We start from the raw sequence: 115343 nt of genomic DNA, 5'->3' as shown, positions 1-115343 counted from the left end.
TGGACATCAGAAAAGCTGCAGACCGAGGCGTTGCCAACCATGGCTGGCTCAACTCGCGCCACACGTTCTCGTTCGCGAATTTTTACGATCCCAAGCAAGTCGGCTTTTCCGACCTGCTGGTGATCAACGACGACCGCGTGGCGCCGGCGCAAGGCTTCGGCAAGCATCCGCACCGTGACATGGAGATCTTTTCGTACGTGCTCGAGGGCGCGCTCGAACACAAGGACACCATGGGCACGGGGTCGGTGATCGAGCCGGGCGACGTGCAGTTGATGAGCGCGGGACGCGGCGTGGCACACAGCGAGTTCAACCACTCGCCCACCTCGCCGGTGCACTTCCTGCAGATCTGGATCGTGCCGAATCAGGCAGGCATTGCGCCCGAGTATCAGCAACAGCGCTTCACGCCGGAAGAAAAGCGCGGCCGACTGCGCCTGATCATCTCGCCGGATGGCAGCGACAACTCGCTGCACATCCATCAGGATGCGCGTGTGTACGCCGGTCTGTTCGACGGCGACGAGTCAGCCACGCTCACGCTTGCGCCGAACCGCTACGCCTATGTGCATGTTGCACGCGGTGGCGTGAGCTTGAACGGCGTGGCGCTGGCGGAAGGCGATGGAGTGCGCGTGCGCAACGAAACCGCCCTCACGCTCTCGCACGGCAACGACGCGGAAGTGCTCGTGTTCGACCTGCGCCCGGTGGAAACGCCTGACTTCTAACGCGCGGCAGCGCAGACGCACCGTACGGCGGCTTTCTCGCCTTGCGGTGCGTCACGCGTTCAAGATGGGCAACGATGCCCGCAACGTTTGATCAGGATCAGCCCCCTTCTTCGGCGTGCCACTATTGTGAAGAGATTGCAGATCCGATCTTGGGGAACGCGCCGTGTCGATTCTCGCCAGTACCGCCAGTCAGGACACGACCACTCGCCCAACAACGGCGCAGATGTGTGGACGAGTGTGCGCGGTGCGTGGCGCGGTCGTTGACGTTGCGTTCGAGACGAGCGACCTCCCCGCGGTCGATAGTGCGCTATGGATCACCCTGCGAGGCGGCTCGCCGATCCTCGCGGAAGTCCAGTCACACACCGGCGAGCGCACGATACGCGCGCTTGCGTTGCACGCGAGCGCAGGTCTCGCGCGTGGCGCGGCGGTGCGGGCCACCGGAAAGCCCATCGACGTGCCCGTAGGAGACGCCGTGCTGGGCAGGTTGCTCGACGTCGCTGGCACGACGCGCGACGGCGGTGAGCCTTTGTCCGAAGCCATCGAGCGCCGACCCATCCATCGCGCGCCGCCGCCCCTGTCATCACAGCGCGGCACGACGCGCCTGTTCGAGACGGGAATCAAGATCGTCGATTTGCTGGCCCCGCTCGCGCATGGCGGCAAGGCGGCCATGTTCGGGGGCGCCGGCGTCGGCAAGACCGTGCTCGTGATGGAACTGATTCACGTGATGGCCGCGCAGTATGGCGGAATGTCCGTGTTCGCCGGCGTCGGAGAGCGCTCGCGCGAAGGGCACGAAATGCTGGCGGACATGCGCGGCTCCGGCGTGTTGCCGCGCGCGGTCCTCGTCTATGGGCAGATGAACGAGCCGCCCGGTGCCCGCTGGCGTGTGCCGCTCACCGCGGTCACGATCGCCGAGTATTTTCGTGACGATCGCGGCCAGAACGTACTGCTGCTGATGGACAACATCTTTCGCTTCGTGCAGGCGGGCGCCGAGGTCTCGGGGCTGCTCGGACGCATGCCTTCGAGAGTCGGCTATCAGCCGACCCTCGCGAGCGAAGTTGCGGCCTTACAGGAGCGGATTGTGTCGGTGGGCAATGCGGCAGTCACGGCGATTGAAGCGGTCTACGTCCCCGCCGACGACTTCACCGACCCTGCCGTGACGACGCTCGCATCGCACGTCGACAGCATGATCGTCTTGTCGCGCTCGCTCGCCGCCGAGGGCATGTACCCCGCGATCGATCCGATCGCGTCGTCGTCGATCTTGCTCGATCCGCTCGTCGTGGGTGAGACGCACGCGGCGGTCGCCAACGAGGTTCGGCGTGTGATCGAACATCAGCGCGAACTGCAGGACGTCGTCGCGTTGCTCGGCATCGAGGAACTCGGCATCGACGATCGTCGTGCCGTGCAACGCGCGCGCCGATTGCAACGATTTCTTACGCAGCCGTTCACGGTCACCGAAGCCTTCTCGGGCCAGCCCGGCCGATCGGTCGCGCTCGCGGACACGATCGCCGGCAGCAAGGCGATTCTGGCGGGCGAGTGTGACGACTGGCAGGAGAGTTCCTTATTTATGGTCGGAACGCTGGACGAGGCACGCGCGAAGGAAGCGCGCAGCAAAACGGCGACGGCCGGCGCTACGTGAGAGGAGGCCTCGCCATGACAGCGCGTTGCTTCACGCTGACAATCACCACGCCATCGCAAATCGTCGTCGACCGACTGGCGGTCTCGTCCATACGTGCCGAGGACGACAGTGGGGCCTTTGGCGTCCACGCCGGACACGCGGATCTTGTCACGCTGTTGAGTGCCTCCGTCGTGCGCTGGCGTGGGGAAGATGGCAGCGAGCATTACTGCGCGATCGACGGCGGTGTGCTGGTCGTGTCGGGCGGCACCGACGTTTCGCTTGCGTGCCGTGAAGCCATTTCGGGGACTTCGCTCGATCAGCTCGAAGCGGAAGTGCGCCGCGCGCGCGCCGCGCAACTCGACGCGATGCGGCGCGCGCGCGTCGAGCAGACACGGCTGCATGCGCAGGCAGTACGTCAGATGCTGCGCTATCTCCGGCCTCCGCCCAAGCAGGGAGCCGCGCAATGACATCCTGGCCACCTACGGGAGACACCGAGGGGAAAGACGGCGATCGCGTCGCGCAAGCGGCGAAGCGCGCTGCGAGCCACGAGCAGATCGCGCGCGCAAACCCGGAGCCGTCGCTTGGCGTGCGGCTCGGACAGATTGGGATTCTCGGCTGGACGATCGTTCTACCGATACTGCTCTGCCTTGCGCTCGGGCATTGGCTGGACCGCATTGCCGGCACGCGGGTACTTTTTGCGGCACCTCTGGTGATGATCGGCGCGGCCATCGGCCTATGGTCCGCATGGCGCTGGATGCATCGGCAGCAGAGGAGAGATCATGATTGACCTGAACCTATGGCCGTGGGGCAACACCATCATGCTCGCGACCGCCGGGGTCGCGTTGGGGCGGCTGGCTGGCGCGCTGCATTTCACGTCGCTGCACTGGGCCGTGGAGGGCTTCGCACGAGGCCGCGTGACGCATGCGCTGGGGATACAGTTGGCGCGCCTCGCACTCACCGGCGCGGTGTTCGTAGGGCTGTCGAGAATGGGAGCGCTCGCCCTGTTAGGCGGGACCGGCGGCTTTCTCTGGGCGCGTGGCGTCGCGCTGCGAAGCCGGGGGGTGGCACCGTGATTCACGCGCCATTCATCGCGGAGCCGCTGCTACGAGCGGGACCTCTGATCGTCACGGCGCCCGTGGTGGTGACGTGGGCGATCATGGCCGCGATGGCGGGCGCCTCGCTGCTGCTGACCCGCAAGCTGTCCGTCATGCCGTCGCGCGTGCAAACCGCGCTCGAACTGCTGGTCGGCACGCTCGACACTGAGATTCGCGCGACGATGCAGACCGACCCCGCGCCGTACCGTTCGCTCATCGGCACCTTGTTCCTGTTCGTCTTGATCGCAAACTGGTCGTCGCTCATTCCGGGGGTTGAACCGCCGACCGCGCATCTGGAAACCGACGCCGCGCTCGCGCTGCTCGTGCTTGCCGCGACGCTCGTGTCCGGCGTGCGCACGCGTGGCATTCGCGGCTACCTTGCCACCTTCGCCGAACCGGCGTGGGTGATGATTCCGTTGAACGTCGTCGAGCAAGTCACCCGAACGTTCTCGCTCGTGGTTCGCCTGTTTGGCAACGTGATGAGCGGCGTTTTCGTGGTCGGCATCGTGCTGTCGCTCGCCGGGCTGCTCGTGCCCATTCCGCTCATGGCGCTCGACCTGCTGACCGGCGCGGTTCAGGCATACATTTTCGCGGTGCTCGCGATGGTCTTCATCGGCGCGGCCGTCGGCAAGTCAGGCGTTTCCGTTCACGACAAGCCTAAAGGACAGACATGAGCCTCATTGAAATCTTCAGCATCGTCGCGGCGGCACTGGCCGTGTCGTTCGGCGCGATCGGTCCTGCGCTTGCCGAGGGCCGTGCGGTCGCAGCCGCAATGGATGCCATCGCCCGCCAGCCTGATGCGGCGGGCACGTTATCGCGCACACTGTTCGTCGGGCTTGCCATGATCGAGACCATGGCGATTTATTGCCTTGTCGTCGCCTTGCTGCTGTTGTTTGCGAACCCATTCGTGAAATAGAGCGCGCGATGAAACTCGACTGGTCGACGCTGGCACTGCAAACGATCAACGCGCTCATTCTGGTGTGGCTGCTCGCGCGCTTTTTGTTCCGTCCGGTCGCGAAGATCATGGCCGAGCGTCAGGCCAGTGCCAATGCATTGATGAGCGACGCGAAGGCCGCAAAGCTCGCGGCGCAGGCCGAGCGCGATGCAGCGCAGGCCGAACGCGAGCAACTTGCCGCACAGCGAGCACAGACGCTCGCGCACGTCGAGAGCGAAGCGCAAGCGCAGCGCGCGGCGCTGCTCGCCGCGGCGCAGGAAGACGCGTCTCGGCTTCGCGCCCAGGCTGCGGCGGAAATCGCGCGCGAGCGGGCGTCGCAGGCCGACGCGGCGGCGGCGGAAAAGCTGCAGCTCGCCGTCGACATTGCCGCGAAGTTGCTTGATCAACTGCCCGATGGCATGCGCGTGACGGCGTTCATCGCCGGACTGGCGAATGGCGTTCACCTGCTGTCGCCGGCCGCGCGCGCAGAAATGGCCGAGGACGCGTCACTGCGGCTCACAGCGCCGCGCGCATTGACGATGGATGAACGTGCGGCGTGCGCCGCAGCGCTCGCCACCGCGCTCGGGCGCCGCGTCGAATTCACTACCGAGGTTGATCGAGCGCTGATCGCAGGACTTGAGTTGTCGGGCACGCACGGCGTAGTCCGCAATAGTTGGCGAGATCGGTTGGCACAGATTCATGACGGGTTGCTTCGCGATGACGGCCGCCAACGCTGATGTCAACGACGACCCGGCGGACGACGGGTGGCTCGCCCGCCAGCGTGCCGCGCTCGCGCGCCTCACTCCCGAACCGAGTGCCGCCAGCATCGGGCGCATCGAGCTGATCGCCGACGGCATTGCGTTTCTCTCGGGCCTGCCCGACGCGGCGCTTGACGAGGTTGTCGAGATCGAGTGCGGCGCACGCGGATTCATTCATTCACTCGACGACACCACCGCCAGCATTGTGCTACTCGACGGCGACACGCCAGTGCGGGCCGGGATGCATGTCGTTCGTACCGGACGCGTGCTTGACGTACCCGTTGGCGATGCGCTGCTCGGACGCGTCGTCGATCCGCTTGGCAGACCGCTGGACGCAGGCGATCCGCCCAAATGCGAAGCGCGCCTGCCCGTGGAACGCCCGGCGCCCGCAATCATCGAGCGCGACGTCGTGCATGAGCCGCTCGAGACAGGTGTACTGGTCGTCGATGCGCTCTTTGCCATCGGACGCGGCCAACGTGAGCTGATCATCGGAGACCGCGCAACTGGCAAGACCTCCCTTGCCATCGATGCAGTCGTCAATCAGAAGCATAGCGACGTAATTTGCGTGTATGTCGCGGTCGGGCAACGCTCCACGGCGGTGCAGCGCGCCATCGATGCCGTGCGCGAGCACGGCGCGCCCGAGCGCTGTATTTTCGTCGTGGCATCTGCGGCAACGCCGCCCGGGCTGCAATGGATCGCGCCGTTTGCGGGCTTTTCGATTGCCGAGTTCTTTCGCGATCGCGGCCAGGACGCGTTGATCGTGATCGACGATTTGACAAAGCACGCGGCAACGCATCGCGAGCTTGCGTTGCTCACGCGCGAGCCGCCCGGGCGCGAGGCGTATCCCGGCGATATTTTCTACCTGCACGCGCGCCTGCTCGAACGCGCGGCCAGGTTGTCGGCAGCGCTCGGCGGCGGCTCGCTGACCGCGCTGCCGATCGCCGAGACGCACGCTGGCAATCTGTCGGCGTATATCCCGACGAACCTGATTTCGATCACGGATGGACAAATCGTGCTTGACGCTGCGCTTTTTGCCGCGAATCAACGGCCCGCAGTGGATGTCGGATTGAGCGTGAGCCGCGTCGGTGGCAAGGCGCAGCGCGCGGCACTGCGCGATGTCGCGGGCCGTTTGCGGCTCGACTACGCGCAGTTTCTCGAACTCGAAATGTTTAGCCATTTCGGCGGTCTTGCTGACGCGCGCGTCAACGCGAAAATCGAGCGGGGCAGGCGGATCCGTGCGCTGATCACACAACCGCGCTTCAGCGCATTGCGCGTGACCGACCAGATTGCGTTGCTCGCGGCCCTGGATGAGGGTGTCTTCGACGGCATCTCGCGCGACGTCACCGCCTGGGTTCGCGACAAACTGAAGCGCGCGGACGAGGCGGCTCGCGATGCGGCCGCTGAGGCGTGGCCGTTGTCCGCGCTCGACGACGCACAGCGCAAGCATCAGGTCGAGCGGATCCGCACGCTTGTCGAACGGGCCGTGCATGAGCACGTCAATGGGAGTACCGGGCGGTGATATCGCGATGACCAGCAAGCTCAGTGAAATTGAGAGCCGCGCCGCGTCAGCGACGCAACTCGACGCGGTGATTGGTGCGATGCGTGGCATTGCGGCAGCGCGCGAGCGTGAGGCGCAGGCTCGGCTTGCCGGTATTCGCTCGAGCGCAGCCATCGTCGGCGATGCCATCGGCAGGGTGCTGGCGGCCTTGCCTTCAGACGACGCGACCGATCCCGGAACGGCGGAAACCGGCACCCGCATTCTGATTGTCGTGTGCACAGAGCAGGGTTTTGTTGGCGGCTTCAATGAGCATCTGCTCGCGAAGGTCGAGTGCCTGAAGGGGAACGCGCCAGCCGACCTCTTCGTGGTCGGTACGCGAGGCGCGATGCTGGCTCGAGAGCGTGCATTGCCGTACGCGCTGTCTGTGCCGATGGCGTCGCATGCGGACGACGCGATGCGGGTGGCCGGACAGATCGCCGATGCGGTGTTTTCGCGTTTTCGCCATCATGCATCGTCGGCGCTTTGGCTCGTCCATGCGACGCCCGGCCCTGCCCTCGACGAACGCATCGTGACTCGCCAGCTCGTGCCGTTCGAGTTCGCGCGATTCCGACTGTCATCGCACAGGCAGGCGCCGCTCGTCAATCTTCCACTCGACGTATTGCTGACTGGGCTCACCGAACGCTATGTGTACCTCGAGCTATGCGAAGGCCTGATGCAATCGTTCGCGTCGGAAAATGCAGCGCGCCTGGCGGCGATGCTCTCGGCGAGTCATCACGTGAGGGACCAGCTTTCGACGCTCACGCGCGAGTCTCGTATCGTCCGGCAAGACGCGATTACCACTGAAATCGCCGAGTTGTCGGCGGCCAGGGCCTATGCGCAACCCTCGCCCCCCATGCAGCGTCGGTAGCGCGGGATGGGGACACGCTGGATTCCGTGCCAATCCAGCAACTCGGTGATCTCGGCAAGCATTCCATTCGTGAACACCAGGAGCGCCCAACCGCGCGTCGGTGCCCGGCTCACCGGTTCACGCGTCCCCGTCCTCGATGGACAGCGGCAGCGCGTGCGCGTCGTCGCGCCAGGCGCCATCGCCGAGCGAGCGTTCCACCACGCTCAGACAGCACGCATCGAACGCCTTTTCAATAACATCACGATCCATGCCGCGTCCGATGAACACCACTTCGTTGATGCGGTCACCCCAGGGCGCCTCCCAATTCGTCTCGATGGCGGCGCGCTGCGGATCGCCCTCGGGCGGCCATACGGCCTGATCCACGGCCGCCCACCACTGCCCCATCGGCTCCAGCGTCGCCGTATTGCCCGCGCGCGAGTACGCGAGCGCCCACGCCGGGTGACTTGCGGCCCAGACATAGCCCTTCGCACGGATCAGACCGTCGAATGGCTGCGACATGAACGATGCAAAGCGCGCCGGATGCAACGGCGCACGACGACGCAGCACAAAGCTCGTCACCCCGTAGGTGTCGGCCTCTGACACAGGCTCGCCTTCGAGCGCCTGCGCCCAGCCGGCCATTCGCTCTGCCCGCTCGGGATCGAAAAGTCCCGTGCCCAGTACGTCGGCGAGCGGTACCTGTCCGTGCTCGCCCAGCACGATGCGGGCCGACGGATTGAGACCGGCGATCAGCGCCTTGACGGCGTCGAGCCGCGCCGCGTCCACGCGATCCCCCTTGCTCACGACCACCACATCCGCAAACTCGATCTGCTCGGTCAGCAGTTCGGCCAGACGTCGCTCATCCTCCTCACCGGCCACCTCGCCGCGCTGCGAGAGCGTGTCGACACTGTGGAAGTCTTCCAGCACATGGAGGGCGTCGACGACCGTTACCATCGTGTCGAGACGAGCGATGTCGGCGAGCGATTTGCCCGCCTCATCGCGAAATTCAAACGTCGCGGCCACCGGCATCGGCTCGGCAATACCCGTCGACTCGATGAGCAGGTAATCGAAGCGCCCCTCCTGCGCCAGATCGCGCACCGCGATCAGCAAATCCTCGCGCAACGTACAACAGATGCAGCCGTTGCTCATCTCGACGAGACGCTCCTGCGTGCGCGAGAGCGCCGCGCCCGCCTTGGCCGCACCGCGCTCCACGAACGACGCATCGATGTTCACCTCGCTCATGTCGTTGACGAGCACCGCCACACGCAGCCCGTCGCGATTGCGCAGCACATGGTTGAGTAGCGTGGTCTTGCCGGCGCCGAGAAAGCCGGACAGCACGGTGACGGGCAGGCGACGGTCGGCGTCGCCGAATGCCTCGGAAGGAATCGTCATGGCAGCAAAGTCCTGTGATCTTGTGAGGCCGGCACGGCGTGCGGACGTCCCATGGCGCGCGTCACGCCCGCCCGTCCCCGACGCCGCGCGGTACGCGGCCGGATTAATGCAACCAAGTTGCAACATGGCGCGATGATACTAAGGGCGATGTCATTTTGCAACTCAGTTGCAAAATGACAAGCATGCGTCGATGCAATCTGCGCGACACATTGGCGCGCGAGACGCGCCCCCTGGGAACCCGCAGATGGCTGCGTCGGTCTGCAAGGTCTGCGATACTGCTCGAGCGGCGTTGAGCGCGCCTGCGCGCTGGACAACGCGAGCGCGTCGCCAACGCGGGGCGAGCGCGTTCTGCCCTACCGCTCGCCTGCGAACACCGCCACCCTAATGTCTTCGCGGCGTATTCAAATCATTACCCAACTCGTTAGCCCACTCGATATGCGCATTTCCAAGAACGCTTCCCATGCTCCTCGTGCCACTGGCTTCCTGCGTCGCGCGACGCACGGACTCACACTGGCGGCCGTGGTCGGCCTGACCGGGCTCGCGCAGGGAGCGTGGGCCCATGCGCACGTCGTCTCGAGCGATCCGGCCACGCAGGCGAGTGTCGCGGCGCCGAAGGCCGTGCGCGTAACGTTCGACTCGACGCTCGAAGGCGCGCTCTCGAAGCTTGGCGTCGTCGACGCCCAGGGCAAGCCGGTCACGCAGGCCAAGGCCGAACTCGACGCCTCGCGCAAAACGCTCACGTTGTCGCTTCCCGCGCTTGCCGCCGGTCGCTATCAAGCGAATTGGGTCGCCGTCGCGAGTGACGGCCATCGCACGCAAGGCAACATCAAGTTCTCCGTGAAGTGATGTCGGCCGATCTGGCCGCCGGCACTTGGCAGCCCGCCACCGCGGGGCTGCTTGACCTCGCGCTGGCACTGGCCCTCGGCGTGCTGCTGCTGCGCAGTCCGCACGCAGTGCGGCGCGGTCTCACCCTGCGCGTGCTGCCGGCCTTTGCGGCGGGCCTCGCCGTACTCGCGTGGATCGCCTACGTGTTCGCAAGCACCGATGCGATGACGGGCGGCGACTGGGAAAGCACGGCCGCCATGATGGGCGACGTGTGGGTGGTGCTCACCCAAACCCACTTCGGCCGGATGCAATGGATCGCCGCGCTCGGCGTCGCACTGCTGTGCGCGGGCGTCTGGGCCTGGTACGACGCGCGACGCCGCCTGCGCGCGGCGCTGCCGATCGCCGACGATCCTCGCGACCGGCATCATCGTCGCGAGCATCGTCAGGAGCGTTATGCGCGCATGGTCTACGCCGCCGGCGCCGTGACGCTGGCGCTCGCCCGCGCCGGGACGGGGCACGCGGCCGATGCGGCCGTGCCGTGGCTCGCCATTGGCATTCACACGCTGCATGTCGCCGCCGCAGCCTCATGGACCGGCGCGCTGCTCGTGGCCGGATGCGCGATCCCAGGCTGGCGCCATTGGCCAGTTGGCGCACGCGCAGCGTACGGCGAACGGCTTTCCTCGGTCGCCGCGCTGGCCATGGTCGTCGCGCTGGTGACGGGGGCGTTCAACGCATGGCGCACTCTCGGTGAGACGCCCTCGCTGTGGTTCGCCCCCCAGAACGCGCCGTACTTCGCCTGGCTCGTCACGAAGCTCGTGCTCGTCGGCATTGCCGCATTGCTGGGTGCGTGGAACCGTTGGCATTTCTTGCCGCGTCTTGCGCTGGACACGGGCGAGACGCCGCTGGATACGACGGCCTTCGCGCGCGTGGTCGCCATCGAGGCGCTCGTGCTCGTGATGGTGATGAGCCTTGCGGCCAAGCTTGGCACGACGATGCCGCCGGGCGGCTGACCGAATTCGACAGCAAGAAACGGAGCGCGGCATCGCGCCCCGTTCCCTACACTGAAGGCAAGTCCTCAGTCGTCCGGAGCCCCCTGTGATGCCCACCTATCCAATGACCGCCAAACGTCCCCTTCAGCCCGGCGCCCCGACCGGCAGCCCGAGTCGTTCGCAGACCCGGACGCCGACTGTCCAGGCGAGCCAGCTTTCGGCCAAATCGCGCTACGCGACCGACGACGCCAAGTGGGCCGCGGTCGCGGCGCGCGACAAACAGGCGGATGGCGAATTCTTCTATGCCGTGCGTACGACCGGCGTGTATTGCCGCCCCTCGTGTGGCGCGCGGCTCGCGCGGCGCGAAAACGTGACGTTCCATGCCGATAGCGCCGCAGCCGAGCGCGCGGGCTTTCGCGCCTGCAAGCGTTGCCAGCCTGCGCTTGGCGCGTCCGGCGCGCGCCAAGCCCGTCACGCCGCGCTGGTGAGCGCCGCTTGCCGGCAGATCGAGGCGGCCGAGGTGCCACTGCGACTGGACGCACTCGCGGCCGAGGCCGGCCTGAGCCCGCACTATTTCCACCGACTCTTTCGCGCGGTCACGGGCGTGACCCCACGCGCTTATGCCAACGCGCGTCGCGCCGAGCGTGTGCGCGACATACTGTCCGCCGCCGAGAGCGTCACGTCGGCGTACTACGACGCCGGCTTCAATTCCAACGGCCGCTTCTATGCGAGTGCCGACACCCTGCTCGGCATGAAGCCCGCGGCGTACCGCGCGGGCGGCAAGGCCGAATCGATCCGCTTCGCCGTGGCGCAGTGCTCGCTCGGCGCATTGCTGGTCGCCGCCACGCCGCGCGGACTCTGTGCCGTGTCGTTGGGCGACGACCCCGATACGCTGGTGAAGGCGTTGCAAGACCGCTTTCCGCATGCGGAACTGGTCGGGGCCGACGCCGAGTTCGAGCGATGGGTGGCCCAGGTGGTGGGGTTCGTGGAGTCGCCGCGCGTCGGTCTGTCGTTGCCGCTCGATGTGCGCGGCACGGCGTTCCAGCAACGCGTGTGGCAAGCGCTGCGCGACGTGCCTGCCGGTGCGACCGCCAGCTACACGCAGATCGCCGAGCGCATTGGGGCCCCTCGTGCGGTGCGTGCGGTAGCACAGGCATGCGCATCGAACCCGTTGGCCGTCGTGATTCCGTGCCACCGCATCGTGCGCCAAGACGGCGCGCTGTCGGGCTATCGCTGGGGCGTCGAGCGCAAACGCGCCTTGCTCGCCCATGAAGGCGAGGAAAGTGCCGACGCGACGACCCAGGTGACGCAGTGAGCGCGCGCGTGCTGTCGCTCGATTGGGCCGCCCTCGAAGACGAACTCAATGGCTACGGTGCGGCGCGCATTCCACAACTGCTGAACGCGAGCGAGTGTGCCACGCTTTGCGCGATGTACGGCGAGACCGGCGCGCCACTGAGCACTACGCCCACGTCGCCGCGTTTCCGCAGCCGTATCGTGATGGCGCGTCACGGGTTCGGGCAGGGCGAATATCAGTACTTCGCTTACCCGCTGCCGCCGCAGGTCGCCGCGTTGCGCGAAGCGTTCTACGCGCCGTTGCGCGATATCGCGCACCGCTGGCACGCGGCGATGGGCATCGACACGCAATATCCGCGCACACACCAGGACTACCTCGCGCAATGTCACCGCGCCGGTCAGCGCCGACCGACGCCGTTGCTGCTGCGCTACGCGGCCGGCGACTACAATTGCCTGCATCAAGACCTCTACGGAGAACACGTCTTCCCGTTGCAGGTGGCCATTCTCCTGTCTCAGCCCGGCGAGGATTTCACGGGCGGCGAGTTCGTCGTCACCGAGCAACGCCCGCGCATGCAGTCGCGCGCCGAGGTGGTGCCGCTCACGCGCGGCGATGCGGTCGTGTTCGCCGTGCATCACCGTCCGGTGAACGGCACGCGCGGGGTGTATCGCGTCAACCTGCGACACGGGGTGAGCCGGGTGCGCAGCGGCCATCGACACACGCTCGGCGTGATCCTGCACGACGCCACATGACACTCGATCTTTTCGGCTCTGCGCACGACGACACAGACCACGGCACGCCGCCATTCGACGCACTCGGTCCGGGAGCATTCGTGTTGCGAGGGTTCGCGCAGTCACAACTGACGGCCTTGCAGGCCGATATCGACGCGGTGATCGCGCAAGCGCCGCTGCGTCACTGGCTGACGCCGGGCGGCAAGCGCATGTCAGTCGCCATGACGAATTGCGGGGACGTGGGATGGATCAGCGACCGACAGGGATACCGCTACGGCACGCACGATCCTCTCTCGCAACAACCGTGGCCATCAATGCCGGCATCGTTTGTCGCGCTCGCGCGCCGCGCCGCCGACGCTGCGGGGTATCGCGACTTCGCGCCAGACGCCTGTCTCGTCAATCGTTACTCGCTGGATGCGCGGCTCACGTTGCATCAGGATCACGATGAGCGCGATCTGGGCGCGCCCATCGTGTCGGTGTCGCTTGGACTTCCCGCGACGTTTCTGTGGGGCGGAGTGCACCGTGGCGATCGCACCCGCCGCATTCGTCTGGCCCCAGGCGACGTGGTCGTCTGGGGTGGGCCGTCGCGACTCGTCTATCACGGCATTGCGGGCGTCGAAGGCAGTTTCGACGCGCAAGCCGTGCGTTATAACCTCACGTTCCGGCAGGCATGCTGATCGCGCCAACGATCGACACGCACCGCCGTCGTCTCACGCTCAGTAGCCGACGGTAAAGCGCGCGCGCGGATGCGCGTTGCGCTCGAGTTCGTCGACCAGGGCGATGGCATAGTCTTCCATCGAGATCCAGCTCTTGCCGTTCGCATCGACGAGCAGACCGTCGCCACCGAGACGGAACTGGCCCGTGCGCTCGCCCGGCTCGAACAATGCCGACGGCGACAGGAACGTCCAGTTCAGCGGTGACGCCTTCGGCTCGGCGCGCAGCACTTGCAGGAACGCGCGGCCTGCGCTGGCTTCCGGCTTGTATGCCTCCGGGAATTCCGGCGTATCGATCAGCGCCTTGCCCGGCGCGACGTCCAGACTTCCCGCACCGCCCACCACGAGCAGACGCGGCACCCCGGCCCGCTTGACGGCGTCGATCAGCTTGGCGGCGTCCATGGATGCGAAGCGACCCGCGCTGATCACGGCATCGTGTCCGGCGAGCAGCGGCGCGAGCGACGCCGGGTCAGCGGCGTCGCCCTTGGCGACGGTGAGTCCCTGTTCGGCTTCGACGCGTTCGGGATTGCGGGCGATCCCCGTCACGGTGTGATTGCGTTGCAGCAGTTCGGCGGCAACGCGCGTACCCACGCGGCCGGTAATACCAATCAAGGCGACTTTCATCGGGATTCTCCTGGAAGTGACGAGTGAATTCGGGATAGGTGGCAGACGCTCAGAGAGCGCAGCCGTCGGGACCGCACTGGGGCAACGTACTGGCGTCGCCGTCCGGGGAAGACGCCGCCTGCGCAGACAACAGACGCTCGCGCAACGCGTCGCGCCACACGTCGGGCTGCCCCAGATAATGTCCCACTTCGAGGCGCTCGATGTGACCGCCGATCGCCAGCGCGAACGTCGGGAAGCCGCTGCCGCCGACGCGGGCAAGCCACGCGCGGCTATCGCGGAAGTGCCGCATGAGGGCGTCGGCCGCCTGTGCATCGAGCGCTTGCGCGAAGGCCCCCCGGTCGAGACCGAGATTCGCCGCGACATCGATGAGCACATGGCGATCGGCAATGCGTTTGCCATCGACATAATGCGCGCGCTGCAGCGCCGCGAACATGTCGAGCCCGCGGCCGGCCAACGCTTCGGCCGCCAGCGCGGCGGCCGTGGGCGGCGCGGAGTCGAACACGGCGGTGCCATCGCGCAGCAGACCGTCGAAATAGGCGTCGCCGAACGGCTGGCCGGTCAACGCCGCAATGCGACGGTCATGCGGCATGACGTAATCGCGCAGCTGCGGCGTAACCGGTTGCGCGTTCGGCCCGGCCATCATGCCGCCACCGTGAAACACGACATCGAGGCCGACCACGTCGCGCGCAGCGCGCACGAGCGGCGCCGCCGCGTAGCACCATCCGCACAGCGGGTCGGCGATGTAATGCAGAGTTGCCTGGGTCATCTCGATCTGTCCTGTGTCTTGCGACGCCGCCCTTCGACGCCTCTCATGTTTGCCATCGTAGTCGCGTCAGTCGCGCAAAAAAAGCCCATAATGGCGATCACTTTGTTGCATCGATCGAGCAAATCATGGATCGTCTGACGGCAATGCGGGTCTTTACCGAAGTGGCCGAACGCGGTTCGCTGACGGCGGCCGCGCAGCGGTTGGATATGTCGCGGGCGATGGTCTCGCGCTATCTGGCCGAACTCGAGGCGTGGCTCGGCACGCGGCTGCTGCATCGGACGACCCGTGCGGTCAGCCTCACCGACGCCGGGAGCGACGCGTTGCCGCGTTGTCGCGAGATGCTGGGTATCGCCGACGATCTGGCGTGTGCCTCGCACGCCGACAGTGCGCCGCGCGGCCTGTTGCGAGTGGCTTGCAGCACGTCGCTCGCTCAGGCATTCCTGGCGGCGGCGGTCACGCGGTTCATCCTGCGGTATCCCGGTGTCGCCATCGATCTCGTGGTGGCGGACCGCACCGTTGACCTGGTGGACGAGCGCATCGACCTGGCGATTCGCGTAACGTCCGAGCCGTCGCCCGGACTGATTGCCCGTCGTCTCGCCACGTGCCATTCGGTGGTCTGCGCGGCACCGTCATATCTCCGGCGCCATGGCGCGCCGGAGCGCGCCGAAGACCTCGCCCTGCACAACTGCCTGACCTACACGTACTTCGGCAAAAGCCTCTGGCAATTCACGCACAACGGCACACCGCTGGGCGTGCCCGTCGGCGGCAATCTATCGGCCAATGAAGTCAATGTAGTCTTCGCCGCTACGCTCGCGGGCGCGGGCATCTCGATGCAACCGGTGTATTCGGCGTTACCGCATCTGCGCGATGGCACCTTGCGTGCGCTGCTGCCCAATTACGTGCCACGCGAGATGACCGTCTACGGCGTCTACATGTCGCGCAAACAGATGCCCAGCGCATTGCGCGCCATGCTCGACGATCTGGTCGAACAGTTCCGCACCGAGCTGTTCGAGGACACGGGCTACGCCGTGCCGCCGGAGACGCCCGCCGCGTGAGCCACCAGAGCCACGCAAGTCGATTGCGTCGCGTGCGCCACCCCACCGCGTTTTGTCTGTCGCGACATCGCGACGGCGTCACCGAATTGTCACACTCCCCGCGTAAAAACGTCGTCTGCCCAGCCTGCCCCGGCAGGCCGACGACGCGGCTCCCGCTCGTCAGCCGTTGCCGACCGGACGCGGGTGTGCACGCCTGCCTCGCCGAACGCCTCTGCCCGACTCGCCCATCAAGGACATCATGACGCACGACGCCAAGCCCCAACCTCACGATCCCGCGCTCGACGCCGCCCCAGCGCACGACGACAACCCGGCCGATCCGTCGCGTCGCCGTCTGCTTCAAGGCCTGGCCGCCATCGGTGCGGCCAGCGCGGCGGGCGCCACGACGGCACTGACCGGCTGCGCCGCCGAAGGCAGTGCCAGCGCGCCCACGGCCGTCGCCGCGGGCGGCTCGTTCGACGCCCAGCTCAAGGCCAACATCAAGACGGTGGTCGTGATCTATCTCGAGAACCGCAGCTTCAACAATCTGTTCGCCGATTTCCCCGGGTTGGAAAAGCCGCTCGCGAAAGTGCCGGCGTCGGTCTGCACCCAACTCGACCGCGACGGCAAAACGCCAATGCCGCTGCTGCCGCCGATCTTCGAGGGTCTCGTGCCGCGCGCTCAGACGATCGGCGGAAAGAAGTATCACATCGCCGAGAAGGACATCGCGCGGCAGCCGAACGCGCCATTCATGCTCAAGGACGCCGAAGGCCAGTTGCTGCCGACGTCGGTCATCACGCGCGATCTATGGCACCTGTTCTGGCAGAACCAGATGCAGATCAACGGCGGCACGAACAACCAGTTCGCCGCATGGGCCAACTCGGGCGGTCTGACGATGGGTTACTACGGCGAGACGGCCAAGACGCTCGACATGTACAAGATCGCGCAGCAGTACACAATGTGCGACAACTTCTTCATGGCGGCTTTCGGCGGTTCGTTCCTGAACCACCAGTTCCTGATCTCCGGACGCCCGCCGGTGTATCCGAACGCCGCGCAAAGTCCGGCCAAGGACAAGATCGCCGTGCTGGCCGACGGGCCGCAAGGTGTACGTCTGGCGGTGTCGCCGGCGTCGCCCGCGTCGGCGGCTGACGGTCCGCCGAAGTTCGTGCGCGACGGTGCCATCACGCCCGACAACTTTGCGGTGAATACGATGATGCCGGCTTATCAGCCGTCGCCGATCAAGCCCGCGGCCTCCGGCGACAAGCGTCTGGCCGATCCGTCGAACCCCGCCACGCTGCCCCCGCAAACGTTCCCCACCATTGGCGATGTGCTCTCGACGAAGGGCGTGTCGTGGGCGTGGTACGCGGGCGCGTGGCAGTCGGCGCTCGATCACAAGGGCGGTGCGGACAAACCGAACTTCCAGTATCACCATCAACCGTTCAACTACTTCGCCCAGTACGCGCCCGGCACGGCCGCACGCGAGATGCATCTGCGCGATGGTGGTGAAGGCGACAGCCCGATCGCGAACAAATTCATCGCCGACGCCATCGCCGGCAAGCTGCCCGCCGTCACGTTCTACAAGCCGCAGGGCAACCTGAACCAACACGCGGGGTATTCGGATGTGGAGTCCGGCGACCAACACGTGGCGAACGTGCTGGCCCATCTGATGAAGTCGCCGCAGTGGCAAAACATGATGGTCGTGATTACGTACGACGAGAATGGCGGCTGGTGGGATCACGTCGCGCCGCCGCAGGGCGACCGCTGGGGACCGGGCTCACGCGTTCCGGCGTTAGTGGTCTCGCCGTTCGCCAAACGCGGCAATGTCGATCACACGTTCTACGACACCACGTCGATCCTGCGCTTTATCACGCGCCTGTACGATCTGCCGACGCTCGAAGGCATCGCCCATCGCAACGCCGCCTTCGCGGCGCGCGGGGCCATGCCGCCGGGCGATCTGACGAAGACGCTGTCGTTCGCTTGAGGAAGGTGAAGGCCCGCGTCACGTGTGCAAAGCGAAGGCGTTGATGACGTCGACGTGCGCGTGGCGCAACTGAGCAAAAGGGCATCTGCGTGTCCGCACTCCGATCTTTGGGGAGCTGTTTCACGCGGGTGCGCTTTCCGTTTCCGTGGCACCGCGTAAGTGGCACGCGGCGCATGCCCCCGGGTGAGACCGATCAGCCTTGCCCGTCGAGTTCGTCCGAGCGCAGCAGCAGTTTGTCGAGCAGTTGCTCGTACACGCGCATCTCGTCGTCAGTCAGCGTGTCGAACAATCGGTCGTAGTGGGCGCGCGCCGCATCGATCACCACGCGCCATACGCGCTCGCCCTCCGGCGTGAGCGTGACCTTGACCGCTCGGCCGTCGTGTTCGTCCGGCGCACGACGCACCAGTCCGCGCGATACCAGCCCGTCTGCCCCCCGGCTCGCCTGACTCTTGTCGAGATTCGCGCGACGCGCCAGCTCCGAGTTCGACAACGCCCCCGCCGTGCCCACCGCCGCCAACACGCGCGACTCGGCCAGACTCAATTGCGCCGCGTCGGCATACGACTGCGCGATACGTTTGTCGTGCTGCTTCATCAGGCGGTGCATCTTGTACGTCAAGAACTGGTCGAGCGATGGGTGGACAGGCCGCATCTCAGTGTTTTTCCCTAGTCGAAAACGGTCGATATTTTGTTGCGAGCGCAACCTTAGCACACTAGAATGGTTGCGTTAGCAACTATATGCTCGTTGGCGTTTTTGCCATTCGCGCGCTGCGCTTGCGTCGTCTCCCCGCTGACACGAGACTCGCTGCGTACGTGCCGAGCCGAATTTTTGGGTGTCGCATCATGCATCGACCAGAGACCACCCCGCGCGCGTCGCTTTATCACGCGTACCGCGTCCATCCGCACTTTGCGCCGCAGGGCGAGACAACCCCGGACGTCCCTGTCACCGTCGTGGGCGGCGGCCCCATCGGTATGGTCACCGCACTCGCGTTGGCACGCCATGGGGTGCGCTGTGTCGTGCTCCAGGCCGAACAGCAAGTCTCGGAAGGCAGCCGCGCCATCGTCTTCACGCGTCGCTCGCAGGAGATTCTGCAAGCCGTGGGCGTGGCCGACGCGGTGCTCGCCAAGGGCCTGCCATGGACCAGCGGGAATTCTTACTATCGCGGCCAGCGCGTCTTCCGCATGGAGTCGCCGGTGGACGAAGACGACCGATTCGCGCCGCTGATCAACTTGCAACAGAACGTGCTCGAGAGTTATCTGGTGGACGCCGTCGAGCGCCAGCCGCTCATCGAGATGCGATGGGGCAACAAGCTCGTTGCGCTGACGCAGGATGACCACGGCGTGGCGCTGCAGATCGATACGCCCGAGGGCGAGTACACGCAACGCACGCGCTGGCTCGTCGCCGCCGACGGCGCGCGCTCGACGGTGCGCACCGCGCTGGGCCTGCGTTTCGAAGGGGCGAGCTACGAAGGCCGCTTCGTCATCGCCGACATCCGCATCGATCTCGATCTGCCCACCGAGCGCCTGGCGTACTTCGCCCCCGACTGGAATCCCGGCAACACGGTGCTCATGCATCGCGAGCCGGATGGCATCTGGCGCGTGGATTATCAATTGCCGGCGTCGGAGACGTCCGAGCACGCGCTGCAACCCGAGACGATTCGCGAGCGCATCGACGCGCAGCTCGACATGATGGGTCTCGGCGGCACGCCGTGGGAACTCGACTGGTGTTCGGTCTATTCGGCGCGCGCGCTTACGCTGCCCGACTACGTGCACGGACGCATTCTCTTCGCGGGCGACGCCGCTCACCTGCTGCCGATCTTCGGTGTGCGTGGGGCCAACACTGGCTTCCAGGACGCCATCGATCTGTCGTGGAAACTTGCCGCAGTTGCCAAGGGTGCGGCACCGGCGTCGTTGCTCGCGTCGTACACAAACGACCGCGTGGGCGCGGCGCGCGAGATCATCGCGGAGGCCGGCAAGAGCACACGCTTCATGACGCCACCCTCACATGGCTTCCGTGTGTTGCGCGACGCCGTGCTCGATCTCTCGCTCGATCACGAATTCGTGCGGCCGCTGTTCCACTGGCGCACCTCGCGCGCGCACGACTATCGCGACTCTCCGCTCAACAGCCCCAACGACGACAACGCGCGGATGACGGCGGGACCCGGCGCCGGTGCGCCGGCGCCGAACGTCAAGCTCGGCGACAACGACTATCTGTACGACCACCTCGGCGCCGCGTTCCATCTGGTGACGTTTGGCGATGCCCCGCTCGACGATGTCGTGCGTCATGCGCTGGTGACGTGGCGCGAGCGCGGTGTGCCGGTGAAGGTGATCGCGTTCGCGCCGTCGGAAGACGACGTGACGGGCGCGGACCTCACGCTGCCCGATCCGACGGGCCATGCCGCGACGAAGTACGGTGCCGCCAGCGGCACGGCGTACCTCGTGCGTCCCGATCATCATGTCTGCGCCCGCTGGCAGCAGCTCGACGCCACGCGTCTTGCCAGCGCGCTCGCACAGGCGACGGCCCACGCCTGAGCCGTCACGTCACACAAGGAAGCTCTGCCATGACCGCCCAACAAACCGCCATCGCCGGACTCGAGGAGATTTACGACACCCTCGCGCTGGCCATCGACGCCGCACCGGACGACAAGCGCGAGCTGCTGCTCGCCAAAGTCGTTCTGCTGTTGGCACACGAGATCGACGATCCACAGCGCGTGATCGACTGCATTCAGCAAGCCGCCCGCAGCGCACAGGATTAAACACGGTTCCCTTCGGCGTCCGCCCTCGATGGCGGACCCGTTTTCATCACACCGCCACACAATATCCGAGGCGGGGAGCGTTGGAGAAGACACCCATCATGAGTCGTATCACGTCTGCCGCCGGTATCGCCGGCGGAATCGCTGCACCCGCATCGCCCGCCGCTGTCGCCCTCGATGGCACGCCGGCGTCGCAGTGTCTTCCGAACGAGGCCCTGGAGCGCGAAGTCGTACGCAAGGTCTCGCGCCGCCTGCTCGGCTTCCTGTTCGTGCTGTTCCTGTTCTCGTTTCTCGATCGCATCAACGTCGGCTTCGCCGCGCTCACGATGAGCCAGGATCTGAAGCTCACGAGCACGATGTTCGGCATGGCCTCGACCGTGTTCTACCTCACGTATGTGCTGTGCGGTGTGCCGAGCAATCTGATGCTCGTGAAGGTCGGCGCGCGTCGCTGGATCGGCACGATTCTGATCGCGTGGGGCTTCGCTTCGAGCGCCACGATGTTCGCGCACGACGCCACCAGCCTCTATCTGATTCGCGCCATCGTCGGCATTACCGAGGCAGGCTTCCTGCCGGGCATGCTGCTCTATATGGGCGACTGGTTCCCTTCGGCCGCGCGCGCACGCGCCAATGCCTGGTTCATGATCGCCATGCCGGTGACGTCCGCACTCGGCGCCGCCGCATCGGGCTATTTGCTGCGGCTCGACGGCGTAGGCGGACTCGCCGGGTGGCAGTGGCTCTTCGTGCTCGAAGGACTGCCGACGGTCTTGCTCGGCGTCGTCACCTGGTGGTATCTGGACGACAAACCCGCCGACGCGCGCTGGTTGAGCGTCGCCGAAAAGCGCGCGCTCGACACGATGATCGCCCGCGACCGTGCCGCCGCGCTCACGCAACAGACGGGCGATGCGGCGCACGCCGGCAACAGTATGTGGCGCGCCATTCTCACACCGAGCGTGGCGAAGTTTGCGCTGGGGTATTTCTGCCTCGTCAACACGCTCTCGCTGGCGTCGCTGTGGATTCCGCAGATCGTGAAGAGCTTCGGCACGACGAGCAGCAACGTGACCATCGGCCTGCTCGCGGCGATTCCGTCGGTCTGCACGATTGCCGGCATGATCTGGTGGGGACGCCGCTCCGACCGGTTGCAGGAACGCCGCTGGCATCTGGTGCTGCCCATGCTCTTCTCTGCGGCGGGCTGGGTCGTCACGTGCTTCGCGCCAGAGCCGTCGCTGCGCCTCGCCGGGGTAGCGATGGCCTCGACCGGCGCCTACACCGCCATGGCGATCTTCTGGACGGTGCCCGACCGCAGTCTCGCCCCGCATACGCGCGCGCTCGGACTGGCGGTCATCAACGCCGTCGGCAATCTCGGCTCGGCGCTCAGTCCGATTGTCGTGGGCGCACTCAAGGACTGGACGCACTCGTTCACCTCGGGCCTGATGTTCGCTGCCGTGAGCTTGCTCGTCGGCATTGCAGTGCTGTGGTTCGCCCCGCTGGGGCAGCGTCGCGGCAACCGCTGATTCCGATCACGGCATGACGGACACCGTTCCGGGCCATAATGCGAAACGTCTTCGCGTTCAAGGAACCCCGTCATGCCAGTGACACCCCCTGTGGCCGCCCAAGGCCCCACGCTCGTCGTTCTGATCGACGCCGATAATGCCGCGCCCGCCATCGTCGAAGGACTGCTCACCGAAGTGGCCAAGTACGGCGTGGCGAGCGTGAAGCGCATCTACGGCGACTGGACCAAACCCAATCTCGACGGGTGGAAGAAATGCCTGCTGGAATACTCGATCCAGCCGATTCAGCAGTTCCGCTACACCGTCGGCAAGAACGCCACCGACAGCGCCATGATCATCGACGCGATGGATCTGCTCTACACGGGACGCTTCGACGGCTTCTGCCTCGTCTCCAGCGACAGCGATTTCACGCGGCTCGCCTCGCGCATCCGCGAGCAGGGACTGATCGTGTACGGCTTCGGCGAGCGCAAGACGCCGCAGCCGTTCGTCACGGCCTGCGACAAGTTCATCTACACGGAATTGCTGCGTCAGGACGACGAGCCGGACGGCGACGAAGCCCCGGCGCCGCGCAAGCGCCGCAGCGCGTCGGACCTGAAGCGCGACACGCGCCTCGTGCGGCTGCTGCGTAACGCGGTGACCGGCGTGTCGGACGAGGATGGCTGGGCGAGTCTTGGCCCCATCGGCAGCCATATCGCCAAACAGGCGCCGGACTTCGACTCGCGCAATTATGGCTTCGGCAAGCTGAGCGACCTCGTGGCGACCATCGGCCTGTTCGACGTCGAGCAGCGCACGGGCAGCGGCGGGAACAAGAGCCTCTGGGTACGGATCAAGCCCAGGCGCGGCACAGCGAAACGCGGCGAATGAGCGCGCTCGAAACTTTTTTCGACGATATCGCGCGAAACACTTGTCAGGTTCCGGAATTCCCCCTATACTCGCGGTCTTTCTAGGCTCGTAGCTCAGCTGGTTAGAGCACCACCTTGACATGGTGGGGGTCGTTGGTTCGAGTCCAATCGAGCCTACCAACGAATCAAAAGCACAAGGCGTTGCGCGTTTTTCGCGTAACGCCTTTTGTTTTTTCCGCGACCGCGCGAAGGCCATCGCCCGCGTTACAAAACGACACATCCCCGACAAACTGGTAGCACCTGCTGCGCGGGGTCGTCGATACACTGGCTTCAACGGTTCGACGAAAGGCATCAGGATGGGAATGCTTCCCGGCTTGCACCGCCTTCGCGAATCGATCCGACTCACTGGCTTCATTGCCCACGCGCACGCAGTCGCACCATGTCATCAAATGATGCATCGACCTGCGAGCGCCTCCGGAGGACATTATGAAACGCATTCTTATCGTCGCTGCCCTCGGCGCTGTCGCCGCTGTCGCGTCGAGCGCCGCGTCGGCCCATGTGGATGTTGGTGTCTATCTGGGGTTGCCCGCCCCTGTGATTGAAGCGCCGCCGGTCTATGTGGCACCGCAGCCTGTCTATGTGCAGCCGCGCCCCATGTACGAAGCCCCGCGTCCGGTTGTCTACTACGGTCGCGACCGCTGGGACGACTGGCGTGATCGCCGCTGGGAAGACCGTCACGATCGCGGCCACCACCGCGGCTGGGGCTGGCGTCACGGCGACGACGACTGATCCTAGAACGAACGAAGCGGTCCGCCGATTGGCGTCGGTGGGCTTTTTACGCGGGAAGCGGCACTGTCGCTTTCCGCGTTCTTTTGTTCATCGCATCGACACGTCGCGCAACTCCCGCTTCATCCATTCCACGAACACGCGCGTGCGCGATGGCAACAGTCGCGCGTGGGGATACACGATATTGACCGGCCGTGCCGGTCCTTCGTAGTCCTTGAGCACGCGTACCAGACGGCCGTCGGCCATCGGCGCGGCGACCTGATACGAGAGGAAGCAGCCGTAGCCCATTCCGCCCAGGCACGCGTCAATGGCCGTGAGGCCATGGCTGACCTCGAGATTGCCGTCGACCGGTACGACGAATTCGCGTCCGCCCTCCCAGAACCGCCACTGTCCGAAGCCGCCACCATGCGAGCGGATGCAATTTTTGCCCGCCAGGTCGCGCGGGTGCTTCACTTCCCCCTGCTCGGCCAGACACGCCGGACTCGCCACCACCACGCGACGAATGGCCCCGAGGCTTTGCGCAACGAGTGTGGAGTCGTCCAGCGGCGAGATGCGAATCCCGACGTCGATGCCTTCCTCCCAGAGATTCACCACGCGATCGTTGAGCAACAGACGGCATTTGACGGCCGGATACGCGCGCAGGAAGCGATATAGCGCGGGCGCGACGTGCAACTGTCCAAACAGCACCGGCGCCGTGACCACGAGTGTGCCGCTCGGCGCCTCGTGCCGCGCCGCCAGTCGCGCTTCCGCCTCCTGGAGTTCGCTCAGGATCTGGCGGCACGTGTCGAGATACGTCCGCCCCTCTTCAGTGAGCGCGATACGGCGCGTGGTGCGATTGAGCAGCCGGACATCGAGCGATGTCTCGAGCGCCGCCAGCGTGCGCACGACCGCCGGGAGGGAGGAGTCGAGCGCGCGCGCCGCCGCACTCAGGCTGCCCTGATCGACGATGGCGACGAACGTCTGCATGGCACGAAGTTTATCCATACCGAGCATCATTACTCCGAATATTGGAGCAGTCAAATCAGCTCTGCGGCATTTATCCGGAAATCGGCTTGATGGAAAATCGGTGCATCGCGTGACACGCCTGAGCGCAGGACTCACGCGGCCTCGCTCACCACCGGAGACATCTCATGGCCCACCCCGCCGAAACGCATGCCCCCTCACCCGAGCCGTCCTTGCGCCCAACGCGTCCGATTCGCCTGTATCGGCATGCGCTGTCAGGCCATTGCCATCGTGTCGAACTGATGCTGCACCTGTTGGATCTGCCATACGAGACCATCGACATCGACCTGATGACGGGGGAGCAAAAGCAACCGGCGTTTCTTGCGCTCAACCCGTTCGGGCAAGTACCCGTGATCGACGATGACGGGCAGGTGATCGCCGATTCGAATGCGATTCTCGTCTACCTCGCAAGTCGCTACGATGCGCACGGGACCTGGTTGCCCCGTGCCCCCCTGACGGCCGCCGCGGTGCAGCGCTGGCTGTCGGTGGCCGCCGGCGATCTGGCCTTCGGACCGGCGGCCGCGCGCGTGGTTGTCGTGTTCAAGCGTCCCATCGACGCCACGGCGATGATCGAGCGCGCCACACTCCTCCTGTCGCGCATGCAAGCCCATCTGTCGGCACAGCAGGCGACGCCGTTTCTCGCCGGCGACACGCCAACGATTGCCGACGTGGCGTGCTATACGTATCTCGCGCATGCGCCCGAGGGCAACGTCCCGCTCGAACCGTATCCGGCCGTGCTTGCGTGGTTGGCCCGTGTCGCCGCGTTGCCGCGCTTCGTGCCGATGGTGTCGAGCGCTTGCGGCCTGAACGCCGCCTGAGCCTCGGGAGGACATCATGAATACGTCCGAATCCCCTTCGGTCCCCACGTCACCGTTCCATACAGGCGAACTCGCCGTGCAGACACTGGCCGGTTCGCGTGAAGCGATAGCGGATATCGGGGCGCGGGTGATCCGCAGCGCGATGCCCGATCAGCATCGTCAGTTCTTCGCCCAGTTGCCGTTTCTGGTCGTGGGTGCGCTCGACGCGCGGGGGCAACCCTGGGCAACGCTGTTAAGCGGCACGCCCGGCTTCGCCCAGGCGCCGGAGCCGACGTTGCTGCGGGTGAATGCCTTGCCGCCCGCCACCGATCCTTTGTACGGCGCCGTGACGCCAGGCGCGCCGGTGGGCGTGTTGGGGCTCGAGCCGTCGACACGCCGCCGGAATCGTGTGAACGGACAGGTCGTCGACGCAGATGCGCAGGGCTTTGCGATTCGCGTTGCGCAGAGCTTCGGCAACTGCCCGCAGTACATCCACAAACGCGACATCACGCCGCAAGCGCACGCGGGACGGGCACTGGCCGAGCCGCCGCGGACATCGCTCGACGACGATGCGCAATGGCAGATCGCGAGCGCCGACACGTTCTTCATCGCCACGCATTACGCGGGCGACGGCGCGACCGAGCGCAGCGCCGGTACGGACGTCTCGCATCGCGGCGGCAAGCCGGGCTTCGTGCGTGTCGACGATGCCAACACGCTGACGTGGCCCGACTTCCGTGGCAACGCCTACTACAACACGCTGGGCAATCTGCACGCCAATCCGAGGGCGGGACTGGTGTTCGTCGACTTTGCGTCGGGCGACTTTCTGCACGTGGCAGGCGACGCGGAAATTCTTTGGCAGGACGAAACGACGAGCGGCTTCGCCGGCGCACAGCGGCTTGTGCGCATGCGGGTGCGCGAGGTTCGGCGCGTGCATGGCGCGCTGCCGGCCGCGTGGCGCGATGGCGAGACGTCACCGAGCGTCGAACGCACGGGCGCATGGCCAACCGCTTGATACTGCGCGCTCACACCCCATTCGCCTCGGGCTCACCTCGGGCTCACCTCGGGCTCACCTCGGGCTCACTTCAGGCTCACCTCGGGTTCGCCTCGCGCTTGCCGCAAGGGTTCGCTGCGTGTAAAGTGTGCCCACGCCCGTCGAGTGACGGGCGCCTCTCTTCTCCTCATCGATCCATGACTGTTCACACGTCCCTTCGACTTGCCGTAGCACCGCCGCAACGCGCGGTGGGTGCACGTCTGCGCGGACGTTTTGCAGCAGTCGCGCCTCCCCCGCCGGCCGGCGTGGCACCGCCCGCTGGGGTGGTCGCTGCCGCAGTCGCCGATACCGGCGTCGTGGCCTGACGCCACGGTTGGCGCGCCGGGCGTTCGTCGCCCGGCACAACACCTTTTCATTCGAATTTCAGTTTCGATCCGCCTGTCAGCGCATCGTGCGTCGAACGCCGTGACGTTGTGTCATGCCGTGTCGGCGACGGCGTCGCGTCACAGGGAGCGGCGTTCTTGAGCCGTTTTCATTGACGTCGCGCCCGGCAGGCTGGACATCCTGTTCAGGGGAAGATCGATGCAATCAGAAGGTCTCGCGTGGCGCCGGCACGGCGCGACGCTCTTGTTTGTCCTGCTTTGGAGCGGCGGCGCACTGGCTGCCAAATGGGGGCTGGCGCATGCGTCGGCGTTTGCGTTTCTCGTCATTCGACTGGGGGTGGCGCTGGCTGCGCTCACACTCATCGCACTGACGCGCCGTCAATGGTGGCCGGCCGCGAACACCCGGTGGCAGGTGGCGGGCACCGGTGTGCTGCTCATTGGCGGCTATCAGGCGGCGTACCTGCTGGCGCTCTCGCACGGCGTCACGCCCGGCGCACTCGCCACGGTGCTGGGCGTGCAGCCGATTCTCACGCTGGTGGCGCTGGAGCGGGCGCATAGCGCGCGACGTCTCACCGGACTTGCGCTCGCTCTCGCCGGTCTCGCACTGGTCGTCGCGCAAAGCCTGATGTCGGCGCGGTTGTCGGCGGCGGGCTCGCTGTGGGCGCTGGCCGCGCTGGCGTGCATGACGCTGGGTACCCTCGCGCAGAAAGGCTCGCGACAAACGCCGCTCGACGTACTGCCGCTGCAATACGCGGTCGGGTTCGCGCTGGCGTTGCTCGTCGTGCCCACGCAACCGTGGCACGTCGACGCGTCGCTCGGTTTCTGGCTGCCGCTGCTCTATATGGCGCTCGTGATTTCGGTCGGCGCGACGCTGCTGCTCTACCGCATGATCGCCACGGGCAATCTCGTCACCGTCACCAGCCTGTTCTATCTGGTGCCCGTAGTGACGGCGCTGCTCGACTGGGGCATCTTCGGCCATCGTCCCACGGCGCTCGCCGTCGCAGGCACGGCCGCGATCCTGCTGGGACTGCGATTGGCGCTTCGATAGGTCAGTCGCGCGTCATCTCGGCTAAGATTGTCGGCTACCGGGTGACAATGCTGGGGCGAATCCCCTCGTTGTCACCTGGATCTTCTTATGACTGGGAGCTTGCGGATGGATTTACTCGACGACATGCGGATCTTCGTCACTGCGGTCGATGCCATGAGCTTCACGGGCGCGGCGGCGAAGCTCAGCCTATCGAAACAGTTCGTGAGCCGCCGTATCTCGTCGCTGGAGCAGGCGCTTGGCGTGCGTTTGTTGTTGCGGACGACGCGGCGACTCGCGGTCACGGACCTCGGCCGCGTCTATTACGAGCGCGCGCGGCGCATTCTCGACGACGTGGAGGCGGCCAACCTCGCCGTGAGCAGTCAAGGGGAGCGCCCGCGTGGCAATCTGCGGGTCTCCGCCCCCATGTCATTCGGCACGATGTTTCTCGGGTCGGTCATTCCGTCGTTTCTCACGACCTATCCGGACGTCACCATCGAGCTGGAACTCAACGACCGCACCGTCGACATCATCGGCGAAGGCTACGACGTGGCGGTGCGCATCGGTGCACTGGCCGATTCGTCGCTGATCGGCCGGGCGGTCGCGCCCATGCGCATGGTGACCTGCGCCAGCCCGCGGTATCTGGAGGCGCACGATGCGCCGCAAACGCCGGAAGCGCTGCGCGAGCACGCCCTGCTGCCCTATGGGCATAGCCAGCGCGTGAGCTGGACGTACACGCGAGACGGTCATCCGGTCGAAATTCCGGTGACCGGTCGCCTGCGCGTGAACAATGGCGAACTGGCACGTGACGCCGCCGTGGCCGGGCTCGGCATCACGTGGCTGCCGGTGTTCATCGTGGCGCCCGCCTTGCTGAGTGGGCGGCTGGTCACGGTCCTCGACGCGTTCGCGCCCGCCCCGTCGGCGATCCACGTGGTCTATCCGCAGCATCGACAGGCATCGCTCGTGATTCGCGCGTTTTCCGATTTCCTGTCGTCCGCATGTAGCGTGGCCGGTACTCAATGGTGACCTTTTGCGCAATGTTTGGCGTCCCGACGCACGGGAATCGGCCGTCAGACTTGACCATCCATAGCCCGGACGGGGATACTTGACAGGTTAAAAACCCAGCTTTTCCACGCCGATGACCACGATTCTGCAACACATTCCCACGGGACAACGGGTCGGCATCGCCTTTTCGGGCGGTCTCGACACCAGCGCTGCGCTGCTTTGGATGCGCCAAAAGGGCGCGATTCCGTACGCTTACACGGCCAATCTGGGTCAGCCGGACGAACCCGACTATGACGAAATCCCGCGCCGCGCCATGGGTTACGGCGCCGAGAACGCCCGTCTGATCGACTGCCGTGCGCAACTCGTGGCCGAGGGCATCGCCGCTCTGCAATCGGGCGCGTTCCACATCTCGACCGCCGGCGTCACGTACTTCAACACCACGCCGATCGGCCGCGCCGTCACGGGCACGATGCTCGTCGCGGCAATGAAGGAAGATGACGTCAATATCTGGGGCGATGGCAGCACGTACAAGGGCAATGACATCGAGCGCTTCTACCGCTACGGTCTCTTGACCAACCCGGGCCTGCAAATTTACAAGCCGTGGCTCGACCAGACGTTCATCGACGAACTGGGCGGCCGCAAGGAAATGTCGGAATTCCTGATCGCCAACGGCTTCGATTACAAGATGTCGGTCGAGAAGGCCTATTCGACGGACTCGAACATGCTGGGGGCGACGCACGAAGCCAAGGACCTCGAGCATCTGAATTCGGGCATCAAGATCGTGCAGCCGATCATGGGCGTGCCGTTCTGGCGCGACGACTGCGCGATCAAGGCCGAAGAAGTCACCGTGCGCTTCGAAGAAGGCCAGCCGGTGGCACTCAATGGCAAGACGTTCGCAAGCGCCGTCGAGTTGTTCGAGGAAGCCAATCGCATCGGCGGCCGTCACGGCCTGGGCATGAGCGATCAGATCGAGAACCGCATCATCGAAGCCAAGAGCCGTGGCATCTATGAAGCCCCGGGCCTCGCGTTGCTGTTCATCGCGTACGAACGTCTGGTCACCGGCATCCACAACGAAGACACCATCGAGCAATATCGCGAGAATGGCCGCCGTCTGGGCCGTCTGCTGTATCAGGGCCGCTGGTTCGACCCGCAAGCCATCATGCTGCGCGAGTCGGCACAGCGCTGGGTGGCGCGTGCCGTGACCGGCGAAGTGACCGTCGAGCTGCGTCGCGGCAACGATTACTCGCTGCTCAACACGACGTCGCCGAACCTGACGTACAAGCCCGAGCGTCTGACGATGGAAAAGGGTGACTCGGTGTTCACGCCGCTCGACCGTATCGGCCAGCTCACGATGCGCACGCTCGACATCGTCGACACGCGCGAGAAGCTCATGACCTATGCCAAGGCCGGTCTGCTCACCGCATCGAGCGGCGACGCCCTGCCGCAGCTCGAAAGCAAGAAGGACTGAGTCGGCCAACACTCGCCGTGCCCCTCGGGGCGCTGCGAGTATCGCCCGCCACAACAGGCGGCGCGCCCTGAAAGGAGCGCGCCGCCTTTGTTTTTGGTCTGTCACGGTTCACGCGCTAAGATAGCGTCAAAATCAGCCACATCCCCAATCGTCACGCATTCGGGGTGCGCGCCGTGTCCCGTCTCGCGGACAGGCGCATGCGATGGAGACCCTGCGTTGGTACGCTTGATATTGCTGTTGCTCGGCGTCGATTACTTGCGCCGCCGCGCCCTCGCCCTGATTTGGATCGGGGCGATTTTCTTCGCTTTCGGGCTGGCGCTGATCGTCGATGCCCTCGACGGGGTGGTGCACTTCCCGCTCAACGTGTTCGCCTGGCTGCTGCTGCTCGAAGGCCTGGCGACGCTGGCCATCGTCAGCATTGGCGTTGGCGGCCAGCGCATCGTGCGCGCACTCAAGGGCGGCACCTTTACCCTCGCCGCGTTGCTGGTGCTCTTCTTTCATCAACAGCACGGTAACTTCTGGCTGTCGATGTTGTTCGGTACGCTATTCCTCGCCGATGGGCTGCTGCAATGCGTGGCGGCCTATGTCGTGCGGTATCCGCGCTGGATGTGGGCCACGGCGGGGGGATTGGTCGAGATTGCCGTGGCGATCTTCTTTTATCAGCCGTATCCGACGCACTACAAGGGCACCTTGCCCTACGCCATCGGGCTGGGGCTCGCGTTCACCGGGTGGAACTTATTGGTCCTCGCCATGCGCGCGCGGCGCCTGCGCCGCGACTTCCGCGTCGAGCAGGTTCTCGGCAGCCCCAGCGACAAACGCGGCTTGTGGAGGAATCGTCCCCGCGCACCGCGCTGGGAGGGCCCACCCGCCGACGGCGAACCCGCGTTGACGGTGCACGTCTGGACGCCATCGGGCTCGTCCAAGGCCCCGGCGCGCCGTCACCCGGTCATCGATCGTTATATCGCCGCCGTCGACGGGAATGGTGTGATCTCGACGGGTCACGCCGCGCTGGAGAGTCACGAAGGCGTGTATGTGAGTCTGTATCCCGCCAAGGAAATCGACCGTTCTCCGGATCAATTCGGGCAACTGCTGCGCGCCACGCGCGAGAATGACGTCCCCGGCGTGTTCCAGCCGGACTATGCAACGGAATCGAAGGCCTGGTGCGCGTCCACCGTCAAGGTGCGTATTCGCAACTACAGCCCGCGTCAGCTAGGCACGTTCTGGCAGGCTTACCGTCAGGACGCCACCTATAACCTCACGCACCGCAACTGCTCGAGCAGTGTGGCCAAGGCGCTCGAGGCCGCAATCGAAGGCCGCGTGGGTCAACTGCCTGGCGGGGCGGATGCCGGCTGGTGGACGTTCGTACGTCTGTGGCTCACGCCCGAGTTGTGGGTCGCCGCGCAACTGCGCAAGCGGGCCGAGACGATGGCGTGGACGCCGGGCCTGGTGCTCGATTACGCGCGTGCCGTGAGCATGCTTGTCGACCCGCGTCCGTTCGGCTGGATCACGATGTCGTCGCTCGCGCTGCGTCGCATGCGCCGGGCGCGTCGCGCGTGGCAGGACGCCGCCGATCAGGCGAGCGTCGCACAATCGCAGGAAAATCGGCCCTAGCACGGCCGACGGAACACCGAAACGCCCGAGACATCTGAATGGCGACGGCGTAACGTCATGGATACGACGCAAGGCAATGGCAGCAGGTCCGCGGGCGACGCGTGAGCTTCACTCACGCATGCTTCAGAAGCACAACTCAATACGAGGACAGTTCAGTATGTTCCATCGCCTGTGGCGCTTTATCAGCGCCGCCCTGTTTGCCAGTCTGGTCATCGGCCGCGCGGCCCACGCGATCACGCCCGAAACCGCGCCCGCCACACTTCCACACGGGGCTATCGTCGACCGGCAGCCGCTCGATGCCGACCACGGCTTGCCCGAAGCCGGCGAGCAATTCCGCATTCGTTACAGCTCCATCGATGGCGTGGGTGGCACTGAAGCGCGAGAAGACACGGGTGCCGTCTTCCTTCCCAAAGGACCGACACCGCCCGGTGGCTGGCCGGTCGTTGTGTGGGCGCACGGTACGGTGGGCGTCGCCAGCGCGTGCGCGCCGTCGCTCAATGTGCGCAGCCAGCGCGACATGCAATATCTGGGCACATGGCTCTCACTCGGCTTCGCGATCGTGGCCCCCGATTACGCGGGTCTGGGCTCGCCCGGGTTGCACCATTATCTGAATTCGCGTGCGCAAGCCTACAGCGTGCTCGACAGCCTGCTGGCGGCACGCAGCGTCTTCCCGTTGCAGAACCGCGTCGTCCTCGTCGGGCAATCGCAGGGCGCGCACGCGGCGTTCTCGGCCGCCGGTTATCAGCCGCAATACGCGCCTGACGTCAAAGTGATCGCAACCGTGCTCACGGGCACGCCGTATTTCAACGCGCAGACGTCGGCCGCCATGCTGTTCGCGAGCCAACCCGATCCGGGCGCGCCGGATCCGAAGATTCCGTACGCGATGTACCTGTTCCTGTCGGCAGCCGACCGCGATCCGACGATGCAGGCGTCGCGCTACTTCTCGCCGCAGGCGTTGCCTGTACTGAACGAAGCCCGCACGCTTTGCATCGACGAACTGACCGATCACTCCACGGCCGCCGGCCTGAATGCGGGCAACAGCATGCAGCCGGATATCCAGAAGCTGCTCGACAACCAGACGCCGTCACTGCGCTACCCGACGCTGCATATCAAGCATCCCGTGTTCATCGGCATGGGCATGAACGACATCGACGTGCCGGTCATCATGCAACAAGCGTTTGCGCGCGATGTGGCCCAAGCGGGAACCACCACCCTGGTGCGTACGTACGAAGGGCTCGATCACGATGCGACCGTCAATCCGTCGCTCCGCGATTCGGTGCCATTCGTCCTCGACCTCATGTCGACGAGAAAGCGTGCGCACGCACAATAATTAGAAGGATGCCTCGAAATTTTGGGTCGAAAAAGCAGAGAGATTGATGGATGGCAGCGATAAGTAGCTGATTTTATTGTTGTTATTTTGTGTTGCATATGTGCAACATGCGGGTAACTACGTAAAATTACATATGGTGCGTCGCAACACAGCGTCCTATACTGAACTCGTCTCCTCCATGTCTCCTCCTGATATGGATTAAGCCCGCCATTCGCGGGCTTTCTTTTTTTGCGCGGCCGGAATTCGCTCGACCGTCCGGCGCGGTCATGACCCAGCGCGCTCAGTCGATAGCGGCCGCACACGCGTCCGTCGGCGTGGCCAGCACGCCCCCAACCCCCGGAATGATCTTCAGCCCCGCCGACGCCACCCGGCAGGGGGCAGCCATCAATCCGCACCCTGACACCGACGTCACGAACGGGAGAATGGCGAACAAGGCCCACCACCGGCGCAGATTGCGCGGGGCGGGTTTCGACGCCAATGTCGCGTCCCCCACGTCGGGGATGCGGAGCGCTTGCCTGTCGACCGTTGCCGGGCGGGAGCGCGAAGCGTCAATGGTGTGATGGGACATCGGGGGGCGCAGCGTCATGAGGGGGTGTCCTGATAAGGGCGAAATGCCAGTCGTTCATGTGATTTGCCGCGGGCGTCGCAAAGCGAGCGAGGCGCCGTGGCTCAGGCAGCAGGCGTCGTGTGGCCGATGTACGTGAAGCGCGGCACCGAACCGCTGTCCGTCTCCACCGGTTCATTCCAGATGCGCAACAGACGGGTGCTCATGGGTAGCCCTTCGCGCGGGTACAGCCGCGTATAGACGACCACCGGCTCATCGGTCTCATCGGCGCGGGCGACACCTAGCGCGAGATAACAATTGCCTTTGTAATGACGGTAGACGCCCGGGCGGAACGCCTCGATTTCCGGCGTGGATTCGGCCGACGTTGCGGACACATTCGATACCATCGTTCTCTTCTCCTGCTGACCACAACCGGATACGGTCGGGCAAAAAATGCTCGTTGAAGTTCCGCGTCAGCGCGGCACCGCGATCCCAACCGATTTCGCGAGCGGCGCGGGCGAGATGCCTGAAGCGCCACGGAACGGCTCATCGAGGTTGACGATCAACGCGATCACCATCCCGATCGCGCCCATGTGGATCGCGATGATGAAATTACTTTTCCACGAGCCCGGATACCGGCCGTTCATCGCCATCGCCGCCAGCATGAAGAGCGCGATGACCCACCAGAACACGTCGGGCACGGTTTTCGTCGAGTTTTCGAAACGTCCTTGGCGGGCCTCCTCCAACCGATCGAGCAAGGTCCGGATCGAACTGGCGCTGTCCTCGTGTTTCGCGACCACCCGACGCGTAGCCCCGACAAACGCCGTCAATGCCGCTTCGGTCACGGGCGACAGATCCGGGTCGGCGGTGCTCAACGTCTTCCATTCGTCGGTGACGGCGGACGTCACGTAGCTGCGCAGCAACACACGCGCCGCCTGCGCGTCGCTGTCGCCAACCGCCTTGAGTTCTCGATCGAGACGTCGGACCACCGACGCCTCGCGCAGCGCCTGATCGTCCGCATGGCCGAGGTTGGCGCGCACGTCGGTCAACACATGGGCGAGCACGAAAACGATGAATGCGAGCAGGCTACCGTGGACGACATCGGATACCGTGCCGCGCACCTCGGACGGATCGGCTAATCGATCGAACAGCCAGACACGCGCCAGCCACGCGACGGCCACGGCGAGCAGCGCTGTGCCGATGGCCATGCTGACAAGCAACAGCCCCGTCGGCATCAACGTCATTTGGTTCACCAGCCATTGCATTCGCGTTCCCCCGCATCCGTCTCGACAAAGCTTTGCGAAACTTACATGGCGGCGGTAAGCGCTGCACCGCCGCCGATGCGGCGACTATACCTGATGCGCGCCCCGCGACAAGCTGGCGACGACCTGACGATGCGTGGCCGCCAGGGCGCATGCGAACAGCGCCGCCCGCTCGAAGGGCCATCTGGGGGCCTGGTTCGCGCACCTTGGGCTCAAGACCACGCGTTGCGAAGCTTGCGAGCGACGTCGATGTGCACCGCCACGTCGCCCACCGGCCCCCGCGGCACCTCGCCCTCGCGCGGCTTTGGGAGAATTTCGTACAGTGGCAACATCGTGTCGGAGACGAAACGGCTGCGCGTGCCGTACACGTGGCGATCGCCCATTCCCGTTTGCTGATGCACATAAAACCGCTGCGGCACGACCAATTGCAGCGATTCCTTCGCGCGCGTCATCGCCACATACAAGAGCCGACGCTCTTCCTCGATATCCTCGTCGTCGCCCGTGCTCATGTCGGACGGAATGCAGCCGTCGACGACGTTGAGCACATAGACCGAGCGCCACTCCTGCCCTTTCGCACTATGGATCGTCGACAGAATCAGGTAGTCCTCGTCAAGCAACGGCGGGCCGGATTGCGCACTCGTGGCGTCGGGAGGATCGAGGGTCAACTCGGTCAGAAACTGCTCACGCGACCCATACGTACCCGCAATGCGGGCGAGCTGTTCGAGGTCCGCCTGGCGCACGGCCGCGTCGTCGAAGCGTTGTGTCAGCAGCGGCGCATACCAGCGCAACGCCAGATCGACATCGGCCGGCCATGACAGTCGCGTGTCGTGCAACGCGATGAAGACGTCGACGAACGCGCGCCAATCGGCAGCGGCCGCCGACGGTGGCTTGAAGTCCGCGAGCACCTGCGCGGGCATGGCGGAGGCCGACATGGCGTCGAGCAATCGGGTGGCGCTCACTGGCCCGATTCCGGGGATCAACTGGGCCACACGAAACCCCGACAAGCGGCTGGCCGGGTTGTGCGCCCAACGCAGGATCGACAACATATCCTTGACGTGCGCCGCTTCGAGAAACTTCAAGCCGCCGAATTTCACGAACGGGATATTGCGGCGTGTGAGTTCCAGCTCCAGCGCCGCGCTATGGCTACCGGTGCGGAACAGCACCGCCTGCTGCATCAATCGGGTGCCGGTCTCACGTTGCGCCAGCACCTGATCCGCCACCCAGCGAGCCTGCCCCGACTCGTCGCTCACATTGACGAGTTGCGGCAGATGCGTCGATTGCCGATCGGTCCACAATGCCTTCGCGTAGCGCTCGTTCGACTCGGCGATCACGGCATTGGACGCATCGAGAATCGGTTGCGTCGAACGGTAATTCCGCTCGAGCGTGACCACATGGGCGGGCTCGGCAAATTGCCCGGGAAAGTCGAGGATGTTTCGGATGGTGGCCGCGCGGAACGCATAAATCGACTGCGCATCATCCCCCACGACGGTGAGGCCGCGTCCGTCGGGCTTCATCGCGAGCAGGATCTGCGCCTGCAGCCGATTGGTGTCCTGGTATTCGTCGACGAGCACGTGGTCGAAGCGCTCGCCCAGTTCGCGCGCGAGATCCGGCGCGCTCATCGTCTCGGCCCAGTACAGCAGCAGATCGTCGTAATCGAGAACGTGTTGCGCTTGCTTCGCGTCGACGTAGACACCGAAGAGCGTCTTGAGCTGCGCCTCCCATTGCGCGCACCACGGGAAATGCTTCGCGAGCACTTCCGCAAGCGGTGCCTGACTGTTCACCACGCGCGAATAGATCGAGAGGCATGTGCCCTTGAGCGGGAAGCGCGACTGCGTGGCGGAAAAGCCGAGGTCATGGCGCGCAAGGCCCAGCAGATCTTCGGCATCGCTGCGGTCGTGAATGGTGAACGCTTCCGACAGGCCGATGCGCGTTGCCACATCGCGCAGAATGCGAGCGCCAATGGCGTGAAACGTGCCGGCCCACGGCAGCGACGGCGGTTGCGACGACGCCAGCCCCAGCACCTTTTGCAGCACCGCGCCCACGCGTCGCTCCATTTCGCCGGCGGCGCGACGCGAGAAAGTGAGCAACAAGATACGGTTGGGGTCGGCCCCGCGAACGATGAGGTTGGCGACGCGATGCGCAAGCGTGCTGGTCTTGCCCGAGCCCGCGCCGGCGATGACGAGCAATGGCCCGCCGGGCGCGCCATCGTCACCGACACCATAGTCGACGGCTTCGCGCTGGCGGTCGTTGAGTTCGGCCCACGGATCGCGGGCGGGGGCGGGGGCGGTCGGCTGTTCGGACATGCGAGATCTGGGAGCGCCACGAAAAGACGGGCCGTGGCCCGCAAGTACGCTCATCGAGTACTGTATATTTATACATTATAACGATGGCTTCGACGCCCATCGAGTCCCTTCGGAAATTGAGACGAATTCCGGCTGTCGCCCGTCTGACGGCCCACTCACCTACCTCATGACGATTCGTACCGGCACATCGTCCTGGACCGATCCGACGCTCATTGCGTGCGGACGCTTCTACCCGCCGGGCGTCGATACGCCCGAGGCGCGGCTGCGCCATTACGCGTCGCAGTTCGATCTGGTCGAGATCGACAGCAGCTACTACCGGCTACCCGACGCCGCCATGGCATGGCGCTGGACGCAACGCACGCCCCCGTCGTTTCGCTTTCACATCAAGGCATTTCGGGCGTTCACCGGCCATACGACGCCGCGCGCGGCACTGCCGCGCGATATCGCGCAGGCGCTGGGTGCGGGGGACGACGCAAGCGCAGGGCCAGAGGACTCGCTTGCGTCGCTTGGATCGCTCGCGCCGCACGACCTCCCCGCGGAACTTCGCGACGAACTCTGGCGACGCTATCTCGAAGCCATCGAGCCGTTGCGTCAGTGCGGGCGACTGGCGGCCATTCACTTCCAGTTCTCCCCGCGGGTGCAGAACGACCGCGCCGGGCGGGCCCTGGTCTTCGAGACCGCGCGACGGCTCGATGGCGAACGGCACGCCGTGGAATTTCGTCACCGTAGCTGGTTCGACACGCCCTCACGCGAAGCCGCCACGCTGGCCATGCTACGCGAGACGGGGGCGGCGCACACCATCGTCGACAGCCCCGACGGATTCGACAACACGGTGCCTGCGGTCTGGGCGACGACGCGCGACGACCTGTGCGTCGTCCGTCTGCATGGCCGCAACGCCGCCGCCTGGAACCGACGAGGCATCACCGCCTCCTCGGGACGCTTCGTCTACGAGTACAGCGCGAGCGAGTTGATCGACATCTCGGCGCGCGTCCAGCGACTGGCCGCGAACGTCGACGACACGCACGTTCTCTTCAATACGAACCACGAAGATCAGGGGATGAAGAACGCGTCGGCGTTCGCGCGCACGCTCACGACGCTTGCGCACGGCATCGTTTAGGGGCGGTGCGCGTCGTCGGTTGGCCGGGCGCCAGCCTTGAGCGTCTTGCGCCATGCGGGCAGGTCGCCGAGTCGCGCGCCTTCCGGTACGGCTCCGTGCTTGCCAGACCCGACGCGTTGCGCGCGATAGATGCCTGTATGCCCCGAACACAGGTACGCCAGCACGCACGCAATCGCGGCATAGCCCCCGATCTGCGGGCCGAAAATCTCGATGGCCATCAACGTCGAGGCGATGGGCGTGTTGGCCGCGCCCGCGAACACGGCGACAAAACCGACGCCTGCGAGCACCGCCGCCGGCAACGTCAACACATGCGATAAGGCGTTGCCCAGCGTCGCGCCGATATAGAACAGCGGCGTGACTTCCCCGCCCTTGAAGCCCGAGCCGAGCGTGACGACGGTGAAGACCGCCTTGCCAAGAAAGTCGTACCACGGCAACGACGTATGAAACGCATCGACGATGGTCGGGATGCCCAACCCGAGGTACTGCGGCGTGCCCAGCACTGTGGCCGCCACTGCGACTACCAGCCCGCCGGCGAATGGACGCAGCGGAGCGTAGGCGATACGCCGCTTCATGAAGGCCGACGTGGCGTGCGTCGCCTGGGCGAACGCCATCCCCGCGAGTCCGCACAACACCCCAGCGGCGGCGGCACTGAGCGCCCCGGTGATCGACAGCGACGCGGCGAACGCGCCAGGCGCAATCGTGTACACGGTGTGATGCACGCCCCAGGCGCGCGTAACCGCGTCGCCCACGAGCGCCGCGACGAGGCACGGCAACAGGGCGTCGTAGCGCAGGCGTCCGATGGCGAGCACCTCCAGGCCGAACACGGCGCCAGCGAGCGGCGTGCCGAAAACCGAGGCGAAGCCTGCGGCGATGCCCGACATCAGCAGCACACGACGCTGCTCACCGGACAGACGGAAGACATGCGTGAGCTGATCGGCCAGTGCGCCGCCCATCTGCACGGCCGTGCCCTCGCGCCCGGCGGACCCACCGACCAGATGCGTGACAACCGTGCCGAACAGCACCAGCGGCGCCATGCGCAACGGCACGACACGCCGCGGATCGTGAATCTCGTCGATCAGCAGATTGTTGCCGGCTTCGACGCTCGCGCCGAGCCGCAGATAGAGCCAGCCCACCGCGAAGCCGGCGATGGGCAGCAGCCCGAGCAGCCACGGGTGAGCCAGACGCGTCTCGGTCGCGAGATCCAGCGCGACAAGAAACAGGGCCGATGCACTTCCGGCCATGATGCCGACGAGCGCCGCGAGCGAACTGGCGCGTGCCGCGCGCGGCAGCACGCCGAACAAGTCGCGCAAGGGGGAGTCTTGAAACATCTTCATGATGTCCAACAGGGGGGACGAGCGACGCCGTCGACAAATTGCCTGAACACTACCGAGAATGAGAGAAACGCTCGCGCGCATAGCCCGCAACCTCCCGGCACGCCAGGATCTTGCAGGCATCATCAGCCCCGGGGAGGGGCGGTTTGCGCAACGAACGCCGGAGGTATGCCATCTCCGTGAAGCAGCCGACATGCTATCAGGAAGCACGAGCCCTCACAATGCGTGACATTCGCTGCGCCGAAATGCCGAACCGGATCGGCGCATTCCGATAAATCGGCGCATTGACGTTTCGCCGCCGCTCGCATCGCTAGAATCGGTGTCCGGTTCACGGAGAGCGGGTATGGCAGCGGACAGCGAATACATCGAACGCGTCAGGGGGTACGACTGGGACGACGTCACCGGGTTGTGGCGCGACATCCAGCGCTGCGCCACGCCTGGATGGGACGCGGGCAAGGCGCTGGAATATCTCGTACTGAAGGGGTTCGAGCTGGGCGGCGCGACGGTGAGGTGGCCGTATACGGTCAAGTTCGTCGATGAGAAGATCCTCGAGCAGATCGACGGCGTGATCTACGCCGCGGGCATCGCGGCCATGGTCGAATGCAAGGACTATTCGGCCCCCTCCAGTCGAACCAAACGGCGCATCGGCGCCGACCCGATTGCAACGCTCCAGGCGAAGCTGACGCGCCGTCCCGCCGCGCTGATCGGGTGCCTGTTCGCCAGCGGCGAATGCACCGAAGCGGCGGAACAACGGGTCAATTTCACCAAACCGGCGACCATCCTTTGCTGGACCGGCGACGATATCGATCGCTGTGTCCATCGACGAAACTTCACGCAGACCCTGCAGCGCAAATTCCGAATCTGCGTCGAGGAAGGCAAGCACCTCACGAAATGTTCGACCCAAGGAGACAGTCAGATGGAGATGCGGAACATCATTTGTCCCTCACAGGACAGCGTGAACTTTCTGAACGCGTGGCTGCCCCCCGAAATTTCCGCGTCGTCGCACTTCTTTTTCCCGTCGCCGCTCAGTGATGCGCCGGCAACCGCCAGGAACGTCCTCGCTACACACCCCCTTCAGGCGCTGCTCATCCGCGACGCCCACACGACGAATCCCGTGCTGATCAGCGATCTGGAGGTGTATGCGGAGGAAAGGTTGATGTTGTCGGCACCGAAGCAGCAGTTCGAAATCGAGGTCGTCTCACCGACACTGTTGGTGATGCTGTTCGAAACGCCGGAAATCTTCACCGCAGTCTTTGGCGAGCGAGCGACCGATTTCCTGCACTTGATGGGCAGCTACGATCCCGAGCGGGCGATCGGCGAAGCCGGCGCCACGGTGGCGAACATCATCGCCCATCTCGACGACACCACCCGTGCTTTGCTGCGCGCGACGCCGACGGCGCGTCGGATCCTTTCGCGCATCGCCAAACTCGACGCCAAGCCTTACCTGCGCGATGACGACTGGGACGCTGCCTGGTATCGCGACCGGCCGCAGCCGACACGGTCGTATTGAATCGCCGACGGGTTCGGCCGCGCCAACGCGTGTTCGATACCCCGCCCTCAGGCCGCCAACGCCCGGCACTGACCGACGACACGCTCGAAGCACGCTGTCACGAAATCGACCGACGCTTCGGTCGTAAAGCGCCCGAGGCTCACACGCACCGTGCGGCTCGCGGCGTCGTTGTCGAGACCAATAGCACTCAGCACGTGAGACGGCTGCCCCGACGCCGAGTTGCAGGCCGACGTCGACGACACGGCCAGCTTGCCGTTGAGCATGAACGTAGCAAAACCCGGATGTCGCACCGTCAAGCTCAACGTATGAGGGATACGCTGCGCCGTCGCGGCGTTGTGCACAATGTCACCGAGTCCCAGCACACCATCGAGCAGGCGGCGACTCAGTTGCGCGATGCGCGCGTTGTCGGTCGTCATGGCCTGCATGGCGAGTTCGCATGCGGTGCCCATGCCGACGATCTGATGCGTCGCCAGCGTGCCGGAGCGCAGGCCTCGCTCGTGACCGCCGCCATGCATCTGCGGGGCGATGCGCGTCATGACATCCTGGCGCACGTATAGGGCACCGATGCCCTTGGGGCCGTAGACCTTGTGCGCCGACATCGACATCAGGTCGATGCCCATCGTCTTGACGTCGATGGGGGTCTTGCCAAGCGCCTGCGCCGCATCGACATGCAGCAACGCCCCAGCCTCATGCACCACCTTCGCGACGGCCGCCACGTCGGTCAGCGTGCCGAGTTCGTTATTGACGAGCATGACCGACACCAGTCCGGTGTCGGGCCGCAGTGCCGCCGCCACGGCATCGGCGGTGATCTCGCCGGTGGCCGACGGCGTCAGATACGTGACGGATGCGCCGCGCGATGCCAGACACGCCATCGTGTCGAGAATCGCCTTGTGTTCGAGCGCGCTCGTCACGAAATGTGCGCGCGACTGCCCGCGTTCCGCATAGCCTTTGAGTGCGAGATTGTTCGATTCGGTCGCGCCGGACGTCCACACGATCTCGGCCGCCTCAGCACCAATGAGTGCCGCCACCTGGGCCCGCGAGCGCTCCACCAGACGGCGCGCACTCACGCCCGCCGCATGCGAACTGGAGGCTGGGTTACCGAAGACACCGTCCACGCCGAGACAATCGGCCATTGCGGCAATTACGGCGGCATCCGCCGGCGTCGTGGCCGCGTAATCGAAGTAATGGAGCGGTTCTCTCTCGCGCATGATCGGCCTCGGATAAAAAGTGCATCGATCGTACGCGCCACAAACGAGAAAAGGCTTGCGAAATCCCCCGTTGACCGGACGTTTCAGGCAAATCTCTTCCCAAAATATGACGAAATCAGGAATTTCCTTCCAGGCGTGAGTGAGCGCCGTCACTGGCTGGGAATCGCACCGTCACCTCGAGTCCGCCACCGGGCGCATCGCCGAGCGACACATCGGCACGATGCATTCGAACGATTTCCCTGACGATGGCAAGTCCCAGCCCGGAACCATCCGCCGTCTGGACCGCTTGCGGGGCCGACCCATCGTGCTCGCGGCGATAGAAACGCTCGAACACCGCCTCACGCTCGCACTCGGGAATGCCGGGGCCGTTGTCGATGACTTGCAGCACCGGCACATCGCCATCACACCAGGTGCGCACCGTAATGACAGCACCGTCGCCGGCATAACGAATGGCGTTATCGATGAGATTGCCGCACAACTCGGACAGCAACTCGCGCTGCGCCACCACGGGCACCGGCCCGTCATGCTCAAAACCCAGATCGATCCCGCGCGAGCGCGCCACCGGCGACCAGTCGAGGGCCACGCTGCGCGCCAAATCGTCCAGCCGTAGCGACACCATCGCCACCGGCGGGCCGCCTTCCGCCTCCAGACGCGACAGCGACAGCAGTTGCCGAACGCTCTTCGCGGCCTGCTTCACCGCATGGTTGAGTCGCTCCACACGCTCACGCGCCCCGGCACTGAGCGATTCCCTGAGCGTGAGTTCGGACTCTGCCTGAATGATGGCGAGCGGGGTTTTCAACTGGTGCGCCGCGTCGGCGAAGAACCGTTGCCGCGAGGCCTGCATGCGGCCCACGCGGCCCACATACTGATTGATGGATTCGACGAGCGGCTTGACCTCGGTCGGCAGATCGACATTGTCGAGCGGCGTCGTGTCGTCTTCATCGCGCGCCGCCACCTTGGCGGACAGCCGATTCAGCGGCCGCAGCCCACGCGTCACGCCCAGCCAGACGATGGCAAGCGCCAACACAACGAGCAGCACCTCCTGCTGCAGCGCGCCCGTAAGAATCTGACGCGCCAGTTCGTGGCGAGACTCCGTCGTCTCACCCACGACGATCCACACAACACGCGTCTGCGCGTTCGGCACGTCATGCACGGGCAGTTGCAGTGCCCCCATGCGCAGCGTCTCGCCGCGATACGTGGCGTCGTAGAACACGGCGTGATATGGCCCGGGCACGAGTCGTCCGGGAGGCATCGGCAGATCGTGATAGCCCGTCACCGCGCGGCCGCCCGCTTCACGAATCACGTAATAAATCTTGCCGCCGCGATCCGATTCGAACATCTCCAGCGCGAGATACGGCAGATTGACCTGCACTTCTCCGTCGATCAGTTGTGTGCCCTCGCGAATCGACTTGATCGAAAACTCCAGCGACCGGTCGAACGCCGAATTGGCCGCGCTCATCGCGCGCTGATAGGTCAGCCAGGTATCGAGCGCGAGCAACCCAAGCAGCGGGAATAATAGCCAGAGCGCCAGTTGACGGCGAAGGTTAGGTTGCGACATGGAGGGCGACGTCAGACGTGCGGATCATGCGGCAGGCGGTGCCGCGTCCGACTTCACTTCGAGCAGATAGCCCAGTCCGCGCAGCGTGACGATCGCCACGCCGCTGCCTTCGAGCTTCTTTCTCAAGCGGTAGACGTAGATTTCGATGGCGTCTGGATTCACGGATTCATCGATGCCGAAGAGCTTCTCCGAGAGCGCTTCCTTGTTGATCGCACGTCCGCCACGCACGATCAGCACTTCGAGCACGGCCCGCTCGCGCTTGGTGAGCGCCAGCAGTTCGCCGCCGAGACGGAAGCTGCGCTCAACGCCATCGAATACCAGCGGCCCGCACGCCACATCGGCGCTTTCGTGATGCTGGGCACGACGGATCAGCGCACGAGCGCGTGCTTCCAGCTCATCGAGTTCGAACGGTTTTGAAAGATAATCGTCGGCCCCAAGGTTGAGGCCCTTCACGCGATCTTCGAGCGAGCCATGCGCCGTAAGAATCAGCACGGGCACGCGGTTACGGCGCGCGCGCAGTCGTCGCAGAATTTCCAGGCCGTCCAGACGCGGCAGCCCCAGATCGAGAATCACGAGCGAATACTCCTGCGTGCGCAACACGTGGTCGGCAGCCTCGCCGTCGTGCATGCAATCGACGGCGAAGTGCGCCTGCGTCAACGCCTCGGAGAGCGATTTGGCCAGACTCGGATTGTCTTCGACAAGCAGGATGCGCATGAGACCTAGGGAAATCCATGACCCAAAAAAGGGGGCTTGGGCCCGCTTCGATACGAAATCGAAAGCGAATTGAAAGTTTCGGCAAATTACCATGCGCCACACGAAAACGACAAACCCATTCAAGGGGTCTTCCGGAGGATGACATGAAGCAACAGCAATCGCTTGGCGCGATGGTCGCGACCGCAGCGCTCTTCGCAGCCGCTATGCCCGCAGCCCATGCGCAGGTGCCCGCCGGCTATCCGGCGAACTATCAGGCCACGGTCGACGCGGCCAGGAAGGAAGGCAAGCTCATCGTGTACTCGGTGACGGATACGGCGCTCGTGCGTCCGCTCATCAAGGACTTCGAGTCGCTGTACGGTGTGAAGGTCGAATACAACGACATGAACAGCACCGAGCTGTACAACCGCTACATCAGCGAGAGCGCGGCCGACAGTACCAGCGCCGACGTGCTCTGGAGTTCCGCGATGGACCTTCAGGTCAAGCTCGTGAACGACGGCATGACGGCGAGCTACGAATCGCCCGAATCCACTCACATTCCACAATGGGCGCAGTATCAGAAGCAGGCCTACGGCACAACGTACGAGCCGCTCGCCATCGTCTACAACAAGCGTTTGTTGCCGGCGAACGAGGTACCGCAGACGCGCATGGAACTGATCAAGCTGCTGCACGCGAACCCGGCCAAGTTCAAGGGCAAGGTCACCACCTACGATATCGAAAAGTCGGGCGTGGGCTTCAACTACCTGACGCAGGACGCCCGCGTGAACCCGGAGGTGACATGGGAACTCGTGGCCGCTTTCGGCGCGCTCAACCCGAAGCTGCAATCGAGCACCGGCGCGATGATGGAGCGCATCTCGTCGGGCGAGAACCTGATCGGCTACAACATCCTCGGCTCCTACGCGTTTGCCAAGGCGAAGAAGGACCCGTCCATCGGCTACGTTTATCCGCGCGACTACACGCAGGTGGTGAGCCGTCTCGTCATGATTTCGAAGAAGGCCAGGCATTCGAACGCGGCCAGGCTCTGGGTCGACTATCTGCTCTCGAAGCGTGGCCAGACCCTGCTCGCCAATCAGGCCAACCTGTTCTCGATTCGAGCGGACGTCGACGGCGAGACGTCGATGGCGAACCTCACGCAACAACTCGGCTCGGCGCTCAAGCCGATCCCGATCGGTGCGGGCCTGCTGGTCTACCTCGATCAGTCCAAGCGTCTTGAATTCCTCAAGCGCTGGCAGCAGTCCATCAAGCGCTGAGCGGCATGCGTGTCGCACGCGCTTCATGGCTGACGTGACACGACGGGTCGCCCCCGCCCCGCGATCATCGCGTCACCGGCAACACCCTTAAGTCCGGCGGCCGCATCGGCGGCCTGCCTCTCCCCAAGCCTTTCTCGATATGCGCCCCGCGGGGTGCAGGGAGACCCTCATGCTGTCATCTTCTACCGCTGACCGCTCTGCGGTGCCCGCCGGTCGTCCCCCTGCCGGGGCGACACCTCACGGCACTACACCCTGGCGTGCACTCGCGGCCACGTCGCGCTGGCTGGTCATCGCCGTGCTCACCGTTGCCGTGATGCTGCCGCTGTCGTTCATCGTCGTGCAGAGCCTGCTCTCGGCCCCGTTCTTCGATGCCAACCGCACGTTCGGTATCGACGGCTATCGCTTCGTCTTTGCCGACCCCGACTTCTGGTCGGCGGTGAAGAACTCGTTCATCATCGCGTTCGGGATGCTGTTCATTTCGATCCCGCTCGGCGGCATTCTCGCCTTCCTCATGGTGCGCACCGATTTGCCGGGGCGTCGCTGGCTCGAACCGCTGCTGCTCACGCCGGTGTTCGTCTCGCCGATGGTGCTCGCCTTCGGCTACGTCGTGGCCGCCGGCCCCGTCGGCTTCTACGCCGTGTGGTTCCGCGAACTCACCGGTCTCGACGCGCCCTGGTCGATCTACTCGATCTTCGCGATCACCGTGATCGTCGGCCTCACGCATGTGCCGCACGTCTACCTCTACTCGTCGGCCGCACTCCGCAATCTCGGCTCCGACGTGGAAGAGGCGGCCCGCGTGGCAGGTGCACGCCCGTTCCGGGTGGCGCTCGACGTCAGCCTGCCGATGACCCTGCCTGCCCTGCTCTTCGCTGGCGTGCTCGTGTTCTTCCTCGGCTTCGAGGTCTTCGGTCTGCCGCTCGTCCTGGGCGATCCTGAAGGTCACCTCGTGCTGGCGACATACCTGTACAAGCTCACCAACAAGCTCGGTGTGCCGTCATATCACCTGATGGCGGCGGTGGCGATGTGCATCGTCGCGATCACCTTTCCGCTCGTGCTGCTGCAACGTCGCCTGCTCAAGCGCGCGAACAAGTACGTGACCGTCAAGGGCAAGGCGGGGCGTCAGACCGCGCTGCCGCTGGGCGTGTGGCGTTGGGTCGCGCTGGCGATCGTCGGTGCCTGGCTGCTGGTGACGGTCTTCGTGCCGATCTCGGGCATCGTGCTGCGCTCGTTCGTCACGCATTGGGGTGAAGGCGTGGTCCTGAGCGACGTGCTCACGCTCGCAAACTTCACCGAGCTCTTCGAGCAAGACAATCTCGTGCGCGCCATTCTCAACACGCTGGGCATCGGCGTGATCGGCGGCGCCATCGCGGTGGGCTTCTACTCGCTCGTGGCATTCGCCGGCCACCGGCGCAACGACTGGGCCACGAAGCTGCTCGACTATCTCGTGCTGCTGCCTCGCGCCGTGCCTGGCCTGCTCGCCGGTCTGGCCTTCCTGTGGATCTTTCTGTTCGTGCCCGGACTGCGCGAACTCAAGAATTCGATGTGGAGCATCTGGGTAGCCTATACGGTCGTGTGGCTCGCGTACGGCATGCGCCTCATCCAGAGCGCGCTGCTCCAGGTCGGCCCGGAGCTGGAAGAGGCCGGACGAAGTGTCGGCGCCACGCGCAGCCGCGTGAGCCTCGACGTCACCCTGCCGCTCGTGCGCTTCGGTCTGCTCGCCGCGTGGCTGCTCATCTTCATGATCTTCGAGCGCGAGTATTCGACCGCCGTCTATTTGCTCTCGCCTGGCACGGAAGTCATCGGCTCGCTGCTCGTGTCGCTGTGGGCGACCGGCGCGGTCGATCAGGTCGCCGCGCTCTCTGTCATCAACATTGCGATGGTCGGCGCCGGTCTGGGCGTGGCGTTGCGCTTCGGAGTCAAATTGCATGGATAAGCTCATCGTTGACAACCTCTTTCTGAGCTACGGCGCCAACCCGATCCTCAAGGGCGTGTCGTTCGAACTCAAAGCGGGTGAAGTCGTGTGTCTGCTCGGCGCGTCGGGTAGCGGCAAGACCACGTTGCTGCGCGCGGTGGCGGGGCTCGAACAGCCGTCGCAAGGCCGCATCGCGCTCGACGATCAGGTCTTCTTCGACGGCGCACAGGGCATCGACTGCCCTGTCGAGCAACGCTCGCTCGGCCTGGTGTTCCAGTCATACGCGCTGTGGCCGCATCGCACCGTCGCGGACAACGTTGGCTATGGTCTGAAGCTGCGTAAGGTCGGTGCGGCGGAGCGGCGCGAGCGCGTGCAGAACGCACTCGACCAGCTTGGCCTCGGTCATCTGGCGGCGCGCTTTCCGTTCCAGCTCTCGGGCGGACAGCAGCAGCGCGTGGCCATTGCGCGTGCGCTGGTCTACAACCCGCCCGTCATTCTGCTCGACGAACCGCTCTCGAACCTCGACGCCAAGTTGCGCGAAGAAGCGCGTGCGTGGCTGCGCGAGCTGATCGTCTCGCTCGGATTGTCGGCGCTGTGCGTTACGCACGATCAGACAGAGGCCATGGCGATGTCGGATCGGATCCTGCTGCTGCGCAACGGACGCATCGAGCAGGAAGGCTCGCCTGCCGAACTCTACGGCGCGCCGCGCTCGCTGTACACGGCCGAATTCATGGGCAGCAACAACCGGATCGATGCGACGGTGAGCGCCGTCGACGGCGATCTCGTCACGCTCGCGGGCGATGGCTTCGCCCTGCAAGCCCGGGCGCGCGACACGCTCGCACCGGGACAGGACGCGCAGGCTGTCATTCGCCTGGAGCGCGTGCAGGTGGCCGACGGCCCGGGCCAAAACCGCGTGAGCGCACAGCTCGTCACGTCGATGTATCTCGGCGACCGCTGGGAGTACCTGTTCCATTGCGGATCGCTGCGCTTCCGAGCGTTCGGCCAGACGGCACGCGAGCCGGGCCATCACTGGGTGGAATTTCCGGCGAACGATTGTTGGGCCTTCGCGCAGGCGCAAGCCTGACACGGGCACGCCGCCGCGTCGGCGCGCCCCCTGCTTTTCACGCGACGCGCGGGCGCTCTCCCGCGCAACACCACGAGAAACATAAGAGAGGAGACACCCATGAAAAGAAGCAGTATCGGTCTGGCCGCATTGAGCGCAATCGGCGTGCTCAACGCCGGCCTGACGCACGCGGCATCGAACGTGACGATCTACGGGATCATGGACGCCGGGGTGGAATATGTGAATCACGCCAGCGACGCCGGTGGCGCGGCACGCGCCGTTTCCGGCGGCAAGAATACGTCGCGCTTCGGTTTCAAGGGCAGCGAAGACCTTGGCGGCGACCTCAAGGCCATCTTCCAGCTCGAGAGCGGCATCAGCATCGTCAACGGCCAGTTCGACGACGGCCCCGGCGCGATCTTCGATCGTCGTGCGGTGGTTGGGCTCAAGCACAAACAATGGGGCCAGGTCACGCTCGGTCGTACATTCACGACGACGTACGACTACATGCTTCAGTTCGATCCAATGGGCTACGCGCCGAACTACTCGTGGGCGACCAGCGCCACGGCCACCGGCGCACGCAAGGATGGACTGTTCTCGCGCTCGGCCAACGCCGTGCGTTACGACGGTGAGTTCAACGGGTTCAAGCTCGGCGCGTTGTATGGCTTCGGCAATGTGGCAGGCAGTACGAAGACCTCATCGAAGTACGACTTCGCTGTCGGCTACGAGAACGGCCCGCTTGCGCTCGTCGCCACGTACGACCGGCAGAACGGCGCGGGCAGCAGCGTCGCGCCGGCCGACACGACCGACTACATCCAGGGAATTCATGCCGGGGCGAGCTATCGCTTTGGCCATGCGAAAGTGATGGCGGGCTACCGGAACTACAAGAAGACGTTTGTGACGGCGGGCACTGCGTCGCTGCGCAGCGACATGTACTGGCTGGGCGGGTCCTATGACTTCACGCCGGCATTCACGTTGTACGGCGCGATCTATCATCAGAACATCAAGGACGCGAGCGACGCAGATCCGACGCTGATCTCGCTGCGCGCGCAGTACGCGATGTCCAAGCGCACGGCGCTGTACCTGTCTGGCGGTTACGCGTTCGCCAAACATGGTCAGAACGTGAGCCTGTCGCGTGACCTGACCGGTGCGGCCGACACGCAGGTCGGCGTCACGGCCGGCATCCAGCATCGCTTCTAACGCTTTTCCTCGACGACGGCCCGGCGCCAGTGGTGGGTAAGCCGCTTGCCGGGTCGTCGTGCTTTTTTTGAGGCGATCCCTCTCTGGCGTCAGGAGAGGGATTCGATATGCGTCGAGTGTGCGTAGACCTGGCCGAACCGGTTCGCCAGGAAATTTGCCAGGGCAATCTGTTCCTGACGCACGAAACCGCGCTGAGGCAACTGCCCGCCGAAGAACATATCGACCGCCGCGCAGATGGCCGACGCCGTCGTGATCTGGATCGCGCTGGCGCTGTGGCCGTTGTTGCGCTCGGCGAAGATTTTCCGCGCGAAGACTTCCTGCGTCAGCACGCCGCGGCGAAGGCCGCTCACGACCACGAAGATCAGCACCACGTCCTGCAGGGTGCTGGGCACCGCACGCTTGAGGATCGTCTTGATCGTTTCCTGATCGTCCTTGAGGCGCAGTTCGTTGAGCAGTACCTTCATCAACGCGCCGTGGCCCGGATAGCGCACGGACTTGTAATCGAGATCGCGCACGCGTCCGCTGAGCGTCTCGCATAGCGTGCCCAATCCGCCCGACGTGTTGAACGCTTCGTACTCCACGCCATCCAGCGAAAAGTGCTCCAGATCCTCCAGCGGCTGAACGCTCAGTCTGACCCCGTCGCGAATCGCTTCGCACGGCTGGCAGTACTCGTTGATGAGCCCGTCGACGCTCCACGTCAGGTTGTACTTGAGCGAGTTGGTAGGAAATGCCGGTAACGCCCCGACACGCATCTTCACGGAGTCGACCTGTTCGAAGGTGGCCGCGAGATGATGGGCCGCGATGGCGATGAATCCGGGGGCCAGGCCGCATTGCGGCATCAGCACGGTCGACGCGCCCTCGGCCAATTGCTGGATCGCGTGCGTCGCGGCCACGTCCTCGGTCAGATCGAAGTAGTGGCACCCTGCTGCGACGGCGGCCGTAGCGGCGCTCGTGGCCATGGTGTAGGGCAGCGCATTGACGACGGCATCATGGCCCGAGATGGCCCGTTGCAGCGAGCCGGTATCGCATCCCGTCAGTTCGACGAACGTGTGGGCATGGTTGCGCACCACGGCAGCCGCCTGCGCGTTGCGGTCGAAAACCGTGACCCGGTAGTCGCCGCTATCGTGCAACAAGCGCGCAATGGTCTGGCCGATGTGTCCCGCGCCAAGCAAGGCGATCTTCTTCATGGTCTTCCCCTCGAATGGAAACGTCGAACGGCAGGGCTGGCCAGCATCGCGCCGAATCGACGGCTTCGACGTTTGTGCAAGCACCGCCACATCCATTCTAGGGAGAGTGCCGGATGAAATGTAGCGTCATTTCGTCGAAATTTATGATCTAACTGCCGAAATGACGAACATCATGACGAACTACGATGCTGTGGGCCGCGGCCATAAGAAACGTCGACCGGCTCGGCATTCGCGCAATGTGCTGCTCGGAGGAATGGGGAAGAAGGGGATTCGGGCGGGCACGGTGTCCGCCGATCGCCGATACACGGTGTGTCAGTGAGTCGCTGTCGCCAAGCCGAGATACCCCTGGTAGCCCACATACAAGCCGACCATTACGATCAGGGCGCTGGAGAAATAGGGCGCCTTGCGTGCGAACTCGCCGAAGCCGCTCCACCGTCTGGACACGTGTTTGACGCTAAGCGCGGCGAGCGTGCCGGAGGCCACCATGGTGAGCGCCAGTCCAATGCTGAAGCACAGCACCAGTCCCGCCCCCAGGGCGAACTTTTTGAGTTGAAGGCAAAGCAGCAGCACCGTAATCGACGCCGGGCATGGCACCAGTCCGCCCGTCAGACCGAACATCACGATCTGCCCGGTCGTGACGTCCCGATTCGCGAAGCGGCGTTTGATATCGTCGGCGTGCGCCCGCTCGTGGGCGTCCTGGTAGTCATCCGAAGCCACGTCCAGGCCGCCATGCGAATGATCGTGCTCCGTGAACTCGACATCGTAGCCATGACGATGGAAGCCATGCTCCAGCAGCAGGCGCGCCGTGAACGCGTGAGGCTCCGGAATCTCTTCGACAGATTCGAGATACCCGTCACGCGGCACAAACGTGAACGTCTGCTTGGCACCTCCCGGACGCTCGGTCTCGAGTCGTACGTTCTCCGCCGCCCAATCCTGGCCGTGATGTCCTTGGCGGGATAAACGAAAGCGCGGAGGCACGCCCTCCTCGAAGATCGCCAGACGGACCAGACCGTGCCCCGTATCGATGACGCGCGTCTCATCATGTTCGTGGTCGTGGCTGTGGTCATGACCGTGGTGGTGGTCGTGGTGATGTTGGTCGCGCCAGGTGCGCCAGACCATCCAGCAGGCGACGGCGACGATCAGCACCGCCGAGGCGATCTGAAAGTACGGCTCGGTCGCTTGCGCGTCCCAATTCCGGCCGAGATACAAGCCGCCTAACGCCACGCCCCAAACGACCGCCGTGTGCGACACCGTCGCGGACAGGCCGAGCAACACCGCTTGTCCAATCGTGCCGCGAATCGCCACGATGAACGCGGCCATCATCGTCTTGGAATGTCCAGGCTCCAGTCCGTGGAGCGCCCCGAGCAAGATTGCGCTGGGGATGAAAAGCCACGCGTTACCCTGCTGAAGTAGGTTGGCGAAGTCGGCCATGTCGGAGAAGGTGCATAGTGTGGGTGCGCCAATATACTCCACCCCAGTATATTGGCGCCACTTTTTTCTACACGTTTCTCGCGTCGCTCCCCCTCAAGCCTTCGCAAGGGGCGGGGATTGCTCAGGCACACGGGGACGACGGGAGCGCTCTCGGCGACGTCGATGGGGACTGCGCGTCCGGCAAGCGATCACCGAACCGTCGCTGCAATTCCTCAAACGACACCAACTCACCGGCGATGGCGCTCGCGGCGACCGTCGGCGGACTGGCCAGCCAAACCTTGCCGGGTCCGGAGCGCCCTGGGAAGTTCCGATTGATGGCGCTGATCGTCACCTGCTCGGCGTGCGTCGACGACCCCGGGCCACAGTTCGCACACGCGCCGCATGCGGGCTGCAACAATTCCGCCCCCACCTGCTCGAACGCTTTCAGGTAGCCACGATGCTCGCAGTAGTCCCGAACGGCAACGGTCCCGAACTGCAGATACAACTTCACATGCGAGGGCACCTTCAGTCCGCGCTCCGCCGCCCATGACAGGACCGCATGGTAATAGTCGAAGTCTTCACGCTTGCCGGCGGTGCAGGATCCCCCATAGGCAATATCGAAGCGAATCGGCCCTTCGGTGACATCGGTGATCGGCACGCCGTTTCCGGGATCGCCCGGCCGCGCCACCATCGGGACGACCGCGCTGCAATCGATGCGAATGACGTCCGCATAGACCGCGCCCTCATCACTGTGCATCCAGTCTTCGATGACGAACGTCACGCCTCGGCGTTCGCGCAGGAATCGAACCGTTTCCTCGTCTGGCGCAACGATGCCGGTGAATCCGCCCAGTTCGGCGGTCATGTTCGTCAACGTAGCACGCTCGTCCGTCGACAACTGCTTGATCGCCTCTCCCGTGAACTCGAAGATCCTGCCCACGCCCGCGCCTGCCTTGATGCGGGGCGCCGCGAGCAGTTCGAGCACGATGTCCTTTGCCGTCACGCCCGCGGGAATCCGACCCACGAGATCGATGCGCAGCGACTCGGGCGCCGTCAAGCGCACCGCACCGGTGACCATGCTGTTGGCCATGTCAGTCGTTCCCACGCCGAACGCCACGCAACCCACCGCACCGCTATGCGGCGTATGGGAGTCCGTGCCGACCACGACCTGACCCGGCAATGCGTAACGCTCGGCCATAACGGCGTGCGAGATACCTTCGGACCCTTTCCCATGGCCCACGTCGGCGTCGCCGAGATAGCCATGATGGCGAATGCCGTACTCGCGGACGAAGTCGCGATGCGCGCTGGACAAGTGGTACACGCCGGTCATCAACCCGTTCTGGCTATGCACCGGGCTACGATTCGAATACGAGAGATGATCTTCGAAGGCGATGATCGACTGCGGCTCGTGGAGCACGGTCGGTCGTCCGAATGCCGCATGCAGCATGTGCATGCACATGCCCGTGTAGTACTCGTGGATAAAGCGCCAGTCCGCCTTCACGAAGCCGCCGGCGCCCGGTTGCAGACCGCCATCGACATCGTCGGTCACGACGCGATGACGTAACAGGATCTTCTCCGCGAGGGTCTGCGGCCGGGGCGACGCATTCGCCATGGCATAAGGACGAACGTCGCGCATGCGTGACTGACCGTACTTGAGCAAGCCACCGTGCCTCAGAATCGCGGCAGCGAGTGTGTCACGCGGCGCCACCAGTTCCTCGATGTCGATCGCCTCACCCCGCTGGATTCGGTCAATCAGTCCGAAGTCCGTCGACGTGAACAAGCCGACGTTGTCGGCGTTCTGTCGATAGATGCGCTCGAAGCTCTCCGCGATGACCAGGACGATGCCCGCACGACGTTCCGCGACCGGACTGTGCTCGCGCGATGAGCCTTTCCCGTAGCGTTTGCCAGCCACGGTCACGCTGAACCCGCCGTGCTTCACGCTGTCCGTGCCGATCGGTGTCCGCTCGCCGGCCTTCAGGCCAACGTAGGGATAGCGTCCCAGACGGTCGTCGTAATACGTCAGCACCGGAATCGGCGTGATCTCGTCGGTCGACACATCGTTGCGCAGCGACCCCGCCTGTGCAAGATTCAATGCACGCCCTTGAAGCTGGGCATCGATCGCGTCGGGGTCTTCGCCGAGGAAGAGAATGCGGCCTGGAATGTGAAGTTCGGTCATGCAGCGCTCCTGGTCCCGGCAATGTACCGAACGCTCACGCGATCCTGAAGTGCCGATTCATGCAGGTCGCCATCCCGATTTGCGAAGGCCCCGGCTTGCGCGCGCGACGCGCCTCTGACACATAGCTGGCGCGCCTTTCCCCGCAGGTGGCAATGTTTGCCACAACGTTGGCAGGAATTGCCGCATTACGTCACTTTCGGTCTTGCGCACCGCATCCCATAATTTCCTCACGGCGCGAGCGACGCTTCGCTCCAGCGAGCCGGGTTGCCATTGCGGCGCCGGCGCACGACCGAAAGTCAGTGAGGAAATCATGAGTCATGCCACCACCACTACGCAATATGTTCAGCCGCGTAGTTCGGTAAAGCACCTTCCCGTCAATTTGTTTGCGTCAGTCATGGGTATTTCCGGACTGTCGCTTGCGTGGCGTGGCGCCCATCAGCTCTTCGGCGCCGATGTGGAGATCGCGGAGGGGATTGGCCTCATCGCCATCCTCACGTTCCTGGTCCTGGCAATCGGTTACGCCGTCAAGTGGGCGCGGTATCCCGCGGTCGTCAAAGCGGAATTCAATCATCCCGTCGCGGGCAACTTCTTCGGCACCATCACGATTGCTGTGCTGCTGCTCTCGTCCGTCGTCGGCTTCTACAGCGCAGTGCTCGGCGAAGTCGTCTGGACCCTCGGATCCATTCTGACGATCGGTCTGGCCTTCGTTATCGCGGGTCGGCTGTTCCGCGGCCAGGAGGATCCGGCCCACGCGGCGCCGGCCTGGTTGATTCCCGGCGTTGCCACACTCGATATCGCCGTGGCCGGGGGCACGATGCCGATGGCGTGGGCGCACGAGCTCAACATGTTCGCGATTGCCATCGGCACGATGATGGCGCTCGTGTTCTTCACGATGATCTTCTCGCGCGTGGTGCATCATGAACCGCTGCCGGCCGGCATGGTGCCGTCGCTGATCATCATGATTGCACCGTTCGAGGTGGGCTTCCTGGCGTACGTGAACGTCACCCACCACGTGGACATGTTTGCCGGCCTGCTCTTTTACTTCGGCCTGTTCCTGTTCATCTCGCTCTCGTTCAAGGTCTTCCGCCGGTCGATTCCCTTCGCTGCCTCGTGGTGGGCCATCAGCTTCCCGATCGCCGCGCTGTCCAATGCGGCCATCAAGTACGCGGCCTACTCGGATACCTGGGTGCTCAAGGGGCTGGCCGGCCTTATTCTGGCCTTCCTGAGCGCTGCCATTCTCGTGCTCTTCCTGCGCACGTTGCACCGCTTGTTCACGCATCGACTTCTGGTCGGCTGAAATTGCCGGCTCTGCTATGGCGCCCTCTGCCCGGAGGGCGTTTTCATTATTATCGCCCCTACGCTACATCGGTAATTCGCTATGTCTTGGATCGTGCTCAGTGTCGCTGGACTTCTGGAAATTGCTTTCGCCTTCGGGATGAAATGGTCGGCGGGGTTCAGCCGGCTCTGGCCAAGCGTTTATGCCGCCATCACAGGACTTGGCAGCATCTGGTTGTTGAACACGTCGCTCAGATCGCTTCCGGTCGGCACGGCCTATGCAGTTTGGACAGGGATTGGCGCAGCCGGCACGGCCGTCATCGGCATGATCTTCCTCGGCGAATCGGCGTCGGTGGCGCGCGTGGTATGCATCGCACTCATTCTGTCCGGCGTCGTCGGCTTGCGCATTACGGCCGGCGCGATTGCTTAGCGTCGCGCCAAGCGATTTCGGTAGGCCGTGCCGACTGGCACGGCACCAAGAGGCGGGGCGGCGCGTCAGTCGTGTGCCGCTAAGCGGCCATGCGAAAGCGTCGCCGATAGTCCACCGGGGAGACACTGAGCTTGCGCAGGAAAGCGCGCCGCAGTCCATTAGGATCGGCAAAACCCGTCAGACTCGCTACTTTCTTCAAGGGGTGTTGGGTTTCCTCGAGCAGTCTGCGTGCCGCATCGATGCGGGCGTCCTCGACGAACGATGCGGGGGTCGTGCCACATTCCTGTTTGAAGATGCGCGCGAAATTTCGCGCACTCATTCCGGCACGCTCCGCAAGCGCTTCGACCGATAGCGACTGCGACAGATTCTGAAGCACCCATTCCTGCACATCCCGGATGGCGCTCTTCTCCGACGCCTGTGCGGTCAGATACGCGCTGAACTGCGACTGCCCACCGGGGCGCTTGAGAAACATGACGAACTGACGCGCGACTTTCATGGCGACCGCTCGCCCCAGGTCTTCTTCCACGAGCGCCAATGCGAGGTCCAGGCCCGCCGTTACGCCCGCCGACGTATAGATGCCGTTGTCCCTGACGAAGATTTGGTCCGGCTGAACATCCACCTTCGGATAAAGGCGGCTCAGGCGTGCCGTGTAGTTCCAGTGTGTGGTTGCCTTACGACCGTCGAGCAAGCCTGCGCGCGCAAGCAAGAGAGCACCCGAACATACCGAGCCGATACGACGCGCCGTCTTTGCGTAACGCAATATCCATTGACGGATCGCGGCATCGTCCTCCAGCAGCTGCATCGATGGGCTGCCCGCAATCAACAGCGTATCGATATCCGCGCTGCTCGTGTCCAGCGTCGTATCGGGGGTGATCGTCATTCCGTTCGACGCCAGCAAAACGCCCGACGTCGTGGAGACAATTTCGAACTGATAGGTCGAAGGCGCGCCGGCCTGCCGCGCCGCTTCGTGAAAGACTTCCACCGGCCCGACAAGGTCGAGCATCTGCACGTTTGGAAAGGTGAGCACTGCAACTTTCATGGCCGCGACCTGTAGTCCCGATGACATTACAGTGTAGTTGCCGTGAACCGCGCTTGCCAGTCGATGGCCGAGAATTTACGTATTCTGGCCGAGATGAATCCATCGCGCCGCGCTATGGGCGGATTGATGCCAGGACTACCTGGCCCGGAACGACGCTCCCTCCGCATGGAGGAAGCGTGTCAGGACCGGGCGACTGTACGCCAGCCCCCGGCCTCACTCCACCGTCACCGACTTGGCCAGATTCCGCGGCTTGTCGACATCGGTGCCGCGCGCGCAGGCGGTGTGATACGCGAGCAATTGCAGCGGCACGACGTGCAGAATCGGCGACAGCTGGCCGTAGTGCTCCGGCATGCGAATCACGTGGATGCCGTCGGCGTTCGCGATCTGCGTGTCCGCGTCGGCAAAAACATACAACTGGCCGCCACGCGCACGCACTTCCTGCATGTTCGACTTCAGCTTCTCGACCAGCGCATCGCGCGGCGCGACCGTTACCACCGGCATCTCTTCCGTCACCAGCGCCAGCGGACCATGTTTGAGTTCGCCCGCCGGATACGCCTCGGCGTGAATGTACGAGATTTCCTTGAGCTTGAGCGCGCCTTCCAACGCGATCGGGTAATGCAGCCCGCGCCCGAGGAACAGCGCATTCTCGCGACGCGCAAAGTCCTCCGCCCACGCGATGATCTGCGGCTCCAACGCCAGCACGCTATGCAGCGCCGCCGGCAGGTGTCGCAACTGCGTCAGATAGTCCGCTTCCTGAGCCGCCGTCAACCGCCCGCGCAGCTTCGCGATCGTCAGCGTCAGCAGGAACAGTGCCGTCAACTGCGTGGTGAACGCCTTCGTCGACGCCACGCCGATCTCGGTCCCCGCGCGCGTCAGGTAGTGCAGCGCCGTCTGACGCACCATCGCACTCGTGCCCACATTGCAGATCGCCAGCGTGTTCGTCATGCCCAGCGACTGCGCATGTTGCAGCGCCGCCATCGTGTCGGCCGTCTCGCCCGACTGCGAAATCGTCACCACCAGCGTCTTCGGATTCGGCACGCTGTCGCGATAGCGATACTCGCTCGCCACTTCCACTTGCGTCGGAATCTGCGCCAGCGATTCGAGCCAGTACTTGGCCGTCAGGCCCGAGTAATAGCTCGTGCCACACGCCAGAATCAGGATCGAGTCGACACTGCTCAGCACCGCTTCGGCCTTCTCGCCGAAGAGCGTCGGCGAAATGCCTTCCACGCCCTCCATCGTGTCGCCGATCGCACGCGGCTGCTCGAAGATTTCCTTCTGCATGTAGTGACGATACGGCCCCAGCTCCACCGCGCCCGTGTACGCCTGCACCGTGCGCACTTCGCGCTCGACGGCCGCATCGTTACGGTCCACGATCGTCACGCCCTCGAGCGTGAGTTCGACGACATCACCCTCTTCCAGGTAGATGAACTGATCGGTCGTGCCGGCCAGCGCCAGCGCATCCGAGGCGAGGAAGTTCTCTCCCTCACCCACGCCCACGACCAGCGGCGACCCCGCGCGCGCGCCCACCACGCGGTGCGGCTCCTGCTTGCGGAACACCGCGATGGCGTAAGCGCCGTGCAGACGGCGCGTCGCCAGACGCACCGCGTGATACAGATCGCCCGCGGCGCCGTTCGACAGCAGGTGATGCACCAGGTGCGCAATGACCTCGGTGTCGGTCTGCGACACGAATTCGTAGCCAAGGCCGCGCAGCTCGTCACGCAGGCTCTCATGGTTTTCGATGATGCCGTTGTGCACCAGCGCCACGTCGTCGCGCGAGAAGATCGGATGCGCATTGTCCGTGATCGGCGCGCCATGCGTCGCCCAGCGGGTGTGGGCAATGCCCGTCTCGCCGCCCAGGTGCGTCTGCGCCAGTTGCTCATCGAGATCCGCCACGCGCGATACGCTGCGCGCACGCTGCGGCACGCCATCCTTCAATACCGCCACGCCGCACGAGTCGTAGCCGCGGTACTCCAGACGACGCAGCCCTTCGACCAACACCGGTACTACATTACGTCGCGCCACCGCGCCGACAATGCCGCACATATTCGCTTCCCTTCGTGCCAGAGATCCTGGCGCATTCGATCGGATTCAATCCGTTTTGACTCGCCGGCGCCCGCTTTGGCTTGCGTGCGTGTCGCGCGCCGGTCCATAACCGCCGATTTTACTGCTTCTGCTTGCGCGGACGGATGTAACCCGTCTTCGCTTCCTGCGTCTTGCCGTTGAGCACCAGCGAATCTTCCGGCGTATCCTTCCACACCGTGGTGCCGGCAGCAATCGTCGTGCCGCGCCGCACCGTCACCGGCGCCACGAGCTGCGTGTCCGAGCCGATGAAGACGTCGTCCTCGATCACCGTGCGATGCTTGTTGGCGCCATCGTAATTGCAAGTGATGGTGCCCGCGCCGATGTTGACCCGCGCGCCCACCGTAGAGTCGCCGACATAGGCCAGATGGTTGGCCTTCGAGCCCTTCGCGAGCGACGCATTCTTCACTTCCACGAAGTTGCCGATGTGCACTTCGTCGGCCAGATCTGCGCCCGGTCGCAGACGTGCATACGGCCCCACGTGCGCGTCGGCGCCCACCACGGCGCCGTCCAGATGACTGAACGCCTCGATGTGCGTGCCCGCGCCGATGGTGCTGTTGCGAATCACGCAGTTCGGACCGATGGTCGCGCCATCGCCAATCGTCACTCTGCCTTCGAACACGCAATTCACATCGATCGAGACGTCGGTGCCGCACGCGATCTCGCCGCGCAGGTCGAAGCGCGCCGGATCGATCAGGGTCACGCCCGCCGCCAGCAGCGCGCCCGCCGCATTGCGCTGGTAGTCACGCTCCAGCTCGGCAAGCTGCGCCTTGTCGTTCACGCCGTTGGGCTCCCACGCGAAGGCCGGCTGCGTGGTGACGACCGGCACGCCGTCCGCGACCGCACACGCGATCACGTCAGTAAGGTAGTACTCGCCTTGCGCGTTCTGATTCTTCAAACCGGCCAGCCAGCCCTTGAGTGCGCGCGTCGGCGCCACGATGATGCCGGTGTTGATTTCGCGAATGGCCAGTTCAGCCTCGTTGGCATCTTTCTGTTCAACGATGCGCAGCACGTTGCCCGCCGCGTCGCGCACGATCCGGCCATACCCGGTCGGGTTGTCCAGATCGACGGTGAGCACGCCCAGCTTCTCGCTGCCCGCAGCGTCGAGCAGCCCCTGCAAGGTCTCGGGGCGCGTGAGCGGCACGTCGCCGTAAAGCACCAGCGTCGGCACCGACTCGTCGAGCAGCGACGCCGCTTGCTGCACGGCGTGTCCGGTGCCCAGCTGCTGCGCCTGCTCGGCGAAATGCACACCGTCGCCGGCCACCGCGTCGCGCACGGCCTCGCCACCGTGACCTATCACCACGATGAGCTTGCCCGGCGTGAGCTTGCGTGCGGTCGCAATCACGTGCGACAGAAGCGGCCGGCCGGCCAGCGGCTGCAACACCTTGGGCAGCTTCGAGCGCATGCGCTTACCCATGCCGGCGGCGAGAATCACAATATTCATGGCGTCGTGACGATTCGAGAGTGGAAATCCGTGTGTCGGGGTCGGGCGGCCGCGCCGGTTCGTCCGGCAGGCTGCGTCAGGTTTCAATGCAGCGAGTGGGGTCGCTCGCGATCAGTCGTCGAATTGCGTAATACGGATGATGCCCGCGTCGTTCTCGTCGCCGCACGGCGCTTCGTCGAACGCAATATCGCCGAGCGGATCGGGCTGCCCCGTCGCACGCAGATTCTTGAAGTCATGAAGGTTCGTATCCATCAAATGCGACGGCACCACATTCGACAGCGCACTGAAAATCGATTTGATGCGCCCGGGATGCTGCTTCTCCCACAGGCGAATCAGCGACTTCATCTCGGCGCGCTTCAGGTTCGGCTGGCTGCCACACAGCGTGCACGGAATGATCGGGAACTGCTTGTACTCGGCGTAACGTTCGAGATCCGATTCGCGCACGTAGGCGAGCGGGCGGATCACCACGTTCTTGCCGTCGTCCGACTGCAGCTTCGGCGGCATGCCCTTGAGCTTGCCACCGTAGAACAAATTCAGGAAGACGGTCTCGATGATGTCGTCGCGGTGGTGGCCCAGCGCAACCTTGGTCGCGCCGAGCTCGCCCGCCACGCGATAGAGAATGCCGCGACGCAGGCGCGAGCACAGCGAGCACGTGGTCTTGCCCTCCGGCACCACGCGCTTGACGATCGAGTACGTGTCCTGGTTCTCGATGTGGAAATCCACGCCGATGGAACGGAAGTAGTCGGGCAGCACATGCTCCGGGAAACCCGGCTGCTTCTGGTCGAGGTTGACGGCCACGATCGAGAAGTCGATCGGCGCACGCTCGCGAAGCTTGAGCAGGATGTCGAGCATGGCATAGCTGTCCTTGCCGCCGGACATGCACACCATTACACGATCGCCCTGCTCGATCATGTTGTAGTCGCCAATGGCCTGTCCCGTCAGACGGAACAGCCGCTTCTCGAGCTTGTTGTTCTCGAACGCGAGCTTCTGCGCTTTCTTCACGCTATCGGGGGCGACGGTTCCGGTCGCGACCAGCGGCGCGCTGGTCTCGGGCATGACGGCACTCATGTCAGGCATCCTTCATCTTGAACACTTCGATGCCGACCGAGTGGCAATCGGGATAGACGTCGGGTTTCTCGGTCGACACGCCCACGGCACGCACGCGCGGATGCGCAAGCAGCGCACTCGCGACGTCGTCGCACAGCGTTTCCTGCAGGTGGATATGGCCCAGCCCCACGCGTTTGGCAATGGTCTCGCGCATGAAGTCGTAATCGACCACTTCGTCGAGCTTGTCCGCCAAGGGCGTGCTCTCGGCGAGCGGCACGAACAGTTGCACATTGATCAGCACGCGCTGCTCGCCACGCTTCTCGTAATCGTGCACGCCGATGTTGATGAACACTTCATAGTCGCGCAGGAACATGCGACGGCAGTCCATCAGGCGAGGGTGAGAAAGAGCGCTATGCATTTTGAAAACTCTTAATGACAATCAACGAGACCGGTCGGCATCGGCCGGTTCGGTCAGAAATTTCACGTCACGCGACGAACTCGCGAGATGTTGCCCACCATCGACATACAACACGGTGCCGGTCACCGCAGGCGCGTCGGCCAGATACGCCACCGCCTGCGCGATGTCCTCCGGCGTCGACGATGCGCCCAACGGCGTGGCCGCATGCGCCGCCGCAAAGCCCGTCGGGGTCTGGTCGACAGACAGCAGCGTCACGCCCGGTGCCACGCCGACCACGCGCAAGCGGGGCGCGAACGCCTGGGCAAGCAACGTCGTCGCCACCGCCAGCGCGGCCTTCGACAACGTGTACGACAGGTAATCAGGGTTCGGATTCGCCAGCTTCTGATCCAGCAGATTGACGACGACGCCTCGCCCCGACTCGCCCAATGCGGCATGCATCTCGCGCGCGAGCACGAGCGGTGCGCCCGCATTCACGCGCATGTGGCGCTCCAGCGCCTGGTAGCCGAAATCGCCCGCGCTATCGTACTCGAAGCGCGAGGCATTGTTGACAAGGCAGGTGGGCACGCCCAGCGCCTCGCTACACCGGCCGATGAGCCCTGCCGTGGCGGCTTCGTCCGCGAGCGATGCCTGCAACGCGACCGCCCGGCGCCCCAGCGCCTCGATGGCCGCGACGGTCTCGAGCGCCTCGTCGTGCGAACGCTCGTAGTGAACGGCGATGTCCCACCCCACACCGGCGAGGCGCAGCGCGATCGCGCGGCCGATCCGGCGCGCGCCGCCCGTCACGAGCGCAACACGCGGCACCGGCGGTACAGCCGGCGGGCAGGCGGCATCACCTGCGGCGGACGTAGGGCGTGGCGTCGATGCAACGGTCATGCGGCGAATTCCTGTCAGAGGGCGGTTGGGTCGATGCACTTCGGACGGCGATGGGCTTGAATCAATGCTCGGTGCCGTCGCGCGCGACGCCCTCGCGCAGCATCCATGCAACGGACATGCATCGCAAACACTGGCGAAAACCGCGAAAAAACGACTGAAAATTGACGAAAACCGGCAAAAATTACCCAGAAATCGTCCGCAGACGCGTCAATGCCAACCAAAGCAGCCAGCCGACACTGTCTCCGCTACAATGCCCGCATGAATCAGGCCGCACCGAAACCCCATAGTTTACCCGTTCCCGAGCCAGACGCGCTCGAACACTCGCGCCGCCTCACGGCCTATCTTGCCGACGCCATCGACGCGGCCGGCGGCTGGCTGCCGTTCGATCGCTTCATGGAACTGGCGCTATATGCGCCCGGCCTCGGTTATTACGCTGCCGGTGCCGCGAAATTCGGGCGCCTGGCCGCCGACGGAAGTGACTTCGTCACCGCGCCGGAGCTCACGCCGTTCTTCGCGCGCACGCTGGCCCGCCAGATCGGTGAGATCTTCGAACAAACGGGCGACGCGCAAGTGCTGGAATTCGGCGCGGGGTCCGGACGTCTTGCGGCCGACCTGCTGCTCGCGCTCGACGCCGAAGGCACGCCCTGCGAGCGCTACTCGATCATGGAACTCTCCGGCGAGCTGCGAGCGCGCCAGCGCGAGACCATCGCCAACGCCGCGCCACATCTGCTCGATCGCGTCACGTGGCTTGATAGGTTGCCCGACGCCTTCCACGGCGTGATGCTCGGCAACGAAGTGCTCGACGCCATGCCGGTGCGCCTATGGACACGCCGCCCGGACGACGCCGGGCAGCCGGTCTGGTTCGAACGCGGCGTAGTGCGTACGCAAGACGGTTTCGCCTGGGAAGCCCGTCGCCATACCGGCCCATTGCCGCAGGCCCTCGACGCGCTGGCCGATCTGCCGCCGACGCAGGAATATCGGACGGAGACCCACGAAGCCGCCTCGGCTTTCGTGCGCAGCGTGGCCCCCCTGCTCGCGCGCGGCGTCTTGCTGCTCGTCGACTACGGCTTCCCCGCGCGCGAGTACTATCATCCGCAGCGCGCAGACGGCACCCTGATGTGCCACTACCGCCACCACGCGCACGACGATCCGTTCTATTACCCCGGCTTGCAGGACATCACGGCTCACGTGGAGTTTTCAGGGATTGCCGATGCCGGCGTCGAAGCCGGTCTCGATCTGCTGGGCTTCACCTCGCAAGCCCGATTCCTGATGAACGCCGGCATCATCGAGCTGATGAGCGCGCTCGATCCGTCCGATCCGAAGGTGTTCCTGCCGGCGGCCGCCGCCGCGCAGAAGCTGCTCTCGGAAGCCGAGATGGGCGAACTCTTCAAGGTCATCGCGTTCGGTCGCGGCATGGACGAGTGGGCGGGCCTGCTCGGCTTCGCCACCGGCGACCGCAGCCACGCCCTCTGACCCCCCTTCACCGCGAGGCCACCCCGATATGTTTCGCTGGATGTTCACGATCTTCATCGCGATCTGCATCCTCTCGGCGGCCTCGCCGTGGCTTACCAAGCTCGGCATCGGTCGATTGCCCGGGGATCTGCGCCTTCGCTGGCGCGGCCGCGAGATGGTGTTCCCGTTCGCCTCGACCGTCGTGCTCTCGCTCGTCTTCAATCTGCTGATTCGCCTGCTGTAGCCAGCGGCGGCGACGCAACACCTGTTGCAACGTCCGTCAGCCCCACACGCGCCTCGCGGTTCCCCCCGGCGCCGCCGGCCCCCGCTCCGCGCGTCCCCCCCGCGGCCCCGATTCGCGGCCGATCGCCGGCCCGACGCATGTCCGCGTGCGTCGCCGTCACAGCGGCGCGCCGGACGGCAGCCATCGCTAGGGTTAACTACGATTTGATCATTTGTTGCAAAAAATTTACCATGCAACAAATGATTCAATCATGAATCAAAGTGAGGCCATTTCAGGAGCAGGACATGATCAAGATGCGATTGACCGGGATGATGTTGGGCGTAGCGATGGGTGTCGCCACGGGAGCGGCGCTGGCGCAGCCCGCTTCGGCGACGCTGCAGAAGATCGAGAGCAGCGGCGTGATCTCGATTGGGCATCGCGAGTCGTCGATTCCGTTTTCGTACTACGACAACAATCACAACGTCATCGGTTATTCGCAGGACCTGTGCAACAAGGTCGTCGATGCGGTCAAGACGCGCCTGAAGAAACCTGACCTGCAAGTGCGCTTCATCCCCGTCACTTCGCAAAACCGCATCGCCCTCGTGCAGAACGGCACCGTCGATATCGAGTGCGGCGTGACGACGAACCTGAAGGCGCGTCAGGCGCAGGTCGATTTCTCGAACACCTTCTTCGTCGCGGGCACGCGGTTGCTCGTGAACAAGCACTCGGGCATCAAGGACTTCCCGGATCTGGCGGGCAAGCCGGTCGTGACCAATGCGGGCACGACCTCAGAGCGCATCCTGAACAGGATGAACAACGAGAAGAAGATGAACATGAGCGTGATCTCGGGCAAGGACTATGGGGAATCCTTCACCATGCTCCAGGGCGGTCGCGTGCAGGCGTTCATGATGGACGACGTGCTGCTCGCCGGCGCGCGCACGATGGGCCGCAACCCCGACGACTGGGTCGTCACGGGCACACCGCAATCGTTCGAGGCCTACGGTTTCATGACGAGACACGGCGATACCGAGTTCAAGAAACTCGTCGACGACACGCTCGCCGGCGTGATGAAGAGCGGCGAGATCAACGCGATGTACAGGAAGTGGTTCGAATCGCCGGTGCCGCCGAAGCAGATCAACTTCAACTTCGCGATGAGCGAACAGCTCAAGCAGCTCTACGCGAATCCGAACGACAAGGCGTTCGAGTAAGCGACCTTCGTAGGTCGCGGGCATGCGCAGACGCGAACGTCTCGCATGCCCCCAGCGACTCAGTTCCCCTCGCCCCCGAGCCCCGCCGCCTCGACCGCATCGATTCTTGCGGCCTGCACGGCGTCGCGAATCTTCACAGGATTGTCGGCATACCGTCGCGCTACCGCGCCGGCATCGATACTGCGCGCCGCGCCAAGCGCAGCCATCAACCGATCGCGTTGCGGATAGGGTGCCGTGGCGAAATCCCCGCCGCGCCCACGCGCATCGGCTTCGCAGGCCTGAAGTATCTCCACGAACCGGTCGGGCTTGCGCAGGGCGTCGCACCGCTCAAGCAGACGCACGAGCGCCGCCGCGCCAAACTTCGGACTTGCGTGGATGTTGCCATGCTCGCGTGCCACGACCTGCGCCAGCTCACGGCAATCGACCGGCACGCGCAAACGCGCGCACAACGGCTTGAGCAAGTCGACACTGCGCCCCTCATGTCCGATGTGACGCGGCAACACGTCGTCAGGCGTGGTGCCTTTGCCGAGATCGTGCGTGAGGGCGGCGAAGCGTACCGGCAGCGAATAGCCCTGCGTCGCGGCGTAGTCGAGCACCATCATCACATGCACGCCGGTGTCCACTTCGGGATGGAAGTCGGCGCGCTGCGGCACCCCCCATAGCCGGGCCACCTCGGGCAGAACGCGATCGATCGCGCCACACGCGCGCAAGACATCGAACATGCGCGACGGCCGATGCTCCATCAGCCCGCGTGAAATTTCCTGCCAGACCCGCTCGGCCACCAGCGCATCGACCTCGCCGTTGGCCGTCATCTCGCGCATGAGCATGAGCGTCTCGTCGGCCACCGAAAAATCCGTGAAGCGCGCGGCAAAACGGGCGCACCGAAGAATCCGCACGGGATCTTCCGCGAAGGCCTCGCCGACATGGCGAAACAGCCTCGCTTCCAGATCGCGCCGGCCGCCATAGGGATCGACCAGTTGATCCGACAGACTGCCGTCGGGCATGACCTCGCGCGCCATCGCATTGATGGTGAAATCGCGTCGCACGAGGTCTTCTTCGAGAGTGACTTCGGGGGCGAAGTAGAACGAAAATCCGTGATAGCCGCGCGCCGTCTTGCGCTCGGTGCGGGCGAGCGCGTACTCGGCCTGCGTCTTGGGATGCAGAAACACCGGGAAGTCGCGGCCCACCGGTTTGAAGCCCTGCCGCACCATCTCCTCGGGCGTCGCACCCACCACCACGTAGTCCCGATCCTTGACCGGCAAACCCAGCATGGCGTCGCGAATCGCGCCGCCAACCGCGTAAATCTTCATGGACGCGCTTCGTAGTAAGCCACACGCTGCGTCTCGCCGCGTCCCGCAGCCACCCACGCCTGCACGGCCGCCAATTCGCGAATGCGATCGACATACGCCTGCGCGCGCGCCGACAACGCCGGCTCGAACGTTGCGAAACGCATCACCACAGGGGCGTAGAACGCATCGGCAATGGTGAAGTCGCCAAACAGGAACGGGCCGTCGTAGCGCGCGAGGCAATCCTCCCAGATCGCTTCGATACGACGGACATCGGCAAGCACTTCATCCGTCGCGGCTGCCCCCGGCCAATGCACGCCGACGTTCATCCACATATGCGTGCGCAGGGCGGTGAATCCGCTGTGCATTTCGGCACAAACGCTGCGCGCATGGGCTCGCGCTTCACGCGACTTCGGCCATAGCGGCAGATGCGGATAGCTCTCTGCCAGGTACTCGCAGATGGCCAACGAGTCCCAGACGGTAATGCCGTTGTCGATCAGGCACGGGACTTTACCGGTGGGCGAATAACGCAGAATCTGTTCACGCGAGTCGGGCTGCGCGAGCCAGACGTTGCATTCTTCGAAGGCGATGCCGAAGTGCTTGAGCACGACCCACGGACGCATCGACCACGACGAGTACCTCTTGTTGGCAATGATCAGTTGCATGAAGACGTTCCTTGCGCGCATGACGCATCGGGGAGTGACGCGCCGGATTGAAAAGAGTGAGGTGTCAGCGCCCCGCGTAACGCCGGTAGTCAGACAGACGACGCTCCTCGCTATCGCCGCCGAGATAATCGACGGCAATCTCGAGCCCATTCGGCACAAGCCCGAGTTCGGGCGCCAGCGGGCCGCTCATGACGTTATCGACACGCATCGAATCGAGGTTGTCGCGCGTGATGATCGGCTCGCCCGGTAGCCGCTCGAAGAAGGCGGCCTGCAGGCGCGCGGCGCCCTCGGGCAATCGCAGGATCGGCCGCTCACAGCCACACGCGGCGCCCGCAAAGCGAACGAGCGCTTCAAGCGTGTAGACCTCCGGTCCGGCCAGTTCGTACGTCTTGCCAAGCGTCGCGTCGTTGTCGATCGCACTCGCGAAGGCCTGCGCCACATCCATCACGTAAATGGGCTGAAAGCGCGCCGTGGCGCACGCGAGCGGCACAACGGGCAAACGCCGCTGCAGCGCCGCGAAGGTATTCAGAAAGTGGTCGCCCGGACCGAATACCACCGACGGACGAAAGATCGTGACGGGAATGCCCGTCGCTCGAATTGCGACTTCGCCGTCGCCCTTCGAGCGCTGGTACATGCTCGGGCCATTCGAATCGGCGCCCAGGGCGCTCATGTGGATGAGCCGCGCGATGCCCCGGTCGCTGCACGCTTGTGCGATCTTGCGCGGCAGCTCGACGTGCGCGCGCGCGAACGCGCGGCCATAGGGCGTGCCACGGTCGCTGTGCAGAATGCCCACGAGATTGATGACCGCGTCGCTGCCCGCGATCACGCGCTCCAGCGCGCGCGGATCGTGCACGTCGCATTCGACGAGTTCCACACCCGGCAGCACGCCGAGCGCCTTGGCGGCGTCGACGCGCCGCGTTGGCAGGCGCACGGCGTATCCCATCGACACCAGCCGGGCCACCAGATGGCTGCCGACGAAGCCGGTGCCACCCACGACACAAACGTTATGGCGCATGCGTCACCTCCGCGACATGACGGTGGGTTCGCGGCTCCGACCGCTGCCGGGTCACTGGGGCAGAATGATGCCGAGCCGCTCCTTGAGCGATTGCGGACGACCCGTGATCAGGGCCGAGTAGTACGTGGTGTTCGACAACACGTTCTCGACATAGGTGCGCGTCTCGTTGAACGGGATCGTCTCGGCGAAGATGGCCCCCTCGACCGGACGATCCAGCGTGGAGCGCCACGTGCGCGGACGTCCCGGGCCGGCGTTGTAACCGGCCGACGCCAGCACCGCCGAGCCGTCGAACTTGTTGTAGATATCCGCCAGATAGCTCGTGCCCAGACGGATATTCGTGTCGATGTCGTGCATCATGCCCGGCTGGTAGTCCATGCCGATCTGCCGCGCGACCATCTTCGCGGTGGCCGGCATGATCTGCATCAGACCGCCTGCCCCGACCGACGAGCGGGCATTGATGATGAAGCGCGACTCCTGCCGGATCAGACCGTAGGCCCACGCTTCGTCAAGATCGACGGCCGCGGCCAGCGGCTCCACCTTGTCGCGGAACGGCATCAGGTAGCGCAACGTGAAGTCGTGCTCGACCTTCGTGCGATCGGCCGTGTTGACCGTGCGGTCGAACAGTTCGATCTGGTTGGCGTACTGTGCGGCGGCGAGCAACTGGCGGTCGGTCATGTTGCGCAGTTCCCAATTCCACTCGCGATTGCCTTCGAAACGCAAACCGAGATCGTAGAACTTCGCGGCGCGCCGGAATCCGGCGTTCGCCTGGTTCGCATCGACCTCGGCCTGGGTGACGGTCGTGCGCGGTGGCAGCGACGTCTTGTTGCCCAGTTCCTCGTTCGCCAGTTGTCCGTAGAAGTTGGGCTGCATGGCGATCTTCTGGAATTGCGCGCGCGCGGCATCGCCCTTCCCGGCTTCGCGCAGCGCACGGCCGTACCAGTAAGTCCAGACACCGTCGTCGCGCAACGCCGCCGGCATCGCTTCAATGCCGGTGCGCACGAGATTCCAGTCGCCCGCGCGCAGCGCCGCACGAATCTTCCACTCCTGCGCCGTCACCGAGAGCTTGGCGTTTCCGGCCTGACGGTACCAGGTGATCGCCATCGGATTCTGCGACAACGCCCCGCGCATGCCGATGCTGCCCCAGCCGATGGCGCGCTCGTCCGGCGACAGACTGCCCGCGACGCTGGAGAAACTGCTCGCCGCCAGCATGGCGTCGCTGCGGGCCATGCGCACGACGGCGAGCAGCGTGAGCTGGCGCGACGCTTCCGAGCCGTCCACCCCACGCGCGAGAATCTGCGCCGGACGCGTGGCGGCCATGTCGAGCAGGCTGTCGTCCGGGCGCGTGGCGCCCAGCGCATCGGCGATCTGCTTGCCGAGCGAGGTGTAGTTTTCCTCGTAAGCCAGGCGAATCTGGTGCCAGACCTCCTTGCGCGGCAACTGGCCGCTTGCGGCCAGCGTATTGATCATGTCGACGCAACCCTCGCCGTAGTATTTCGGCGTGGTCAGCAGGTCGGTAGCGGCCTGCGTGACATTTTCGCCACGCGCGGCACGCGACATCAGCGCGTAGCATTTGACCTGCGTGTCATCGTCGAGCACGAACTTCGGATATTCGGCATCGAACGTCTGCCAGTCGTGACGCTTGCCCAGCACCAGCAACCAGTCGTTGCGCAGACGGTCGGCGATCGCCTGACCGTCATACGTGCGCAAGAAGGCGCGGATATCATCGTCCGGCGCATCGATGAGCGCCTTGCCCGAGCGGTCGAACATGCGCGGCTTGATCTGGAAGTACTGGACGTAAGACGGCACGTCGTAGCCGGAGAGCATGGCTGCGAGCGCCGTGGCGCGCGGCGCGTCGTTGGCGCGAGCCGCTTCGCGCAGTTGCACGAAGATGTCGTCGGGCGAGCGCTGCGAGAGCAGGTCGGCAGATGCCGTTGAACGGCTTGCCGCCGAATGCGCCTTGGCGCGACCGGTTGCCTGGGTCGTGCTGCAGGCAACGAGCGTGGCAGCGGTCAGGGCCAGCGCAACGGCGCGATATACTCGGGTCAAACGATCTGACATCTTCGGGGGAGCGTCGGGTAAAAAGTGAATCCAAGCATAGCACGGGACCCCGCCCAATCGGCGGCCCAAACGTCCGGAAATGGGACCGAATCGGTCGCCGGAAAGGCACGTTTGCGCAAGGCCTTGCTCGACACGCGCACCACGCTCGCCGGACGCGCCGCACGCGACGCCGCACTCGCCGCCCGGCTGGCCGACGAGCTGACGCGTCGCGCGCCGCGCTGTGTCGGCTTCTACTGGCCGATTCAGGGCGAATTCGACGCCCGCGAAGTCATCTCGGCATGGCTCACGCAGGCGTCGCCCAAGGGGTTGCGCCTGGCCGCACTGCCGGTCGTGACCGCCCCGGCCGCGCCGCTCGTCTTTCACCGCTGGACCCCCGATACCCGCATGACGGAAGGCCGCTACCGCATTCCCGTCCCGCTCGAGGCCGACGTGCTCGTGCCCGACCTGCTGTTGATTCCCTGCGTGGGCTTTACGCGCGACGGCCTGCGACTCGGTTACGGCGGGGGTTTCTACGACCGCACCCTGCATTCGATGTCCCCGGCGCCGCAAACGCTCGGCATCGCTTACGACGCACTCGAAATCGACGGTCTCACGGCCGAAGCCCACGATCTGGCGCTCGACGTCATCGTGACCGAATCGACCACCTTCGCGCGCGCCGACACCCCCGCTCGCGAATCCAGTCCCCCCTCGCCATGACAACGCTCAAGATCCTGCCGCTCGGCGACAGCGCGCTCGTGTGCGAAACGGGCACCTCGCCCACGCTCGCGTCTCAACGCCGCGTCTGGCACGCGGCGGCCCTCGCGAAGGATTGGCCTCACGTGCGCGACGTCGTGCCCGGCATGAACAACCTCACGCTGGTGTTCGACCCGTTGGCCACCGATATCGACGTGCTGAGCGAGCGCCTGCGTGACGCCTGGCAGACGCAGCCCGTCTCCGGGGAAGTCGGACGCGACATCGAGATCCCCGTGCACTACGGCGGCAAGCACGGCCCAGACCTTGCCGACGTGGCGAAGCACGCACGTCTGCAACCGAAGACGGTCGTGCAACGTCATACCGCACCGGAATACATCGTCTACTTCCTGGGTTTCCAGCCGGGCTTCGCCTATCTGGGCGGGCTCGATGAGTCGATTGCCACGCCACGCCGCGCCGAGCCTCGCCTGTCGGTACCGGCGGGGTCGGTCGGCATTGGCGGCAACCAGACCGGCATCTATCCGCTCGCCTCCCCCGGCGGCTGGCAAATCATCGGCCACACGTCCAGCGCGCTGTTCGACCCCACCGCGACACCGCCCGCCTTGCTGGCGCCGGGCGACCGTGTGCGCTTCACCATCGCGAGTCTCGACCTGTGATCGATATCCTGCGTGCCGGCCTGCTCACCACGGTCCAGGATCTGGGCCGCGCCCGTCTGCGTGAATTCGGCATTGCCAGCGGCGGCGCCGTCGATGCGCTGGCGTGCGCCGTCGCCAACCGTCTTGCGGGCAACGACCCCAACGCCGCCACGCTGGAAATCACGATGGGGGCGTGCGTGCTGCGCTTTGCGAGCGCGACCCTCGTGGCGCTGGCCGGTGCCGATTGCCATGCCGATCTCGACGGCGTCCCCGTGTGGTCATGGTGGCGCTTCCCCGTCGCGCGCGGTCAGACATTGACGTTGCGCCCGGCACGCTTCGGCATGCGCACTTATCTGGCCGTGGCGGGCGGCGTCGATGTCCCCGAGACACTCGGCTCGCGCAGCACCGATCTGGCGGCCGGCTTCGGCGGCTTCGAGGGCCGTGCCCTGCGCGACGGCGACCGCATCGCCATCGGGCAACCCAGCGCCGCCGCGCGCAAGGCCGCGCCGTTGGGGGTACGTCCGCCGGTGTGGTTGTCCGATCCGCTGGCGCACCGCGTGCGGGTGCTGCCCGGTCCGGAATACGACGACTTCATGGCCGCCTCGCACAAGGGCTTCTGGGAGAATCCCTGGCACGTCACGCCCAACAGCAACCGCATGGGCTACCGGCTGTCGGGCCCGGAGCCGCTCGCGCGCAAGAAGAATCGCAGCCACGATCTGCTCTCGCACGGTGTGGTGCCGGGGGTGATTCAGGTGCCGCCGTCGGGGCAGCCGATCATTCTGATGGCCGACGCCCAGACCACCGGCGGCTACCCGAAGATCGGCGTCGTGATCAGCGCCGATCTGTGGCGGCTCGGACAGGCGCGGCTCGGCAGCACATTGTATTTTTCGGAATGCAGCGGCGCCGAGGCGCGCGAAGCGCTGCACGAACAGCGGCGCTATCTGGCCCAGATCGAGCGCGCGCTCGCGTGGCACGATCACGGCATTCTGACGACATCGCGGCGGCCGGCCATCTCGCGCAAGGCCTGACGCCACGCCCGCCCATCGTCGTCCCCCGCAGGAGAATCCCGGATGAAAATCGATCTTAACGTCGACCTCGGAGAAGGTTGCAACTACGACGAAGCACTCCTCGCCCAGGTCAGCTCGGCCAATGTGGCGTGTGGCTGGCACGCGGGCGACGCGGGCACGATGCAGCAGGTGGTGCGCTGGGCGCTGGCGTGCGGCGTGGCCATCGGCGCGCACCCGAGCTTTCCCGACCGCGAAAATTTCGGCCGCACGGAAATGCAGCTTCCGCTCGACGACATCCGCGCGGGCATGCTGTATCAGATCGGCGCCCTCGCCGCGATCGTGCGCGCCCAAGGCGGCTGGCTCTCGCACGTCAAGCCGCACGGCGCGCTCTACAATCAGGCGGCGCGTGACCCGGCACTGGCCGAGACGATCGTCGAAGCCATTCGCGCGTTCGACACCGACCTGGCGATTTTCGGGCTGGCGGGCGGCGAGTTGGTGAAGGCGGCGCGGGCTGCCGGCATGCAGGCCGTCGATGAAGTCTTCGCCGACCGGGGCTATAACCCGGACGGCTCGCTGGTCAAACGTGGCACGCCTGGCGCGTTGATCGAGCGCGAGGAAGATGCGCTCGCCCAAACGCTGATGATGGTGCGCGAGCAACGCGTGCGCGCCATCGACGGCACGCTCGTGCCGATTCGGGCGCAAACCGTCTGTCTGCACGGTGACGGCGAACACGCACTCGATTTCGCACGGCGCATTCGCGGCTTCCTGCTCGACGAGGGCATCGACGTCGCGCCAGTTCATCTGATCTGACTTCGCCGCCATCCCAAGTCAAAAAACGCCGTCCGAGGGTAGTTCAGATCCCCCGGACGGCGTTTTCATGTCGATGCCGGCAAGCATCGGCACCTGCGCGGCACAGCGTTAGCGCCAATTGCGTCGATTTTGCTGATCGCCGCTTGATCTCCGTTATTGGCCGAGCGTCGGCATGACGAGCGACGACGCGGCATTCGCCGGGCGTCCCTCCGACCAGCGACGCGTGACCACCTTCGAGCGCGTGTAGAAGCGCACCGACTCGGGTCCGTAGATGTGCTGGTCGCCGAACAGCGAATTGCGCCATCCGCCAAACGAGAAGTACGACACCGGCACCGGAATTGGCACGTTCACGCCGACCATGCCGACTTCGATCTCGTCTTCGAAGCGCCGCGCGGCACCGCCCGACGTCGTAAACACCGCCGTGCCGTTGGCGTACGGATTACGGTTGATGAGCGCGATCGCTTCTTCCAGCGTCTTCACACGCACCACGGCCAGCACTGGCCCGAAAATCTCGTGGCGATAAATCGACATCTCCGGCGTCACGTTGTCGAACAGGCACGGGCCGATGAAGAAGCCGTCGTCGCGCTGCGCGACCTTGAGGCCACGGCCGTCCACCACGAGCTTCGCACCTTCGCCGACACCGGCATCGACATAGCCGCGCACCTTGTCGCAATGCGCGCGGGTAATCAGCGGCCCCATCTGCGCGACGGGGTCGGCACCGTCGCCGACCGGCAGCGACGTCGCGGCTTGCGCCAGACGTGCCACCAACGCATCCGCCACGTCGCCGACGGCCACGGCCACCGAGATGGCCATGCAACGCTCCCCCGCCGAACCGTACGCGGCGCCGATCAGCGCATCGACGGTGAAATCGAGGTCGGCGTCCGGCATCACCACGCCATGGTTCTTCGCGCCGCCGAGCGCCTGCACGCGCTTGCCGTGCGCCGACGCCGTGCTGTAGATGTATTGCGCGATCGGCGTCGAGCCGACGAACGACACGGCGTTCACGTCCGGATGCGTGAGCAGCGCATCGACCGCCGCCTTGTCGCCGTTCACGACGTTGAGAACACCGTCGGGCAGCCCGGCGTCCTTGGCCAGGCGCGCGAGCAACAGCGCCGCCGAGGGCACCTTCTCCGACGGCTTGAGCACGAAGGTGTTGCCGCAGGCCACGGCCATCGGGAACATCCACAACGGCACCATCGCGGGGAAGTTGAACGGCGTGATGCCTGCGCAGACGCCGACCGGCTGGTGAATCGAATACGTGTCCACGCCCGTGCCCACCTGTGGCGCGATCTCGCCCTTGAGCAACTGCGGAATGCCCATGGCGAACTCGACCACTTCGATACCGCGCGTGACTTCGCCGCGGGCGTCGTCGAGCGTCTTGCCATGTTCCTGCGTGATCAGTTGCACAAGTGCTTCGCGATGCGTTTCGAGCAGCTCGCGGTACTTCATCATCACGCGGGCGCGCTTCATCGGCGGCGTGGCACGCCAGCCGGGCAAGGCGGCGCGTGCGGCCGCCACGGCGCCCGCGACATCCGTCGCGCCGCCCAGGGCTACCTGGCGGATAACTTCGCCGGTGGCCGGGTTCGTCACTTCGCCGAAGCGGCGATCGGCTTCTCCAGACGCGACGCTTGCGCCGCCAATCCAATGCTCGATACGTTCGGTGCTCACTCGTTGATTCATGTCGATGTCCGTGAAATCGCTGTCGGTGGGCGAGCGTCCGCCCGAGGCGGGCGTTCGCCCTGACTGTCTGAAGGATGGCGGGGCGTCGCGCGGCGGCCGCCCAGCCTTGCTGTGGATGTCGCTTACGCCGTCTCGCGAATGGCTTCCGACACGATGCCGAACAACTCGTCGATCTGCGCTTCGCTGATGATGAGCGGCGGCGAGAACGCCAGGATGTCGCCCGTGTAACGCACCAGTGCTCCCTTCTCGAAGCACTTGACGAAGATTTCATGCGCGCGTGCGCCCGGCTTGCCGTCGCGGTTGGACAGCTCGATGCCGCCGACCATGCCGAGGTTCCGGATGTCGATGACGTTCGGCAGATCGCGCAGACCGTGAATGACCTTCTCGAAATGCGGCGCAAGCGTTGCGGCGCGTTCGAACAGGCCTTCACTCTTGTACAGATCGAGCGCGGCGCACGCCGCGGCCGCGGCCAGCGGATGACCCGAGTAGGTATAGCCGTGGAAGAACTCGATCGCGCCCGAGTTACCGGCGTCGACGATGGTGTCGTGCACGCCCGTCTTCACCGCGACGGCGCCCATCGGAACGGCGGCATTGTTCACGCCCTTGGCCATCGTCATGATGTCCGGCGTCACGCCGAAATACTGAGCGGCGAACGGCTTGCCCAGGCGGCCAAGTCCGGTGATGACTTCGTCGAAAATCAGCAGAATGCCGTGCTTGTCGCAGATCTCGCGCAGCTTTTGCAGATAGCCGTGAGGCGGCACCAGCACCCCGGTCGAACCGGCGAGCGGCTCGACGATCACGGCGGCGATGGTCGACGCGTCGTGCAGCGTCACCAAACGTTCGAGTTCGTCGGCCAGATGGGCGCCCCAGGCCGGCTGCCCCTTCGTGAAGGCCGCCTCCTTGATGTTGAGCGTGTGCGGCAGATGGTCGACCGCCGGCAGCAGTTGCCCCGAATAGGCCTTGCGGTTCGGCGAGATGCCGCCGACCGAAATCCCGCCGAAGCCCACACCGTGATAACCGCGCTCGCGACCGATGAGCCGTGTGCGCTGGCCTTCGCCGCGCGCACGATGGTAGGCCAGGGCGATCTTCAGGGCGGTGTCGACCGACTCCGAGCCCGAGTTCGTGAAGAAAATGCGATCGAGCCCCTGCGGCGTGATCGCGGCGATCTTGCTCGCGGCCTCGAACGCCTTCGGGTGTCCCATCTGGAACGTCGGTGCAAAGTCCATCTCACCGGCCTGCTGGCGGATCGCCTCGACAATCTCGGTGCGACAGTGGCCGGCGTTCACACACCACAGACCGGCGGTGCCGTCGAGAATCTTGCGATTGTCCGACGACGTGTAATACATGCCCTCGGCCTTCACCAACAGGCGCGGCGAGCTTTTGAACTGACGGTTGTTGGTGAACGGCATCCAGAACGCCGTCATGTCGAGATTCAGGTCTTTCATGTTCATCGCGGGGTCTCCCCAGAGCTTGGCTCGATCAGAATGTCCCGCGCTCGGCACGACGGCGCGCCACGGGTGGATGGGATCGATCCTACGAGAGACGAACCGATACAGACATGTACAGTCACTCGCAAAATGTATATTCTGTATTGGTCAATCGCCTAAACTGTATTGGCAACAGCCGATGCCCCGATACCATGGTCCAACCGCTTGCCTTTTCCCTGAACCGCGCCCAACCGGAAGCACTCGTCGATCAGATCGTGCGGGAGGTCGAGCGAGCGTTACAGCGTCAGACGCTGCACGGCGGCATGCGCATGCCGTCGATCCGGTCACTGGCCAAGGCGCACGGCATCAGCACGTTCACGGTGGTCGAGGCGTATGACCGGCTCGTCGCGCGCGGCACGCTCGTGGCCCGGCGCGGCGCGGGCTTCTTCGTCGCGGGGGCGGCCGACGCGCGAGACACGGGGCTGACCAGCCCCGGCGGGGCGCTGGCGGTGAGCACCACGGCCAGCGAAGTCACCAATGCGTGGCTGCTTTCCGAGATCTTCGCGGACGACGCGATCGCGGTGAAGAGCGGCTGCGGATGGTTGCCTGACAGCTGGCTCGACGAAGACGGGCTGCATGGCGCGCTGCGTTCGCTCTCGAAGGGGCCGGGCGCGCATTTCGCGCACTACGGACATCCGCGGGGGTATGGGCCGTTGCGTCAGTGGCTGGCGCGGCGCCTCGGCGAGTTGTCCATCGACGCGCCGCCCGAGCACATCGTGCTCACGCATGGCGCGACGCAGGCGCTCGATCTGGTGGTGCGCACGCTGCTCAAGCCGGGCGATACGGTATTGGTCGAGGCACCGGCGTACTGCAATCTGCTGGCGGTGTTGCGTCTGGCGGGCCTCAACGTCGTGGGCATTCCACGCACCGAGGCCGGTCTGGATCTCGCCGCGCTGGAGCAGGCGGCGCAGACGCACCGTCCGCGCGCGCTGTTCGTGAATCCAGCGTTGCAGAATCCGTTGGGCACCTCGCTCACCCCGGCGGCGGCGCATCGCATCTTGCAGTGTGCCGAGCAGCATGGTTTCTGGATCGTCGAAGACGACATCTATCGGGAACTGGCGCCGGCGGGCACACCGTCACTGGCGGCGATGGATGGCCTGTCGCGCGTGATCTATGTGTCGAGCTTTTCGAAGACGATATCGCCGTCGGTCCGTGTGGGCTATCTGGCGTGTTCGCGCGATCTCGCGCATGAGATCGCGCGCAGCAAGATGGTGGCGGGCCTCACGTCCTCGGAGATCAACGAGCGCATCGTGCATGCGATTCTCACCGAGGGACGTCACCGAAAGCATATCGAAAGACTGTCGGACCGGCTGACGCGTTCGCGCGCGCGTCTCATCACGCAGTTGCAGTCGCACGGGGTGACACTGCTGGCGCAGCCGGAAGGCGGGATGTTTGTGTGCGGCAGCTTGCCGGAGACGGCACAACCGGCGCGCGAACTGGCCGAAGCGGCGCTGTCTGAGAGCATCATGTTGGCACCGGGCGAGTTCTTCCTGGCGCACAACGAGCCCTGCCGCTGGTTCCGCTTCAACGTCGCCTATTCGGACGACGCACGCCTGTTCCGCTTTCTCGATCGGGCAGCGACGGGGAAGTTGGCGGCTTGACGCCATGTGTCGGCCGATGCGATCTGCTTGGCGAGACCGCCGACATGCCGTCGACATCCAACCGACCAAGGTTCGCCAGCAACGTCAGCTTCGCCGTTACTTGGCAGACTTGGCAGCGCTCTCGACGAAGGCGGCAGTGTACGTCTTCGACAAGTCGATGTCGGCCGCTTTCACCGCTGGCATAATCGCGGACAGCACCTTCAGCACAGCTTGCGGTCCGCCCGCAGGCATACGCCCGTCGCTCGTGAACATAGGCAAAAATGACTTCATGGCAGCGACATACAGTGTCCTTTTGCCGTTGTAGTAATTACGCGGCAACAGATCGACGATTTGCTCGGCACTGTGAGCATGCAGGTATCGCAGTGCGCCGACAATCGCTTTGACCAGCCGCCCCGTCTCGTCCCGATGTGCATCGACCCAAGCCGTGGGCATGTAAATACATGCCGCAGGATAGATGTCGCCGAGGGCATCACGCGTGCCCGCTTCGGTGCGCAGATCCACCAGCACCTTGGCCTCGCCCGTCGATAGCAGTTCAACCGCGGTGGGATCGGTCGTCATACCGGCGACGATCAGATGTTGTCGCATGGCAGAAATGAAAGTCTTGCCAGCATCGACCGGCACCAGACGATAATCATCTCTATCAAGACCCACTTTGCTTGCCAGATATTGGGTCAGGAAATCGGTCGACGAACCGAGCCCGGTCACGCCTAGCGACTTTCCCTGAAAGTCGATCAGCGAGCCAATCGTTTCCTGCTGGGTGGTTGAAACCAGCTCTACCTCGCCAGGCACGTTTGAGAACTGCACCACGGATTCGACTTCGGTCCCCTTGCTTTGCAAATCGATGGTGTGGTCGTAGAAACCCGCCACGCCCTGCACCGAGCCGGCAATCATCTCGTTCTCGGCATTGACCCCGGCCGGCTCCGTGACGACGGCGACATCCAGCCCCTGCTTTGCGAAGTAGCCAAGTCGCGTCGCCAACAACACCGGCAAATAGATGATCTTGTCCTCGCCGCCGACCATGATCGTGATCTTCTCGGCGGCGTGGACGACGCTCGCGAGCGAACAGAATTCGGCCATCATGACCGTCGTGACGGCAATACGCCTCAAAGTGCTCATGCTTGTTCCCGTGTACGCTGTATAAAGTCAGGCGGCATTGCTGCGAGGCATGCCGTCTATATCCTGAGGCGCGCTACGTTACGTTTGCCGGCAATCGGACAACGGCACTGAGTCCGACGCCGCCCGGCCGGCTCGACAACTCGACGACACCGCCGCAAGCCTTTGCTGCCTCGTTGACAATGGCGAGGCCGAGCCCGAACCCATTGTTGTCGGAAACGTTACCGCGGCTGAAGCGCTCGAAGACGTGCGGCTTGAGTGCGTCCGATATGCCCGGCCCCGTGTCGTCGACCTGCAGAATGGCGTCCGCACCCGCAAGCCCTGCATGGACGGTCACATTGCCTCCGCGCGGCGTATAGCGCACCGCGTTATCCACCAGATTGAAAAGTAGCGCGTGGACCAGCGCTGGATAAGACTTCACGCAAACGTCTGTACTGCTCGAACTCAAGCCGAGATCGATACCCCTGTCATCCGCCAGCAGCGACAGGTCAACCAGTACCTGCTGCGTCAATTCGAGCAGATTCACGTTCTGACGCGGCAGATGGGTGCCGCGAGCGGCTTCCGCGTGAGAGAGGCTCAGCAACTGGTTGATGAGATCCTTGAGACGCCGGGTGCATGCACGCACGGCGCGAAGGGTTTCCTTCAACTCGGGATCGACGGCAAGGTGGGTGGCGTAGTCGAGTTGGGTGCTGACAAGCGCGACCGGCGTGCGCAGCTGGTGCGCCGCGTCTGCGACAAACCTTTTCTGTATGTTGACCTGTGCGGTCAGACGCGTTGCGTATTGGTTGATCGTCTCGACGATGGGTTGCAGCTCGCCTTGCAACTGCACTGTTTCCAGCGGCGTCAGATCGTCCGTTTCGCGCGCTTCCAAATCTCTGCGAAGCAACAAAAGCGGCCTCAGTTCGAGCGTCAACCCGACGATCATGAGCGCCAGCGCCACCGCGAGCAGCACCGACTCCTGGATAAGGACAGGCCGCCATAGCGTGGCGATCAGACGATGGAAGGCGTTGTGGCTCTCGGCTACGCTCACCGACACGGATGTCGTGTGTCCGTTCCGGTACACGCGGCGCATCAGCGTCACCATGCGCAGGTCATTGCCGCGATACTGAATATCGCTATAAGAAGGGGCGCCATTATCCGGCGCAGCGCCTTGGGGCAGATCCGGCCAGCCGGCGAGCAGTTCGCCGGGGGTTGCGCGCACCTGGAAATAGACGCGATCCTGCGCCCGTGAAGCGAACATTCGGAGTGCTGCCGGCGGTGTTTCTGCGCTCAATCGTTCGTCCTGCCAGCGCACCTGCCCGGCCATCACCTCGGCGGACGCCAGCAGCCGGCGGTCCTGAACCAGGCGCGCGGTACTGCGCGCATTCTCCAACGACAGCCCCGCCATCAACGCCAATACCAGTGTCATGGGCACCAGAACCCACAGCAGCAGGCGAACGCGCAACTGGTTCATGTCGTTGCGCCGGCATCGCGCAACAAGTAGCCCAAGCCGCGCAGGGTGAGGATACGTGCCTGGGAGCCCGCAAGCTTGCGGCGCAGACGGTGCACGTAGGTCTCGATGGCGTTTTCGCTCGCCTCGCTGCCTAGATCGAATACCTTGACCATCAACTGCGCCTTCGTGACCGTCTTGCCCTGGCGCAGCATCAGCGTTTCAAGCACATCGTGCTCGCGCAGTGTCAGCTCGAGCGGCAGGCCCGCTGCCCGGAACTCGTGGGTATCCAGATCGAACTGCAAATCGGCGCATTGCACGATCGATTGGCTGCTACGCCCCCGCCTCCGAATCAGCGCCTTGATGCGCGCAACGAGTTCCCTCAGTTCGAACGGCTTGTCCACATAGTCATCCGCACCGTGATCCAGACAGTCGACCTTGGCGTCAACCGATGCGTTGGCCGTCACGACCAGCACCGGCATATCGTTGCGCCGCCGACGGATGTTGCGCAACACGCTGCGCCCATCCATGCCCGGCAGACGAAGGTCGAGCAACAACAAATCGTACTGCGACTGCTCGATGTGATGAATCGCTGTCGAGCCGTCATGCACGCACTCGACAGTAAAGCGCTCTGCCTGCAATGCCTTGCTGAGCCAGAGCGCAAATTCCAGGTTGTCTTCTACAAGTAGTAGTTTCATCGAGCTATTAAACAGTCCACGCAGAAACTGTGTCGGCAATCCGCCTCCGGTTGCGCAAAACAAGCGACAGGACAGCGGCGGGTCGCACGTAGCGGGACGAAACGTCGCCTGCAGAGATCACGAATCTCGCAAAGGACGGTGATCGATGATCCCGGGTTTCTCGGCTCAGGGATATTCGACTGGCCAAGCGACGTCGGACTTCAAGTCGTCTTGGCGAAGCCGCGGCTTGGGCGCGTTTCACCCGAGTGCCGCACTTGCGCCGAATGTTCGTCTCGCACCGTTTCCTCGCGGTCGCTCACGCTGCGCCGATCAGGAGGTATCCGCGCAAGCGCAGACAGCTCCTGTCAGACGTCATTTTTTGCGGAAAGGGGCATTTGGCAGCAAATTACGTGCCCCTTCCGATTCAGGCAATCGGTTATTTCCCTCCCTTGGCTTCGCTCGCCAGCAGCGTATTGGCTTTGATCGCGAAGTCATTTGTGTACGTCGCGTCGAGATTGATCGGCTTAACGATCTTGCCGGCCAGCTTTTCCACGGCGAGGACGGTTTCGGGGCCGCCCTTCGGCATCAGGCCATCCGGCAGAAACTGGCCCTTGTCCTGCTCGAGCGCTTTGATGTATTCCTCCTTGCTCGACAGCTGATTGCTGACGAAATCCTTTGGCAGATGATCTGCGATCTCCGCGGCGCTATGCGTATGGATCCAGTGCATGGTGGCGACCATCGCGTTGACAACGGCCTGCGTTTCAACCGGGTGTGCCTGTACCCACTCGCCTCGCGCAAGCACGCTGGCCGTCGGCCAGTAGCCGCCCAGCCACTTGTTGACGCCCGGGCCGGTGGCAAGATCGATCGCGGAGTAGCCGAGACGCATTTTCTCGACGGCGTTGACGGTCGGTTGAGTCGTCATTCCGCAGACAATTCGGTTGTGCTTGAGCGCACCGATCAGGGTCGGCCCCGCACCAACGCCTACGCGGGTGAAGTCTTTTGACGTCAGGTGGTAGCGGGCGGCAAGGTAGAGCGTCAGGTCGTCGGTTCCCGACCCGACGTCGGTCACGCCCACCACCTTGCCTTTCCAGTCGGCCGGCGTCTTGACGCCAGCGTCAGTCGCACACATTTCTCGCTCGCCCGGCGCGCCGCTGAGCTGGACGATGCCGATCACGTTCTTGCCATGCTGCTGGAAATCGATGGTATGCAGGTACCAGGCCCCCGCCATCTCGACCTGCCCGGACACCACGGCCTCTTCCGCGCCAACACCGCCGGCCGTTTCCGTGCTCAACTGCATGTCAACGCCGTACTTCTTGAAGAAGCCGAGATTCTGCGCGAGTTGGTACGGTAGATAGATCTGCTTGTCGATCCCGCCGATCATCATGCTCACTTTGGGTAGCGTGGCCGCCATGGCGTGACCGCTGAACAGGCCCACGGCGCACAGCACGCCCGCCAAAAGCTTTACAGCGTGTGATTTCTGTTTCATGACTCTCATCTCCTTGGATATTCGGGATTGCGCGAGGCGATCCCTAGTCGGTGGTTTCCACTCGTGTTGCATAAGTTGGGCGGGGTCAAACGCCCGGCATGTTGCTATCGGCACCCGTTGGCGGCTGCCAGGAAAGCAGTCGCTTTTCCAGCATGGCCATCAACACTTCCGCGCTGAGCGCGACGACACCGATGATCAGCATCGCGCCGAAGACACCATTGGCGTCGAACGTGTTCTGGGCCGTCGCGATCACCAGGCCCAGGCCTTGCTGCGCGCCCAGAAATTCACCGACGATGGCCCCGATGATCGAGAAACCCAAGGCGACGTGCAGGCTCGCGATAATCCACGTCATCGCGGACGGGAAGACGACGTTCGCGATGACATCGAAGCGCGATCCGCCCAGAATGCGCACGTTGGCGATCAGGTTGCGATCGACGCTGCGCACGCCCTGGAACGCGTTGAAGAACACGACAAAGAACACGAGGACGGCGGCCAGCACCACCTTCGACGGCATGCCGAGCCCCAGCCACATGACGAGCACCGAGCCCAACACGATCCGCGGCAGCGCGTTGACGATCTTGATGAATGGGCCGACCACGTCTGCCAGATACGGGATCTCGCCCAACAGCACGCCGAACAGGATGCCGGACGTCACGCCTGCAATAAAGCCGAGGAGCGACTCTTCGATCGTGACCCAGATCTGCAGCCAAATAGAGCCGTAAGCTGTCCCGCTGCGCGCCCATTCAATGAGTCGAGCGACGATCCCGCTCGGCGATCCGAAGAAGAATGGGTCGATGACTCCCCAGGATGAAAACAGCTGCCAGCCGCCGACCAACAGTACGAACAGGGTTGCGCGCCCCAACCAAACCAGGTTCTTGCGGCGCTGTGCCTTGCGTCGCGCGGCGGCCGCCACCGTCACCGAATCGCTTCCTGCCAACGCGCCGTTAAGCTTTGCACTTGAGTTCGAGCTGGTCATGCCGAGGCCCCCCTGACCTTCGCTGCGGAGGTCGTTCGGGAATAGGCTTGCTCGACTTCCTCGCGCAGCGAATCCCAGATTTGTTGATAAAGATCGAGAAACCGCGGATGGAAGCGGATCTCCTGCACTTCGCCGCGCGGCCTCGGCAGGTCGATGTCGAACACCGCCTTGACGGTGGCAGGCCCTGCGGTCATCACCACGACGCGATCGGCGAGGGCGATCGCCTCCTCAAGGTCGTGCGTCACGAACAGGACCGAAGGTCGGGTGCGCTCCCACAGCGTCAGCAATTCGTTGGACATGATGGCCCGCGTTTGCACATCAAGCGCAGAGAACGGCTCATCCATGAGAAGCATGGAGGGTTTGTTGATGAGTGCGGCGGCAAGGCTGACGCGCTTGCGCATGCCCCCGGACAGCTGATACGGGAAGTAGTCTTCGAAGCCCGACAGACCGACGATCCGCAGCCACTCACGCGCCTCGTCCATCGCGGCCGCTTTCGGGACGCCACGAAACGACGGCCCGAGCGCCACATTCTTCAGGATCGACTTCCAGGGAAGGAGTGCGTCGTTCTGGAAGACGAAGCCGGCACCGCCGGAAATTCCGTCGACGGCCTGGCCAGATACCTTGACAACGCCGGCGCTGGGTCGATACAACCCTGCCGCCAGCGTCAAGGTTGTGGACTTTCCGCATCCGGTCGGCCCCACCACCGCGCAGAACATGCCCGGCTCGATGACGAGGCTGACATCGCGCAACACCGTCTTTTCCGTGCCGTCTCGCGTGGGAAATCGCTTCGTCACCCCGGAGAACTGAATACCTCCTTGCCCTGCTGAATTCTCTACCATCGCAAACCTTATATCGTGTACCCATCGACATCCGACCGCATGGTGGACGCCGATGAGTGAATTGCAAAAATCACACACTGCCCACATCGAGTTCTCTTCGAACCCGTATCGGGCTACCCCGTCAGTGACCCATTACCGATAAGCAGGAAAGGGCTCGTGAATAAAGCTTCACTGAAACTTCCGAGTAAATGGTCACCTCCACAAAAAATAGGAGTCCTATATACGTTCGACTACACAACACTCGAAAGAGAAATCCCCTTGCGTCATGCGGCTTTCGGGACAGCGCGAAGCGTAGCAAGTACGGGAAGCGATAGCGGCAAGCCGCATTTGCTTCGATATTTCATGCCAATCCGCTCGCCAACGTCGGATCAGAAATGCCAGATTCCGCCGGCCTCGATACGTTTTGCCGTCGCGGCAGACAGTCCCGTCGAGTTCTGGAACGTCTTTTGCCCCCACATCACCTCGATGCCCACGTCGACGGTGCGGAATGGTCGATAAATCAGGTTGAGGTGAACGGTCTTGGTAGTGACGGCGTTCTGCGGATCGGCGGGCAGGAACGACGCCAATCGCTGGTGGTTGTATCCGAATCCAATGTTCGAACGCAGCTTGTCGGTCCACCAATGCTGGAAGAACAGGCCTCCCCCAAGCTCGGGCTGAATCTGGACATCCGTGGCCCCTGTGGGGTTGGCGGCCGTTCCGTTGTTGATCGCGAGCACGGAAGCCGTGTTGGCACCGAAATCGTCCGGAATGTATCGGCCCAATGCGCCGTACCAGACCTGGCCGCCGAAATTGTCACGACCATATCCGCCGCCCGCCTTGGGCAGATTGAATGTCGCACCCATCAGCATCGCGCCCGCAAGCTTTGTCGTGCGCGATCCATTCTGGTCGGTAAAGCCGAGCTCACGGGCAATCCCTGAAACCTGAAAGTGGCCCCAGGCGGCTTCGCGCTCGTACTTCACGCTCAGATCCGGGAACGGGTTCGATTTCGTCACGGCCTCGATGTTGCCGCGCGTATCCTGGTAGCCGGTCTGCGGGTTTTCCAGTGCGAACGACACGGCACTGCCTTTGCCGAGCGGCAGCGTGTAACGGACTTGCGGCGTGCGCGCGGCCGGGAGGCCTGCCTGTCCGGCGTTGTCGAATGTCTCCACCGCGTCCGGGTCGTCGATGAAGTTCGAATTCGCCATACCGACGAGGAACCCGCCAATCGTGCCGTAAGCGGTGACCACGCGGGCACCCCAGCTATTGTTCTGCAATGCCTGGTTGTTGTCGCCACCCGAGACGAAGCCGTAGAAGTCGAGTCCGAAATTGGTGGTGATGTTGCCGTACGGGCTTGGCGTGCTGCTCCCCACGACCAGTCGTGAAACCTTGTCCTGGAAATGGAAGGTACGTGCCGATTGCGCTCGGGCGTTGCTGCCGGCAGGATCCAGATTGCCTATCGCAAACTTTGGCCCGAGATTTTCGGTGGGATCGTAAATGCCCTGAAAATTGATGAAGCCGCCAATACTGAGCGAGGTGTCGGTGCCCGGGACGATGAACGACCCCGGCATGGCCCCGCGACGGATGTACTGGTCCGAAATGCTCATCTGCTCGGCCTTCGTCGGCGGCAGACTCTCGGTCGGCGCTTGCGCCACGGACACCGCGACGGGATTCTTGGCTGTCTGGCTCTGCGCCATTTTCAACTGATCGAGCCGTACCGACAGATCGTGAATCTCCGCCTGAAGCTTGCTCATGTCATCGGCATGTGCTGCCGGCATCGCGCCGAGACCTGCAATTGCGCAGCACAGGACTTTCGCCGACAACGACTTGTCCAATTTCGAACGACGTTCTCGCCTCTTAGGTAACTTCGCCCACCGTTTCATCCGCTGTCTCCTGCATCTGATTGTTGTTCATGCAAACCCGCTCAAGGAAGCATCGTGAGCAGTGAACGAATCTTAGGGAGGACTAGCTGTCAACTGGCTGACGCTGGCGGGACTGAATTGACGGTGTTTACCCGGGGCGGCGGGGAAGTGGGCGGCGTAGGGTCTGCGGTCTAAGTCCCCTGCAGGAATTGCCTCGGAGGAGACGCGTCGGTCCGTTCGAGCAAGGCGAACCGGAGGCGCGCGTTGAGCAGGGCCGCCGGAAGTGTGCTGGCACCCGCGCCCGAGTCCACCACCACGGGAATCCGCGTCGCGTTGAAACCCACGGCAATGGCCATCACGCCATGAACGTTGGGCAATGACGTGCCATCGGCGATTCGAAATCGCTCGTTGGCCGCCGGATCGAACTGCTCGCTGACGAAGAAGCAGTCGTCATTTAAATTAAGGACCGAGACCTTGCTATCGGCCAGATCAAGATGACGGACACAGTGAGGTCTCGGTGTGGTGACGATAGGTGCGATCCGTGAAGTATCGATGGAACGCGAACCGTTCGAAATCGGCAGATTCCGAAATGTCGTTTGCCTGATCGTCACCACTGCAGCGTCATTTGACGCCGACCATCCCTGGCCGCCGCAAACGTCTCACGCCTACGCCACGCCCATCACCCCAAACCGCTCCCGATACGCCACCGGCGTCACGCCGTACTGGCGTTGAAACGCGCGGCGCAGGTTTTGTTCGTCGCCGAAGCCCACGCGCGCGGCGATGCGCTTGAGCGGCGCATCCGAATCGAGCAAGGCAAACCGGGCCGCCTCCAAGCGCATGCGCTCGACCGCCTTGGCCGGCGTCGACCCCGTCCGCGCGAGATAACTCCGCGCAAACGTGCGCGCGCTCATGTTCGCCTGCTCGGCCAGCCGCACCACCGACAGATCGCCATCGAGCCGTTCGGACATCCACGCATGCAAATCGCCGAACGGCGCTCCCGCCGCGACCTGCGCCTGCAATGGCGGGCTGAACTGCGATTGCCCCCCAGCACGCTTGAGGAACACCACCAGCCGACGCGCCGCCTGCAACGCGATATCCGCCCCCAAATCGTCCTCGACCAACGCCAACCCCAGGTCGATCCCCGCCGTAATGCCCGCCGAGGTCCAGACCGGATCCTCACGCACATAAATCGGATCCGACTCGACCCGCGCCTTCGGATAACACGCCTGCAACATCGCCGTGTCGAGCCAGTGCGTCGTCGCGCGACGTCCATCCAACAACCCCGCCGCCCCCAGAATGAACGCCCCCACACACACCGAACACACACGCCGCACACGCGGCGCGTAGGCGCGCAACCACTCGCCCACCTCACCCGGCACCGCCGGACGATGCGCCACCGCGCCGCCCACCGCGATCAATGTGTCGACGGACATCGTTTCGAGCGCGCGCATCGGCTCGGTGTGCAGCGTGATACCCGAGCCCGTCTCCACCGGCCCACCATGCTCGGACACCACCACGGTGCGATACGGTGTCGCTTGCCCCAACGCCGCGAAGTTGCGAATGACGGCGTGAAACGCGTCGAGCGGTCCGGCCAGATCCAGCAACACGAACGGCGGCACGATGAGAAAGGCAACGAGACGAGGTGGGTTCATGATCGCGAGAATGTCGGAGCGTCAGGCCGTCGCGGGCACCGCACGGCGCTTCGCGTCGACGGCATACCACACCGTCGCCAGCGCCGCGAGCGCCAGCAACGGGAAGGTCGCCTGGTTGATGGTGGCCCAGCCGAAGCGAGCGAGCAGTTGCCCCGCGAACAGACTCGCGAGCGCCGTCCCGGCGAAGGTGATGAATTCGTTGGCGGCCTGCGCGCGCGCACGCTCCGCCGGACGATACGACATCGTGAGCAACGTCGTGCCGCCCACGAACATGAAGTTCCATCCCACGCCGAGCAACGCCAACGCCGCATAGAAGTACGGCAGGCTCGTCGACGCGAGCGCCACGACACCGCACAGGGCGCTCATCGCAATGCCCGCCAGCAACACCGGCACCACGCCCCAGCGCTTGACGAGATGCCCCGAGAAGAACGACGGCGCATACATCCCCACCAAGTGCCACTCGATGATGTGCGCGCCGTCGTCGATGCTGTGCCCACACGTCACCGCCGCGATGGGCGTCGCCGTCATGACGAACATCATCACCATGAAGCCGATCAGGTTGTTCGCCAGCGCCGCCACATAAATCGGCTGACGCATGATCTCGCCGAGCGGCCTGGCCGGTAATGCATCCGCGTCGCCGGTGGCACTGGCAGCCGCATGCACCGGTAAATCGCGCAGCAATCCGACGAGCAACACCAACGATATCGCCGAGAGAATCGCCACGACGAGATACGATCCCGCGAACGTCACCGGCGCGAGCCAGTTTTTACTGCCTGCCGCGAGCGCCGGTCCGATCACCGCCGCCAGCACGCCGCCGGTGAGCACGATGGAAATCGCGCGTGGCTTGTCGTCGAGCGGCACGACGTCGGCCGCTGCCAGCCGGTAATAGCGCGCGAACGCCTGAAACACCCCCACACACGCCGTACCCGCGCAGAACATCGCAAAGTGACGCTCGTAGATCGCCATGACCGACACCAGCCCGCCGACCGTGCCGAACAATGCGCCCAGCGCGAAGCCGAGACGCTGACCGATACGCTGGATCAACATCGACGCAAAGATCGTGGTGATGGCGGACGCCACGGTAATCAGCGAAAACGGCAGCGTCGCATAACCTTTGTCGGACGCCAGCATGTAACCGACAAGCCCCGTCAACGTCAGGTCGACGGACATCGCCGCCGTGAATAACGCCTGGCACGCGGCCAGCACCGCGGCATAGCGGCGGCCCATCGAACGATCGGGGCGCCCGGAACGCTTCGGGCGCCCGCTGGGTTCGGAATCCGTGGGGCGCGCGGCGCGCCCGGCAATGGCATCGGTCATGAGCGTGTTGTCGAACAAGTCGGAGAGTCGTCGGGAGCCCTCATCTTGCCGTCGACCGGTTTGGCACGAATGCCAATCATGCATCAAAAAATGCCACCTCGTCGTCAGGCGTCTCGGGCGCCAAGCAGTCGTCCTGGCCGGCGACCTTCCTGGTGGTCATGCCACCGAATCGCGCCAACTCGGTGCGCACCAACTCAGCGCGCAGCCGCACCACACTGCTTCGTTCGGAAGACGACACGCCGATGAACCCCTGCGCAGAGTCCCATGCGTACGACATGATCGACCCTGACGATTCGACGCGCAGACGCCGCCCTCGCGGGCCTGCGCGCGCTTAGCGACGTTCGACGCTTTTGCTTGCGCGACCGTGCACCGTTACCTCGCATGCCCAATCCCGCCCATCGCTGGCACGGCCCTTGCGTTACTCCTCCGGTACCGGATCGACCGGTCTAACCAGGAAAGGGGAAGACGTACCATGAAACGACGCACGCTACTCCAGATGGCGGCCCTCTCGGGCGCCGCATCGCTGACGGGCATGGCGCCCAACTTGTTCGCGCAGAGCAAGTCGCCCATCAAGGTCGGCATCCTGCACTCGCTCTCGGGCACGATGGCCATCTCGGAGACGTCGCTCAAGGATGTCGCGCTCATGACGATCGCCGACATCAACGCCAAGGGTGGCGTGATGGGCCGCCCGCTCGAAGCCGTGGTGGTCGACCCGGCGTCGAACTGGCCGCTCTTCGCGGAAAAGGCGCGTCAGTTGCTCACCAAGGACAAGGTCGCCGCCGTGTTCGGCTGCTGGACGTCGGTGTCGCGCAAGTCGGTGCTGCCCGTCTTCGAAGAACTCAACGGCCTGCTCTATTACCCGGTGCAGTACGAAGGCGAAGAGATGTCGAAGAACGTCTTCTACACGGGCGCGGCGCCGAACCAGCAGGCGATCCCGGCCGTGGAATACGTGATGAGCAAGGAAGGCGGCGGCGCCAAGCGCTTCTTCCTGCTCGGCACCGACTACGTCTATCCGCGCACGACCAACAAGATCCTGCGCGCCTTCCTGCATTCGAAGGGCGTCGCCGACAAGGACATTCAGGAGGTCTACACGCCGTTCGGCCACAGTGATTACCAGACCATCGTCGCCAACATCAAGCAGTTCGCCCAGGGCGGCAAGACCACGGTCATCTCGACCATCAACGGCGACTCGAACGTACCGTTCTACAAGGAACTCGGCAACCAGGGCCTGAAGGCCACCGACGTGCCGGTGGTGGCCTTCTCCGTCGGTGAAGAGGAACTGCGCGGCATCGACACGAAGCCGCTCGTCGGGCACCTCGCGGCATGGAACTACTTCATGTCGGTGAAGAACCCGACCAACGACGCGTTCAAGAAGGAGTGGTTCGCCTACGTCAAGGCCAAGGGCCTGCCCGGCGGCGACAAGCGCGTCACGAACGATCCGATGGAAGCCACGTTCGTCGGCATGCATATGTGGAAGCAGGCCGTCGAGAAAGCGGGCAGCGTCGACGTCGACAAGGTACGCACCGCGATGATCGGCCAGTCCTTCAAGTCGCCGGACGGCTTCGACATGGTCATGGACGGCAATCACCACCTGCACAAGCCGGTGATGATCGGCGAGATTCGCCCGGACGGGCAGTTCAACGTCGTGTGGAAAACCAAGACCACGGTGCGTGCGCAGCCGTGGAGCCCGTACATCGCGGGTAATGAAGGCAAGCCCGACAAGGTCTGACCCTCCTTCCATTCCCTGCGCCGGCGCCGGATCGATGGCCGCCGGCGCGCGCAGAGGTTTTGATGATAACGATAAGACGCTGGACCGCTGCCGCCCTTGTCCTGCTCTCGCTGGGCGCCGCGCTGACCACTCCCTCCCTGGCCCATGCCGCCGTCTCGAGCGCCGACCTCACGGCGCTGGCCGGCGACGACTTCGACGCCAAGTCGCAGGCCATCGATCATCTTGCGTCCGACGACTCGCCGCAGGCCGCCGCACTCCTCAAGGCGCTGGCCGACGACACGGTCGTGACCGTGGGCGATCGCCTCGCCATCCAGGACGGCGAGAAGACCCTCGATCCGATCACGGGCGCCCCGATCAAGGGCGACAACGCGGGATCGATCACGCTCAACAACGTGCTGCGCGCCAAGGTCGCTACGGCCGCCGCCGCCGGCGCCTTGCGCTCGCCCGATCACGACGCCCGGGCGCAAGCCATCGACACGATGCTGCAAAACCCGTCGCCCGCATTCAAGACGCTCATCGAACAGGCGCGCCAGAAGGAGACCGATCCGACGCTGCGCAAACGGCTCGACCAGCTCTGGGCACAGACGGCATTGCACGACACCGACGCGAAGAAGCGTCGTGAAGCCATCGATCTGATCGCCGCGGCGGGCGACCCTCAGATGCGCGATCTGCTGCTGCCCATCGTCGCGAAGCAAGCGGACGGCACCTATGCCGAACCCGACGCCAGCGTGCGCAGCGCCGCCGACATCGCCCTGACGAAACTGGCCGCCGCCCAGCGCCGCAGCGAGTTCTTCGGCACGCTTTTCGCCGGTCTGTCGCTCGGCAGTGTGCTGCTGCTCGCCGCGCTCGGCCTGGCCATCACCTATGGCCTGATCGGCGTCATCAACATGGCGCACGGCGAATTCCTGATGGTCGGCGCGTACGCCACGTATGTGGTGCAGACACTCTTTCAGCGCTTCCTGCCGGGGGCGTTCGACGCCTACCTGGTCGCCGCCGTGCCCGCCGCCTTCCTTGTGGCGGCCTTCCTCGGCTTCGTGCTGGAGCGCACCGTCATCAAGCATCTGTACGGCCGCCCGCTCGAAACGCTGCTCACGACGTTCGGTATCAGCCTGCTCATGATCCAGGGCGTGCGCACGCTGTTCGGCGCGCAGAACGTGGAAGTGATCAATCCCTCGTGGATGAGCGGCGGCGTCGCCGTACTGCCCAACCTGATGTTGCCGTATAACCGCATCGCGATCCTGATATTCGCGCTGGTGGTCGTGGCGCTCACCTGGTCGGTGCTCAACCTCACGCGCCTGGGGCTGTTCATTCGCGCCGTCACGCAGAACCGGTCGATGGCCGCCTGCGTCGGCGTGAAGACGGGACGCGTCGACAGCTATGCCTTCGCGTTTGGCGCGGGCATTGCCGGACTGGGCGGATGCGCGCTCTCGCAGATCGGCAACGTCGGCCCGGACCTCGGGCAGAGCTACATCATCGACTCGTTCATGGCCGTGGTGCTGGGCGGCGTGGGACAACTGGCCGGGACCATCGTCGGTGCGTTCGGCCTGGGCATCGCCAACAAGCTGCTCGAACCGGTGTGGGGTGCCGTGCTCGCCAAGATCGCCGTGCTGATCCTGATCGTGCTGTTCATCCAGAAACGCCCGCAGGGCATGTTTGCGCTCAAAGGGCGCAGCGCGGAGGCCTGAATGCAGACGTCGAACTTCCTGCCCGAAGGGATCGCCCCTTCGATCTCGCTGGACGTGCCGCCGCGCGCCCGGCTCCTGCCGAAGCATGTCGCGCCCTTGCTGTTCGCGTTCGTGCTGGCGGTGACGATTCTCGTGCCGGTTTGCGCCCTGGTGCTGCCGGCCACGCACCCGTTGCATCTGTCGGCCTACGCGATGACGCTCGTGGGCAAGATCATGTGCTACGCAATTGCGGCGCTCGCGCTCGATCTGGTGTGGGGCTATTGCGGCATCCTGAGCCTGGGCCACGGCCTGTTCTTCGCGCTCGGCGGGTATGCCATGGGGATGTACCTGATGCGCGGCATCGGGCGCGACGGCGTGTATCACAGCAACTTGCCCGACTTCATGGTGTTTCTCGACTGGAAGTCGCTCCCCTGGTACTGGACCGGCACCGAGCATTTCGCCTGGGCGATGTTTCTCGTCGTGGCACTGCCCGGCGTGGTCGCGTGGCTCTTCGGGTATCTGGCCTTCCGCTCACGCGTGAAGGGGGTGTACCTGTCGATCATCACGCAGGCGCTCACGTTCGCCGCCATGCTGCTTTTCTATCGCAACGAAACCGGCTTCGGCGGCAACAACGGCTTCACCGACTTCAAGCGCATTCTCGGCTACTCGATCACGTCGGCAACCACGCGCACGGTGTTGTTCCTCGTGACGTTCGTCGTACTGATCGGTGCCTTCGTGCTGTGCCGCGCGCTGGTCGTCTCGAAGTTCGGCCGTGTGGTCACGGCCATTCGCGACGGCGAATCGCGCGCCATGTTCCTCGGCTACCGGCCGCTGAGCTACAAGCTGTTCGTGTGGACGTTGTCCGCCATGCTGTGCGGCATTGCGGGCGCGCTTTACGTGCCGCAGGTCGGCATCATCAACCCGAGCGAGATGGCGCCGGTCAACTCCATCGAGATGGCCATCTGGGTCGCCATCGGCGGACGCGGCTCGCTCGTGGGCGCGATTGCCGGTGCGTTCCTCGTCAACGGTGCGAAGAGCTTCTTCACGGCGTACTTCGCCGAGTACTGGCTGTTCTTCCTCGGCGCGATGTTCGTGCTCGTGCCCCTGCTGCTGCCGCAGGGCGTGATCGGCCTCGTCGCACAACTGTCCCGCAAGCGCACGCCACACGCGCCGGCCGCCGCCGAAGGCGATGCGCCGCACCCCGCCACCGGAGACCGCGCATGAGACCCGACATCGACATCAGTTGGCAAATCGCCGACGCCCCCGATGCATCCGTCACCGTCAGCGGCGACCCTACCGGGATGTCGCATCTCGTGGTGCCGGGCGAGATCGACACGTCGCACGGTCTTATCCTCTACCTCGAGAACATCTCCGTATCGTTCGACGGCTTTCGCGCCCTCAACGACCTGTCGCTGGCGATCAAGACCGACGAGCTGCGCTGCATCATTGGCCCGAACGGCGCGGGCAAGACAACGATGATGGACGTCGTGACGGGCAAGACCCGCCCCGACGCCGGCCGCGCCTTCCTCGGCCAGACGCTCGACCTCACCCGGCTCGACGAGCCGGCCATCGCGCAGGCGGGCGTGGGCCGCAAGTTCCAGAAACCGACGGTGTTCGAACATCACAGCGTGTGGGAGAACCTCGAACTCGCGTGTGCGGGCGACAAACGCTGGTTCCGCGCCCTATGGGACATGCTCACGCCGACCATGCGACGCCGCATCGAGGAAGTGCTCACGCTCACGCACCTGGAGCATCAGGCCCATGTGCGTGCGGGACAGTTGTCGCACGGCCAGAAGCAGCGCCTGGAGATCGGCATGTTGCTCATGCAGCAACCGCAACTCTTGCTGCTCGACGAACCCGCCGCCGGCATGACCGACGAAGAGACCGCGCAGCTCGCCGAGTTGCTCAACCGGCTGCGCGGGCATTGTTCGATGATGGTGGTCGAGCACGACATGGCGTTCGTCGCCGCGCTCGCCGGCGAGACGGGACTCGTGACCGTGATGGCCGAAGGGCGGGTGCTGGCGGAAGGCACGCTCGATGTCGTGCAACGCGACGAGCGCGTGATCGAATCGTATCTGGGACGCTGACCATGTTGGAAATTCACGCACTCAATCAGTACTACAGTGGCAGCCACATTCTGCGCAACGTGGAGTTCACCGTGCCCGACGGCCAGCTCACCGTGCTGCTCGGGCGCAACGGCGTGGGCAAGACCACACTGCTCAAGTGCCTCATGGGCGTGGTGCCGGTGAAGTCGGGCAGCATCGCGTGGCGCGGCACTGCCCTGACGTCAGCCCCCCCGTATGCGCGCGTGGCGCATGGGCTGGCGTACGTGCCGCAAGGACGCGAGATCTTCCCGCGTCTCACCGTCGAAGAGAATCTGTTGATCGGTGCGGCGAGCCGTCCCGCGCGCGAGGCCAAGCGCGGCGTGCCCGAGCACATCTACGAACTGTTCCCCGTATTGCGCGATATGAAGCAGCGGCGCGGCGGCGATCTGTCCGGCGGGCAACAACAGCAACTTGCCATTGGACGCGCGCTCATGAGCGACCCGCAACTGCTGATCCTCGACGAGCCGACCGAAGGCATTCAACCGTCGATCATCAAGGACATCGGGACAACATTGCGGCGTCTGGTCGACGAACGCGGCATGACGGTATTGCTGGTCGAGCAGTATTACGACTTTGCCCTGCAACTCGCGGATCACTATCGCGTGATGAGTCGGGGCGCCATCGTGGCGAGCGGCCTCGGCAAGGACATGGAAGCCGACGGCGTACGGCATCAGGTGGCCGTGTGAGACAGAGACGGCAGGTTTCGATGTCGCGCACGGTCGGCGCGTGCTAGATTCGCGCCATCCATTGCCGAACGATTTTCATGAATTCTCCGCACACGCCCAGCGCCGGCTGGCACGCCGCGCTGACGCTCGGCTTCGCCCGTCAGGAAGCGCGCACCGTTCTCGCCACGCGACGCCACCACGGCCCGCTCGTCGTCCAGAAGTCACTTCATCCGGAAGGCCCCGGCATTTGTCATGCCGTTGTCGTACATCCGCCCGGCGGGATTGCGGGCGGCGACACGCTGTCCATCGACGTCGAGGTCGGTCCCAACGCGCACGCCGTATTGACCACGCCAGGGGCGACCAAGTGGTACAAGTCGCAAGGCCGATTCGGGACGCAGGACATCAGCCTCACCGTACGCGACGGCGCGAAGCTCGACTGGCTGCCGCTCGAGAACATCGTGTTCGAGCATGCGGATGCGCGCCAGTGCATCACCGTGAAGCTTGGCGAGAACGCGTCCGTCATCGGCTGGGACGCCACGCTGCTCGGCCGTCAGGCGGCGGGCGAGCAGTGGACGCACGGTCAATGGCGCGCGCGCTTCGAACTACGCGATGCGACGGATCGTCTGCTGTGGGCGGAGCAGGCCGTGCTCGACGCCGACGATGCGCAACGCACCGGCACCACCGCGCTGGCGGGTTTCCCCATCTTCGCCACGCTGTGGGCCGTCGGTGCCGCTTGCACACGCGAGCTGGCCGAGTCGCTCGCCCAAGGCCTGCCGTTCGACGACACGCTGCGCGCGGGGATCACGTGCCTGCCGGGCAACGTGCTCGTGGTGCGCGTGCTCGGCTACGACATGGAGACGGTACGGCGGTTGCTGGTCTCGCATTGGCTGACGCTGCGCCCGCTCGTTCACGGCGTGCCCGCCGAGCCGCTGCGACTCTGGGCGACGTGAGACGGCTTCCCTCCCGTCACACACACCACACGCACCATAACGGTGACGCGCGCGCTGCCGCGTCATCCTCTCCGGCCCGAATTCGCACCAATGCTGGGCTTCCCTCCCCGTTTTCGCCACTTACCGTTGTCGTCGCCATTGCTGTCGCCGTAGCCGTCGGCACGGCACGTTGCGCGTGCGTGCGCCCCATCCCATCAGCCCCGTGACCTGAAGCATTGCCGGGCACGATTCCTGCTAGATCACTGTATCGACCGGTCAGACCAGATGTGCCGGCCGCCGGAACACTCCTGTTACCGGAATGCTTCGCCCCCCGATCCACGAGGTTGCCTCTATGCTGCCGTTCATTCGTAGTGCCTTCTCTCACGACACCGTTGCCGCCACGCTCGGCGCACGCGCACGGGCCCGTCGCGCTTTCACCACGCTGATGCTGGCCGTGAGCGCAATCACCGTCTTCGCCGTGGCCGTGCCGCGCAGCGCGCATGCCGACGGACTCGACGACATCATCAAGCGTGGCACCCTGCGCGTAGCCGTGCCGCAAGACTTCCCGCCGTTCGGTTCGATCGGCGCCGACATGAAGCCGGTCGGCTACGACATCGACGCTGCCGCCTTGCTCGCCAAGGGCATGGGCGTGAAGCTGGAACTGGTGCCGGTGACGAGCGCCAACCGCATCCCCTACCTCACGACGAACAAGGCCGACCTGGTGATCTCCAGCCTCGGCAAGAACGCCGAGCGCGAGAAGGTCATCGATTTCTCGCAAGCGTATGCGCCGTTCTACAACGGCGTGTTCGGACCCAAGGATCTCGCGGTGTCCAAGCCCGCCGACCTGTCGGGCAAGACCGTCGGTGTGACGCGCGGCGCCGTCGAAGACCTCGAACTCTCGAAGATCGCCCCGGCCGACGTCACGATCAAGCGCTTCGAAGACAACAACGGCACGATCTCGGCGTTCCTGTCCGGGCAGGTGCAATTGGTCGCCACGGGCAACGTCGTGGCTGCGGCCATTCTCGCCAAGCACCCGCCCAAGTTGCCGGAGCCGAAGTTTCTCATCAAGAACTCGCCGTGCTTCGTCGGCCTGAACAAGAACGAGCCGCGGCTGCTCGCCAAGGTCAACGAGATTCTCGCCGCGGCGAAGAAAGATGGCGCGCTGAGCAACGTCTCGCAGAAGTGGCTCGGCATGCCGCTGCCGACGAATCTCTGATCTTGACATCCCGCCCCTCGCGACTCCTCACCGGCTTCACATGCATTACGTTCTCGATTTTGCCGATCTGCGGCAATACCTGATGCTCTTCGTGCGCGGCGCCGCGCTGACGGTTGTGCTCACGGCCGTGTCCACGGTCGCGGGCGTGAGCCTCGGCGCGCTGTGCGCCGTCGCCCGCGAGGAAGGCGCGGTGTGGCTCAAAGCCATTACCGGGCTGTACGTCGAGCTGATCCGCAACACGCCGTTCATTGTGCAGCTCTTCTTCATCTTCTTCGGACTGCCGAGTCTTGGCATTCATATCGACGAGACGACCGCCGCCGTGCTCGCCATGAGCGTGAACCTGGGCGCGTACGCCACCGAGATCATTCGCGCCGGCATGCGAGCGGTGCCGCGCGGTCTGTCCGAAGCGGGACTGTCGCTCGCCATGACGCGCGGCCAGATCCTGCGTCATGTGATCTTGCCGCAGGCGTTTGCCAAGGTGTTCCCCGCACTCGCCAGCCAGATCGTGATCGTGATGCTGGGGTCGGCCGTCGTCTCGCAGATCTCCGTGCCCGATCTGTCATACGCCGCCAACTTCGTGCAGTCGCGCACGTTCCGGGCGTTCGAGAGCTATCTGATCGTCACCGCCGTGTACCTCGCGCTCGCGATCGCACTGCGCCGTGTGCTGACGCGCTGCGCACGGCGCCTCTTTCGCGGCACGGTCAACGTCAAGGCAGGTGCCCGATGATCGAGTTCTCGACGTGGGACATGTTGCACGGCCTGCTGCTGGCAGCCCGCTGGACGCTCGCCCTGTCGGCCATCGCCTTCGTCTGCGGCGGCGGCGTCGCCCTGATGTTGCTTGTCGTGCGCGTTGGACGCGTTTCCTGGGCAGCACGCGCCGTGGCGCTGTATATCGAAGTGTTCCAGGGCACGCCGCTGCTCATGCAGTTGTTCCTGGTGTTCTTCGGCTTGCCGCTGCTCGGTCTCGACGTCTCGCCCTGGGTCGCGGCGGCCGTGTGCCTCACGCTCTACACGAGCGCCTATCTCACGGAGATTTGGCGCGGTTGCGTCGACGCGATTCCGCACGGCCAATGGGAAGCCTCGTCGAGTCTCGCCATGCGATACGGCGAGCAACTGCGTCACGTGATCTTGCCGCAGGCACTGCGCATTGCCATCGCGCCCACGGTCGGCTTCTCGGTGCAGGTCGTCAAGAGCACGGCGCTCGCGTCGATCATCGGCTTCGACGAACTCACCAAGACCGGCACCATGCTCACCAACGCGACGTTCCAGCCGTTCACCGTGTACGGCCTCGTCGCGCTGCTCTACTTTGCTGCCTGCTATCCGCTGTCGCTGTGGGCGCGTCATCTCGAAAGGAAACTCCATGTCGCTCATTGAAGTCAGGGGCATGCAAAAGCGCTTCGGCGAAACCCCCGTGCTCAAGGGCATCGATCTGGACGTCGAGCGCGGCCAGGTCGTGTCGATCATCGGCAAGAGCGGGTCGGGCAAGAGCACATTGCTGCGCACGCTCAACGGCCTGGAGCGGTTCGACGCGGGCAGTGTCGCCGTGGAGGGCGTGCACGTCGGAGCGCGCGACACCGATCTGCGCGCATTGCGTCTGAAAGTCGGCATGGTGTTCCAGCAGTACAACCTGTTTCCGCATCTGTCGGCCGGCGAGAACGTGATGCTCGCGCAGAAGGTGGTGAAGAAGACGCCGGGCGCCGAAGCGCGCGACGTTGCCCGCGCCATGCTCGATAAGGTGGGACTGGCCGACAAGTTCGACAGCTATCCATCGCAGCTCTCGGGCGGTCAACAGCAGCGTGTGGCGATCGCCCGCTCGCTCGCCATGCGTCCGGCCGTGATGCTGTGCGACGAGATCACCTCGGCACTGGATCCCGAGTTGGTCGCCGAAGTGCTGGGGGTGCTCGAAAACCTCGCCGCCGAAGGCATGACGCTGATTCTCGTCACGCACGAGATGCGCTTCGCCCGTCATGTGTCGGACCGCGTGGTGTTCATGCATCAGGGCAAGATCTGGGAGTCCGGCGCGCCGGAAACCCTCTTCACGCAGCCGTCGACACCAGAATTGCAGCGCTTTCTCTGCCAATGACGACGCCGATGACCGACACCTGCCGCCGCGTCGTTTCGCACAGTTTTGGTGCGTGCCACGCAGGCGGCAAAACCCAGTGGCGCGGACAAGAACGTGCGCCTATGATGTGCGGCAACGGCGACCGCCCCACGACCCTTTCGCATTGACGTTCCCCCCCGTTCACGATGAAGCTCACTCCGCGCGAAAAAGACAAGTTGCTCATCTTCACCGCCGCCTTGCTCGCCGAACGTCGGCGTGCGCGCGGGCTGAAACTGAATTACCCGGAGGCCGTGGCCTTCATCAGCGCCGCCCTCATGGAAGGCGCGCGCGACGGACGCACCGTGGCCGACCTGATGCATTACGGCACCACGCTGCTCTCGCGCGACGACGTGATGGAAGGCGTGCCCGAAATGATTCCGGACATTCAGGTCGAAGCCACGTTTCCGGACGGCACCAAGCTCGTCACCGTGCACCACCCGATTCCCTGAAGGACGCACGCGCGGAATGCCGAGCGTACGAAGGTGGCCCTCATCGCCGTTCGTTCTCGGTCACCCTTGTCCTTCGCTTCGCATTCGATTCTCTGTCGTCGACAACCCCATCTTAAGGACGTCTCATGTCAGTGGCTCGCCTCCCTATTGCCCGTGATGCCCATGAAGTGACCGTCGCGTACGCGGCGGATGCTTCCCCGGCCCCCGGTCGCACGTACCCTCGCGTCGTGCGTGTGACGACTGGCCTCGCGCTGCTCGCCGCTTCGAGTCTGGCGCTCGCGCACCCCGGTCATCCGGGCCATGACGCGGCGGGCAGTTTCGTCGCAGGTTTCGTGCATCCGCTCACCGGCGCCGATCACCTTTGCGCCATGATCGTGGTTGGCTTGTGGAGTGCGCTCACGTCGAAACGTGTCTGGCTCGCCCCGTTGGCTTTCGTCGCCATGCTTGCTGCAGGCGGGTTACTCGGCATGGCGTATGGCGCGGGGCTGCCGGGCGTCGAGCCGATGATTGCCGTCTCGCTGCTCGTGCTGGGACTCATGCTCGCGACGCGCGCGAAGCTACCCGCCGCAGCGGGGGCTGCTGTCGTCGGCGCGTTCGCGATCTTCCATGGGGTGGCTCACGGTGCGGAATTGCCGGTCGAGGCGAGCGCCATGCATTACATGGCCGGCTTTCTGCTCGCGACCGGCGTGCTGCACAGTCTGGGCATCGTGGCCGGCGTTGCGCTGCGTCGCCGTACCGCGTGGTTGCCGCGCGTGCTCGGCGCGGGCGTGCTCGCCTACGGCGCGGCGCTGCTCGTCGCGGCGGCCTGAACGGCCAAGGTTGCGCGCATCCTTCAATTCCTCCAAGAGACGCTCATGATTCCCGGAGAACTGTTGCCCGCCGCAGGTGACGTCACGCTGAACGAGGGTCGCCCGACCCTCAGCGTGAGCGTTGCCAACACCGGCGATCGCCCGATCCAGATCGGCTCGCATTTTCACTTCTACGAAGTCAACGACGCGCTGCAATTCGACCGCGAAGCGACGCGCGGCTTTCGCCTGAACATTGCGTCCGGCACCGCGGTGCGCTTCGAGCCGGGGCAGCAACGCACGGTCGAACTGGTCGCGTTGGCGGGGGACCGCCGCGTCTTCGGCTTCGCGGGTCGCGTGATGGGGGCGCTATGAAGATTTCACGCCGCGCCTATGCGGAAATGTTCGGCCCCACGACGGGCGACCGGCTGCGGCTCGCCGACACGGAACTCATCGTCGAGATCGAGCGCGACTATACGATCTACGGCGAAGAAGTGAAGTTCGGCGGCGGCAAGGTGATTCGCGACGGCATGGGCCAATCGCAGCGCACGCGTGCCGACGTCGTGGATACCGTCATCACCAATGCCGTCATCATCGACCACTGGGGCATCGTCAAAGCCGACATCGGACTCAAGGACGGCCGGATCTGGGGCATCGGCAAGGCGGGCAATCCGGACATCCAGCCCGGCGTGACCATTCCACTGGGCGGCGCGACGGAAGTGATCGCCGGCGAAGGCATGATCGTCACGGCAGGCGGCATCGACTCGCACATCCACTTCATTTGCCCGCAACAGATCGACGAGGCGCTCTCGTCCGGCGTGACCACGCTGCTCGGCGGCGGCACCGGGCCGGCGACCGGCACGAACGCCACCACCTGCACGCCGGGGCCGTGGCACCTGGAGCGCATGCTGCAAGCGGCCGACGGCTGGCCGATCAACCTCGGCTTTCTCGGCAAGGGCAACGTCAGCCAGCCCGCCCCGCTGATGGAGCAGATCGAGGCCGGCGCGATCGGCCTGAAGCTGCACGAAGACTGGGGCTCCACGCCGGCCGCCATCGACGCCTGCCTGTCGGTGGCCGATGCGACCGATACGCAGGTCGCCATCCACACCGACACGCTCAACGAGGGCGGCTTCGTCGAAGCCACCGTTGCGGCCATCAAGGGCCGCACGATCCACACGTACCACACCGAGGGCGCCGGGGGCGGTCACGCACCGGATATTCTCAAAGTGTGCGGCGAGGCGAACGTGCTGCCGTCGTCCACCAACCCGACGCGGCCGTACACCATCAACACGCTCGACGAGCATCTCGACATGTTGATGGTCTGCCATCACCTCGATCCGGCCATCGCGGAAGACATTGCGTTCGCCGAATCGCGCATTCGCCGCGAAACGATTGCCGCCGAAGACATCCTGCATGACCTTGGCGCACTGTCGATGATCTCGTCGGACTCTCAGGCCATGGGGCGCGTCGGCGAGGTCGTCATGCGCACGTGGCAGACGGCGCACAAGATGAAGGTGCAGCGCGGCGCGCTCGGCACCGACTCGGCGCAGGCCGACAACTTCCGCGTCAAGCGCTACGTGGCGAAGTACACGATCAACCCGGCGATCACACACGGCATGGCCCATGAGATCGGCTCGGTGGAGGTCGGCAAATGGGCCGACCTGGTCCTGTGGGAACCGGCGTTCTTCGGCGTGAAGCCGTCGCTGATTCTCAAGGGCGGCATGATTACGTCAGCGCTCATGGGGGACCCGAACGCGTCCATCCCGACGCCTCAGCCGGTGCACTATCGCGAAATGTTCGGCGCGCGCGCCGGGGCGCTGGCGCGCACGTCGCTCACGTTTGTGTCGCAGGCGGCGTACGATGGCGACGTGGCCGGCCGCTATGGACTGGCCAAGCGCATCGTGCCGGTGCGCAATATCCGGCAGGTGACCAAGGCCAACATGATCCACAACGACTGGCTGCCGCATATCAGCGTCGACCCCGAGACCTATCAGGTCATCGCCGACGGGCAGTTGCTGACCTGCGAGCCTGCGAGCGTGCTGCCGATGGCGCAACGTTACTTCCTCTTCTGAGCTATGTCGCAAGCCCCCGAATCGCCCCACCCGGCAGATAACGCCGCCCCTCCCACGACGCTGCGCCGCGTCGAGAAACGCCTCGAGGCCGGACGCCTGGCTGCGCCGCTCATGCGGCGTGCCCCGGCGCTCGTGTTGCCGTTCGATGCGCGCAGCAAGAGCCGCCTGCGCGCCACGCTGGAGACCGGCGAAGACGTCGCCCTGTTCCTGCCGCGTGGCACCGTGCTGCGCGGCGGTGACGGGCTCGTGGCCGACGACGGCGGTCTCATTCGCGTGGAAGCCGCCCCCGAGACGGTGCTGCTCGTCACGGCCGCCACGCCGCTCGCGCTGACCCGCGCGGCATACCATCTCGGCAATCGGCATACGCCTGTCGAAGTGGGCGATGGTTATCTCAAGCTCGAATACGACCCGGTGCTGCGCGACATGTTGCTGCGACTCGACGTCGACGTAGCCGAAGCCTTGATGCCGTTCGAACCCGAAGCGGGTGCCTATGGCGGCGGCCACAAGCATGGTCACGATGCGACCTTCGCCGAAGACATGGCGCTCGCCCAGCGCGTGTTCCATGAGCATCATGGACATTCGCACGAGCATGAGCATGATCACGGGCACGGGCACGGGCACGGGCACGGGCACGGGCACGGGCACGGGCACGGGCACGGGCACGATCATGACCATGATCGCGGCCATGTTCACGGCCCGGGGTGCCATCACGATCACGCGGCGGTTCACGCGCATGGCCCGGATTGCGCGCACTCGCACGCTCACGACGATCATCACGGCCATGCCCATGTTCACGGCCCCGATTGCGGGCATGACCACTCCCATACGCCGGACAGCACCACTACCGGCAATGCGCCTTTCCCTGTGAGTCCGACCGATGACGGCAAGTCTGGCCAGTCCTCTCGCTGAACCGGTTGCCACCGCGTCGTTGCAGTCACTCGCGGCGCTGCTGCATCTCGCATCGCCGGCGCTGCCCATCGGCGCGTTCAGCTATTCACAAGGGCTCGAAGCCGCGGTGGAACATGGCATCATCCACGATGCCCCGAGCGCCGAGCGCTGGATTGCCAGCCAGCTCGACGGCGTATTCACGACCGGCGAGATGGCCCTGCTCGCCAGACAGTGGCGCCACTGGCAAGCGGGCGATGTCGCGTCGCTCACCCGTGTGAACGAATGGCTACTCGCCACGCGCGAGGCGGCCGAGTTGCGTGCGGAAACCGAGCAGATGGGCTGGTCGCTCACGCAACTGGCGATCTCCCTCGAATGGGGGAATCCGATACAGCGCGAACACCTGTCCTCGCTGCGTCCGATCGCGTTGCCAACGGCCTTCGCCTTTGCGGCGCTGACGCATGGCGCTCCGCTGCTGGACACGCTCGTCGCTTACGCGTTCAGTTGGCTCGAGAATCAGGTGGCCGGCGCGCTCAAAGCCGTGCCGCTCGGACAATTGGCCGCGCAACGGGTCATCGTGGCATTGCGCCCTCGTGTGGTCGATGCCGCGCATCGAGCCGCGTCGTTGCCGGATGACCGGATCAATACCTTTTCCCCGGCGCTCGCCATTCTCGCGTCGCGTCACGAAACACAGTATTCACGCTTGTTCCGTTCGTGAGACGCGATACGTCGCGTCCACGATTTTCGTCATTTCGTCATTTCGTCATCTTTCCTTTTTTCCGCCACTCACGACATTCGCCATGACGACTTCTGCCAACGCCCGTCGTACCAAGAAGAATCCGCCGCTGCGTGTCGGCATCGGAGGCCCGGTCGGCTCCGGCAAGACCACCCTGACCGAGATGCTCTGCAAAGCCATGCGCGAGCGCTACGATCTCGTCGTCATCACCAACGACATCTATACGAAAGAGGACCAGCGCCTGCTCACGGTGGCCGGCGCGCTGGCGCCCGAGCGCATCCTTGGCGTCGAGACCGGCGGTTGCCCGCACACGGCCATCCGGGAGGATGCATCGATCAACCTCGAGGCCGTCGAACGCATGCTCGAACGCTTTCCTGACGCCGACGTGGTCTTCATCGAATCGGGTGGCGACAACCTCGCGGCCACGTTCAGTCCCGAACTCTCGGATCTCACGATCTACGTGATCGATGTGGCCGGTGGCGAGAAGATTCCGCGCAAGGGCGGCCCCGGCATCACCAAGTCCGATCTCCTCGTCATCAACAAGACCGATCTCGCCCCCTACGTCGGGGCATCGCTGGACATCATGCGGTCGGATACGCAAAAGATGCGCGGCATGCGTCCGTTCGTCATGGGGAACATGAGGGAAGGCAAAGGCCTTCAGGAGATCATCCGTTTTATCGAGGCACGGGGGATGCTGGCTTGAGGTCATGCACGAAGCGGCCGGCCGGGGATACGTCAGTCGTGGAATGGGTAGTCCCTGGGAGGCCAGGGACGACTGACGTTGTGTAATTTGAGAATGGTGACTTTGTTCTCCTTTAGACGGTAAATGATTCGGTATCGCTTGTGAGAAACAAGTTCTGGGGTATTGGGTAAGCGCCCGGGACGACCAATGGCAGGAAACGAGCGCAGTGTTTTCACTGCGCGTTTCAGCGAATCCTCAAAATCGAGGGCGACGTGGAGGTTGAAATTCTCCAGCGACATCCTGGCGATGGTGCGATCCCTTTGGGCATGCTTTGACCATTGGATCGTTGCAATCACAGCCGTTTCAGAACGCTCCGTCTCCACGCCTCAGCCTCGGCGCTGACCACCTCATCGGGTACCGTGCGGCCGGCGTCGGCGTCCCGCAGCCCCAGTAGGATGCCCACAAACTCGTCGACGTGGATCTCGCTGGGGTCATGCGGGAACTCGAAATACGCTTCATTGAGGTCGACGGAGCATCCGGTCTTTACGACTTCGCTGGGCAGCTTGCGGCCGGCGGCTACGTCGGCAAGTCCGCGGATCGTTGCTTCGTAGAGGATCTGCGCCTCTTCTTCAACGCTGAGCGCGTAATGCTCTATGCGCTCAACGGGCTCAACCGGCTCGGATGGCTCAAAAGGCGTGGAAGGAATGGCATGCGCCGGCGCTTGGCGCACGGCAAGATCGGCGCTTTGATCGACAATTGGCATCGTGGCTCCTGACAAGGATTTGGGCGGGGGGCCACTCACACGAGTGTGACCAAATTAATCGTCAGGGATGGGGGAGTCAATCGGGTGGGCTTGTTTCTCGGGCGATTCCTAGCCGGATCGCCCGCCTGTCTCAGGTCCGTTTCAGACTACCGCTGCGCCACGGAAAACCCATGCTCCCGCAGCAGTTGCAGCACCCCATGCGGGCCGCCGAGATGGAGCGTGCCGATGGCGACGAAGACCGGCTTGCCCGGGTCCGCCAGAAACAGCATGCGCGCCAGAAAACGCCGATTGCGCGAGTACAGAATGCGCTCGTCGATCGCGTCGGCCAGTGCCACGTTGCGCCGCACTTGCGCCGCCTTGCCCTGAGACCAGTCGAACACCAGCTCGGCATCCCCGGCCCGCCACAGACGGTGCAACTCCTCTACCTGCGCCGTGGCGGTCTTGGGTGTGAGCACCAGCTCCTGCGCCAGCAGTTCGTTTTGCTGAGCCGACGTCAGTCCGGTGAAGGCATCCATCTGCTCCGCCAGCGATTCGAGACCGACGATGCGCCCGCGATAGATGTTCTCCAACTGGTTCTCGGTGCCGTACTCCGTTTGCAGATCGGCCCCCATCGAATCCAGCGTCTCGACGAGCAGCGCCGCCAGCCACGGACGCATGTGACGAATCTCGGCCAGCATCGCCGGATTGCCCTTGAGACGCGCGCGCAGCTTACGCCACAGCGCCCCCGGGATAAGCCTCGGCAGACAGGCGCGTGAGCACATGCCGTACTTCTGCACGTCGTCCTGGGACATCGTCAGGTCGTCGGGCGACAACTCGAATGCCACCACCGACGACACGCGCAGCGCATCGACCACGACTTTGCGAAACGGGTAGTCGTCCGGCTTGCCGACGTGCAGGGTGCCCATCACGTAGATGGTCATGTCGCCCTTGCGGGCTTCGTAAAACGGGAGATTGGCGCCGGGCGGCGATTCGCCCGGCTCGGGCACGACCAGCGGCAACGTTCGCGGCGCCACGGCTTGCGGCGTTACGATCGACGCCGCGTCCAGCGTGATGGCGAACGTCATCAGCAGGCAACCGAGCAGCCAGCCGGCCAATGCAGCGCCCCGACTCACATGCGTCGCGCGTGGTGGTCCACCCAATCTCGTCATCCCTCAATGTCTTCAACCCGATGGCACGCCACCAGACGCCCGTCGAGCTTGCGCAGTTGCGGCACTTCTTCGCGGCAACGGTCTATCGCGTACGGACAGCGCGGTGCAAACGCACACCCCGGCGGTGGCCGCAGCGGCGAGGGCAACTCGCCGGTCAGCGCCATCTTCACGCGCCGCTCGGCGGCCTTGATCGCCGGCGTCGCCGACATCAGCGCCTTGGTGTACGGATGCAGCGGCTTGCCGAACACGGCGGCCTTGGGGCCGTGTTCGACCGCGCGGCCGAGATACATCACCATGACGTCGTCGGCCACATGCTCGACCACGGCGAGATTATGCGACACGAATACGTAACTCGTCGCGTATCGGTCCTGCAAATCCATGAAAAGATTCAGGATCTGTGCCTGAATTGAGACATCCAGGGCCGAAACCGGCTCGTCCGCGACCACGATGGCCGGCGACAGGATCATCGCCCGGGCAATCGCCACCCGCTGCCGCTGCCCGCCAGAGAACATGTGCGGATAGCGCGCCACATGTTCCGGACGCAGCCCCACCGTGCGCATCATCGCCGCGATCGTCTCGCCGCGTTCGGCACGGCTCGCCGAGGTGTTGATGGACAGCGGCTCGTCGAGCGCCTGCCCCACCGTCTTGCGAGGGTTGAGCGACGCATACGGGTTCTGGAACACCATCTGGATCCGCGTGCGCAGCGGCGCCAGCGCCCCCGCCGACGCCGCCGTGGTCTCGGTCGCGTCGACCACGAGTCTGCCGGACGTCGGTGCTTCGATCAACGTCAGCACCCGCGCCAGCGTCGATTTGCCGCACCCCGACTCACCGACCACGGCCAGCGTACGACCGGCGGCCAGCGAGAACGACACGCCGTTGAGTGCCTTGACCGTGGCCTGTGGGCGCATGAAGCCACGATTGACGGCGTAGAAGCGCGTCAAATCGTGCGCGGCGAGCACCACGCGGCTGCCGCCGCGGTCAGCTTCATGTGCGTCCGGGGCCTGCGGCACTCCCGGAGGTGTCGCGAAAACGGTTTCACTCATTGCGCACCTCCTGTCGTGCGTTCTTCCGCCAACGCATGCGGCAGCGGCTTGAAGCATCGCACCTGGGGCGAGCCCGAAGCGTTCGGCCCGACGTAGGGCTGCAACGCCGGGGGCACCGTGCGGCAATGGTCGTCGGCATACGGACAACGCGGCGAAAGCAGACAGCCCGTCGGCCGATCGTCGCGCCCCGGCACCATGCCCGGCAACGTACGCAGTCGCCGCACGCCCCGGTTGTGCTCGGGAATCGCTGCGAGCAACGCCTCCGTGTAGGGATGATGCGGGGCATCGAACAGCGCCGGCACCTGCTGGTTTTCGATCACCTGCCCCGCATACATGACGGCCACCCGGTGCGCGACTTCGGCCACGACGGCGAGATCATGGGAGATCAGCACGAGCGCCATGCCGTGATCCTTCTGCAATTGCAGCAGCAAGGCCATGATCTGCGCCTGGATGGTGACGTCGAGCGCGGTGGTCGGCTCGTCGGCAATGAGCAGCTTCGGGCGACAGGCAATCGCCATCGCAATCATCACCCGCTGGTTCATTCCGCCGGAGAGCTGATGCGGATACGCGCCGACCCGGTTCGCGGCATCGGGAATTTCGACCTGCTCCAGCAACTCGACGACGCGATTGTGCAACGCACGTCCGCGCAGCCCCATGTGGCGGCGCAACACCTCGGCGATCTGATAGCCAACGGTGTAGCTCGGATTCAGGCTGGAAAGCGCGTCCTGAAAGATCATCGACACGTCGCGGCCGACGATGCCGCGCCGCTCGCGCGACGACGCGCGCAGCAGATCGCGTCCGTCGAAGCGTACTTCATCGGCACGTACGCGGCCTGGCGCGTCGACCAGCCCCATGAGCGCGAGCATCGTCACACTCTTGCCCGAACCGGATTCGCCGACCACGCCAAGAATCTCACCCTGGCCGACATCGAGGTCAATGCCCTCGACCGCGCGTGCGCCGTCGAAGTCGACCGAAAGATTTCGAATGGAGAGCAGGCTCATGCGATTCGCTTCAATTTGGGGTCAAGTGCGTCGCGCAGGCCGTCGCCGACCAGGTTGATGGCGAGCACCGAGATGACGATCGCAAGTCCCGGCAGCGTCACAATCCACCAGGCACTTTCCATGTAGTCGCGTGCGGAGGCAAGCATCGAGCCCCACTCGGCGAGCGGCGGTTGCACGCCCAGGCCAAGAAAGCCGAGCGCCGCCGCATCGAGAATGGCCACCGAGAAACTCAGCGTGGCCTGCACGATGAGCGGCGCCGCGCAGTTCGGCAACACCGTCGAGAACATCAGTCGCAGCGTGCCCGCCCCGGCCATGCGCGAGGCAATGACATATTCGCGCTGCAACTCGCCAATCGCCGCTGCGCGCGTCAAACGCACATACGCCGGCAACGTCACGATCGCGATGGCGATGGTCGTGTTGGCGAGGCCCGGGCCGATCACGGCGACCACGGCCACGGCCAGCAACAGCGACGGCAACGCCATCATCATGTCCATCAACCGCATGATCGGCGTGTCGAGCCAGCGTGGGAAGAATGCCGCCAGCAGCCCCAGCAGAATGCCCGGAATCAGCGAGAGCACCACCGACGACAGACCGATCCAGAACGACAGGCGTGCGCCATAGATCAGACGCGAAAGAATGTCGCGGCCGGCCTCGTCGGTCCCGAGCAGGAACTGAAGCTTGCCGCCGTCGAACCAGGCGGGCGGAATCTTCACGAAGTCGCGATATTGCTCGATGGGGCTGTGCGGCGCGATCCATGGCGCGAAGATCGCCGCCACGAACATCGACAACAGCACGATGGCCGCGGCCGTTGCACCACGGTTCGCGGTGAAGCTGCGCAGGAACTCCCGGAACAACCGCGCACGAGGTGTGGCCGTCACGGCGGCGGGGGGCGGCAGCGTAGCCGGTGTATCGCTCATGATTGACGTCCCTCAGTGCCGGATGCGCGGGTTGACGACGCCATAGAGCACGTCGACCAGCAGGTTGACCAGGATCACGCCCGTTGCGATAAGCAAAATGCCGCCCTGCACCACCGGATAGTCGCGTCGCAGAATGGCATCGATCAGCCATTTGCCGATGCCGGGCCACGAGAACACGTTCTCGGTCAGCACCGCACCGGCGAGCAGCGCGCCGACTTGCAGACCAATCACGGTGATGACCGGAATCAGCGCATTGCGCAACGCATGCACGACGATCACGCGCCACGGGGAGAGTCCCTTCGCACGCGCCGTACGGATGTAGTCCTCGCGAAGCACTTCGAGCATTGCCGAGCGCGTCATTCGGGCAATCACCGCGAGCGGCACGGTGCCGAGCACAATGGTGGGCAGAATCAGATGACTCACCGCGGAACTGAACGCCCCTTCGTCGCCCGAGAGCAATGTGTCGATGAGCATGAAGCCGGTGACGTGCGGCACATCGTACTCCACGCCAATGCGGCCGGAGACGGGCGTCCATTGCAGGTAGACGGAGAAGAACATGATGAGCAGCAGGCCCCACCAGAAAATCGGCATGGAGTAGCCCGTGAGGGCCGCGCCCATCGTGGTGTGGTCGAGCATTTTGCCGCGCCGCAGCGACGCCGCCACGCCGGCGGGCAAGCCGACTGCGAGCGCGAAGATCATTGCGCACAGGGCAAGTTCGAGCGTCGCGGGAAAGCGGGCGAAGAACTCGTGAAGCACCCCCTCGTTGGTGACGATGGAGCGCCCGAGGTCGCCTTGCGCCGCGTGCTTCAGATAGACGAAATATTGCGTGGTGAGCGGCTGATCGAGACCCAGGCGCTTCATCGCCTCGGCGTGCATGACCGGGTCGAGATTTCGCTCGCCCACGAGCACTTCGATCGGATCGCCGGGAATCAGGTGAATGAGCGCGAACGCCAGGACGGTGATGCCGATGAACGTCGGGATCACCATGCCCAGTCGTCTCATGACGAATCTCAGCATAGGAGGTTTCCGTGGGGGCTTCGCGCACCGCCCATCCCCTGTGCGGGGACGGATGGCGCTATGCCGCGTGAATCAATCATGGACGATCCTTTGTCCTGTTGCGGCAGGCGGACTCGGGCGCGGCGGCCGAGTCTGCCTGCGTGATACCGGGATGACGACGGACGGCGACAGATAGCGACCGACACCCGGCGTCAGCCGGATGCGGTCATCAACGCGCCCGCCGGGTGCCTTACTCCAGCGATACGCCAATGAAGCTGTTGCGGCCGAACGGGCTCAGCTTGAAGCCCTTCACGTTCGTGGCCATCGGCTTGTACTGCGTGGAGTGCGCGATGGGCGAGAACGGCAGTTGTTGCGCGAAGATCTCCTGTGCCTGCGTGTAGAGCTTCGTGCGCAAGGCGACGTCCGTGGTCTGGCGTGCTTGCTTGATGAGATCGTCGAACGGCTTGTAGCACCACTTCGAGAAGTTGTTGCCGTTGACCGAATCGCAGCCGAGCAACACGCCGAGCCAATTGTCCGGGTCGCCGTTGTCGCCGGTCCAGCCAATGAGCAACGCGTCGTGCTCACCCGCCTTGGCGCGCTTGATGTACTCACCCCACTCGTACGTGACGATATTGGCCTTCACGCCGATCTTTGCCCAGTCGGCCTGAATCATCTCGGCCATGAGCTTGCCGTTCGGGTTATACGGACGTTGCACCGGCATGGCCCACAGCGTGATTTCCATGTTCTTCACGCCCGCCTTCTCAAGCAGCGCACGGGCTTTCTCCGGGTCGTAGCCAGCCGACTTGATGTTCTTGTCGTAGGACCACTGCGTCGGCGGCATCGGTGCGCCGTTCGACAACTGTCCGGCCGAGCCATAGACGGACTGGAGAATCGCCTTCTTGTTGATCGCCATGTCGAGTGCCTGGCGCACTTCCACACGATCGAGCGGCTTCTTCTGCACGTTGTACGCCACGTAGCCGAGGTTGAAGCCGACCTGGTCCGGCATCTTGAGCTTCGACGCCTTGCCCTGCGCCGCGATCTCGGCCTTGATCGCATCGACATCGGCCGGGCGCGGGTAGGTCGTGATCTGGCATTCGTTGCGCTTGAGCTTCTGAATGCGAACGTTGGCGTCGGTCGTGATCGCGAAGATCAGCTTGCTGACCTTCGGCGGCAGACTCGTGTTCCAGTATTCCTTGTTGCCATCGAAGCGCAGCGTGGCATCTTTCGTATAGCTGCGGAAGATGAACGGCCCGGTACCGACCGGCTTGAGCGCGATATCGCGAGCGTTGTTCGCCGCGAGCAGCTTGTCGGCGTACTCCTTCGAGAGGATCGATGCGAACGGCATCGCCAGGTTCTGAAGGAACGGGGCGTCGACCTTCTTCAGCACGAAGCGAACGGTGTACGGATCAACGACCTCGATGTGGTCGATATCAGCCTGCAGACCCATGTCGACGAAATACGGAAACTCCGTCGGATAGGCCTTGCGGAAGGGCATGTCGCGATCGCCCATGCGATCGAAGGTGAACTTCACATCCTCGGCATTGAAATCGCGCGTGGGTTTGAAGTACTCCGTGGTGTGGAACTTGACGCCCTTGCGCAGATGGAATGTGTAGATCTTGTTGTCCGGCGAGATGTCCCACGACTCCGCGAGTGAGGGCATCACGCCCGTCTCGCCCGGCTTGAACGCGATCAGGCGATTGTAGATGGCGTCGGCAGGATCGAAATCGGTGCCGGTAGTGAGCTGGCCCGGATCGAAGCCGACCGGGCTGCCCTCGGAGCAGTACACGAGGGTCTTGTTCGGGATTTCGACAGCTGCGGCGGGCCGGATCACGGCCACACCGGCAAGCAACGTCGCAGCCAAAAGCAAACGCAGGGTGTGAGTCTGTTTCATAGGCTCCTCGGGATCGGGTGTGATGCCCGGCAACGGTCTGTCGCCGAGCCTACCGGGGATATTACTGAAGCTTCCCCCGTGCCACAACACGCCAAATCCCTAGCAAACCGCCTATTTGTGGTGTTTTTGATTAGGAAATCACTGAATTGTGATTAGAATTGACTTCCCATCCGCCCACCGTTCGGCCAACGATTTCGCGACGCGTTACAGACCGAGTCGCTGCCACATCGCCTTGGTGGCCGACGCCGCGTTGAGGGTATAGAAGTGCAATCCGGGCACGCCCTGCGCGAGCAGCCGTTCGCATAGCGCCGTCACCACATCGAGCCCGAAGGCGCGGATCGAGTCGCGATCGTCGCCAAAGCCTTCGAGACGCTTGGCAATCCATCGCGGCACTTCAGCACCGCACATCTCCGAGAAGCGCATCATTTGCGAATAGTTCGTGATCGGCATGATCCCCGGCACGATCGGCACGTCGACACCGAGACGCGATGCATCGTCGACGAAACGGAAATAGGCATCCGCATTGAAGAAGTATTGCGTGATGGCCGCATTCGCCCCCGCCTTCACCTTGTGGGCGAAATGCTCGAGGTCCAGGCGCGGCGACTTCGCCTGCGGATGGTACTCCGGGTAGGCCGCCACCTCGATGTGGAACCATTCGCCGGTTTCGGCACGAATGAACTCGACCAGCTCCGACGCGTAACGAAACTCGCCGATCTCCCCCATTCCCGACGGCAGATCGCCGC

The 115343-nt window shown here is 64.6% G+C and carries 108 protein-coding genes, 1 tRNA gene, 2 pseudogenes and 1 riboswitch (2 of these 112 cut by a window edge); of the genes and pseudogenes, 63 read left to right on the top strand and 48 right to left on the bottom strand.

Going from position 1 to position 115343, the window contains the following annotated elements; genetic code table 11:
• From OYT13_RS01745 to OYT13_RS01700, 10 genes are all read left to right on the top strand, one after another.
• Positions 1-716: the 3' portion of a pirin family protein gene (locus OYT13_RS01745; protein ID WP_017233254.1), read on the top strand. 4 nt of this gene lie to the left of the window's left edge; the window shows 716 of its 720 coding nt (coding positions 5-720); its start codon lies off the left edge, out of view; the stop codon is at positions 714-716.
• A 223-nt stretch (positions 717-939) separates the two neighbouring features.
• Positions 940-2352, top strand: coding sequence for a F0F1 ATP synthase subunit beta (atpD, locus tag OYT13_RS01740; protein ID WP_268567836.1), 1413 nt, complete (start codon positions 940-942; stop codon positions 2350-2352).
• Positions 2353-2366: 14 nt separating this feature from the next.
• Positions 2367-2798, top strand: coding sequence for a F0F1 ATP synthase subunit epsilon (locus tag OYT13_RS01735; RefSeq protein ID WP_017233256.1), 432 nt, complete (start codon positions 2367-2369; stop codon positions 2796-2798).
• Positions 2795-3118, top strand: a complete 324-nt coding sequence (locus OYT13_RS01730; RefSeq protein ID WP_017233257.1) for an AtpZ/AtpI family protein — start codon at positions 2795-2797, stop codon at positions 3116-3118. Before OYT13_RS01735 ends, OYT13_RS01730 begins: the two co-directional genes overlap by 4 nt.
• On the top strand, positions 3111-3404 hold the full coding sequence (locus OYT13_RS01725) for an ATP synthase subunit I (RefSeq protein ID WP_017233258.1): 294 nt from the start codon (positions 3111-3113) through the stop codon (positions 3402-3404). The genes OYT13_RS01730 and OYT13_RS01725 overlap by 8 nt, the downstream gene beginning before the upstream one ends.
• Positions 3401-4099 (top strand): F0F1 ATP synthase subunit A, encoded by a 699-nt coding sequence (locus OYT13_RS01720; protein WP_017233259.1) that lies wholly within the window; start codon positions 3401-3403, stop codon positions 4097-4099. The genes OYT13_RS01725 and OYT13_RS01720 overlap by 4 nt, the downstream gene beginning before the upstream one ends.
• Positions 4096-4341 carry a F0F1 ATP synthase subunit C gene (locus tag OYT13_RS01715; RefSeq protein ID WP_017233260.1) on the top strand — a complete coding sequence of 82 codons (246 nt, stop codon included), beginning with the start codon at positions 4096-4098 and terminating at the stop codon, positions 4339-4341. The genes OYT13_RS01720 and OYT13_RS01715 overlap by 4 nt, the downstream gene beginning before the upstream one ends.
• An 8-nt stretch (positions 4342-4349) precedes the next feature.
• Positions 4350-5096 (top strand): F0F1 ATP synthase subunit B family protein, encoded by a 747-nt coding sequence (locus tag OYT13_RS01710; protein ID WP_017233261.1) that lies wholly within the window; start codon positions 4350-4352, stop codon positions 5094-5096.
• The gene (locus OYT13_RS01705; RefSeq protein ID WP_410007559.1) at positions 5059-6636 is read left to right on the top strand and encodes a F0F1 ATP synthase subunit alpha; all 1578 of its coding nucleotides are present in this window, start codon (positions 5059-5061) and stop codon (positions 6634-6636) included. The genes OYT13_RS01710 and OYT13_RS01705 overlap by 38 nt, the downstream gene beginning before the upstream one ends.
• A gap of 7 nt (positions 6637-6643) precedes the next feature.
• A complete protein-coding gene (locus tag OYT13_RS01700; protein WP_268567171.1) occupies positions 6644-7522 on the top strand; it encodes a F0F1 ATP synthase subunit gamma in 879 nt (292 codons plus the stop codon).
• A 117-nt stretch (positions 7523-7639) separates the two neighbouring features.
• Here OYT13_RS01700 and OYT13_RS01695 read toward each other — a convergent pair whose 3' ends face one another.
• Positions 7640-8890, bottom strand: a complete 1251-nt coding sequence (locus tag OYT13_RS01695; RefSeq protein ID WP_017233264.1) for a GTP-binding protein — start codon at positions 8888-8890, stop codon at positions 7640-7642.
• 435 nt (positions 8891-9325) lie between these two features.
• Between OYT13_RS01695 and OYT13_RS01690 the strand changes: the two genes are divergently transcribed.
• The 5 genes from OYT13_RS01690 to alkB all read left to right on the top strand — a co-directional run bounded on the left by OYT13_RS01690 (position 9326) and on the right by alkB (position 13403).
• A complete protein-coding gene (locus OYT13_RS01690) occupies positions 9326-9736 on the top strand; it encodes a copper resistance protein CopC (RefSeq protein ID WP_268567170.1) in 411 nt (136 codons plus the stop codon).
• On the top strand, positions 9736-10725 hold the full coding sequence (locus OYT13_RS01685; RefSeq protein ID WP_268567169.1) for a copper resistance D family protein: 990 nt from the start codon (positions 9736-9738) through the stop codon (positions 10723-10725). Before OYT13_RS01690 ends, OYT13_RS01685 begins: the two co-directional genes overlap by 1 nt.
• A gap of 88 nt (positions 10726-10813) precedes the next feature.
• A complete protein-coding gene (gene ada, locus OYT13_RS01680) occupies positions 10814-12019 on the top strand; it encodes a bifunctional DNA-binding transcriptional regulator/O6-methylguanine-DNA methyltransferase Ada (protein WP_268567168.1) in 1206 nt (401 codons plus the stop codon).
• Positions 12016-12747, top strand: coding sequence for a 2OG-Fe(II) oxygenase (locus tag OYT13_RS01675; protein WP_261939351.1), 732 nt, complete (start codon positions 12016-12018; stop codon positions 12745-12747). Before ada ends, OYT13_RS01675 begins: the two co-directional genes overlap by 4 nt.
• Positions 12744-13403 carry a DNA oxidative demethylase AlkB gene (alkB, locus tag OYT13_RS01670; protein WP_261939352.1) on the top strand — a complete coding sequence of 220 codons (660 nt, stop codon included), beginning with the start codon at positions 12744-12746 and terminating at the stop codon, positions 13401-13403. Before OYT13_RS01675 ends, alkB begins: the two co-directional genes overlap by 4 nt.
• Positions 13404-13442: 39 nt before the next feature.
• On the opposite strand, the gene OYT13_RS01665 is transcribed toward alkB, so the two are convergent.
• The gene (locus OYT13_RS01665; protein ID WP_026132314.1) at positions 13443-14063 is read right to left on the bottom strand and encodes an NAD(P)-dependent oxidoreductase; all 621 of its coding nucleotides are present in this window, start codon (positions 14061-14063) and stop codon (positions 13443-13445) included.
• A 49-nt stretch (positions 14064-14112) separates the two neighbouring features.
• Positions 14113-14829 carry a DsbA family protein gene (locus tag OYT13_RS01660; RefSeq protein ID WP_150562171.1) on the bottom strand — a complete coding sequence of 239 codons (717 nt, stop codon included), beginning with the start codon at positions 14827-14829 and terminating at the stop codon, positions 14113-14115.
• Between the two features lie 125 nt (positions 14830-14954).
• Between OYT13_RS01660 and OYT13_RS01655 the strand changes: the two genes are divergently transcribed.
• Together OYT13_RS01655 and OYT13_RS01650 are read left to right on the top strand one after the other, a co-directional pair.
• A complete protein-coding gene (locus OYT13_RS01655) occupies positions 14955-15884 on the top strand; it encodes a LysR family transcriptional regulator (RefSeq protein ID WP_017235703.1) in 930 nt (309 codons plus the stop codon).
• A gap of 238 nt (positions 15885-16122) precedes the next feature.
• A complete protein-coding gene (locus OYT13_RS01650) occupies positions 16123-17841 on the top strand; it encodes an acid phosphatase (protein WP_261939353.1) in 1719 nt (572 codons plus the stop codon).
• Positions 17842-18034: 193 nt separating this feature from the next.
• Here OYT13_RS01650 and OYT13_RS01645 read toward each other — a convergent pair whose 3' ends face one another.
• A complete protein-coding gene (locus OYT13_RS01645; RefSeq protein WP_017235705.1) occupies positions 18035-18490 on the bottom strand; it encodes a MarR family winged helix-turn-helix transcriptional regulator in 456 nt (151 codons plus the stop codon).
• Positions 18491-18681: 191 nt separating this feature from the next.
• Between OYT13_RS01645 and OYT13_RS01640 the strand changes: the two genes are divergently transcribed.
• The 6 genes from OYT13_RS01640 to OYT13_RS01615 all read left to right on the top strand — a co-directional run bounded on the left by OYT13_RS01640 (position 18682) and on the right by OYT13_RS01615 (position 23730).
• Positions 18682-20370: an FAD-dependent monooxygenase gene (locus OYT13_RS01640; RefSeq protein ID WP_261939354.1), complete on the top strand. Its 1689-nt coding sequence runs from the start codon at positions 18682-18684 to the stop codon at positions 20368-20370.
• Positions 20371-20399: 29 nt separating this feature from the next.
• A complete protein-coding gene (locus OYT13_RS01635; RefSeq protein WP_017235708.1) occupies positions 20400-20594 on the top strand; it encodes a hypothetical protein in 195 nt (64 codons plus the stop codon).
• 98 nt (positions 20595-20692) lie between these two features.
• Positions 20693-22102 (top strand): MFS transporter, encoded by a 1410-nt coding sequence (locus tag OYT13_RS01630; protein WP_268567167.1) that lies wholly within the window; start codon positions 20693-20695, stop codon positions 22100-22102.
• Between the two features lie 72 nt (positions 22103-22174).
• Positions 22175-22963 (top strand): NYN domain-containing protein, encoded by a 789-nt coding sequence (locus OYT13_RS01625; protein ID WP_051060351.1) that lies wholly within the window; start codon positions 22175-22177, stop codon positions 22961-22963.
• Between the two features lie 81 nt (positions 22964-23044).
• Positions 23045-23121, top strand: a tRNA-Val gene (locus tag OYT13_RS01620).
• Positions 23122-23427: 306 nt separating this feature from the next.
• On the top strand, positions 23428-23730 hold the full coding sequence (locus OYT13_RS01615; RefSeq protein WP_017235711.1) for a hypothetical protein: 303 nt from the start codon (positions 23428-23430) through the stop codon (positions 23728-23730).
• Positions 23731-23817: 87 nt separating this feature from the next.
• Here OYT13_RS01615 and OYT13_RS01610 read toward each other — a convergent pair whose 3' ends face one another.
• Positions 23818-24711 carry a LysR family transcriptional regulator gene (locus tag OYT13_RS01610; RefSeq protein WP_017235712.1) on the bottom strand — a complete coding sequence of 298 codons (894 nt, stop codon included), beginning with the start codon at positions 24709-24711 and terminating at the stop codon, positions 23818-23820.
• 146 nt (positions 24712-24857) lie between these two features.
• Here OYT13_RS01610 and OYT13_RS01605 point away from each other — a divergent pair, with 146 nt between their 5' ends.
• The 7 genes from OYT13_RS01605 to OYT13_RS01575 all read left to right on the top strand — a co-directional run bounded on the left by OYT13_RS01605 (position 24858) and on the right by OYT13_RS01575 (position 33338).
• Positions 24858-25547 carry a glutathione S-transferase family protein gene (locus OYT13_RS01605; RefSeq protein ID WP_268567166.1) on the top strand — a complete coding sequence of 230 codons (690 nt, stop codon included), beginning with the start codon at positions 24858-24860 and terminating at the stop codon, positions 25545-25547.
• A gap of 16 nt (positions 25548-25563) precedes the next feature.
• Entirely contained in the window at positions 25564-26538 is a 975-nt protein-coding gene (locus tag OYT13_RS01600) for a pyridoxamine 5'-phosphate oxidase family protein (RefSeq protein WP_261939356.1), read from the top strand.
• Between the two features lie 561 nt (positions 26539-27099).
• Positions 27100-27948: a DMT family transporter gene (locus OYT13_RS01595; RefSeq protein ID WP_261939357.1), complete on the top strand. Its 849-nt coding sequence runs from the start codon at positions 27100-27102 to the stop codon at positions 27946-27948.
• Between the two features lie 105 nt (positions 27949-28053).
• The gene (locus OYT13_RS01590) at positions 28054-28950 is read left to right on the top strand and encodes a LysR family transcriptional regulator (protein WP_017235716.1); all 897 of its coding nucleotides are present in this window, start codon (positions 28054-28056) and stop codon (positions 28948-28950) included.
• Positions 28951-29062: 112 nt separating this feature from the next.
• A complete protein-coding gene (gene argG, locus OYT13_RS01585; RefSeq protein ID WP_017235717.1) occupies positions 29063-30397 on the top strand; it encodes an argininosuccinate synthase in 1335 nt (444 codons plus the stop codon).
• Positions 30398-30613: 216 nt separating this feature from the next.
• Positions 30614-32008 (top strand): HdeD family acid-resistance protein, encoded by a 1395-nt coding sequence (locus tag OYT13_RS01580; protein WP_017235718.1) that lies wholly within the window; start codon positions 30614-30616, stop codon positions 32006-32008.
• 157 nt (positions 32009-32165) lie between these two features.
• Positions 32166-33338 carry a lipase family protein gene (locus tag OYT13_RS01575; RefSeq protein ID WP_017235719.1) on the top strand — a complete coding sequence of 391 codons (1173 nt, stop codon included), beginning with the start codon at positions 32166-32168 and terminating at the stop codon, positions 33336-33338.
• Between the two features lie 280 nt (positions 33339-33618).
• Here OYT13_RS01575 and OYT13_RS25140 read toward each other — a convergent pair whose 3' ends face one another.
• The 4 genes from OYT13_RS25140 to OYT13_RS01555 all read right to left on the bottom strand — a co-directional run bounded on the left by OYT13_RS25140 (position 33619) and on the right by OYT13_RS01555 (position 37447).
• Complete coding sequence (locus OYT13_RS25140; RefSeq protein WP_315973487.1) at positions 33619-33789, bottom strand: DUF6726 family protein; 171 nt, start codon at positions 33787-33789, stop codon at positions 33619-33621.
• Between the two features lie 218 nt (positions 33790-34007).
• The gene (locus OYT13_RS01565) at positions 34008-34289 is read right to left on the bottom strand and encodes a DUF1653 domain-containing protein (protein ID WP_268567165.1); all 282 of its coding nucleotides are present in this window, start codon (positions 34287-34289) and stop codon (positions 34008-34010) included.
• Positions 34290-34355: 66 nt separating this feature from the next.
• On the bottom strand, positions 34356-35126 hold the full coding sequence (locus OYT13_RS01560) for a bestrophin-like domain (RefSeq protein ID WP_157211562.1): 771 nt from the start codon (positions 35124-35126) through the stop codon (positions 34356-34358).
• A 230-nt stretch (positions 35127-35356) separates the two neighbouring features.
• Positions 35357-37447 (bottom strand): ATP-dependent helicase, encoded by a 2091-nt coding sequence (locus OYT13_RS01555; protein WP_268567164.1) that lies wholly within the window; start codon positions 37445-37447, stop codon positions 35357-35359.
• 166 nt (positions 37448-37613) lie between these two features.
• Here OYT13_RS01555 and OYT13_RS01550 point away from each other — a divergent pair, with 166 nt between their 5' ends.
• Positions 37614-38564: a DUF72 domain-containing protein gene (locus OYT13_RS01550; protein ID WP_268567163.1), complete on the top strand. Its 951-nt coding sequence runs from the start codon at positions 37614-37616 to the stop codon at positions 38562-38564.
• On the opposite strand, the gene OYT13_RS01545 is transcribed toward OYT13_RS01550, so the two are convergent.
• Positions 38561-39898, bottom strand: a complete 1338-nt coding sequence (locus OYT13_RS01545) for a voltage-gated chloride channel family protein (protein ID WP_268567162.1) — start codon at positions 39896-39898, stop codon at positions 38561-38563. The genes OYT13_RS01550 and OYT13_RS01545 overlap by 4 nt on opposite strands.
• Before the next feature lie 106 nt (positions 39899-40004).
• A riboswitch (Fluoride riboswitch) is annotated at positions 40005-40083 on the bottom strand.
• A gap of 155 nt (positions 40084-40238) precedes the next feature.
• Here OYT13_RS01545 and OYT13_RS01540 point away from each other — a divergent pair.
• Positions 40239-41405 (top strand): hypothetical protein, encoded by a 1167-nt coding sequence (locus OYT13_RS01540; protein ID WP_017235725.1) that lies wholly within the window; start codon positions 40239-40241, stop codon positions 41403-41405.
• A gap of 50 nt (positions 41406-41455) precedes the next feature.
• Here OYT13_RS01540 and OYT13_RS01535 read toward each other — a convergent pair.
• The 3 genes and pseudogenes from OYT13_RS01535 to OYT13_RS01525 form a co-directional block, all read right to left on the bottom strand.
• Positions 41456-42613 (bottom strand): annotated as a pseudogene (locus OYT13_RS01535) (cysteine desulfurase family protein); the annotation flags it as partial.
• Positions 42614-42728: 115 nt separating this feature from the next.
• Entirely contained in the window at positions 42729-44171 is a 1443-nt protein-coding gene (locus OYT13_RS01530) for a sensor histidine kinase (RefSeq protein WP_017235727.1), read from the bottom strand.
• A gap of 24 nt (positions 44172-44195) precedes the next feature.
• Positions 44196-44885, bottom strand: coding sequence for a response regulator (locus OYT13_RS01525; RefSeq protein ID WP_017235728.1), 690 nt, complete (start codon positions 44883-44885; stop codon positions 44196-44198).
• Positions 44886-45055: 170 nt separating this feature from the next.
• Here OYT13_RS01525 and OYT13_RS01520 point away from each other — a divergent pair, with 170 nt between their 5' ends.
• From OYT13_RS01520 to OYT13_RS01505, 4 genes are all read left to right on the top strand, one after another.
• Entirely contained in the window at positions 45056-46132 is a 1077-nt protein-coding gene (locus OYT13_RS01520; RefSeq protein ID WP_369751624.1) for an ABC transporter substrate-binding protein, read from the top strand.
• Between the two features lie 169 nt (positions 46133-46301).
• A complete protein-coding gene (locus tag OYT13_RS01515; protein ID WP_261939362.1) occupies positions 46302-48065 on the top strand; it encodes an ABC transporter permease in 1764 nt (587 codons plus the stop codon).
• A complete protein-coding gene (locus tag OYT13_RS01510; RefSeq protein WP_261939363.1) occupies positions 48058-49128 on the top strand; it encodes an ABC transporter ATP-binding protein in 1071 nt (356 codons plus the stop codon). Before OYT13_RS01515 ends, OYT13_RS01510 begins: the two co-directional genes overlap by 8 nt.
• A 99-nt stretch (positions 49129-49227) precedes the next feature.
• Positions 49228-50304: a porin gene (locus tag OYT13_RS01505; protein ID WP_261939364.1), complete on the top strand. Its 1077-nt coding sequence runs from the start codon at positions 49228-49230 to the stop codon at positions 50302-50304.
• Between the two features lie 89 nt (positions 50305-50393).
• Here OYT13_RS01505 and OYT13_RS01500 read toward each other — a convergent pair whose 3' ends face one another.
• From OYT13_RS01500 to OYT13_RS01490, 3 genes are all read right to left on the bottom strand, one after another.
• On the bottom strand, positions 50394-51491 hold the full coding sequence (locus OYT13_RS01500) for a saccharopine dehydrogenase family protein (protein ID WP_026132320.1): 1098 nt from the start codon (positions 51489-51491) through the stop codon (positions 50394-50396).
• Positions 51492-51803: 312 nt separating this feature from the next.
• Positions 51804-52922: a nickel/cobalt efflux protein RcnA gene (locus OYT13_RS01495; protein ID WP_017235735.1), complete on the bottom strand. Its 1119-nt coding sequence runs from the start codon at positions 52920-52922 to the stop codon at positions 51804-51806.
• A 121-nt stretch (positions 52923-53043) separates the two neighbouring features.
• The gene (locus tag OYT13_RS01490) at positions 53044-55074 is read right to left on the bottom strand and encodes an aconitase family protein (protein WP_261939366.1); all 2031 of its coding nucleotides are present in this window, start codon (positions 55072-55074) and stop codon (positions 53044-53046) included.
• A gap of 394 nt (positions 55075-55468) precedes the next feature.
• On the opposite strand from OYT13_RS01490, the gene OYT13_RS01485 reads away from it, so the two are divergent.
• Together OYT13_RS01485 and OYT13_RS01480 are read left to right on the top strand one after the other, a co-directional pair.
• Entirely contained in the window at positions 55469-56371 is a 903-nt protein-coding gene (locus tag OYT13_RS01485; RefSeq protein ID WP_017235737.1) for an SLAC1 anion channel family protein, read from the top strand.
• 81 nt (positions 56372-56452) lie between these two features.
• Complete coding sequence (locus OYT13_RS01480) at positions 56453-56779, top strand: DMT family transporter (protein ID WP_017235738.1); 327 nt, start codon at positions 56453-56455, stop codon at positions 56777-56779.
• 79 nt (positions 56780-56858) lie between these two features.
• On the opposite strand, the gene OYT13_RS01475 is transcribed toward OYT13_RS01480, so the two are convergent.
• The 6 genes from OYT13_RS01475 to OYT13_RS01450 form a co-directional block, all read right to left on the bottom strand.
• Complete coding sequence (locus OYT13_RS01475) at positions 56859-57818, bottom strand: GlxA family transcriptional regulator (RefSeq protein ID WP_261939367.1); 960 nt, start codon at positions 57816-57818, stop codon at positions 56859-56861.
• Between the two features lie 213 nt (positions 57819-58031).
• The gene (glmS, locus tag OYT13_RS01470) at positions 58032-59861 is read right to left on the bottom strand and encodes a glutamine--fructose-6-phosphate transaminase (isomerizing) (RefSeq protein WP_150562137.1); all 1830 of its coding nucleotides are present in this window, start codon (positions 59859-59861) and stop codon (positions 58032-58034) included.
• A 118-nt stretch (positions 59862-59979) separates the two neighbouring features.
• On the bottom strand, positions 59980-61341 hold the full coding sequence (gene glmU, locus OYT13_RS01465) for a bifunctional UDP-N-acetylglucosamine diphosphorylase/glucosamine-1-phosphate N-acetyltransferase GlmU (protein WP_017235741.1): 1362 nt from the start codon (positions 61339-61341) through the stop codon (positions 59980-59982).
• Positions 61342-61452: 111 nt separating this feature from the next.
• On the bottom strand, positions 61453-62397 hold the full coding sequence (ttcA, locus tag OYT13_RS01460; RefSeq protein ID WP_051060353.1) for a tRNA 2-thiocytidine(32) synthetase TtcA: 945 nt from the start codon (positions 62395-62397) through the stop codon (positions 61453-61455).
• A 13-nt stretch (positions 62398-62410) separates the two neighbouring features.
• The gene (locus tag OYT13_RS01455) at positions 62411-62806 is read right to left on the bottom strand and encodes a dihydroneopterin aldolase (protein ID WP_026132324.1); all 396 of its coding nucleotides are present in this window, start codon (positions 62804-62806) and stop codon (positions 62411-62413) included.
• 21 nt (positions 62807-62827) lie between these two features.
• Positions 62828-63679: an SDR family oxidoreductase gene (locus OYT13_RS01450; protein WP_017235744.1), complete on the bottom strand. Its 852-nt coding sequence runs from the start codon at positions 63677-63679 to the stop codon at positions 62828-62830.
• 258 nt (positions 63680-63937) lie between these two features.
• Here OYT13_RS01450 and OYT13_RS01445 point away from each other — a divergent pair, with 258 nt between their 5' ends.
• The 3 genes from OYT13_RS01445 (at position 63938) to OYT13_RS01435 (ending at position 66562) form a co-directional block, all read left to right on the top strand.
• Positions 63938-65152, top strand: coding sequence for a class I SAM-dependent methyltransferase (locus tag OYT13_RS01445; protein ID WP_017235746.1), 1215 nt, complete (start codon positions 63938-63940; stop codon positions 65150-65152).
• A 28-nt stretch (positions 65153-65180) separates the two neighbouring features.
• On the top strand, positions 65181-65375 hold the full coding sequence (locus OYT13_RS01440) for a DUF2905 domain-containing protein (protein ID WP_017235747.1): 195 nt from the start codon (positions 65181-65183) through the stop codon (positions 65373-65375).
• Positions 65376-65668: 293 nt separating this feature from the next.
• On the top strand, positions 65669-66562 hold the full coding sequence (locus OYT13_RS01435) for a glutamate/aspartate ABC transporter substrate-binding protein (RefSeq protein WP_268567835.1): 894 nt from the start codon (positions 65669-65671) through the stop codon (positions 66560-66562).
• A 59-nt stretch (positions 66563-66621) separates the two neighbouring features.
• Here the strand turns inward: OYT13_RS01435 and OYT13_RS01430 are convergent, their stop codons facing one another.
• The 4 genes from OYT13_RS01430 to OYT13_RS01415 form a co-directional block, all read right to left on the bottom strand.
• The gene (locus OYT13_RS01430) at positions 66622-67872 is read right to left on the bottom strand and encodes a multifunctional CCA addition/repair protein (RefSeq protein WP_017234047.1); all 1251 of its coding nucleotides are present in this window, start codon (positions 67870-67872) and stop codon (positions 66622-66624) included.
• Positions 67869-68513 carry a glutathione S-transferase family protein gene (locus tag OYT13_RS01425; protein ID WP_017234046.1) on the bottom strand — a complete coding sequence of 215 codons (645 nt, stop codon included), beginning with the start codon at positions 68511-68513 and terminating at the stop codon, positions 67869-67871. The genes OYT13_RS01430 and OYT13_RS01425 overlap by 4 nt, the downstream gene beginning before the upstream one ends.
• Before the next feature lie 64 nt (positions 68514-68577).
• A complete protein-coding gene (locus OYT13_RS01420; RefSeq protein ID WP_268567161.1) occupies positions 68578-69528 on the bottom strand; it encodes a complex I NDUFA9 subunit family protein in 951 nt (316 codons plus the stop codon).
• Positions 69529-69579: 51 nt separating this feature from the next.
• Positions 69580-71586, bottom strand: a complete 2007-nt coding sequence (locus OYT13_RS01415) for a lytic transglycosylase domain-containing protein (protein WP_017234044.1) — start codon at positions 71584-71586, stop codon at positions 69580-69582.
• Positions 71587-71610: 24 nt separating this feature from the next.
• Between OYT13_RS01415 and OYT13_RS01410 the strand changes: the two genes are divergently transcribed.
• From OYT13_RS01410 to pxpA, 4 genes are read left to right on the top strand one after another with little or no spacing between them, the layout of a single operon-like run.
• Complete coding sequence (locus OYT13_RS01410; RefSeq protein WP_410007560.1) at positions 71611-72282, top strand: 5-formyltetrahydrofolate cyclo-ligase; 672 nt, start codon at positions 71611-71613, stop codon at positions 72280-72282.
• Positions 72279-72932, top strand: coding sequence for a 5-oxoprolinase subunit PxpB (gene pxpB / locus OYT13_RS01405; RefSeq protein WP_268567160.1), 654 nt, complete (start codon positions 72279-72281; stop codon positions 72930-72932). The genes OYT13_RS01410 and pxpB overlap by 4 nt, the downstream gene beginning before the upstream one ends.
• Positions 72929-73939, top strand: coding sequence for a biotin-dependent carboxyltransferase family protein (locus OYT13_RS01400; protein ID WP_017234041.1), 1011 nt, complete (start codon positions 72929-72931; stop codon positions 73937-73939). Before pxpB ends, OYT13_RS01400 begins: the two co-directional genes overlap by 4 nt.
• Positions 73940-73981: 42 nt before the next feature.
• Positions 73982-74728, top strand: coding sequence for a 5-oxoprolinase subunit PxpA (gene pxpA / locus OYT13_RS01395; RefSeq protein WP_017234040.1), 747 nt, complete (start codon positions 73982-73984; stop codon positions 74726-74728).
• Between the two features lie 153 nt (positions 74729-74881).
• Here the strand turns inward: pxpA and OYT13_RS01390 are convergent, their stop codons facing one another.
• On the bottom strand, positions 74882-76408 hold the full coding sequence (locus OYT13_RS01390; RefSeq protein ID WP_017234039.1) for a CoA-acylating methylmalonate-semialdehyde dehydrogenase: 1527 nt from the start codon (positions 76406-76408) through the stop codon (positions 74882-74884).
• 122 nt (positions 76409-76530) lie between these two features.
• A complete protein-coding gene (locus OYT13_RS01385) occupies positions 76531-77859 on the bottom strand; it encodes an aspartate aminotransferase family protein (protein ID WP_017234038.1) in 1329 nt (442 codons plus the stop codon).
• A gap of 188 nt (positions 77860-78047) precedes the next feature.
• On the opposite strand from OYT13_RS01385, the gene OYT13_RS01380 reads away from it, so the two are divergent.
• A complete protein-coding gene (locus OYT13_RS01380) occupies positions 78048-79496 on the top strand; it encodes an aminotransferase-like domain-containing protein (protein ID WP_017234037.1) in 1449 nt (482 codons plus the stop codon).
• Between the two features lie 96 nt (positions 79497-79592).
• Here the strand turns inward: OYT13_RS01380 and OYT13_RS01375 are convergent, their stop codons facing one another.
• The 11 genes from OYT13_RS01375 to OYT13_RS01325 form a co-directional block, all read right to left on the bottom strand.
• On the bottom strand, positions 79593-80612 hold the full coding sequence (locus OYT13_RS01375) for an ABC transporter substrate-binding protein (RefSeq protein WP_268567159.1): 1020 nt from the start codon (positions 80610-80612) through the stop codon (positions 79593-79595).
• Between the two features lie 73 nt (positions 80613-80685).
• Positions 80686-82062, bottom strand: coding sequence for a sensor histidine kinase (locus OYT13_RS01370; RefSeq protein ID WP_261939374.1), 1377 nt, complete (start codon positions 82060-82062; stop codon positions 80686-80688).
• The gene (locus OYT13_RS01365) at positions 82059-82736 is read right to left on the bottom strand and encodes a response regulator (protein ID WP_130024602.1); all 678 of its coding nucleotides are present in this window, start codon (positions 82734-82736) and stop codon (positions 82059-82061) included. Before OYT13_RS01365 ends, OYT13_RS01370 begins: the two co-directional genes overlap by 4 nt.
• 415 nt (positions 82737-83151) lie before the next feature.
• A complete protein-coding gene (locus tag OYT13_RS01360) occupies positions 83152-84201 on the bottom strand; it encodes an ABC transporter substrate-binding protein (protein WP_261939375.1) in 1050 nt (349 codons plus the stop codon).
• An 85-nt stretch (positions 84202-84286) separates the two neighbouring features.
• On the bottom strand, positions 84287-85120 hold the full coding sequence (locus tag OYT13_RS01355; protein WP_268567158.1) for an ABC transporter permease: 834 nt from the start codon (positions 85118-85120) through the stop codon (positions 84287-84289).
• Between the two features lie 53 nt (positions 85121-85173).
• Positions 85174-86016, bottom strand: coding sequence for an ABC transporter ATP-binding protein (locus OYT13_RS01350; protein ID WP_150562123.1), 843 nt, complete (start codon positions 86014-86016; stop codon positions 85174-85176).
• 368 nt (positions 86017-86384) lie between these two features.
• On the bottom strand, positions 86385-87746 hold the full coding sequence (locus tag OYT13_RS01345) for a porin (RefSeq protein WP_261939377.1): 1362 nt from the start codon (positions 87744-87746) through the stop codon (positions 86385-86387).
• Between the two features lie 299 nt (positions 87747-88045).
• The gene (locus OYT13_RS01340) at positions 88046-88468 is read right to left on the bottom strand and encodes a hypothetical protein (protein WP_261939378.1); all 423 of its coding nucleotides are present in this window, start codon (positions 88466-88468) and stop codon (positions 88046-88048) included.
• Between the two features lie 51 nt (positions 88469-88519).
• Positions 88520-89506: a GlxA family transcriptional regulator gene (locus OYT13_RS01335; protein ID WP_017234036.1), complete on the bottom strand. Its 987-nt coding sequence runs from the start codon at positions 89504-89506 to the stop codon at positions 88520-88522.
• A gap of 21 nt (positions 89507-89527) precedes the next feature.
• Positions 89528-90733, bottom strand: a complete 1206-nt coding sequence (locus OYT13_RS01330) for an MFS transporter (RefSeq protein WP_157211469.1) — start codon at positions 90731-90733, stop codon at positions 89528-89530.
• Between the two features lie 166 nt (positions 90734-90899).
• Complete coding sequence (locus OYT13_RS01325) at positions 90900-91100, bottom strand: hypothetical protein (protein WP_017234034.1); 201 nt, start codon at positions 91098-91100, stop codon at positions 90900-90902.
• 255 nt (positions 91101-91355) lie between these two features.
• On the opposite strand from OYT13_RS01325, the gene urtA reads away from it, so the two are divergent.
• From urtA to ureG, 17 genes and pseudogenes are all read left to right on the top strand, one after another.
• Complete coding sequence (urtA, locus tag OYT13_RS01320) at positions 91356-92552, top strand: urea ABC transporter substrate-binding protein (RefSeq protein ID WP_369751579.1); 1197 nt, start codon at positions 91356-91358, stop codon at positions 92550-92552.
• 62 nt (positions 92553-92614) lie between these two features.
• Complete coding sequence (urtB, locus tag OYT13_RS01315; RefSeq protein WP_017234032.1) at positions 92615-94237, top strand: urea ABC transporter permease subunit UrtB; 1623 nt, start codon at positions 92615-92617, stop codon at positions 94235-94237.
• Positions 94238-95440 (top strand): urea ABC transporter permease subunit UrtC, encoded by a 1203-nt coding sequence (gene urtC / locus OYT13_RS01310; RefSeq protein ID WP_017234031.1) that lies wholly within the window; start codon positions 94238-94240, stop codon positions 95438-95440. It begins immediately after the preceding gene.
• A 77-nt stretch (positions 95441-95517) separates the two neighbouring features.
• Positions 95518-96303, top strand: a complete 786-nt coding sequence (urtD, locus tag OYT13_RS01305) for an urea ABC transporter ATP-binding protein UrtD (RefSeq protein ID WP_232424620.1) — start codon at positions 95518-95520, stop codon at positions 96301-96303.
• A 2-nt stretch (positions 96304-96305) separates the two neighbouring features.
• Positions 96306-97007: an urea ABC transporter ATP-binding subunit UrtE gene (gene urtE / locus OYT13_RS01300; RefSeq protein WP_017234029.1), complete on the top strand. Its 702-nt coding sequence runs from the start codon at positions 96306-96308 to the stop codon at positions 97005-97007.
• Between the two features lie 77 nt (positions 97008-97084).
• On the top strand, positions 97085-97936 hold the full coding sequence (locus OYT13_RS01295) for an urease accessory protein UreD (protein ID WP_268567157.1): 852 nt from the start codon (positions 97085-97087) through the stop codon (positions 97934-97936).
• Between the two features lie 424 nt (positions 97937-98360).
• Positions 98361-99131, top strand: coding sequence for a transporter substrate-binding domain-containing protein (locus OYT13_RS01290; protein WP_039830361.1), 771 nt, complete (start codon positions 98361-98363; stop codon positions 99129-99131).
• A gap of 40 nt (positions 99132-99171) precedes the next feature.
• Positions 99172-99858 carry an amino acid ABC transporter permease gene (locus OYT13_RS01285; RefSeq protein ID WP_017234026.1) on the top strand — a complete coding sequence of 229 codons (687 nt, stop codon included), beginning with the start codon at positions 99172-99174 and terminating at the stop codon, positions 99856-99858.
• Positions 99855-100505: an amino acid ABC transporter permease gene (locus tag OYT13_RS01280; RefSeq protein ID WP_017234025.1), complete on the top strand. Its 651-nt coding sequence runs from the start codon at positions 99855-99857 to the stop codon at positions 100503-100505. The genes OYT13_RS01285 and OYT13_RS01280 overlap by 4 nt, the downstream gene beginning before the upstream one ends.
• A complete protein-coding gene (locus tag OYT13_RS01275) occupies positions 100492-101214 on the top strand; it encodes an amino acid ABC transporter ATP-binding protein (RefSeq protein WP_017234024.1) in 723 nt (240 codons plus the stop codon). The genes OYT13_RS01280 and OYT13_RS01275 overlap by 14 nt, the downstream gene beginning before the upstream one ends.
• 164 nt (positions 101215-101378) lie before the next feature.
• Positions 101379-101681, top strand: coding sequence for an urease subunit gamma (locus OYT13_RS01270; RefSeq protein ID WP_017234023.1), 303 nt, complete (start codon positions 101379-101381; stop codon positions 101679-101681).
• 233 nt (positions 101682-101914) lie between these two features.
• Positions 101915-102490: a HupE/UreJ family protein gene (locus OYT13_RS01265; RefSeq protein WP_017234022.1), complete on the top strand. Its 576-nt coding sequence runs from the start codon at positions 101915-101917 to the stop codon at positions 102488-102490.
• A 45-nt stretch (positions 102491-102535) separates the two neighbouring features.
• On the top strand, positions 102536-102841 hold the full coding sequence (locus OYT13_RS01260) for an urease subunit beta (RefSeq protein ID WP_017234021.1): 306 nt from the start codon (positions 102536-102538) through the stop codon (positions 102839-102841).
• Positions 102838-104538, top strand: coding sequence for an urease subunit alpha (gene ureC / locus OYT13_RS01255; protein ID WP_017234020.1), 1701 nt, complete (start codon positions 102838-102840; stop codon positions 104536-104538). Before OYT13_RS01260 ends, ureC begins: the two co-directional genes overlap by 4 nt.
• A gap of 60 nt (positions 104539-104598) precedes the next feature.
• A pseudogene (ureE, locus tag OYT13_RS01250) lies at positions 104599-105276 on the top strand (urease accessory protein UreE); the annotation flags it as partial.
• Between the two features lie 139 nt (positions 105277-105415).
• Positions 105416-106141, top strand: a complete 726-nt coding sequence (locus OYT13_RS01245; protein WP_017234018.1) for an urease accessory protein UreF — start codon at positions 105416-105418, stop codon at positions 106139-106141.
• An 82-nt stretch (positions 106142-106223) separates the two neighbouring features.
• The gene (gene ureG, locus OYT13_RS01240) at positions 106224-106862 is read left to right on the top strand and encodes an urease accessory protein UreG (protein ID WP_017234017.1); all 639 of its coding nucleotides are present in this window, start codon (positions 106224-106226) and stop codon (positions 106860-106862) included.
• Between the two features lie 32 nt (positions 106863-106894).
• Here the strand turns inward: ureG and OYT13_RS01235 are convergent, their stop codons facing one another.
• From OYT13_RS01235 to metF, 9 genes are all read right to left on the bottom strand, one after another.
• On the bottom strand, positions 106895-107197 hold the full coding sequence (locus tag OYT13_RS01235; RefSeq protein WP_268567156.1) for a type II toxin-antitoxin system RelE/ParE family toxin: 303 nt from the start codon (positions 107195-107197) through the stop codon (positions 106895-106897).
• On the bottom strand, positions 107194-107604 hold the full coding sequence (locus OYT13_RS01230) for a hypothetical protein (RefSeq protein ID WP_017234016.1): 411 nt from the start codon (positions 107602-107604) through the stop codon (positions 107194-107196). Before OYT13_RS01230 ends, OYT13_RS01235 begins: the two co-directional genes overlap by 4 nt.
• Positions 107605-107750: 146 nt before the next feature.
• Positions 107751-108716, bottom strand: coding sequence for a TraB/GumN family protein (locus OYT13_RS01225; RefSeq protein ID WP_150562112.1), 966 nt, complete (start codon positions 108714-108716; stop codon positions 107751-107753).
• Between the two features lie 32 nt (positions 108717-108748).
• The gene (locus OYT13_RS01220; protein ID WP_083902301.1) at positions 108749-109795 is read right to left on the bottom strand and encodes a peptide ABC transporter ATP-binding protein; all 1047 of its coding nucleotides are present in this window, start codon (positions 109793-109795) and stop codon (positions 108749-108751) included.
• The gene (locus OYT13_RS01215; RefSeq protein ID WP_261939383.1) at positions 109792-110796 is read right to left on the bottom strand and encodes an ABC transporter ATP-binding protein; all 1005 of its coding nucleotides are present in this window, start codon (positions 110794-110796) and stop codon (positions 109792-109794) included. Before OYT13_RS01215 ends, OYT13_RS01220 begins: the two co-directional genes overlap by 4 nt.
• Positions 110793-111713, bottom strand: a complete 921-nt coding sequence (locus OYT13_RS01210) for an ABC transporter permease subunit (RefSeq protein WP_017234012.1) — start codon at positions 111711-111713, stop codon at positions 110793-110795. Before OYT13_RS01210 ends, OYT13_RS01215 begins: the two co-directional genes overlap by 4 nt.
• Before the next feature lie 12 nt (positions 111714-111725).
• Positions 111726-112730 (bottom strand): ABC transporter permease subunit, encoded by a 1005-nt coding sequence (locus OYT13_RS01205; protein WP_017234011.1) that lies wholly within the window; start codon positions 112728-112730, stop codon positions 111726-111728.
• A 229-nt stretch (positions 112731-112959) separates the two neighbouring features.
• Complete coding sequence (locus OYT13_RS01200) at positions 112960-114600, bottom strand: ABC transporter substrate-binding protein (RefSeq protein ID WP_017234010.1); 1641 nt, start codon at positions 114598-114600, stop codon at positions 112960-112962.
• Positions 114601-114804: 204 nt separating this feature from the next.
• Positions 114805-115343, bottom strand: partial view of a methylenetetrahydrofolate reductase [NAD(P)H] gene (gene metF / locus OYT13_RS01195; protein WP_017234009.1) — the 3' portion only. 292 nt of this gene lie beyond the right edge of the window; 539 of the gene's 831 nt are visible here — the last part of the coding sequence; its start codon lies beyond the right edge, outside the window; it ends in the stop codon at positions 114805-114807.

It is taken from the genome of Pandoraea sp. XJJ-1 (genome assembly GCF_026802345.1).
In the GTDB taxonomy this organism is placed as follows: Bacteria; Pseudomonadota; Gammaproteobacteria; order Burkholderiales; family Burkholderiaceae; genus Pandoraea; species Pandoraea cepalis.
Note: the sequence above shows the minus strand (reverse complement) of the source record. Positions and strands in the feature narration are given on the sequence as shown.

Coding starts and splice junctions, on each gene's coding strand:
- OYT13_RS01495 (WP_017235735.1), bottom strand. CDS start 52,922: ATGGCCGACTTCGCCAACCTACTTCAGCAGGGTAACGCGTGGCTTTTC.
- OYT13_RS01650 (WP_261939353.1), top strand. CDS start 16,123: ATGACGCACGACGCCAAGCCCCAACCTCACGATCCCGCGCTCGACGCC.
- OYT13_RS01550 (WP_268567163.1), top strand. CDS start 37,614: ATGACGATTCGTACCGGCACATCGTCCTGGACCGATCCGACGCTCATT.
- OYT13_RS01640 (WP_261939354.1), top strand. CDS start 18,682: ATGCATCGACCAGAGACCACCCCGCGCGCGTCGCTTTATCACGCGTAC.
- OYT13_RS01210 (WP_017234012.1), bottom strand. CDS start 111,713: ATGAGCGATACACCGGCTACGCTGCCGCCCCCCGCCGCCGTGACGGCC.
- OYT13_RS01595 (WP_261939357.1), top strand. CDS start 27,100: ATGCAATCAGAAGGTCTCGCGTGGCGCCGGCACGGCGCGACGCTCTTG.
- OYT13_RS01260 (WP_017234021.1), top strand. CDS start 102,536: ATGATTCCCGGAGAACTGTTGCCCGCCGCAGGTGACGTCACGCTGAAC.
- pxpA (WP_017234040.1), top strand. CDS start 73,982: ATGAAAATCGATCTTAACGTCGACCTCGGAGAAGGTTGCAACTACGAC.
- OYT13_RS01515 (WP_261939362.1), top strand. CDS start 46,302: ATGCTGTCATCTTCTACCGCTGACCGCTCTGCGGTGCCCGCCGGTCGT.
- urtA (WP_369751579.1), top strand. CDS start 91,356: ATGGCGCCCAACTTGTTCGCGCAGAGCAAGTCGCCCATCAAGGTCGGC.
- OYT13_RS01440 (WP_017235747.1), top strand. CDS start 65,181: ATGTTTCGCTGGATGTTCACGATCTTCATCGCGATCTGCATCCTCTCG.
- OYT13_RS01655 (WP_017235703.1), top strand. CDS start 14,955: ATGGATCGTCTGACGGCAATGCGGGTCTTTACCGAAGTGGCCGAACGC.
- OYT13_RS01350 (WP_150562123.1), bottom strand. CDS start 86,016: ATGGTAGAGAATTCAGCAGGGCAAGGAGGTATTCAGTTCTCCGGGGTG.
- OYT13_RS01610 (WP_017235712.1), bottom strand. CDS start 24,711: ATGGATAAACTTCGTGCCATGCAGACGTTCGTCGCCATCGTCGATCAG.
- OYT13_RS01360 (WP_261939375.1), bottom strand. CDS start 84,201: ATGAAACAGAAATCACACGCTGTAAAGCTTTTGGCGGGCGTGCTGTGC.
- OYT13_RS01520 (WP_369751624.1), top strand. CDS start 45,056: ATGGTCGCGACCGCAGCGCTCTTCGCAGCCGCTATGCCCGCAGCCCAT.
- OYT13_RS01370 (WP_261939374.1), bottom strand. CDS start 82,062: ATGAACCAGTTGCGCGTTCGCCTGCTGCTGTGGGTTCTGGTGCCCATG.
- ureG (WP_017234017.1), top strand. CDS start 106,224: ATGACGACTTCTGCCAACGCCCGTCGTACCAAGAAGAATCCGCCGCTG.
- OYT13_RS01420 (WP_268567161.1), bottom strand. CDS start 69,528: ATGCGCCATAACGTTTGTGTCGTGGGTGGCACCGGCTTCGTCGGCAGC.
- OYT13_RS01735 (WP_017233256.1), top strand. CDS start 2,367: ATGACAGCGCGTTGCTTCACGCTGACAATCACCACGCCATCGCAAATC.
- OYT13_RS01625 (WP_051060351.1), top strand. CDS start 22,175: ATGCCAGTGACACCCCCTGTGGCCGCCCAAGGCCCCACGCTCGTCGTT.
- OYT13_RS01485 (WP_017235737.1), top strand. CDS start 55,469: ATGGGTATTTCCGGACTGTCGCTTGCGTGGCGTGGCGCCCATCAGCTC.
- OYT13_RS01445 (WP_017235746.1), top strand. CDS start 63,938: ATGAATCAGGCCGCACCGAAACCCCATAGTTTACCCGTTCCCGAGCCA.
- OYT13_RS01540 (WP_017235725.1), top strand. CDS start 40,239: ATGGCAGCGGACAGCGAATACATCGAACGCGTCAGGGGGTACGACTGG.
- OYT13_RS01665 (WP_026132314.1), bottom strand. CDS start 14,063: ATGAAAGTCGCCTTGATTGGTATTACCGGCCGCGTGGGTACGCGCGTT.
- atpD (WP_268567836.1), top strand. CDS start 940: ATGTGTGGACGAGTGTGCGCGGTGCGTGGCGCGGTCGTTGACGTTGCG.
- OYT13_RS01365 (WP_130024602.1), bottom strand. CDS start 82,736: ATGAAACTACTACTTGTAGAAGACAACCTGGAATTTGCGCTCTGGCTC.
- OYT13_RS01500 (WP_026132320.1), bottom strand. CDS start 51,491: ATGAAGAAGATCGCCTTGCTTGGCGCGGGACACATCGGCCAGACCATT.
- OYT13_RS01330 (WP_157211469.1), bottom strand. CDS start 90,733: ATGGGCCGCCGCTATGCCGCGGTGCTGGCCGCGTGCCAGGCGTTATTC.
- glmS (WP_150562137.1), bottom strand. CDS start 59,861: ATGTGCGGCATTGTCGGCGCGGTGGCGCGACGTAATGTAGTACCGGTG.
- ureC (WP_017234020.1), top strand. CDS start 102,838: ATGAAGATTTCACGCCGCGCCTATGCGGAAATGTTCGGCCCCACGACG.
- OYT13_RS01730 (WP_017233257.1), top strand. CDS start 2,795: ATGACATCCTGGCCACCTACGGGAGACACCGAGGGGAAAGACGGCGAT.
- OYT13_RS01710 (WP_017233261.1), top strand. CDS start 4,350: ATGAAACTCGACTGGTCGACGCTGGCACTGCAAACGATCAACGCGCTC.
- OYT13_RS01375 (WP_268567159.1), bottom strand. CDS start 80,612: ATGAGCACTTTGAGGCGTATTGCCGTCACGACGGTCATGATGGCCGAA.
- urtD (WP_232424620.1), top strand. CDS start 95,518: ATGTCGCATCTCGTGGTGCCGGGCGAGATCGACACGTCGCACGGTCTT.
- OYT13_RS01295 (WP_268567157.1), top strand. CDS start 97,085: ATGAATTCTCCGCACACGCCCAGCGCCGGCTGGCACGCCGCGCTGACG.
- ttcA (WP_051060353.1), bottom strand. CDS start 62,397: ATGCCCGAGACCAGCGCGCCGCTGGTCGCGACCGGAACCGTCGCCCCC.
- OYT13_RS01660 (WP_150562171.1), bottom strand. CDS start 14,829: ATGACCCAGGCAACTCTGCATTACATCGCCGACCCGCTGTGCGGATGG.
- OYT13_RS01435 (WP_268567835.1), top strand. CDS start 65,669: ATGCGATTGACCGGGATGATGTTGGGCGTAGCGATGGGTGTCGCCACG.
- OYT13_RS01220 (WP_083902301.1), bottom strand. CDS start 109,795: ATGAGTGAAACCGTTTTCGCGACACCTCCGGGAGTGCCGCAGGCCCCG.
- OYT13_RS01450 (WP_017235744.1), bottom strand. CDS start 63,679: ATGACCGTTGCATCGACGCCACGCCCTACGTCCGCCGCAGGTGATGCC.
- OYT13_RS01575 (WP_017235719.1), top strand. CDS start 32,166: ATGTTCCATCGCCTGTGGCGCTTTATCAGCGCCGCCCTGTTTGCCAGT.
- OYT13_RS01480 (WP_017235738.1), top strand. CDS start 56,453: ATGTCTTGGATCGTGCTCAGTGTCGCTGGACTTCTGGAAATTGCTTTC.
- OYT13_RS01560 (WP_157211562.1), bottom strand. CDS start 35,126: ATGACGTTGATGCCGACGGGGCTGTTGCTTGTCAGCATGGCCATCGGC.
- OYT13_RS01530 (WP_017235727.1), bottom strand. CDS start 44,171: ATGTCGCAACCTAACCTTCGCCGTCAACTGGCGCTCTGGCTATTATTC.
- OYT13_RS01205 (WP_017234011.1), bottom strand. CDS start 112,730: ATGCTGAGATTCGTCATGAGACGACTGGGCATGGTGATCCCGACGTTC.
- OYT13_RS01415 (WP_017234044.1), bottom strand. CDS start 71,586: ATGTCAGATCGTTTGACCCGAGTATATCGCGCCGTTGCGCTGGCCCTG.
- OYT13_RS01270 (WP_017234023.1), top strand. CDS start 101,379: ATGAAGCTCACTCCGCGCGAAAAAGACAAGTTGCTCATCTTCACCGCC.
- pxpB (WP_268567160.1), top strand. CDS start 72,279: ATGACAACGCTCAAGATCCTGCCGCTCGGCGACAGCGCGCTCGTGTGC.
- OYT13_RS01700 (WP_268567171.1), top strand. CDS start 6,644: ATGACCAGCAAGCTCAGTGAAATTGAGAGCCGCGCCGCGTCAGCGACG.
- ada (WP_268567168.1), top strand. CDS start 10,814: ATGCCCACCTATCCAATGACCGCCAAACGTCCCCTTCAGCCCGGCGCC.
- OYT13_RS01705 (WP_410007559.1), top strand. CDS start 5,059: ATGACGGGTTGCTTCGCGATGACGGCCGCCAACGCTGATGTCAACGAC.
- urtE (WP_017234029.1), top strand. CDS start 96,306: ATGTTGGAAATTCACGCACTCAATCAGTACTACAGTGGCAGCCACATT.
- OYT13_RS01690 (WP_268567170.1), top strand. CDS start 9,326: ATGCGCATTTCCAAGAACGCTTCCCATGCTCCTCGTGCCACTGGCTTC.
- OYT13_RS01335 (WP_017234036.1), bottom strand. CDS start 89,506: ATGAACCCACCTCGTCTCGTTGCCTTTCTCATCGTGCCGCCGTTCGTG.
- OYT13_RS01555 (WP_268567164.1), bottom strand. CDS start 37,447: ATGTCCGAACAGCCGACCGCCCCCGCCCCCGCCCGCGATCCGTGGGCC.
- OYT13_RS01645 (WP_017235705.1), bottom strand. CDS start 18,490: ATGCGGCCTGTCCACCCATCGCTCGACCAGTTCTTGACGTACAAGATG.
- glmU (WP_017235741.1), bottom strand. CDS start 61,341: ATGAATATTGTGATTCTCGCCGCCGGCATGGGTAAGCGCATGCGCTCG.
- OYT13_RS01325 (WP_017234034.1), bottom strand. CDS start 91,100: ATGTCGTACGCATGGGACTCTGCGCAGGGGTTCATCGGCGTGTCGTCT.
- OYT13_RS01385 (WP_017234038.1), bottom strand. CDS start 77,859: ATGAACATGAAAGACCTGAATCTCGACATGACGGCGTTCTGGATGCCG.
- OYT13_RS01380 (WP_017234037.1), top strand. CDS start 78,048: ATGGTCCAACCGCTTGCCTTTTCCCTGAACCGCGCCCAACCGGAAGCA.
- OYT13_RS01630 (WP_268567167.1), top strand. CDS start 20,693: ATGAGTCGTATCACGTCTGCCGCCGGTATCGCCGGCGGAATCGCTGCA.
- OYT13_RS01285 (WP_017234026.1), top strand. CDS start 99,172: ATGCATTACGTTCTCGATTTTGCCGATCTGCGGCAATACCTGATGCTC.
- urtB (WP_017234032.1), top strand. CDS start 92,615: ATGATAACGATAAGACGCTGGACCGCTGCCGCCCTTGTCCTGCTCTCG.
- OYT13_RS01695 (WP_017233264.1), bottom strand. CDS start 8,890: ATGACGATTCCTTCCGAGGCATTCGGCGACGCCGACCGTCGCCTGCCC.
- OYT13_RS01475 (WP_261939367.1), bottom strand. CDS start 57,818: ATGAAAGTTGCAGTGCTCACCTTTCCAAACGTGCAGATGCTCGACCTT.
- urtC (WP_017234031.1), top strand. CDS start 94,238: ATGCAGACGTCGAACTTCCTGCCCGAAGGGATCGCCCCTTCGATCTCG.
- OYT13_RS01525 (WP_017235728.1), bottom strand. CDS start 44,885: ATGCGCATCCTGCTTGTCGAAGACAATCCGAGTCTGGCCAAATCGCTC.
- OYT13_RS01510 (WP_261939363.1), top strand. CDS start 48,058: ATGGATAAGCTCATCGTTGACAACCTCTTTCTGAGCTACGGCGCCAAC.
- OYT13_RS01275 (WP_017234024.1), top strand. CDS start 100,492: ATGTCGCTCATTGAAGTCAGGGGCATGCAAAAGCGCTTCGGCGAAACC.
- OYT13_RS01490 (WP_261939366.1), bottom strand. CDS start 55,074: ATGACCGAACTTCACATTCCAGGCCGCATTCTCTTCCTCGGCGAAGAC.
- OYT13_RS01230 (WP_017234016.1), bottom strand. CDS start 107,604: ATGCCAATTGTCGATCAAAGCGCCGATCTTGCCGTGCGCCAAGCGCCG.
- OYT13_RS01590 (WP_017235716.1), top strand. CDS start 28,054: ATGGATTTACTCGACGACATGCGGATCTTCGTCACTGCGGTCGATGCC.
- OYT13_RS01615 (WP_017235711.1), top strand. CDS start 23,428: ATGAAACGCATTCTTATCGTCGCTGCCCTCGGCGCTGTCGCCGCTGTC.
- OYT13_RS01725 (WP_017233258.1), top strand. CDS start 3,111: ATGATTGACCTGAACCTATGGCCGTGGGGCAACACCATCATGCTCGCG.
- OYT13_RS01290 (WP_039830361.1), top strand. CDS start 98,361: ATGCTGGCCGTGAGCGCAATCACCGTCTTCGCCGTGGCCGTGCCGCGC.
- OYT13_RS01715 (WP_017233260.1), top strand. CDS start 4,096: ATGAGCCTCATTGAAATCTTCAGCATCGTCGCGGCGGCACTGGCCGTG.
- OYT13_RS01455 (WP_026132324.1), bottom strand. CDS start 62,806: ATGCATAGCGCTCTTTCTCACCCTCGCCTGATGGACTGCCGTCGCATG.
- OYT13_RS01425 (WP_017234046.1), bottom strand. CDS start 68,513: ATGCAACTGATCATTGCCAACAAGAGGTACTCGTCGTGGTCGATGCGT.
- OYT13_RS01245 (WP_017234018.1), top strand. CDS start 105,416: ATGACGGCAAGTCTGGCCAGTCCTCTCGCTGAACCGGTTGCCACCGCG.
- OYT13_RS01505 (WP_261939364.1), top strand. CDS start 49,228: ATGAAAAGAAGCAGTATCGGTCTGGCCGCATTGAGCGCAATCGGCGTG.
- OYT13_RS01345 (WP_261939377.1), bottom strand. CDS start 87,746: ATGAGCAAGCTTCAGGCGGAGATTCACGATCTGTCGGTACGGCTCGAT.
- alkB (WP_261939352.1), top strand. CDS start 12,744: ATGACACTCGATCTTTTCGGCTCTGCGCACGACGACACAGACCACGGC.
- argG (WP_017235717.1), top strand. CDS start 29,063: ATGACCACGATTCTGCAACACATTCCCACGGGACAACGGGTCGGCATC.
- OYT13_RS01215 (WP_261939383.1), bottom strand. CDS start 110,796: ATGAGCCTGCTCTCCATTCGAAATCTTTCGGTCGACTTCGACGGCGCA.
- OYT13_RS01600 (WP_261939356.1), top strand. CDS start 25,564: ATGAATACGTCCGAATCCCCTTCGGTCCCCACGTCACCGTTCCATACA.
- OYT13_RS01280 (WP_017234025.1), top strand. CDS start 99,855: ATGATCGAGTTCTCGACGTGGGACATGTTGCACGGCCTGCTGCTGGCA.
- OYT13_RS01390 (WP_017234039.1), bottom strand. CDS start 76,408: ATGAATCAACGAGTGAGCACCGAACGTATCGAGCATTGGATTGGCGGC.
- OYT13_RS01685 (WP_268567169.1), top strand. CDS start 9,736: ATGTCGGCCGATCTGGCCGCCGGCACTTGGCAGCCCGCCACCGCGGGG.
- OYT13_RS01605 (WP_268567166.1), top strand. CDS start 24,858: ATGGCCCACCCCGCCGAAACGCATGCCCCCTCACCCGAGCCGTCCTTG.
- OYT13_RS01545 (WP_268567162.1), bottom strand. CDS start 39,898: ATGAAGATGTTTCAAGACTCCCCCTTGCGCGACTTGTTCGGCGTGCTG.
- OYT13_RS01565 (WP_268567165.1), bottom strand. CDS start 34,289: ATGGTATCGAATGTGTCCGCAACGTCGGCCGAATCCACGCCGGAAATC.
- OYT13_RS01430 (WP_017234047.1), bottom strand. CDS start 67,872: ATGAAGATTTACGCGGTTGGCGGCGCGATTCGCGACGCCATGCTGGGT.
- OYT13_RS01635 (WP_017235708.1), top strand. CDS start 20,400: ATGACCGCCCAACAAACCGCCATCGCCGGACTCGAGGAGATTTACGAC.
- OYT13_RS01200 (WP_017234010.1), bottom strand. CDS start 114,600: ATGAAACAGACTCACACCCTGCGTTTGCTTTTGGCTGCGACGTTGCTT.